The organism is Polaribacter sp. BAL334, from assembly GCF_015767435.1.
Classification (GTDB): Bacteria; Bacteroidota; Bacteroidia; order Flavobacteriales; family Flavobacteriaceae; genus Polaribacter.
This window is the reverse complement of the sequence record NZ_JADWOV010000230.1, coordinates 1-115343: the sequence shown is the minus strand read 5'-3', so window position 1 is coordinate 115343 and position 115343 is coordinate 1. Positions and strand designations below refer to the sequence as shown.

The following is a 115343-nucleotide window of genomic DNA, read 5'->3' as shown; positions in this document are numbered from 1 at the left end:
CTTCTTTAATGATATCTTCAATGGGTGTTGATTTGTGTTTGCCACGCATTAAAGGAATAGCGCAAAACGAACAAGGTCTGTCACAACCTTCCGCAATTTTTAAGTATGCATAGTGTTTTGGTGTTGTTGTTAAACGCTCACCTATCAATTCGTGTTTGTAATCTGCTTCTAAAACTTTTAGCAAGTTTGGCAAATCATGAGTGCCAAAATATTGATCTACATTCGGAATTTCTTTCTCTAAATCAGGCTTGTAACGTTCGCTTAAACAACCTGTTACAAAAACCTTATCAATTTCTCCAGCTTCTTTTCTTTGTGCATAATGCAAAATAGTATCAATACTTTCTTCTTTGGCTTTACCAATAAATCCGCAGGTATTAATTACTACAATATTTCCATCATCGTTTTCATCTTCGTGAACTACATTTTTACCATTAGCTTTTAATTGTCCCATTAACACTTCGCTATCGTAAATGTTTTTTGAGCAACCTAAAGTTACCACATTGATTTTATTTTTTTTGATGGTTTTTGTACGCATTTTATTAGCTTTTGGCTATTAGATTATGAAACTTAATTTTTCACTTTTAAAAGTTTGCAAAAATAAGTCATTTTGATTGATTTAAAATTTTCTTATTGATAGTTTTTAGGCATTTTTCTAGCTTTTGATAGTTGCTCAAAAGCATAACCAATTTTCAGTAAATTACTCTCTGAAAATGGAAGTCCCACAAATGTCAAACTAATTGGTTCTCCGGATTTTTTATACCCCATAGGAACTGTCAATGTTGGATGAAAAGAGACAGCTGCAATACCAGAATGATAATTATTTATAGATAAAATAGCATCTAAATTTTGCTCTTTTAATGCCTTTAAATAGTTTTCTCCATCCAATTTTAGATTTTGTTTTACAACCTCTAATTGAGCTAAAGTGGTGGTGTCTTTTACAATTCCTTCAAATAATTGTTGTCCATAAGGAGCTCTTAAAAGACTGTCTTTTTTATTAAATTCAACTACACTTTTTACATTTTTAATAAAAAGTGATTTATCAGCATTATTTGCTAAATATTTGGGTAAATCGTGTTTCATATCAATATTTAACAGCGTAATAAATCCATTAAAAGAGGGTTGTTGAGGATTGAGTTCAACCAATTCTGCGCCTGCATTTTTTAGTTTTTCGATAGTTGCTGCATAAATTGTATCTGTTAAAAGTGATTGTAAAACACCCAATCTTTTTCCTTTTAAACTTCCTTTAGAAATTATATCAGCATTAAAATCATCTTTTTCAACTTCAAAAGATGATTCATCTGCATTGTCTTTTCCCAACATTGCTTGTGCCAAAATTGCATTATCAATCACATTTTTAGTCATTGGTCCAGGAGTATCTAACGTACTTGAAATTGGTACAATTCCAGTTCTACTTAACATACCTATTGTTGGTTTTAATCCTACAACCGAATTCATACTTGATGGCGAAGTAATTGATCCTGAGGTTTCTGTACCAATTGCAGCAACTGCAAAATTGGCAGCAACTGTAACTCCACTTCCTGCTGAACTTCCTCCTGTTTCAAATTCGCCTCTTCCATAAGGATTTAACGTTTGACCTCCAATGGCTGAATATCCTAAAGGACATCCTGAACAGAAAAAATAAGCCCATTCACTTAAATTGACTTTTCCTAAAATCAATGCGCCACTTTCCTTTAATTTTTCAACTATAAAAGCATCATTTTTTGTTTGATTATCTTTCAAAGCTACTGCACCAGCTGTGGTTGGCATATTATTGGTATTGATATTATCTTTCAACAAAATTGGCATTCCATACACTGAAAAATCGGGAATATTTTTTGCATTTTTATCTTTTTCTTTGGCTTGTTTTACCACATCAGGATTCAACGAAATGATACTATTTAATGATAATGTTGAGTCGCTTTCGAATTTTCGGATTCTATATAAATAAAACAAAGTCAATTTTTCATACGTCAAATTTCCATCTTTGATACTCTTTTGAATAGTTGGAATATTCTGCTCTAAAATGATTGGTTTTAAAGCTTGATAATCTTCTTCAGAAAATTTGGCTAAGTCATCATTAAATGGTTTGAAAACTTCATTCATATCTATAAATTTAGACTGAAATAATTTGAATTTCATTCTTCCATTTTGATGATTTTGCTGTTTTTTAAGAGCAATTGTTTCATCATATTTTTTAAAAAAAACAGGATTTTCTTTTTGTTGACAAGAAAGAAACAAGAAAAATGATACAGTAATCAGGAAAGCTTTTTTCATTACATTTGATTTTATTCTCAAAGATACTACTTTAAACCTTTTTTTTAAATAAATGTCTTATTGGTAATTTGATTTTTTTATGAAGCCTAAGAATCCTATTTTCATTATTTTGATTTCAATTTTCATTGTATTTTCTTGTTCAAAAGAAACAATTATTGAAGAGGAAATCATCAATGAAAATAATAACAAGATATATTTTCCACCCATAAATTCAAATGCATGGGAAACTGAAAGTATCTCCAAATTGGGCTGGAATGAAACTCAATTAAACCCATTATTTACTTTTCTTGAAGAGAAAAATACCAAAAGTTTTATAATCCTTTATAATGGTAAAATTGTCGTCGAAAAATATTTCAATAATCATAACAGCAATTCAGTTTGGTATTGGGCAAGTGCAGGAAAAACACTCACCTCAACAGTAGTTGGTATTGCTCAAGATGAAAATTTGTTAGACATTTCAAACAAAGTGTCAGATTATTTAGGAAATGGTTGGACTACTGCGCCATTATTAAAAGAAAATTTAATTTCCTCTAAAAATTTACTTTCGATGAATTCGGGTTTGGATGACAATTTGGGAGATGATGTTTCGCCTTCAAACTTGAAATATATTGCTGATGCTGGAGAAAGATGGGCATATCACAATGTGTATGTAAAATTGCAAGATGTTATTGAAAAATCTACAAATCAATCCTTTACATCCTATTTTAATTTGAAATTGAGAGATAAAATTGGCATGACAGGATTATGGAGAAATACTGGAGATTTGAGTGTTTATTGGAGTAATTCACGAAGTATGGCGCGTTTTGGATTGATGATTTTAGCTGAAGGAAAATGGAATGAAACGCAAATAGTTTCAAAAAACTTTTTAAATGAAGCCACAAATACATCTCAACAAATCAATAAATCCTATGGTTATTTATGGTGGTTGAATGGAAAATCTAGTTATCATTTACCACAAAGTCAATTTGAATTTCAAGGTACATTAATCAAAAATGCTCCTATTGAAATGTTTGCTGCGCTTGGAAAAAACGATCAGAAGATATATATAATTCCTAGTAAAAAATTGGTAATTATCAGAATGGGAGATGCTGCAAGCAGCAGTAACTTTGCTCTTTCTACTTTTGATGAAGATTTATGGGGAAAAATAAATCTATTAATAAATTGAATTTTTACTTAAAAAAAGAATCCACAAATTCAATTTTATTGAACACTTGCAAATCATCAATCCCTTCTCCTACTCCAATATATTTCACCGGAATTTGAAATTGGTCTGAGATTCCAATCACAACTCCACCTTTTGCAGTTCCATCTAATTTTGTGACTGCCAAACAACTAACTTCAGTTGCTTTCGTGAATTGTTTTGCTTGTTCAAAAGCATTTTGCCCTGTAGAACCATCCAAAACCAACAACACATCATGAGGAGCATCCCCAACCACTTTTTGCATGACGCGTTTTATTTTGGTCAATTCATTCATTAAATTCACTTTGTTATGCAATCTTCCTGCAGTATCAATAATCACAACATCTGCATTTTGAGAAACTGCAGATTTCAACGTATCAAAAGCTACAGATGCAGGATCAGAACCCATTTCTTGACGCACAATTGGCACACCTGTTCTATCAGCCCAAATTTGTAATTGGTCAATTGCAGCCGCTCTAAAAGTATCTGCAGCTCCTAAAACGACTTTAAAACCTCGTTTTTTAAATTGAGCTGCTAATTTTCCAATGGTGGTTGTTTTTCCAACACCATTGACACCAACAACCATAATTACATAAGGTTTTTTATTTTCAGGAATGGTAAAATCAATATCATTGCCTGTGTTGGTTTCAGCTAAAAGATTGGCAATTTCCTCTCTTAAAATTTTATTTAATTCGTTAGTGCTGACATATTTATCCTTTGCAACACGCTCTTCAATTCGTTCAATAATTTTTAATGTCGTATTAACACCAACATCCGAAGCAACCAACACCTCTTCTAAATTATCTAAAACCTCGTCATCAACTTTTGATTTTCCAACAACTGCCTTCGATAATTTATCAAAAAAATTTTCTTTCGTTTTCTCTAAACCTTTGTCTAAAGTTTCCTTTTTTTCCTTTGAAAATATATTTTTAAAAAAACTCATGATATTTTAAATACTGAATAACAACTTTTATAAAACGGTAATTTATTTTTAAATAAAAACTTGATTCATTTGATTGGTTTTTAAACTTAAAAACCGTCAATGAATCCTCAAAAATACACAATTAAAATCCATAAAAAAAGCTACTTTCTGAAATAGAAAGTAGCTTCATAAATTTTATAAGAATGTTTTTATTTTTTAGATAAAAACTTATCTACATCAGCAGGATCCATAACCGCTTCAACAAAAGTATATGCTCCTGATTTTGGAGATTTTACCATTTTGATTGCTTTGCTTAATCTTTTGGATGCTGTTTGTAACGATGCAACTGTTTTTTTTGCCATTTTGTGTCTTTTTTAATCTATGTGCTCTATGCTGAGTTCTAGACGAATTAATTATTTAATTTCTTTGTGAACAGTCACTTTTTTCAAGATAGGATTGAATTTTTTAATTTCCATTCTATCTGGAGTGTTCTTTTTGTTTTTGGTTGTAACGTATCTAGAAGTACCTGGTTGTCCAGAAGTTTTGTGCTCTGTACATTCTAAAATAACTTGAACTCTGTTTCCTTTTTTTGCCATCTCTATTCGAGTTTAAAAAGTTTAAAAGTTTAAAGGTTTAAAAGTTTAAAGGTTTTGCAACTATAAACTGTAACTGTAAACTAAAAACTGCTGCTAATATTTATTTTGTTAAAAATCCGTTTGCTCTAGCGTCCTTAATAACTGCAGAAATTCCTTTCTTGTTGATGTTTTTCAAAGCAGAAGCAGATATTTTCAACGTAATCCATTTATCTTCTTCTGGAATGTAAAAACGCTTCGTCATTAAATTAGCGTCAAACTTTCTTTTTGTTCTATTCATAGCGTGAGAAACATTGTTCCCAACCATTGCTTTTTTCCCTGTTAATTCACAAACTCTAGACATCTTCTTGACAGTTTTTAAGTATTATCTCTAAACGAGGTGCAAATTTACATATAAATCTAATTCTGAACAAAATAATTTTACAAAATTTTAAAATAATTCTTTTCTTAAAATTTCTAGGGATTTACTGACTGTTCTATTGATGACTTTTTCTCTTGGTTCTCCGAAATTAAATTCCTCTACAATCTCTTTTTCATCCGAAACTAGGGCAATAAAAACCAAACCAACACTCTTATCATTATGATCGATTGTTGGTCCTGCATTTCCAGTAACTGCGATTGCATAGTTTGTTTTGAATTTTTCTCTGGCATTTGTTGCCATTTCTAAAGCAACTTCTTTGCTAACCACTGTATTTTTCTGAATAGTTTCTGGCAAAACTCCTAATAAATTTATTTTGGTTTCAGCTGAATAGGTTACAAAACTCCCTTTATAATAAGCAGATGAACCTGCAATAGATACTAAAGTCGCTGCAATTTTTCCTCCTGTCAAACTTTCAGCAGTGCAAATGGTTTTTCCATTTTTGATTAATAAATCTCCAATGGTTTTTTCTAAAGAACTTTCATCATCCAAACCTGTAATGATATCAGGAATTAATTGATAAATTTCTTCGATTTTAGTTGTAAGCTCATTTTCAAGTTGTTCTTTATTTTCGCCTTTTGCAGACAATCTCAAACGAACTCTTCCAAAAGATGGTAGATAAGCAAGCTTGATATGTGATGGCAAATTGTTTTCAAAATCTTCAATAATTTCAGCAATCGTGCTTTCTCCTTGACCATAGGTCATGATGGTTTTATGCAGAATAAAAGACAATTTGAATTGCTTTTGAATTCTTGGCAACACTTCTGTGATCATTAATCCTTTCATTTCATAAGGCACACCAGGTAAGGAAATAAAAACGGTATTTTTTTCAAAAAACCACATTCCAGGAGCTGTTCCAAAATGATTCATTAACAAAGTTGCTTTTGAGGGCAATTGCGCTTGATAACGTTGAATTTCTTTAAAAGGATGATTGATTTTAGCAAACAATTTTTGGATATGCTCAATGACTTCTGGGTATTCAATAAACTCAGTGTTGTTAAAAAATTGAGCAATTGTTTTTTTTGTAATATCGTCTTTTGTTGGGCCTAAACCTCCTGTAATAATAACAATATCAACTCTTTCTTGCGCTTCTTTTAACGCATTTAAAATGTGTTGCTGATCATCCTGGATTGACGTAATTTGATAAACAGAAACACCTACCTTATTCAATTCTTGACTTATAAATTGCGAATTGGTATCTACTATTTGACCTATGAGAATTTCATCGCCAATTGTTATGATTTCTGCTTTCATCTTTTTAAAAAATTTAAGGGTTTCTTATCTAAGGGTTTCAAGTTCAATAAGTTATTGCTAAGCTATTGTATTGCTTTATGGTTACATTGTAACATTGCTACATTAACTATTTTACCTTTATTTGAAAAGCTTCTCTTCCTTCCAAAACACCTTTCAAAACATCATTTTCAGAAACTTTTCCAACACCTTCTGGAGTTCCAGTAAAAATAATATCTCCTTTTTTCAAGGTAAAATATTGAGAAACATAGGCTATCAATTCATCTATTTTCCACAACATTGCGTTTGAATTTCCATCTTGAACTAGTTCGTTATTTTTATATAATTGGAATGTTATTTTTTCTAAATCAAATTGTTCTTTTGGATAAAATTCTCCAATTATTGCGCTACCGTCAAATGCTTTTGCTTTTTCCCAAGGCAGGCCTTTTGCTTTGCATTCATCCTGAACGTCTCTTGCTGTAAAATCAATTCCTAAACCTATTTCGTCATAATATTTATGAGCGAATTTTGCATCAATAAATTTACCTACTTTATTGATTTTTACTAAAATCTCTACTTCATAGTGAACATCATTGGAAAATGGCGGAATAAAAAATGGATTGTTTTTTGGTAAGATTGCAGAATCTGGCTTTAAAAAAACAACGGGACTTGTTGGTTTTTCATTCGCTAATTCTTCAATATGTTTTGCGTAATTGCGCCCAATACAGATTATCTTCATGAACTTTATAAACTAAAAACTAAACACTAAAAACCAAAAACTTCTTTATTCTCCTGTTTCAGGAAAAACAATCGCTCTATTTCCTGATACAATTATTTGATGATTCAAATGGTTATTTACAGCTCTTGCCAACACCAATTTTTCGATATCTGCTCCAATTTTTTTCAAGGTTGTTGGCGTACTTTCGTGCGTAACAGGTTTTACATCTTGCTCAATAATTGGACCTTCATCCAAATCTTCTGTGGCATAATGCGCTGTTGCTCCAATCAACTTTACGCCTCTTTCATAAGCTCGCAAATACGGATTTGCACCCTGAAATGCGGGTAAAAAAGAATGATGAATATTGATGATTTTTTCAGGATATGTATTGATAAAATCCGCAGACAATATTTGCATATACCTTGCCAAGATAATTAAATCAATCTGATGTTTATTAAGCAATTGAATGAGCTGAGTTTCTTGCAACAATTTGTCATTTTTATCCACAGGCAAATAGTAAAAAGGGACTTGAAACATTTCCGCAACAGGCCTCAACTTTTCATGATTACTGATAATCATTTTCACGGTACAATTCAAATTTCCTTCTTTGTATCGTTCTAATAAATCATACAAATTATGGCTTGTATGAGAAACCAAAATGGCAACTTGCTGTTTTTTGTCTCCATAATGAACTGACCATTTGAATTTCAATGGAGTTGCCAATTCTAAAAAATTAGTTTCTAATTCTTTTTTTGACAAAATAGTACCCTCTGCATTCAAACGAATTCTCATGAAATAGGTGTTTTCAATCGAATTTACATATTGCTGACAACTCAAAATATTGAAGCCTTTTTCGAAAAAGAAACTAGTGATTTTTGCCACCAATCCTTTTTGATCTGGACACTGAATTAAAAAAGTAACGATTTGTGATTTCATAAAAAGCCCATCCTAACCTTCCGAAAGGGAAGGAACTACAAACTGGGTAATTTATAGTTTTCAGTTATTACACTTTATTCTATCTTGATTGAATTTAAAAATCAACCTCAATTTTTATACATACTTTTGATTTTATCCATGCTACAATTCCTTCCCTTTGGGAAGGTTAGGATGGGCATTATGGTATCCACTTTTTTGGAAAGTTTGGTTTTCTTTTTTCCAAAAAAGCATCTCTTCCTTCTTTTGCTTCATCTGTCATGTATGCTAAACGTGTTGCTTCGCCCGCAAAAACTTGCTGACCAACCATGCCATCATCTGTCAAATTCATTGCAAATTTGAGCATTTTTATAGATGTTGGACTTTTTGCTAAAATTTCTTGCGCCCATTCATAAGCCGTATTTTCCAATTCATCATGAGGAATTACTGCGTTTACCATTCCCATGTCAAAAGCTTCTTGAGCAGAATAATTTCTTCCTAAAAAGAAAATTTCACGCGCTCTTTTTTGACCCACCATTTTTGCTAAATAGGCTGAACCATAACCTCCATCAAAAGAAGTGACATCAGCATCTGTTTGTTTAAAAATAGCATGTTCTTTGGATGCCAATGTTAAATCGCAAACCACATGCAAACTGTGTCCACCTCCAACTGCCCATCCTGGAACAACTGCTATAACTGCTTTTGGCATGAAACGAATCAATCTTTGAACTTCTAAAATATTCAATCTGTGATAACCATCTTCGCCAACATAACCTTGATGACCTCTTGCTTTTTGGTCACCACCTGAACAAAATGAATACACACCATCTTTAGAACTTGGACCTTCAGCAGATAATAAAACGACCCCAATTGAGGTATCTTCACCTGCATCATAAAATGCATCATACAATTCTTTGGTTGTTTTTGGGCGAAAAGCGTTCCTAACATCAGGTCTGTTAAATGCAATTCTAGCAACACCATTGCATTTTTTATACGTAATATCTTCGTATTCTTTTGCAGTTTTCCATTCAGGTTGTATCATAATTTTGTATTTTGTGCGTTGTTTAGATAACAAAAAATCATTGCTTGCAAAAATAAACATTCTTATTCATGTATCAGAAATCACTTTCATTAATATTTATTTTTTTCAGTTTTGTTGGATTTTCTCAAAAAATCATTGAAAAACAACTGGAATCTACTTTTTTAGAAACAACTCGAAATTTGCGAATATACATTCCAGAAGGTTATGAAAAAGATAGTATCAAAAATTTTCCATTAGCGATTGTTTTGGATGAAGAATCAATGTTTGATATTTATGTTGGAAATTCAGTTTTATTCTCAAAAAATGACAAAGCTCCTAGACAAATTATTGTTGGAATTTCAATGGAAAAATCTAAAAATACGGATGTTTCTTTTGATAGAAATACTGGAAAATTAACAACAACTGCAACAAATTTTTATGAATTCATAAGAGATGAAGTGCTGTTTTATATGGAAAGTACCTATAGAACTTCGCCTTTTATTACATTGGTGGGTCATGGATATTCAGCCAATTTAATTACTCATTTTTTACAAGAAGAAAATCCGATTTTCAACGCATATATATGCATCAATACTAGTTTTTCTGATTTTATTGGAACTCAATTGCAATCGTTTAATTGGGCGAAAATCGCAAAGGAAGACTCTGTTTTTTATTATTATTTGAATACTTCTAATACCCTTTCAAGTGCTAAACAAGCGCAAATTGAACAGGTTCAAAAAGGATTATCATCACTAGAAATTAAGAATTTTAAGGTGATTTCTGATGCAATTACAACTTCAAATGCGATTGCTGCAATTGGTGAGGCAATTCCGAGAGCGTTCAGTAATATTTTTGAAATTTATGCTGCAATTTCCGAAGAAGAATTCAATAAAAGTATCAAAGAATTATCTCCTTTAGATGCGATTGCTTATTTGGAAAATAAATATTTAGAGATTGAATTTTTGTTTGGAAGCAGTTTGGGAATCAGAGAAAGAGATATTTATGCCATCGAAAAAATCATTATTGAAAAAGAAAATGGAGATCGTTTGTTAGATTTTGGTAAAATGATTTTAAAAATCTATCCAAGTTCACATTTGGGCGATTATTATATTGGAAAATATTACGAAACTGGAAAAATGTTCAAAAAAGCAATTACGCATTATAAAATAGGTTATGGAAAAATGGATCCTGCAGACCCAAATGCAGATGCTTTTTATGAGAATATTTTACGACTTGGGGGGAATTAAAAATGTTCAAAATTTAAGATTCAATATTCAAAGTTGGCAAAGTCAGAAACTCTTAAACCCTTAAACTTCTATATCAACTCAATTCTGTCGTCTTTTAAAAGAATCAATTTTTGTTTGTACAAATTTCCAATGGCTTTTTTAAATGCTTTTTTACTCATATTTAGATGAAACTTGATGGATTCTGGAGAACTTTTATCCGTCAATAATAAAAAACCTTCTTTGCTATTTTTCAGTTTTGTAAGGATTTTTTCAACATCCAAATCAATGACATTTCTGAAACCTTGAGGTCTTAATGAAACATCAATTTTTCCATCTTCACGAATATTTTTGATGTACCCTGTCACTTCCATTCCTTCTTCAATTTCTGTGAAAATTTCACTTCTAAATAACAATCCTTCAAATTCTTCATCAATCAAAACTATGAAACCTAAAGCAGTTTCTGTTTCAATTACCAATTGTACTTGATCTCCTATTTGCAAATCCATTATTGTATAAATTTAAAATATTGATTTAAAATATCACTGTTTTCATTACTTGGGGTGAAAATTTCCAAAATTTTTGGTTTTTCTGAGGAATTATAAAACAACCTTAAGGATTCTTGAACAGTTTCTGTAGAAAAAGCATTCAAATATTCGAATTCAAACATTTTTGCCAAATGTACTGCTGTCAAGCAATGAGGAGTTTCAAAATAATCCAACACATTCGTACTTTTTGGACCTGGAATGATTTTAAAAATTCCTCCTCCTGAATTATTAATGATGATAATTCTAAAGTTTGATGGAATATTTTTGTTCCATAAAGCATTGCTATCGTAAAAAAAACTCAAATCACCTGTGATAAAAACGGTTTGCTTTTCACTCGCAAAAGCAGCTCCAATTGCAGTACTTGTACTACCATCAATGCCACTTGTTCCTCTGTTGCAAAAAACATTCAGCGTTTTTGAAATCGTAAATAATTGCGCATATCTAATAATGGCACTATTGCTAATTTGCAATTGTGAATTTTCAGGAATACTTGCCAAAACTTGCTCAAAAACCTTAAAATCAGAATGATTTAAAGTTGCTAAATATTCAGCATGTTTTATCCTTTTTTCATCTCTAATTTTCAGCCATTTTGATTGATAATCAGCTGTTTTATGAACAACAAGATTATTGAAATGTGCAAAAAAATTGGTTGGATTGATTTGAATAAACTCTGACAAACAGAAAAAAGTATTGGTTGCCTTTTTCTCATCAATATTCCAATGATGATTGGGAGCATATTTTCGTAAAAATGATTTTATTTTTTTGGAAACAATCATTCCTCCAAAAGTGATCAGAATTTCTGGTCGCAAATCCTCAAACTCCTCATTATTCAATGAAAAAATCAGTTGGTCAATTGAATTTACAGCTTTTTCGTGATGCAAATTGGACGTAGTTTCTGTTAAAATAAGCACACTTTCATCTTCTGCATACACATCCATCAAATGATGTAACTGTTCATCAGGATAATTGACACCTACCACAATCATTTTCTTTGAAGCAGCATTCCAAGTTTTCGATAAAAACTCATAATCAATATGACTATTGTCCAAAGAACTCATAGAAATATGAGGAAAATGAAATGTTTTTAACTCATCAACAACCTCATAAAGTGGCTCATCAAACGGAATATTTACATGCACAGGTCCTTTTTGTGTAATGGCCAATTGCAACGCTTCTCCAAATAATTGAGCATTTTTGGTTTTAAAATGAACACTTTCAACCAAATTTGCTGAAAAAAGCACATGATTTTCAAACACATTTTCTTGACGAATCGTTTGTCCATCACCAATATCAATCAAATGTTTTGGTCTATCAGTGGAAAGTACAATTAGTGGAATATTGCTATAAAAAGCTTCTGCAATTGCTGGATAATAATTCAATAATGCAGATCCAGAAGTGCATAAAATTGCTACTGGTCTTTGAGTTTGTTGTGCAATTCCGAGTGCAAAAAAAGCGGCACAGCGTTCATCAACAACGCTGAGAGTTTTAATTTTTGGATGATTTACAAAACCAATTGTTAAAGGCGCATTTCTAGACCCTGGAGAAATCACAACAGTCTCAATACCAAATTGATAACACCCAGAAATAACTAATTGAGCAAGCTCTTTTTTAGGATACATTTTCTTAAATCTCTTATAAAGATTTAAAAAGTTTACAAGCTATAAATCATTATTTATCAGAAATTTAACTGATAACTAATAACCAACAACTAATAACTTTTTTTAATTCCCTTTTTGATAATCTTTTAAAAATTGCGCTAATCCAATATCAGTTAAAGGATGTTTCAACAATCCTTCAATGGCACTCAAAGGACCCGTCATTACGTCAGCACCAATTTTTGCACAATCAATAATGTGCATTGTGTGACGAACAGAAGCTGCTAAAATTTCAGTTTCAAATCCGTAGTTATCATAAATTGTTCTGATTTCGGCAATTAAATTCAAACCATCTGTTGAAATATCATCCAAACGTCCAATAAAAGGAGAAACATACGTTGCGCCTGCTTTGGCAGCCAACAACGCTTGCCCAGCAGAAAAAACCAACGTTACATTCGTTTTAATTCCTTTTGATGAAAAATATTTACATGCTTTGATACCATCTTTTATCATCGGTAATTTTACCACAATTTGTGGATGTAAAGCAGCTAAAACCTCCCCTTCTTTCACCATTCCATCAAAATCTGTTGCAATAACTTCCGCAGAAACGTCACCATCCACCAATTCGCAAATTGCTTTGTAATGATTGATAATATTTGTTTCACCCGTAATTCCTTCTTTTGCCATTAAAGATGGATTTGTGGTTACACCATCCAAAATTCCTAAAGCCTGAGCTTCTTTGATTTGCGCTAAATTTGCAGTATCTATAAAAAATTTCATCTTATTAAATTGAGTTGTTTGTAAATGTTTTGCAAAGTTACAATTTTACGGAGGAATGTAAATTGGAAAAACATATTTTTGTAAAATAATTTATGAAACATTTCCTATTTTTTAGAACACTTTTTTTAATCATATCCTTTGGAATACTTTTTTCATGTGCGAACAAGAATATTCTTGAAGAAATTGATACTTCAATCAAATGCAATGACAGTAGTTTACAAATTTCAGAAAATGATTCTATAGCAATTTCAAACACCTCAAATCCAATAATTTGGAAAGGATTTTACGATTCAAATTCAGTAGAAATTTACTTCACAAAAAATGTTGGTTCTGATGGAGAAACTGAAACATTTACAACTGTTTTTTCTAAGATTGGAACTTGCTTAAAAATAGAAAGAGCTTATGAATTTTACAACGGAAAACAAGTAGATATTTCTGCTATTACTGAATCTAAAATTATTGATTTTTCAATAAAAAGTTGGGAAATTGACAACCTTCTTCAAGGAAATATAACCTATATAGATTCTCATGACAAGAAAACGTATACAAGAAAATTTTGGGTGAAATTAACTCCAAAAACTATCGAGAATGAACCTTTAAAAAAACTATTTTTTTCAGATTGTTATGGAAGTAAATTGCCTATAAATATTGATGTAAATAAAGATAATAGTTCGGATTTTAGTTTGACTTTCGAAGAAATAAAAGACACTGGAAACAAACCAAATTTCTCATTTTTCAAGATTAAATTAGTATCCACAAATGTGATAACAAATCAAATTTTATCGCCAATTAGAAGCAATAGTCCTTATATCGTAATTTTTGAACCACCTTTTAGTTCAGAAAACACCAAACAATATTTTGATGGCGTAAAAAATGAATTGGATGTTTTTTATGAATTTAAAACCCCTTACGAAAAATACAATTATTTTTTAAGTAATACTTTGACATACCAGGAAATACTATCAAATAATTTAAAAGATTATTTTGTAATTAGTTTAATTATTGACGGAAAAACCTATTTTGGATGGATTCAATTTCAATTAGATACTGCTTCTTGTAAAGTAGAAATTGTAGAAACATTCCTAAACACAATTCCAAATGAAGCTGTTTTTGTAAATTGATTTACAATTTATAATGATTCATCAACAATTTTTGATAAACTTTATCAGGCAAAATTCGTTTTAAGACAATTGAAAATTTCTCCATAAATTTCCCCACTTTATAATGAATTTTTGGGGTTGGATTGTTGATAATTTTATACACTTGCTCAGCCATTGCTAACGGATTCATGCCACTATCAACGTGTGAATTCATCAAATTTAAGTTTTGCTGATACGATTTTTTATACTCAGAATTTTCAAAAACTGGGGTATGATATCTTCCAGCTGCAATATTCGTTGCAAAATCTCCAGGAGCAATAGTCACAACTTTAATCCCAAATTGATGAACTTCCATGTTTGTGGCTTCTGAAATCAATTCCAAAGCACCTTTTGTAGCAGAATACACCCCTCTAAAAGGCAAACCCATATAGCCAGCAATGGAGGTAATATTGATAATCAACCCTGATTTTTGAGCACGCATTGTTGGCAAAACTGCTTTCATCACATCAATAGCACCAAAAAAATTGGTATCAAAAACGCGTCTCATTTCATCTGTTGGAGTATCTTCAATTGGCCCTGTAATTCCCATCCCTGCATTGTTTATCAATACATCAATTTTGCCTTCTTGTTGAATAATTTGTTCAATTGCAATTTGAATAGTATCCTTTTTTAACACATCCAAAGCAATCATTGTAAAAGGTAAAACTTCCGTTTTTTGAGGATTTCTACTTGTCCCATAAACGTTAAATCCTTTTTCTGATAAAAAAACAGCCATCGATTTTCCAATGCCAGAGGAAGCACCAGTAATTAAAACAACTTTTTTTGTTGATGTTGTTTGGTTTTGGGTTTGTGGTTGATGGTTCAAAGTTTTGAATTTTGAGTTATGAGTATACAAAAATCGAAAAAAAAATTAAATAAGGATTATTTATAAATTCGACACTTAAAAGTCCTTTCCTTTGGAAAGGATTTAGGATAGGAAAAGAAAAAATGGCAAGCTATCTACATCACACTGCTACAACCTAATACCTTTGCTGTGTTCCCACCCTGGAGGATTCAAAGGGAGCTAGTTGTGTAGGACTTGCCGCTGCAAATTTACAATCTATTTTTATTTTACCAATTAAAAAAAACCTAAATTTTCTGTAACATTTTTATTAAAAAGTTTACTAACTAGATTAAATTGAGGATTAATATCAAAAACTCAATTATCACTAACTTGAAAATCAATATATTTGTATCACTAACTAAATTTTTAAACAATGGAAAATCAAGTAAACAGTAAAAGTATAATTGTAAATAACGGTATATATCTAGGATTAGTAGGTGTAGTTGTAGCGCTAGTTTTATATGCAATGGGTAAATCCTTGGAATTGCAATGGGTTGGTTCTGTTGTAGGTTTTATTGCAACAATCGCCTTCGTTGTTATGGGTTTAAAATATTATAAATCAAGCAACAGAGGTTTTATGTCTTGGGGACAAGGTGTTAAAATTGGTCTTGGTATTGTTATGGTAAGTGCAGTAATAACTGTAATTTACACATTACTTTTTACATACGTAATTGACCCAGATTTCCAACAACAAGCCATGGAATTTCAGCAACAAAAATGGTTAGATTCAGGAATGACTGAAGAACAAATTAATGCAGCTACTTCTATGTCAGAAAAATTCCAATCACCAGTAATTGTTTCAGCAGTTATTTTAGCGTTTTCTGCTTTTATTGGTTTTGTAATTTCAGCAATTGCTGCTGCAATTATGAAAAAATCTGAAGAAGAAACGTATTAGTTCAAAATTCAGAATTCAAAGTTCAAGGTTTTTTATAACTTTGAAATTTAAACTTTAAACCCGAAAACCACATTTAGAAATGGATATTTCAGTGGTCATTCCACTTCTCAACGAAGAAGAATCTTTACTAGAATTACACGATTGGATTGCAAATGTCATGCAATCCAATCGTTATTTATATGAAATCATTTTTATTGATGATGGAAGTACAGACAATTCTTGGAAAATTATTAAACAATTATCACAAAAAAACAACGCCGTAAAAGGCATTCGTTTTCAAAAAAATTATGGAAAATCTCAAGCGTTAGATGCTGGTTTTGAAAAAGCGCAAGGAAATGTAATTATTACCATGGATGCTGATTTACAAGACAATCCTGAGGAAATTCCTGAGTTGTACAACTTGATTATCAATGGCGATTTTGATTTGATTTCAGGTTGGAAAAAGAAACGTTATGACAATGTTTTTACAAAAAACATTCCTTCAAAACTATTCAATTCCATTGCTCGAAAAACATCAGGATTGCAATTGCACGATTTTAATTGCGGTTTAAAAGCGTACAAAAAAGACGTTGTAAAAGCCATAAAAGTGAGTGGTGAAATGCACAGATACATCCCGATTTTAGCAAAAAACGAAGGATTTACAAAAATTGATGAAAAAATAGTACAGCATCAAGCTCGAAAATACGGAGTTACCAAATTTGGAATGAGTAGATTTATCAATGGTTATTTGGATTTAATCACGATTTCTTTCTTGTCAAAATTTGGAAAAAGACCCATGCATTTTTTTGGACTTTGGGGTACAATCGTCTTTATTTTTGGATTTTCAGCAGCGATTTATATCGGAATTTCCAAACTTTACAAATTATATAATGGTATTAAAACGATTTTAGTAACTGACAATCCTTGGTTTTATATCGCGTTAACTTCCATGATTTTAGGGACTTTACTATTTTTAGCTGGCTTTATTGGTGAACTGATCATCAAATCAAAAAATGACGAAAAACATTATAAAATAAAAGAGCAACTTAATTACTAAATTTTATCTTTGTAAAAAAATTATCTAATGGACGCAATACAACAAAAAGCAATGGCTTGGTTAACGCAAACTTTTGATGCTGAAACACAAGCTGAGGTTCAACAAATTTTGAACAATAACCCTACTGATTTAGCTGATCGTTTTTACAAAGATTTGGAATTTGGAACTGGTGGAATGCGTGGAACTATGGGTGCAGGAACCAATAGAATTAACAAATATACTTTAGGAAGAGCTACTCAAGGCTTATCAAATTACCTCAACAAAAATGTAAAAAAATCAGAAATAAAAGTAGCAATTGCTTACGATTGCAGACATAATAGTAAAAAATTCGCAAAAATTGTAGCAGATGTTTTATCAGCAAACAATATCAAAGTTTTTTTGTTTGAAGATTTACGTCCAACTCCAGTTTTATCTTTCACAGTTCGTCACTTGAATTGTGATGCAGGAATAGTATTGACAGCCTCTCACAATCCACCAGAATACAATGGATATAAAGTGTATTGGGCTGATGGTGGACAAATTGTTCCTCCCCATGATTCAGGAATTATTGATGAAGTATATGCCATTGATTTTTCTGAAATTAATTTCAAAGCAAATGAGAATTTGATTGAAATGATTGGTAAAAATGTGGATGATGTTTTTATTGAAGAATCCGTAAAAAATGCAAGTTTGTCTGATAAAATCAATAGAAAAGATTTAAAAATTGTCTTCACTTCTATTCATGGAACTTCTATCGTTTCTGTTCCTGATGCATTGAAAAAAGCAGGTTATACTGATGTTCATATTGTGGAAGAACAACGAATTCCAAATGGTGATTTTCCAACTGTAAAATCTCCAAATCCTGAAGAACCTGAAGCGTTGAAAATGGCAACAGATTTGGCGAATAAAATTGGTGCTGATATCGTTATTGGAACAGACCCTGATTGTGATAGATTAGGTGTTGCAGTACGTGATGCTGAAGGAAATATGAAATTGATGAATGGAAATCAAACCATGGTTGTGATGACCAATTTCTTATTAAAAAAATGGAAAGAGGAAGGCAGAATCAATGGAAAACAATTTGTGGGTTCTACAATTGTTTCTACAGAATTGGTAAACGAAGTTGCTGCAAAATTTGGTATTGAAACCAAAGTCGGTTTGACAGGTTTCAAATGGATTGCAAAAATGGTAGTTGATTTTCCTGAAATGCAATTTATTGGTGGTGGAGAAGAAAGTTTTGGATATATGGTGGGCGATTTTGTTCGCGACAAAGATGCTGTAACTGCAACATTGTTAGCTTGTGAAGTGGCTGCGTATGCAAAACAACATGGAAGTTCATTTTATGATGAATTATTGAACATTTATGTAGAGAATAATTTCTATAAAGAACACTTGATTTCATTAACTAAAAAAGGAATGGAAGGTGCTGCAGAAATTCAGAAAATGTTGAGTGATATGCGAAACAATCCTTTATCAATGATTGATGGTGAAAAGGTGGCAACTTTGGCAGATTATGACAAAGCTATTTTGAAAGATATCAGAACAGGAAAAGAGACAAAAATTGATTTGCCAACTTCAAATGTATTGATTTATCAAACTGAAAATGGGACAAGAATTGCAGCAAGACCAAGTGGGACTGAGCCAAAAATCAAGTTTTATTTCAGTGTAAATGCTCCTTTAGATTCAAAAGAAAATGCAAAAACTGTGGAAGCAGCTTTGGATGCAAAAATTCAACGAATCATTAAAGAGATGAATCTTATTTAATGAAGCACTTTAAGGATATTCTAAAATACGAGAAAAAGTATCGAAAGTTTACATTATTAAACATTGTTTTCAACGTTTTTTATGCGATTTTCAACGTACTTTCTGTGTTGGCTTTTATCCCAGTTTTAAGTATCCTTTTTGAAAAAAATGAAAAAGTTACTAAAATTCCTGTTTATGAGGGAATTACAACCATTGGTGACTATTTAAAAGATAGTTTTTATCATTTTATAGCTCAAAAAATAGCGAATGAAGGCGAACTAAAAACATTGCTTTTTATTTGTTTATTGACACTTTCATTATTCTTTTTCAAGAATCTTTTTCGATATTTAGCTTCCTATTCCATTACTTTTTTAAGAACAGGAATTGTCAAAGATTTGCGTGATAAATTGTATCATAAAATCATAGAATTACCTATTTCTTATTTTACAGAAAAAAGAAAAGGAGACATCATTGCAAGAATGACTGCTGATGTTCAAGAAGTAGAATCTTCTATTCTAACTTCTATTGAAACCATTGTAAGAGAACCACTTACAGTAGTAATTGCGATTGTAATTATGTTTTTTATGAGTGTAAAATTGACGTTATTTGTCTTTATACTTTTACCAGTTTCAGGATTTATCATTTCATCAATCAGTAAAAAATTGAAAGCAAATTCGGCAAAAGCGCAACAAGAAACAGGTACTTTTTTGTCATTTATTGAAGAAACGTTGACAGGTTTACGAATCATCAAAGGTTTTAATGCTGAAAATGTGATTGAAAAAAAATTCAATACGTCTACACAACATTTTAAAAACTTGATGACCAGCGTTTTTCATAGACAAACATTGGCCTCGCCCATGAGTGAATTTTTGGGATCTGCAACAATTATTGCAATTCTTTGGGTTGGAGGTTCTGAAGTTTTATCGAAAACAAGTTCATTGCAATCAGAAGAATTTTTTGGATATATCGTATTATTTTACACCGTTTTAAATCCGATAAAACTCATCACAACTTCCTATTATAGCATACAAAAAGGAGAAGCTTCTGCTGAACGAATTATGCAAATTTTACACACTGAAAACAGTATTAAAGATTTGCCAAATGCCATTCATAAAGTTGATTTTACTGACGAAATATCTTTTCAAAATATTTCTTTTAAATACAAGAAAGAATACGTTTTGCAAGATTTTTCTTTGACCATCAAAAAAGGTCAAACTGTTGCTTTGGTTGGACAATCAGGAAGTGGAAAATCGACATTAGCCAACTTGATTACCCGTTTTTATGATGTTGACAAAGGAACTGTTTTGATAGATGGTATTGATATTAAACAAATGACTGTCAAATCGTTACGTGGATTAATGGGAATTGTATCGCAAGAATCTATTTTGTTTAATGACACAATTGCAAACAACATCAAATTAGGTGCGCAAGAAGCTTCTGAAGAAGCCATTTTAGAAGCCTCAAAAATTGCAAATGCGCTGGAATTTATTGAAAATTTACCTCAAAAATTTGATACGAATATTGGTGATAGTGGCAATACACTTTCTGGAGGCCAAAAACAACGTTTGTCCATTGCAAGAGCCGTTTTGAAGAATCCACCCATCATGATTTTGGACGAAGCAACTTCTGCTTTAGACACAGAATCTGAACAATTAGTGCAACAAGCGCTCGAAAAAATGATGCAAAATAGAACCTCTTTAGTGATTGCACATAGACTATCTACGATTCAAAAAGCTGATTTAATTGTAGTGATGAAAAAAGGTAAAATCGTAGAACAAGGAAAGCATGAGGAATTATTGGCCAAAAAAGGCGAATATTTTAAGTTAGTTACAATGCAAAGTTTAAGCTAAAACTTTTTCAATTGTTATTTTTATCTTGATATTTTAGTAATAATTCACCCATTTTTTGATGAATTAAATTCATGGCTTTCAAAGGTCTTAGCATCACTTTAAAACTCACTATTTTTCCTTCATCATTCCAAGAGATCATGTCAATTCCATTGATTAAAATTCCATCAACTTCAACTTCGAATTCTAAGATAGTTTCTGAATCATTAGCTACTTCTCTTACATATTGAAAAGAATCATTAAACAAAATTTCAAATGCCGCAGATAAATACATCAAAGTAAGTTGTTTTCCTTTTTGTGGTGTGTGCACAATTGGCGAGTAAAAAATCACTTCTTCCGCTAATATGGCTGATAATTTTGCCTTATTTTGATTAAAAATAATCTCGTGCCAAGTTTCAAGATGTGAGTTCATTCAGTGTTTTTTTAATCCTAAAGATTTCCCTTTTTGAATCATAAATTGATATGAAGCTTCATGTTCATTAGGAATTTCTCCTTCTAAAATGGCTTCTTTGATAGCTTCTTTGATAATACCAATTTCTTTACAAGGTTGCAAATTAAAAGCGTTCATGATCTCTTCCCCAGAAATTGGCGGTTGAAAATTACGAACATGATCACGCTCTTCTACTTCTTTAATTTTGGTTCTTACCAATTCGAAATTTTGATGGTATTTTTTAAATTTTGAAGGATTTTTGGTGGTAATATCAGCTTCACATAAAGTCATCAAGGAATGAATATCTTCTCCAGCATCAAAAATCAAACGTCTTACAGCAGAATCAGTAACTTCCGAAGCTAAAACAATGGGTCTTGAGCTTAATAACACCATTTTTTGAACAAATTTCATTTTAGTATTCAAAGGCATTTTTAAGCGAGTAAATAATTTATACACCATTTTTGAACCCACAAATTCGTGCCCATGAAACGTCCAACCTACTTTTTTACTAAACTTTTTAGTGGGTGCTTTTCCAATATCGTGCAACAAAGCTGACCATCGCAACCAAACATCTTCCGTATTTTGAGCAATATTATCAACAACCTCTAAAGTATGGTAAAAATTATCTTTATGTTTTTGACCTTCAACCTCTTCTACTCCTTTTAAGGCAATCAATTCAGGCAAAATCTGAGGCAATAAATTGGTTTTTTCTAGTAATAAAAATCCGATGGATGGTTTTTTTGATGCTAAAATTTTATGCAATTCATCCACAATTCGCTCACGAGTAATGATTTCTAAACGTTCAGCATTTTTGGTAATTGCAGCCAATGAATTTTCTTCAATTTCAAATCCCAATTGTGTAGCAAAACGAATGGCACGCATCATTCGTAAAGGATCATCAGAATACGTAATGTCAGGATTTAATGGTGTTTTAATCACTTGATTATGCAAATCTTTCATTCCTTCAAAAGGATCTACTAATTCGCCAAAATCTTCTTCATTTAAACTCAATGCAAGCGCATTAATCGTAAAATCGCGTCTGTTTTGGTCATCTTCTAAAGTTCCCTCTGAAACTTCAGGGTTTCTACTTTCTTCAACATACGATTCTTTTCTAGCGCCAACAAACTCAATTTCAATGTCTTGAAAACGCAACATGGCTGTTCCATACGTTTTAAAAACTTGAACTTTAGGCTTGTTTGGCAATAATTTAGAAACTTGATTTGCGAGATCTATTCCACTACCAACAGTTACAATATCAATATCTTTTGCAGTATCTCTTTTCAAAAAATAATCACGTACAAAACCTCCAATAACATAACTTTTGATATCTAGTTTTTTAGATGCTTGTGAAATAATGCTAAAAATTTCTTGAGAAATAGCCTCTTTGTGTGTCATATTTTTAAAAAGAAAGCGCAAATTTATTGTTTTAAGTTCTTTTAAGCATCAATTTGATAGAGAAAATTGTATTTACATTTGTACTTTTGTCGAAATGCAATTTATGAATAAAGAATGATTATTGTAAGAATTCTTGGTGGTTTGGGAAATCAACTATTTCAATATGCCTATGCTAAATCTCTGGCAGAAAAAGGATACCATGTAAAAATTGATGTTTCAGCTTTTAAAAACTACAAACTTCATGGAGGGTATCATTTGGATCAATTTAAAATTGATTTAGAAACGAGTTCTTCAACAGAAAATTTGTTTACAAAATATTTTTTTAATTTCCCTAAAAAGGAAAAAACCTTACTTTTTCAAGAGGATTTTTTAACTCCTTTCAGATACAAATACATAAAAGGATATTTTCAAACTGAAAAATATTTTGAAGATATTAGACCCATTTTACTAAAACAATTGGTTGTAAAAAAACAACTAGCGAGTTCTACAATTCAGTATTTAGAAGAAATTACCATCAAAAAAAACACCTGTGCTATTCACATCAGAAGAGGTGATTATATTTTGGATGAAAAAGCAAATAAAGTTCACGGAGTTTGCGACCTCAATTATTACAAAGAAGCCATCAAATTGATGCGTGAAAAATGTGGTGAAGTTCATTTTTTTGTGTTTTCTGATGATATAAATTGGGTAAAAAAAAATCTAAAAATTAAAAATTCAGTGTATGTCGAGCATGAGGTAATTCCGCATGAAGACCTACATTTAATGAGTTTGTGCAAACATAATATTACTGCAAATAGCAGCTTTTCTTGGTGGGCAGCTTGGTTAAATCAACATAAAAATAAAATTGTAATTGCGCCAAAACAATGGTTTGTGAACAAAGAAAATGAAGTTGCTTGTGACAATTGGATCAAACTATGAAAACTTACAAAGTATATTACATAAACTTAGATAAAAGTATTGAACGTAAGACTTTTATGGAAAATCAGTTTCAAAAACTGAATATTCCAATTACAAGAATGCCAGCTATTTATGGCAAAGAATTGCCTTATGAATTTTTAAAAAAAGCAAAAAAACAACATCAAATTCTTACCCATTTTCCTTATCTTAATGATGGAGAAATTGGATTGACAAAAACCTATTTTGAGTTGTGGAAAATTATTTCGAATCAAGAAGAGGATTTTTCTATAGTTTTAGAGGATGATGCTTTAATTTCGAATGATTTTTTTAAAGATTTGGAAATATTGTTAGACGCTGTTAGTTCTGATGATTTTATAGATATTTCAGGAAGGAAAGGTTTTTTTACATTAGAAAAAAATACGTATCTAACTAAATTTACAATTCCAGCTTTGCAAACTACAGGTCAAATCATTGGTAAAGAAGCTGCTAAAAAACTTTCTGAAAATATAAATGTTTTTTACTCTCCAATTGATGTTATTAAACAAGATATTTTCAAACACAAAATAAGAATTTTTACCACAAATAAAAATTATGTTTCTAGTAACGATAAAAATATAGGAGGAACAACTATTCAGCAAAAGAATTTACCAAAACTAAAGAAGATTTTCAGAGAAATAATTCGTCCTTTTTGGCAAATTTTAGCGTTATTTACTTATAAATTACAAAGATTTATTAGGAATTATATATTTTATAAAAAGGCTTAATTTTCTTTAATCCCTTTTTTCAATAACCAAAGTTTTAAATATTTGGTATAAACTCCGTAAGCTTGCGTTTTAGCGAAAATATATCCTGGAAATCCGTCTAAAAAACCCAATCTTATAAAATAATGTATCACAAATCTTGCAGGAGGTTTTATCAAAAAATGATATAAATTGACTTTCTTGCCTTTTTCAAAAAATTCTTTCCCTCTTAAAGCACCATAATGATTCATTTTAGAGATATAGTGGTCATACGATTTATATGAATAATGTTCAATTTTATTTTTAAAAAAGCCTAATTTACCTTTCGTTTCAATAGTTTCATGTACTGGACTGCCATTGTACCTACAAAATTCTTTTAAAAACAAACGAACCACTTTATCTCTTTGACATCCACCATAATTGATTTTTTTACCACAGAAATAAAAACTTCTTCTCACATAAAAACCAACAAAATCTTGTGGATTTTTTACTGCTTCCAAAATTTCTTTTTCAACCTCTGGTGTTACACGTTCATCAGCATCTAAAATATAAATCCAAGAATGAAGAGCTTGTTCAATCGCAAAGTTTTTTTGAGAAGAAAAATCATCAAACGTTCGTTTGATGATTTTTACATCAAATTGTGCTGCAATTTCCAGCGTTTTATCTGAACTAAGTGAATCTATTACAATGATTTCATCAGCAAAACTGACAGATTTTATAGCCTCCGCAATATGAATTTCTTCATTGAGCGTTGGAATAATTGCAGTTATTTTAGTCATTATTAGGTATTAAACAGCCACATCATATTCGCGTAAAGCGTCGTTTAATGAGGTCTTTTGATTGGTACTTTCTTTTCTTTTTCCGATAATTAATGCACAAGGAACTTGATATTCTCCTGCTGCAAATTTTTTAGTATAACTTCCTGGAATCACCACAGATCTTGCAGGAACAACTCCTTTCATTTCAATGGGCTCATCACCAGTAACATCAATAATTTTTGTACTCATGGTCAACACAACATTAGCGCCCAAAACAGCTTCTTTTCCAACTCTTACTCCCTCAACCACAATACATCTTGAACCGATAAAAGCACCATCTTCAATAATCACTGGAGCAGCTTGCAAAGGTTCTAAAACACCACCAATTCCAACTCCACCAGACAAATGCACATTTTTACCAATTTGAGCACAAGAACCCACTGTAGCCCAAGTATCAACCATGGTTCCTTCATCAACATAAGCTCCTATATTAACGTAACTTGGCATTAATATTGTGCCAGCTGCAATAAAAGCTCCATGTCTTGCAACTGCATTTGGAACAACTCTGATACCTCTTTCAGCAAAATTTCTTTTTAGAGGAATTTTATCATGATATTCAAAAATACCCGCTTCTAAAGTTTCCATTTTTTGAATCGGAAAATACAAAACCACTGCTTTTTTTACCCATTCATTCACTTGCCATCCTTCATGAATTGGCTCAGCAACTCTGAGTTCGCCTTTGTCCAATAAATCAACGACTTGTCTGATGGTTTTAATCGTTTTTTCGTCTTTCAATAATTCTCTATTTTCCCAAGCAGCCTCAATAATTTCTCTAATTTCGTTCATTGTTTTAAATATTTTTGCAAATATAAATTGATTCTTAAAAATGAAAAGCGAAGATACACTTTTTAAACAGATTCAAAAGGCTTGTTTAATTTCGTATTTTTGCAAAAAATAAAAAAATTTGGGACGCATTTTAGCCATCGATTTTGGGAAAGTACGCACAGGAATTGCTGTTACTGATGAATTGCAAATTATTGCATCTGGTTTGACTACCGTAAAAACGGAAGAATTAATTCCTTTTTTAAAAAATTATTGTGCCAAAGAAAAAGTAGCTATTTTTATTGTTGGAAAACCCAAACAAATGAACAATACTGATAGCGAAAGTGAAGCTCTCATTATCCCTTTTTTGGAAAAATTATCTAAAGAAATTCCTTCAATTCCTATCAAAAGAGTTGACGAACGCTTTACATCAAAAATGGCAGTTCAAACGATGATTGCAGGAGGTTTAAAGAAAAAACAACGAAGCAACAAAGCTTTGGTTGATGAAATTAGTGCGACCATTATTTTACAATCTTATTTATATAGTTCCTAAAAAGCGTTTAAAATTGGTATTTCAAAATTCTAATTGTATTTTTGCCGCGTAAAAAAAGAAAAATGATTTTACCCATAGTTGCTTACGGAGATCCTGTTTTAAGAAAAAAAAGCGTTGAAATTTCCAAAGATTATCCTGATTTAAACACATTGATTGCCAATATGAAAGAAACCATGTACAATGCTTCTGGTGTTGGATTGGCAGCTCCTCAAATAGGAAAAGCAATTCGTTTGTTTGTGATTGATGCATCGCCTTTTGCAGATGATGAGGACTTGAACAATGAAGAAAATGAACTGTTAAAAAACTTCAATCGTGTTTTTGTCAATCCACAAATTTTAAAAGAAGAAGGTGAAGAATGGGCTTTTAATGAAGGATGTTTGAGCATTCCTGATGTTCGCGAAGATGTGTGGCGTCATCCAACAATTACGATTGAATATCAAGATGAAAATTTTGAAAAACATACTGAAATTTTAACTGGATTAGCAGCTCGAATTTTTCAACATGAATATGATCATATTGAAGGAATCTTGTTTACTGATAAAATTTCTTCCCTTAAAAAAAGATTACTAAAAAGAAAATTAGAAAATATTTCAAAAGGAAAAATAAAAGCAGATTATAGAATGCGTTTTCCTAATTAAAATTCACTTAATTTAAAAAAATTAAAACAACATACACCTACATGGAATTCAATAAAATTATTTCAGTTACTGGCAAACCAGGATTATTTCAAGTAATTTCTCAATCAAAAAGTGCCATCATTGTAGAATCGCTTTTAGACAAAAAAAGAGTGGCAATCAATGCAACTCAAAATGTAAGTTTATTGGAAAATATTGCTATTTACACCTATGAAGAAGACATGCCTTTATTGAATGTTTTCAAAGCAATTGCTGAAAAAACAACTGGTAAAGAAGCGATTTCACACAAAGAAAATGATAAAAATTTAATTTCTTTTTTCGCTGATGCAATGCCAAATTACGATGCTGAAAGAGTGTATGTTTCCAACATTAAAAAGGTGATTCAATGGTTTAACATTTTAGTAAATACTGGAATGGATTTTTCAGCGATTGAAGAAAAAAAACAGGAAGCCTAGGTTAGTTTTTAGTTGTTGGTTTTTAGTTATTAGTTGAAACTTTGCATCTTTGGAACTTTGAATCTTTAAAACTTTTAAACTCTATAAATGAATTCAAGAAAATGGCAATTAGAAGCATTCAATAGATTGTTGGATATCATGGACGATTTGCGCGAAAAATGTCCTTGGGATCAAAAACAGACTTTTGAAACTTTGCGTCATTTGACAATTGAGGAAACCTATGAATTGGCAGATGCTATTTTAGAGAATGATTTGCAGGAAATCAAAAAAGAGTTGGGAGATGTTTTGTTACACATCGTTTTTTATGCAAAAATCGGAAGTGAAAAAAATGCTTTTGACATTGCTGATGTTGCGAACGCAATTTCCGATAAATTGATTGACAGACATCCTCATATTTACGGTGATGTAATTGTTGAAAATGAAGCTGATGTAAAACGAAATTGGGAGCAATTAAAACTGAAAGAAGGTAAAAAATCAGTGTTAGAAGGCGTTCCAAAAAGTTTACCTGCAGTTGTAAAAGCGAGCAGAATTCAAGAAAAAGTAGCTGGAGTTGGTTTTGACTGGGAAAAACCTGAACAAGTTTGGGAAAAAGTGCAAGAAGAATTGGCTGAATTAAACGAAGAAATTAAAAATGGAAACAACGCAAATATCGAAAAAGAGTTTGGTGATGTGTTATTTTCAATGATAAATTATGCACGATTTATTGGCGTAAATCCAGAAAATGCGTTGGAAAAAACGAATAAAAAATTCATCAATCGTTTTCAGTTTTTAGAGGAAACTGCCTCAAAAGAAGGAAAAAAATTAGCTGAAATGTCTTTGACTGAAATGGATGTGATTTGGGAAAAATCAAAAGAATTTTTTAGATAGAAAATTACAATTTTAGTCTTTTTATGAAAAAAAGAACGAAACTTTTTTTGCTGATATTTGTAATTATAATTACAATAATTTACGTAAAATTAATGGTTGATTTATTCCAAAGACAATTTATAAACTCATAAAAAAACCTCTGAATTTCAGAGGTTTTTTTAATTTATATTAATTTCTTAGCATTTGCTACTTTTTGTTTCGTAAGTGCAAGTTCTATTACTTGTTTCATATCCGAAACATAATGAAAGGTTAAGCCTTTTAAATAACTTTCTTTAATTTCAAGAATGTCTTTTTCATTGTCTTTACACAAAATTATTTCTTTGATATTTGCTCTTTTCGCAGCCAATATTTTTTCTTTGATTCCGCCAACAGGCAATACTTTTCCACGCAACGTAATTTCGCCAGTCATGGCTAATTTATTTTTCACTTTTCGTTGCGTAAAAGACGAAACTAAAGATGTCAGCATGGTAATTCCTGCACTTGGACCATCTTTTGGAGTAGCTCCTTCTGGAACGTGAATATGAACATTATATTTATCTATAATATCTTGATTGATGCCAAATTCCTCAGCGTTCGATTTGATATATTGCATTGCAATAGTAGCAGATTCTTTCATTACAGTTCCTAAATTTCCTGTAATTGAAAGCACTCCTTTTCCTTTGGATAATATAGATTCTATGAATAAAATATCCCCTCCTACACTTGTCCAAGCTAAACCTGTAACCACACCAGCAACATCATTGGTTTCATATTTATCTCTATTTCTTGGTGCTCCTAAAATTTCTTCTACTTTTTCAGAAGATAAAACCACGTCATATGCTTCTTCTAAAGCCACTGATTTTGCAGCAAAACGAACTACTTTCGCAATGTGTTTTTCTAAACTACGAACACCAGATTCGCGTGTATATCCTTCAACAATTTGCTCAATCTGTGGTTTTCCTAACTTTAAATCTTTCGCAGTTAAACCGTGTTCTTTGAGTTGTTTTGGTAATAAATGTTTCTTTGCTATTTCAACTTTTTCTTCAAGTGTATATCCTGTAACATTGATGATTTCCATTCTATCTCGCAAAGCCCAAGGAATTTGATTTAAATTATTGGCAGTTGCAATGAATAAAACTTTGGATAAATCATAGCCAACTTCCAAATAATTATCATAAAAAGCGGTATTTTGTTCAGGATCTAGCACTTCTAACATGGCTGAAGATGGATCTCCTTGATGACTTTGTCCCAATTTATCAATTTCATCCAACACAAAAACAGGATTTGAAGTACCTGCTTTTTTCAAATTTTGAATCAAACGTCCAGGCATTGCTCCAATATAGGTTTTTCTGTGACCACGAATTTCTGCTTCATCGCGCAAACCTCCTAAAGACATGCGCACATATTTTCGTCCTAAAGATTCTGCAACCGATTTTCCAAGAGATGTTTTTCCAACTCCTGGAGGTCCATACAAACACAAAATGGGCGATTTCATATCTCCTTTTAGTTTTAAAACAGCCAAATGTTCAATTATTCTCTCTTTCACTTTTTCCAACCCAAAATGATCTCTATCCAAAATTCTGGTCGCTTTTTTCAAATCAAATTTATCTTCAGAAAATTCTCCCCAAGGCAACTCTAACAATAATTCTAAATAACTTCTTTGCAAACCATATTCAGCTGCTTGCGAATTCATTCGTTTTAATCGATTCAATTCTTTACCAAAAGTTTCCCCAACTTCTTTAGACCATTTTTTTGATTTTGCTTGATGCTGCATTTCCTCCAATTCTTGATCGTAAGAAACTCCTCCTAATTCTTCTTGAATGGTTTTTAATTGTTGATGTAAATAATATTCACGTTGTTGTTGGTCTAAATCTTCACGTGTTTTTGACTGAATATCATTTTTCAATTGTAATTTTTGAAGCTCTTTATTCAGGTTTTTAAGTGTCAATAATGCACGCTCTTTTAGATTGTCTTTTTCTAAAATTACTTGTTTTTGCATCACACTTAAATCCATATTAGAGGCAATAAAATTGACTAAAAATGAATTCGAATGAATATTTTTAATCGCAAAAGAAGCTTCAGAAGGCAACATCGGATTTTCTTTGATAATCTCCAATGCCAATTCTTTTATAGAATCAATAATTGCTTCAAATTCTTTTGCATCATCAATTGTTCTCTCTTCAATTGCCTCTCTAACAGTCGCTTTTAAATACGGTTTTTCCTCAATAATTTGTTCAATTTCAAAACGTTTTTTTCCTTGAATAATGATGGTTGTATTTCCATCAGGCATTTTCAAAACACGTAAAATTTGGGCAACAACTCCAGTTGTATGAATGTCTTTCAACGTTGGTTCTTCAACATCTTCATTACGTTGTGCTACAACTCCAATAATTTTATTGCCTTTATTGGCGTCTTTTATCAACTGAATGGATTTGTCTCTTCCAGCAGTAATTGGAATTACAACTCCTGGAAATAGCACTGTATTTCTTAATGGAAGAATGGGTAAAATTTCAGGAATACTTTCGTTATTTATAATCTCTTCATCCTCAGGTGTCATTAACGGAATTAATTCAGAATCTTCGTTCATGATGTTTTGAAACGACAAACTGTCTAATTTTATAATTTTTGTTTTGCTCATTTGTTTTTTTTCTGTCATTCTGACATTGATTTATTATTTGAAAATCAACCAACATCTTTCATTTATATCTAAAATAATCATTATCAACATATTAAACAAGATAATACAATTATTTTTATGAATAAGTTCAATTGTTATGCCAAATAAAGTCACAAAAGTTTTAAAATTATTACATTTAATTTTAAAAAAGTGTCACAAGTTTTAAAATACTAGGTCTTTAAATTAGAAACGTTTTATTGGAAGCTAACCAACCACATATCATCCATTTGATTGAGCACTGTAAAAAGTCGGATAAAAATGCTCAATTGCAACTGTACAAAGCCTATTATAAGGCAATGTATAATACTGCAATTCGAATTTTGAAAGATAGTTTTGAAGCTGAAGATATCATGCAAGAGGCTTTTTTAACAGCTTTTACAAAAATGGATTCATACAAAGGTGAAGTTACTTTTGGAGCTTGGTTGAAAAGAATCGTAGTGAATAAAAGCATCAATCAATTGAGAAAAAATAATCGGTATGAAATGGCAAAAATGGAAATTATTCCTAATGATGAAATTGAAGAAGAGTCCTTTGAAACCAACAAATTAGACCCTAAAATAATTTTAAATACAATACAGAGCTTGAAGGAAAATTATAGAATAATTCTTACGTTATACTTGATTGAAGGATTTGATTATGAAGAGATTCAACAAATTTTGAATTATACGAATGAAAATGTAAGAACTACCATTTTGAGAGCAAAAAACAAACTAAAGCAAGTATTACTCGCTGATATGATATAACTATTATGAAAAACAATTTTGAAAACTATTTTTCTGAAACTGATTTTGATTTTCAAGAACCTGAAAGTGGCCATTTTGAGCGATTTGAAAGCAAGCTAAAATCCTCAAAAAAAAAGGATGCAATTTCTTGGAAATGGCTTTCAGTAGCAGCATCAATATTAGTAATGATTGGTTTTGGACTTGGAAAAATGCAACAAAAATCTACTATTGATTTGGCTGATATTTCACCAAAAATGGAAGAAGTTCAAGGGTATTTTGTTTCCACAATTCATCAAAAAACCAACCTATTAGAAAAAAACAAAACTCCTGAAAATGAACTAATTATCAAACAAACCTTGATGCAATTAGAAGGTTTAGAAAAAGAATATCAACAGTTGTTAAAAGAATTAAACAAAGAAGGAAACCAACAAAAAATCATCAATTTTATGATTGAAAACTACCAATTACGATTGGAAATTTTAGAAAATATGTTGAAAAAAATAAATCAAATTAAAAAATTTAAAAATGAAATTTATGTATAAAATTACTCTTTTATTACTGCTAATTCCATCAATACTTTTTGCAACAATTGATGATGTAAAACACGAAAAAATTAAAAAAATCAACAGAGAATTTACTGTTTCTAAAAATGCAAATCTACAGTTACTCAATAAATACGGAAACGTAACCATAACTTCTTGGAACGAAAATAAAGTGGTTATTGAAGTTGTAATTACAGTTAAAGGCAATGATTTAGGAAGAGTTGAAGATAGAATTGAAAATATTCAAGTTGAATTTAAAGCAAGTGCTGATATGGTTATTGCAAAAACAATTTTAGAAAGTGGTGAGAAAAACTGGAATTGGTGGAAAAAAAGTGACAATTTAAATTATAAAATTGATTACTTTGTGAAAATGCCAAAAACCAATTCTATTGATGTAAAAAACGAATATGGAAGTATTTTCTTGGACGCTTTGTCAGGAAATGCAAATATAAAATGCGAATATGGTAAAATTATTTTGGGCGAATTGTGGGGAGAAAGTAATACCATCAATTTGGATTATTGCTCATCATCAAGTATTTCTTATGTAAAAAATGGGATTTTAAATTTGGATTATTCAAAATTATCGATAGAAAATTCAGAAAAAATAAAATCAAATTCTGATTACACCACATTGGAAATCAATAAAGTAAAAGAAATTAATTTCAATGCTGGTTATGGTTCTTTAAAAATTGAAGATGCAGAAATGATAGTTGGAAGTTCTGATTATACTGGATTGCGTTTTGGTTCTATCAGTAAAAAACTACAAATTGAAACAGATTATGGCTCAATTTTTGTGAAAGATTTAAAAAAAGATTTTGAGTCTGTACTCATAAATGGAGAATTTACAACCATAAAAATAGCAGTTTCGCCTGAAGCAAATTTTAACATTATTCTAGATTTAGAATATACAGGTTTTAAAGAAAATAATGATAAAATTGCATTCCAAACAAAAATTGAAAAATCAACCAAAAAATATTACGAAGGGAAATTTGGAAAAGGAAATTCAAATTCAAAATTGGTTGTAAAATCTCAATATGGAAGTGTGTCAATCAATGAAAATTAAAAATAGTAATCAAACAACTAAAAATTATGAATAAAAATTTAAAATTATCAATCGTCCTTTTTCTATCCTCATTTGCAATAAACTCTCAAAACTGGGGAAATGGAGAAAAAGTGAAAGGAAATGGAAATATCATTACCGAAACAAGAACAACTTCTGAATATGATGAAATTAGTGCTGGAGGATCATTTGATGTGGTTTTGGTAAAAGGCAAAGAAGGAAGCATCAAAATTGAGGGTGAAGAAAACATCATTCCATATATTGAAATAGAAGTAAAAAATGGGAATCTACAAATCAAATATAAAAGAAATGCTAATATTAGTACTACAAAAAAAATGACAATTACTGTTCCTTTTACAAAAATTAGCAAAGTTTCTTTAGGTGGTTCAGGTAGTATTACTAATGAAAATGTCATCAAAACAGCCGATTTTTCAGCTTCATTAGGAGGTTCTGGAAATATCAAATTAACAATTGAAACAAGTTCAATGAGCGTAAATATTGGTGGTTCAGGAAATATTGAATTGTCTGGAAAAACAAATGAGTTTGAATGTTCTGTTGCTGGCTCTGGAAATGTGAATGCTTTTGATTTAAATGCTGAAGTAACAAATGCTACAATTGCGGGTTCTGGAAACATTAAAACTACCGTAACTAAAAAAATAAAAGCTAAAGTTGTAGGTTCAGGAAATATCTACTACAGTGGAAATCCTGCTGAAAAAGATGTAAAATCTGTAGGTTCTGGAAAAATAATTCATCAAAATTAGTAGAAATAAATACTTGTAAAAAAGCCCTTAAAAATGAATTTAAGGGCTTTTTTTATGATATAAATTTTACATTAAAAATTTCGATATTGTTTTGTGATTTCAAAAATGTGTTCTAAAATTCGTTCATCTTGCTCATCAAACTCCATATTTCTGCGACTCATCACCACTTTTGCCACTTCAAAAACTTTGTCAGTTTTATATTCTGTAAAACCTGAAGCTCCTCCCCAACTAAAAGAAGGAACAAAGTTTCTTGGAAATCCACTTCCAAAAATATTGGCACTCACACCAACCACAGTTCCTGTATTAAACATAGTATTGATACCGCATTTAGAATGATCACCCATCATCAACCCACAAAATTGTAAGCCAGTTTTTGCAAATCTTCCAGTGTTATAATCCCATAATTTTACTTCTGCATAATTGTTTTTTAAGTTAGAATTATTGGTGTCAGCACCCAAATTACACCATTCACCCAAAACAGAATTTCCTAAAAAACCATCATGACCTTTGTTAGAATATCCCATTAAAACGGAGTTATTAACCTCTCCTCCTACTTTGCAATGTGGCCCTAATGTAGTTGCACCATAAATTTTTGCGCCCATTTTTAAAGCTGAATGTTCGCACATTGCTAAAGGACCTCTTACAACACAACCTTCCATAATTTCTGCATCTTTTCCAATATAAATTGGCCCTGAAGATGCGTTTAAAAAGGCAAATGTGATTTTTGCGCCATCTTCAATAAAGATTTTTTCAGGATTGATTACTTGAACCGTTTTGGGAATTGGTTGTGATGTTCTCTCTTTTGTCAACAGTTCAAAATCTTGCTGAATTGCTTTGTCATTTAGCGAAAAAATATCCCACGTATTTTTTACACGAAGTAATTCATCCTCAAATTCAATTTGATGATACGAATCAAAATCAACTTCTTCTTGAGAATCTGAAGTGTAAAATGCAATTACATCATCTCCTTTAAAAATGGCTTCATTTTTTGAAAGATTTTTTATTTTTTTTACCAATTTTTTTGTTGGGCAAAAAGAAGCGTTGATTAAAATGTTTTCTTCCAATTCAATCATTGGATATTTTTCCTCCAAATAATCCTCAGTGATTGTCGATGTTGTAAAACCTAAATAATGTTCCCATTTTTCACGAATTGTTAAAATACCAATTCTTAAATCAGCAACAGGTTTTGTAAATGTAAAAGGTAATAACGAGTTTCGAACATCGCTATCAAATAAAATATAGTTCATGGCAGCATTCTTTAGATACTTTACAAATTTACTTTAAATCAACAACAAAAAAAACCGATTGTTTAAATTACAATCGGTTTAAAATAAGTGACTTTACTTTTTCATTATTGTTTGATGAATTTTTTCAAACCTGTTTTTCCATCAGAAATAACTTTTACAAAATAAACACCTGAAGATAAGTTAGATACATTTATTTTAGTATTACTTCTTGTTACTTCTTGATTGTAAACTTTTTTTCCTGAATAATCATAAAATGTTACCATTGCATTTTCTTCATTATCTGAAAAACGAATAAATAAATTGTTAGATGATGGATTTGGAAACATTTCAAATTCCAATTTAGATAACGCATCAACACTTAAGGAAGGTACTGAATTCGATTTTCCTAAAAAAACTTGATCTCCTGAATTAGAAAAATTACCATTTCCTGAAACTGAAGCCCCATAAAATGTAATTTTTCCTTGTTCTGAAGAAGGTGAAGTCCATTTAAAAGACCAAGAGTTTTGTCCATTTCCTGAACTTGTATGGATGATTCTTTTATTATTATCAGCAGTTTGAGTGGCCGAATTTACAGAACGAAATGTTCCCACTTTTGAATTATTATTGTCTTTTTCTGCAGTTACTTGAAAACCATTTCTAGTTCCTCCACCAGAATTTGTGATCGTAATATCATATTCTGTATTGAAATGATATCCCGTAACTGGAATGTTTGTAGTAATTGTAATATTACTATTATTTGCAGTTCCTGAATGACATTGTGTACAATTATTTCCTCCATCACCTGGAGAACCAGAAAGCGCACTTCCATTTCCTGAAGAGAAAGAAAGTAGGAAAATTGCAGAAATCGGAATTAATAATAAAATAGATTTAAAGATGTAATTTTTTTTCATGGTTTTAGTTTTTATTGGTTTGTTTGATGATAATACTTTTATTTTAAATGATTACAAATCAACTTAAAATTAACTTTCCTGACAATTATTTCTATGTAAAGCCGAAGAATCCTATTTTAAAAGTGAAAAAATTCAGTTGAAATTGTTATTAAAAAGTTCTCGAAATATTAAATCCAAAGTGAATATCTCCTCCAAAAAAGTTTCCAGTCGTTTCAGCTATAAAACTTTTTTCAATCATAGTAATGGAATTTGACAATATCAATTGAAATACATGTCCTCCAGTTTCAATATCAAATCCTATTGCCAATGAATTTCTTGCATTGATAGAAACAGATTCATTAAAAGAATGGAAATATTCAGAATTGAAAGAAACTCTATTTGATAATTTTACTCTACTACCAAAACCCAAGGCAAAAATATCATGAGGATCTTCTGCGATTTTCACTGTATTTCTGTGAATATAGGTAGGTGTTAATTGTAATGATAACCCTGAATTTATTTTTCTGGCAATTAAAACTTGCCCCACATAAGAAAGACTTTCTGCAAAAGATCTTTTATCTGTTGGAGGATAATCCTTTAAAGTTTTTACGGCAACACTACCAAATAATGAAATGGCTAAGGGAAATGAATTTTCGCCTGATTTTTGATGAAATAATGAATATTTTATAAAGGAATCATACGTTTTTTCGTAACTGCTTCTTCCAATTCCAAGGGTGATATTGTCATTCAATCCATATTCAAAAGCAAAACGAATGTTTGATTGATCTAAGCCAAACAATTCATCAAATCCTAAATTTATTCTACCAAATCTGTGCGAAATAATAAATTCTAATTCTTTGTCTTTTCTGTTTTTAACAGAATGCCCGTTTAAAATTCGTGTCCCTTTAAAAATGGAATTTTCAATTTCAGAAGGCACTTTCTTTGTAGTTTCCTCTTCTAAAATATCTAATAAATCTTCCTGAGAATAACTAAATGTTATTGAAAAAAAAGTGAGTAAAATGAATACAAATGATTTCATATTTATTGTTTTTGAAATGGTTGATGGTTGAAGTCAAAGCTTATTTTGATGTTTTTGGCAATGTTTTTGGCAACTACTGCAGGAATTTTCACTTTAAAATCGTCAAGATTTATTGTAAAATCGCCAATAGCAGTAATTTCTGATGCTGTTTTTGAAAACAAACCTTCAATTGTTATCTCCTTTGATTCTCCGTGAATTGTGATGGTTCCTTTCACTTGAAATTTTGATGGAGAACTAGAAATGTTTGAAAAATTTAAAATAGTTCCTTTAAAAGTTGCCTTCGGAAATTTGTCCGATTCAACATAATTTTCATTAAAATGTTCTTGCATTAACGCTTTTTCGAACAAAAAAGATTTCATCAAAATTGAAATTGCCATTGATCCATTATTTGTATCAATAATGCTTAAAACTTGTTGGTTTTTTGCCTCAATATTTTCTATTGGCGCTTTTGAAAAAAAAGTAATTGTTCCATTTTTTGTAAGATATCGTTCTTGCGATTGAACCAATTGCAAACAGAAAAATAAAAAGAGTGTTGATAAAAAATAGTTCATAATTGGTTGCTTTATTGATTGATTATTTCACATCTAACAAGTATTACATCCATTAAGAATCCTGTGCAAATTCCTTTTATCTGAATGTTTTGTCCGATTTTTATTTGTGGTAAAATTTGAGTTGCTTCTTTGGATAAATGACACAATACGCTTCCAAAATCATCGGCTGTTTTTAGTGAAATTATGCCATTCTCATCCTCTGTTTTTATGGATGAAATAGTTCCATTGACTGCAATTAATTTATCAAGATAATTGGCATTTGCAGTAGTTTCATTTATTAAAAATTCATCAATAAGTTGTGTTGCTTGAATGGTAATTTTGGGTGCTGAAGAAGAAATATCAAGATGTGATTTGTTCGCCATTTTGAAGCCAATAACTCCTCCAATTATTGCTATAATTAGGAAAATGAATAGAATTCCTTTTTTTGATAGTAGTTTCATTTTCTTAATTATTTAAAGCTCCTTCATCAACCCAACAACTAATCGCTTGGATTTCTTCATTTGTTAATGAACTTCCTTGTGGCATTCTTCTGCTTACCACTTCTGATTTTATTGAGTTTGCATTACTGCTTACTCCATTGTAAGTTGTCAAATTTGGTGAATTGCCTCCTTGTCCATGACATTGAATACAATTGTTATCAATGATTGTTTTTACATGCAGAGAAAAGCTTCTTGTTTTGCAAAAATCTTCTATTGGATTTTCTTCAATTACCTCTTCTACATTGTTTAAACAGGAACTATGAGTTGATACAATTAAAAAAATCAAAAGAAAAATTTTTAGTGATTGAAATACATTTTTCATGGTTGAGGTTTGTTTTGGATTTTAATACAAAAATGCAAGTATTATATTTAATATACAATTTAACTAAACTGAAAGGGAAAGAAAAGATTGTGAAAGGGAAAATAAACTGTTAAAAGTAATTTTAGCAAGTTGAAATAATTTGTTTCAAATTACATATTTAACCATTGTTTAAACTCAGCAGCTTTGTTTTTACTGATGATAATATCTTCAGTAGTTTTTGTGTGCAACACAATTTTCAATTGGCTATTTCCATATTTTAGAATTTTATCAATTGCAGAAATACTGATGATAAACTGTCTGTTGGCTCTAAAAAACAATGAAGGATTAAGCTGCGTGAAAACTTCATCCAAACTTGCATTAGAAATGGATTTATTTCCATCAAAACTGACTACAAAAGTGATGGAATTTTCAGTATATACATACGCAATATCATCAATCAAAATAGGAACTAATTCATTTCTGATATATGTCAAGAGTCGCTTTTTTTCTTTGTCTTGAGAATCATCAGAAGTATTTTTTATGTCACTTATCGCAACTTTTTCTTTGTATGAAAATAAATCTGAATTCAATTTTGAAAGATTCACCACTTCAGTAGTTAAACTCGAATTTTGTTGTTCCAATTCCTTTTCATAAGCACTTCCAATTATTCTAACTAAAAAGAAAGACAGAACAATAACTGTCAAACCCATAATTAAAAAAATCAAGTGAAAATTGATTTTTAGTGCTTTTAATTGATTGTTGATGCTTTTAATTTGAACATTTGCTGCAACAATTAAATCCGTTTTTTTCAATGGAACAATGTAAATAATTTCTGAAGTTGCATTGATATTTGCATGCGTCAATAAATCATATAAATTATCAGAATTGTTTTTTTCATTGAGTGATAATAATAAGGATTGATCTGAATTTACAAGCTGACCAACCTTCGTTTTATCTGGATTACAAACTTCTTTTCCTCCCCAATCAAATACACTAATAAACCAAGAATTATTATCTGTTTTATCTATAATTTGCTGTAAATTTTCTATAATTTTTTCTTTACTTATTTCCGATTCTAATTGAAAATCAAGCATTTTTGCAATTTCATTAGCTTCTCTTTTACTAGATTCTACTTGCGCTTCAATCAATTGATTGGCACTTAATTTAATAAAGTATTGAGAGGCAATAATTGCCACAAACAGAAAAACAATTGTTATTGCAATAAATGTCAAAAAATACAATCTATCTTTTTTCATTTTAGAAGTTTGGTTTGAAATTATCTGCCATTATTTTGCGGTAAAATTAGGGCTATTTAGGATTATTTTTTCCTCCTTAACAATATTTTTTTCTTTAATTGAATACTTTTAGCTTTATTTGATGTCAAATGAAACTAAAAATAAACAAATTAACAGTTTTCTTATTGCTACTTTTCCTTTTTGTAGGATTTGTAGTGAAATTTACTATTTTTAAAAATTCAGAAAAAAGTATAGCAAATCAAACAGCAATTGCAACGCTGAATTCTGATGAATTAGTAAATTCATTTACATTGGATGAAAAAAAGTCAAATGCATTATATGAAGGGAAAATCATTGAAGTTACAGGAAAAATTAAAGAAATTTCATTCATAAACCAAAGAATTACTGTTATTTTGACAAGCAATAATAAAACTTTTGGTGTAATTTGCGATATGAATCCGAATCAAAAAGAAAAAATTAAAAAACTATCCATAAATCAAAAAATAACTGTGAAAGGTATTTGTAAAGGTTTTTTGAAAGATGTCATTTTACTAGATTGCTTTATAGATTTTTCCGCCAATGAATAAAATAATACCCTTCTTTTTATTGATATTTACCTTATCAAGTCCGCAAAAAAATTCAAAACAATTTATTGCCAGACAAGGACAAATATCATTTTTCTCATACACTTCAGTAGAAAATATTGAAGCAAATAACAATCAAGTTTTAAGCATTTTTGACACAGAAACAAACGAAATTGCGGTAAACATGTTAATGAGAGCTTTTGTGTTTAAAAAAGATTTGATGTATGAACATTTTAATGAAAGTTATATAGAATCTGATTTGTACCCAAAAGCCACTTTTGAAGGAAAAATACTCGATTTCGAAAAAAATAATAACCAATTACAAACTAAAATTATTCGTGGAAAATTAACAATTCATGGAATTTCAAAACAAATTGATATTAAAACTAACATTGAAAAAAGTAAAGATTCTTACTCTATGACTGGGGAATTTATTGTTGCTGTAAGTGATTTTCAAATTAAAATTCCACCAATTTTAGCGAGTAATATTGCCAAAACAATTTCAGTAAAATTTAGATTTCAATTCCAACCTTATGAAGAATAATCGTCTCATCATTTTCATTATATGTTTTTGTTTTTTTGCAAATTTCAAATTGCAAGCTCAAGATTTGCTAAAAAAACTAGATGCTGAACTTTCAGATGAAAAAATAGAAGAAATTGCAACTTTCAAAACAACTAGATTAGGTCTTGGGCATTCTATTGAAACTCGTAAAAAAGGCGCTTTGCAAATTTCTCTATACAACAGATATTGGGACATTCCCGATTTTAAAGGACAGCGTTTTTTGGCAGATGTAGTAAGCACTCGCTATGGCTTAGAATACTCTATTACTGATGATTTCACTTTTGGTGCTGGGTACACCAATTATGACAAAATAAGTGATGGATATCTAAAATACAAACTGCTAAAACAGCAACAAAACTCAAAAACAGGTTTTATAAGCCTCACGCTTTTGCAAACAATTTCTCACAAAAAAATAACAAGTCCAACTATTTATCAACCAACAACTTCTGATGGATATGCTTTTGTAAGTCAGCTTTTAATTGCAAGAAAAATAAATCAAAATCTGTCTCTACAAGTAAGTCCAACATTTTTACATTCTCAATCTAATCGTTTTTTGAATGAATCAAAAAATCAATTTGCAATTGCATTTGGAGGAAGGCATAAAATCAATGAACATACTGCTGTTGTTTCTGAATATTTCTATGTTGCAAACCCTTTAAAATCAATAGAAACCTACAATGCTTTTATGATTGGAATCAATTGGGAAGTTAGTGATTTGATGTTACAATTTCATTTGACAAATGCTAGAAATTTTGCAGAAGATACTTTTATAACAAGGACAACCAATAATTTTAATTTCAAAGATGGAAATTTACATTTTGGTTTCAATGCAACATTTATTTTACACACAAGGAAAAATAAATTATAATCCAAACACGTATTTGAATCAAAAAAAATCAATAAAATAAAACTTAATTGTATTTTTGACTCATGAAAAAATTTCTAACTATATTCATTTCGGCAGTTGTTTTAATTGCGGTTATATACTTTAGCTTTATTTATTTTGCCACTTTTAGTGAAGGAGTTCGTTCTGGCGAATTGATTAAAATCAGTAAAAAAGGTGTTTTAGTAAAAACTTGGGAAGGTGAAATCAGTCAAGGGATTTCTGGGGCTCAAATTTTTTCATTTTCAGTTGAAAAGAAAAACAAACAAGTGATTGAAGACCTCAAAAATTTTCAAGGACATTATGTGAAAGTGGATTATATTGAACGCTACAAAACCTTGTTTTGGTTGGGAGATACTAAATATTTCATCACAAAAGTAACTCAAGAAGATTCACCACATTTTAGAACAAAAACCATCAAAAATGAGTGATTTTAAATATGTGAAAGATTCACAAGTGCTTATAACTCAATTGATGTTACCTTCTCATTCCAATTTTAGTGGTAAAATCCATGGAGGTCACATTTTAAATTTGATGGATCAAATCGCTTTTGCATGCGCTTCAAAACATTCTGGCCAGTATTGCGTAACAGCATCTGTCAATAAAGTTGATTTTGTAAACCCTATTGAAGTGGGAGAATTGGTTACTTTAAAAGCTTCAGTAAATTATACTGGCCGAACTTCGATGGTGATTGGTTTGCGAGTAGATTCTGAAAACATCAGAACTGGTGAAACCAAACATTGTAATTCTTCTTATTTTACAATGGTTGCCAAAGATTCAGAAGGAAAAAGCACTCCAGTTCCAGGATTGATTTTAACATCAAAAGCAGAAATTAGACGATTTGCAAGGAGTATTGTAAGACAAGAAGAAGCAAAAAATAGAACTTCTCGTTTTGATAGAAATACTTTTAAAGTTGATGATTATTTGCCGCTTTTCAAAGAAAGTAACTCAAAAATTGAAATAGAAAATTAAATTTTAACCAATGCGTATAGATATCATCTCAGCAGTTCCTCATCTTCTTGAAAGCCCTTTTAATCATTCTATCATTAAAAGAGCGCAACAAAGTGGCATTGCTGATATTGTGATTCATGATTTGCGTGAATATGGTTTAGGCAAATACAAACAAATTGATGATACTCAATTTGGAGGTGGTGCAGGAATGGTTTTAATGTTGGAACCCATTGTGAATTGCATCAAAAAATTACAATCAGAAAGAAATTATGATGAACTTATTTACATGACTCCTGATGCACCCATATTGAATCAATCCATTGCAAATTCACTTTCTTTGAAAGAAAATTTACTGATTTTAGTGGGGCATTATAAAGGTGTAGATCAACGAATTAGAGATAAATACATCACTAAAGAAATTTCTATTGGCGATTATGTAATTACAGGTGGAGAATTGGCTTCAGCTGTTTTGGTTGATGCCATTGTTCGTTTGATTCCAGGTGCCATTGGCGATGAACAATCTGCTTTGACAGATTCTTTTCAAGACAATTTATTATCACCTCCCATTTATACACATCCTGCAGAATTTGAAGGAATGAAAGTTCCTGAAATATTATTATCAGGAAATTTTCCGAAAATTGAAGATTGGAGAATGGAAAAAGCGTTTGAAAGAACAAAATCAATACGACCAGATTTACTGAAAGATGCATAATTTGAAATCTTTTATTCAAAATAACACCTTGATTTGTTGGGTTATAGGATTTCAAATCTTTCGTTTTTTGACACTCCCTTTTATGGGATTAATGCCTCAAGATGCCTACTATTTTTTATACGGTCAAAACTTATCACTTTCCTATTTTGATCATCCTGGAATGATTGGGTATTTGCTAAGATTGTTTTCTGAAATTTTTGGGAAATCGGTTTTTGTCATCAAATTCACTGATTTTACAATTACAACATTTACAATTCTCGCCTTTTACAAATTAGCCTCTTATTTTTTATCTAAAAGAAAAACAGAAAGAGCACTCATCTTAATCACTTCCACCCTATTTATTTCGATTTTATCATTCAATTCAACTCCTGATGTGCCTCTTTTACTTTTTTGGACATTGAGTTTGATTTGTGTATACAAAGCCATTTTTGAAGAAAAAAAATGGTATTGGATTTTTGCAGGAATAGCCATGGGATTGGCTTTCAACAGTAAATACACAGCCGTTTTACTGCAATTAGGATTGATTGCTTTTTTGATTTTTTCAAACAAATACCGAAAACTATTACTTTCTCCTTGGCTTTGGTTTTCAATTTTAATTTCGATTTTGGTGATGTTTCCAGTTTTCTGGTGGAATTATCAACATGACTTCGCTTCTTTTGCATTTCAATCTTCGGAAAGAACGAGTTCAATTTCCGAATTTGAAATTTCACCCACCAATTTTTTAGGAGCTATTGCACATCAATTATTGTTGTTATTACCGGTTTTATTTTTAGTGATGATTACTTTCACCTTCAAATACTTCAAAAAAGCACTGACAAAATTTAAAATTCCACAGGCAAAAACCTTATTTCTATTAGCATTTTTCATTCCAACTTTTGTGGGATTTTTCTCAATTACACCCATTTATTGGGTAAAACTCAACTGGTTGATGCCATCATACATCTCTGGAATTATTTTAGCTGGCATGTTTATCAGCAAAAAATTAGTAAAAACTCAAATTGTATTTTCAGTAATATTTCATTTATTAGTGATGGTTCAAATACTTTTTTACGTATTTCCAATAAAAAGTGATGATACTTGGATTGGTTGGAAAAAATTAGCGCTTGAAACAGCAAATTTGCAGAAAAAATTTCCCAATACATTCGTTTTTTCTGATGACTTTTATAAAACAAGTGCCTGTTTGAATTTTTACATGAATCAAAAAGTATATGCTCAAAATATTATTGGGTTGCCTGCATTGCATTTTGATTATTTGGGAGATGATTTATCAAATCTAGATTCAAAAAACGCCTTATTTATTGATTCAGACAAACGATTTATTGACAAAAAAAAGAAGGAAGAAATTCACCCTGAATTAAAAAAATATTTCAAAAAAGTAACTGAAATAGAACCTATTATCATTTCAATTAACGGAAAAGAAGTTCGGAAATTTTGGGTTTTTTATTGCGAAAACTACAATGCTAATCCTTTTTAATCAGATATAAAAACACAAATTTCACAGTATCTTTTCCTCTAATTATTGGAATGGTATCTATTGCTTTTTGATTACCAAAATCAGTTAAAATTTCTTTTGGATTCGCAAAATTTCTACTATCTGTAATGTAAAGAGCTTCTTTGAAATCTTTATCAAATCTGGATTTATGAATCCAATAATATTTGTGAATTTCTTGCAAATTACCATGGGCAAAAACGGTCATTTTATTGGGTTTTGCAATGTAATAATCAATATGAGAAGTTGGAAACCATCCTTTAGAAACGATTGGCAAATGTGTTAAATTTTCCTTTTCCAAAATATTATTTACCTTTTCTGAAGCTTGTTTCCAACCATATAAATCCATCAAAACATCTTTTCGTCCTTGATCTTCAATCTTTAAAGAAGTATTCTTAGGAATGAATAAACCCAAATTAATAACTAATAATCCAACAACAAAAATAATGCTTAAAAAAGCGAAAAAAATCAATAATTTTTTTTCTATGTTTTTTTTATTCACAAGGTGTGCAGCACCTAAAGGAATTAAAGTGATATATGAAATTCCTGACCAATGAGGTAATGTGTTTTTAGATAATGATAAGTATATTGTTGTTAAAATCAGAGGAATTGAAGCTAATATAAAGAAGGCATTATTTTTAGAATCAAATTCAAATTTTCTCTCTCTAATTTTTAATAAAGCAACTATAATTATAAAAAAGACATATGGATTTGTGTAAACTATTTGACCCAAAATTTCTCTAAAAAAAGAATCTTTATTAAAATTCAAGCTAAAGATGGAAACCCTATCGTTATGAAATTTAAAACTGATGAAATCATTAGAATAATTCCAGTAAAAAATTAAAAAAATAGCCATTATTGGAAATATAAACCCGAGATAAAAAGTGCTGTTTTTTACCCATTTTGAATTAAAAAAGATAACAAAAAGCACTACTGCAAAAAGTAAATAAACCGCTTGATATTTTGAATAAATGGCACATCCTAAAAAAAAGAAGGCAAAAAATAATTTGATTTTATTTTCAATTTCGTCAGGATTTTTTGGTAAAGATTGTAAAAAAAGGAAAAAACTTATCAACCAAAAAAGAACCATAGGGGAATCAGGTAAAATAAAAGTTCCTGAAATTATAAATCCATAAAAGTTTAAATTATAAAGGATAACACTTAAAAAACCTGTAGCTGAATTTTTATAATAGGTACCTATTAAATAAATAAAATACATGCTTAAACTTGCAGGTAATATTGCAGCAAGTCTAATAAAAAAGGTACTGTCTAAAAAGAGATTCCCAGTAAAAAATTGAATAAAAAAACCAACCATTGGTGGATGGTCAAAGTGACTTAACGCAGGATATTTTGCATATAACCAATAATAAACTTCATCATTTCCTAATTCTAAAAAATTAGCTAATAATAACCTAATACATGTACTTACAACAATAAATAAAATTGTAACTTTTCTGTAAGAAATCAGCACTTATGGATCTTTTTAATTTTATAAAAAAAACTCATGCTCAAGAATCCAATAAAGATTCCTAAAATTGACCCAACAAAAATATCTATCCAATAATGTTGTGATAAATAAACCCTAGATATTCCAATAAGAATAGATAAAGTAATCCAAAAATATTGTGATTTACTTTTAGAAAAATAAAAACAAACAATGGTAAAAATTGCAAATGCAGTGGCTGTATGCCCTGAAGGAAATGAATTTGTATATGCCATTTTAACACCTTCAACCAGATGCATATTTTCTTCACCAAAAAAACCTGCAGGTCTTAATATTCCAAGAAAAAACACTTTTTTAAAAAGATGAACAACCAATAATGTTAAAATTCCACTAACCATGATTGCATAAGCTACCCTTTTTTTGAAGAATAAAAAAAAGATTGCCACAAAACCAAACATGACTCCATCTCCTAAAAAGGTAATATATTTAAAGAAAATATCAAAAAAAGGCGTGTGAAACTTATTTAAAATTAAGTGTAATTCATGTTTGTTATACAAGGAAACAAAAAGTACTGAAATTAAAATAAATATCAAAAAAATAATACCTGTTTCTTTCCTTATTTTTCTGGATAAACCTTCTATTTTTAACAAAAATCGATCAAATAAAAGATTTTTGTTGTTGTTTTGTGTAATGACTGATACAAGCATATTATAATTTTTTGCAAATCTATTGATACAATTTAGCTCTAATCTTAACTTAAAATTAATAAATCATGATTATTTATTTATCAAACTTTTAAATTCAAAAAATAAATTACTTTTAAGAAAAATTGATATATAAAATTAATTGTGTTGATAATTATAATTCAAAAAAAAAATATAAATTTGCACTCGCTAATTTAACCTCTGACGAAAATCGTGAATGTTGTTTTAGAAAATCATAAAAATTTAAGATATGGAATCTTTAATAAAATTTGTTCAAGACGAATTTGTAACAAAAAAAGAATTTGCTGATTTTGCAGCTGGTGATACAATTACTGTGTATTACGAAATTAAAGAGGGAGCTAAAACTCGTACTCAGTTTTTTAGAGGTGTAGTTATCCAAAAAAGAGGAACTGGAGCTTCTGAAACTTTTACCATCAGAAAAATGTCAGGAACTGTTGGAGTTGAAAGAATTTTCCCAGTAAACTTACCATCAATTCAAAAAATTGAAGTAAACAAAAAAGGTAAAGTTCGTAGAGCTCGTATTTTTTACTTCAGAGATCTTACTGGTAAAAAAGCTAGAATTACTGAAAAAAGAAGATAATTTTTCTTCCAATAAAAACTTAAAAAGCGCTGTAATTTTTACAGCGCTTTTTTTATGAACAAATGTTCATAACTATGGTTGATATCTTGTTGATTTTTAATTGCTTAAAAAATTTGCAAAACTTAAAATCAGCGCTACTTTTACATCATCATTTACAAAGTAATTTTGGTTTTTCTTTTGAACAAGCTCAAGTACTCGTAAATTATAAAGTAACGTTCTTTATATAGTTGTTTGGAATATTTCAAGATTATAGAATTAATTTTAGTGCAATGAAAGTTTGTTTTAAAAGACAAGCGATTAAAAGTCAGTTTATTGTGTAATTATCGAATTATAATTATTGTAAGTAAGAAAAACAACAAACTGAAACATCAGAAAAAATTCTCTTTGGAAAAAGAAAACTAAAAATGATGTTTCAAATCAGAAATAGTAAACTATAATTTCTTTGAAAAAAGAAATATAAGAGGTTCACTCTTATTTGCAAAGTAGCAATACAAAGCAGTGTAAAAGACTATTTCAAGAAGCCATATCATTATTAGTAATGATATGGCTTTTATATTTTAAACATATTTAAAAAAGTTGTTTTTTTTAAATTATTCTCACCATTTTAACTAAAATTGAAGGTTTATAACAATAATAATGTCATTGTAAATCGTTAAATTTGCACCACTAAAATCATTAGCAAATACAATCATTTTTAATTTTAAGTAGTACACTTTTATAAACCAATTCATAATGGCTAAAATTATTTACACCAAAACCGATGAAGCTCCTGCTCTGGCAACTCGTTCTTTTTTACCAATTGTACAAGCATTTACAAAATCTTCGGGAATAGAAATTGAAACAAAAGATATTTCATTGGCTGGTAGAATTTTAGCAAATTTTGCTGATTATTTGAATGAAGAACAAAAAGTGGAAGATGCATTGTCTTTTTTGGGTGATTTAGCTACAAAACCTGAAGCAAATATTATAAAATTACCAAATATTAGCGCTTCAGTTCCTCAATTAAAAGAAGCAATTACTGAGTTACAAAAATTAGGATATGCATTGCCAAATTATCCTGATGAAATAAAAACCGAAGAAGACAAAGCAGTTTTAGCTTTGTATAATAAAGTAAAAGGTTCTGCAGTAAACCCTGTTTTGCGTGAAGGAAATTCTGATAGAAGAGCTCCAAAAGCCATTAAAAATTACGCTCGTAAAAACCCACATTCAATGGGAGCTTGGACTTCAGATTCAAAAACACAAGTTGCTACCATGAAAAAAGGGGACTTTTTCAATAATGAAAAATCAGTAACCGTTGAAAATCCTACAACTATCAAAATAATTCATACAGCAAATGACGGAACAAAAACTCCTTTAAGAAAAGAACTTTCTTTACTAAAAGGAGAAATTATTGATGCAACTGTAATGAGCAAAAAAGCCTTGCTTGATTTCCTAGAAAGTGAAATTTCAGATGCAAAAAAACAAGGATTACTATTGTCTTTCCACATGAAAGCAACCATGATGAAAGTTTCTGATCCCATTATTTTTGGTCATATCGTAAAAACATATTTTAAAGAATTATTTGAAAAACATGGTCAAACTTTTGAAAAAATAGGTATCAATCCTAACAATGGTTTTGGGCAATTATTAACAAATCTTGACCAACTTTCATCATCAGAAAAATCAAAAATTTTAGCAGATATTGAAACTATATTTAATCAAAATGCTGCAGTTGCCATGGTTAATTCTGAAAAAGGAATTACAAACTTACATGTCCCTTCTGATATTATTATTGATGCTTCAATGCCTGCAATGATAAGAACTTCTGGAAAAATGTATAACAAAGAAGGAAAACTCCAAGATACAAAAGCAATCATTCCTGACAGTTCTTACGCTGGAATTTATTCAGCAACAATTGATTTTTGCAAAAAAAATGGTGCATTAGACCCAACAACTATGGGAACAGTTCCTAATGTTGGATTGATGGCTCAACAAGCTGAAGAATATGGTTCTCATGATAAAACTTTCGAAATTTCAGCTGATGGAAAAGTGGCAGTTTTAGATGAAAACGACAACCTATTAATAGATCACAATGTTGAAAAAGGTGACATTTGGAGAATGTGTCAAACCAAAGATTTACCAATTCAAGATTGGGTAAAATTAGCCGTAACAAGAGCAAGACTCTCTGAAACTCCTGCTGTTTTTTGGTTGGATAAAAACAGAGCTCATGATGCAGAAATCATCAAAAAAGTGGAGAACTATTTACAAAATCATGACACTACAGGATTAGATATCAGAATTTTAGCTCCTTTTGAAGCGACTAATTTAACTTTAGAAAGATTGGTAAAAGGAATAGATACTATTTCTGTTTCTGGAAATGTTTTACGTGATTATTTAACAGATTTATTCCCAATTTTAGAAGTGGGAACTTCTGCAAAAATGTTATCAATTGTTCCTTTGATGAATGGTGGAGGATTGTTTGAAACTGGTGCTGGTGGTTCAGCTCCAAAACACGTAGAACAATTTTTAGAGGAAAATCATTTGCGCTGGGATTCATTAGGAGAATTTTTAGCATTGGCAGTTTCGTTGGAACATTTGAGCATCACAAATAACAATCCAAAAGCATTAATTTTAGCTGAAACTTTAGACGAAGCTACAGATGTGTTTTTAGATAATGATAAATCTCCCTCAAGAGAAGTTGGCGAATTAGATGTTAGAGGTTCGCATTTTTATTTGGCTTTGTATTGGGCAGAAGCTTTGGCAAAACAAACTAAAGACACTGACTTGAAAGCTGAGTTTTCATCAATTGCAAAATTGATGAAAGAAAATGAAGAACAAATCATTTTGGAATTAAATAATATTCAAGGAAATTCTGTAAATATTGGAGGATATTATAAACCAAATGAAGATTTGGCAACTATTGCTATGAGACCTAGCAAAGTTTTTAATGAAATTTTAGGATAAAAACTTTTTTTTTAAAACATTAACAAAAATGAGTGCTTGATAGCATTCATTTTTGTTAGATTTGGATTTATAAAAAAATAAATCCTATGAAAAAGAAAAAAAAATGGATAATTGCAATTATTTCATTAGTTTTAATATTCATTATTTATAGTTATTTTTCACCCTCTTCTGAAGAAGAAACTTATATCACTACAAAAGTAACTTATGGAGATTTTGTGAGTGAAGTTGTAACCTCAGGTGAAGCCCTTTCTACAAGCTTAAAAAAAATAAATGGCCCTGACAATCTTCAAAAATTCAAATTAAGAGATATCAAAATTCAAGATTTAGTTCCAGAAGGCACCATTGTAAAAGTTGGAGATTATATTGGAAGACTAGATCCTACTGGAGTAAATGAACAAATAATTGATGCCAGATTAAATTTAGATGCTGCTCAATCAAAATTTACGCAGCAAAAATTAGACACAACTCTTACTTTAAAACAAGAACGAAATGCAATTAAAGATTTGGTTTTCAATATGGAAGAAACCAGACTTGAATTGAAACAATCTATTTATGAACCACCTGCAGTCATCAAAAAATTAGAAATAAATCTCGATAAACTTGAAAGAGATTTGAACGAGAAAAAAGAAAATTATAGCATTAAAAAAAGTCAAGCAAATGCTAAAATGATTGAAGTTGGAACAGAAGTTTCTAAAATCAAAAAAGAATTGGATGATTTATTAAAATTATTAGAATCTTTTACGATTTATTCTGACTCAAATGGAATGATAACTTATGATAGAAATTGGGACGGAAGCAAAAAAAATGTAGGCTCATCAATCAGCCCTTGGGATCCATCCATTGCAAGTTTACCCGATTTAACAAAAATGGAGTCTAAAACCTATGCAAATGAAGTTGATATCCGAAAAATAAAAAAAGGATTGCCTGTAAAAGTTGGATTTGATGCGTTTCCTGATGTTGAAATGGAAGGAATTGTAACTGATGTTGCCAATGTTGGTGAAACAAAACGTGGTTCAGATATCAAAGTATTTCAAGTAACTGTGAAATTAAATGGCAGTAATGACAATATTCGTCCAGGAATGACAACTTCAAACAGAATTTTAACTTTCGATAAAAAAAATGTTTTAAGCGTTCCTCTAGAAGCAATTTTCTCAAAAGATTCAATTACTTACGTTTATAAAAAATCAGGATTTTCAATCGAGAAAAAACAGGTGAAAATCGGTGCTTCTAATAACGATTCTGTGATAATAGTTGAAGGATTATCAGCAAATGATGTAGTTTATCTCAACAAACCAAAAGGATATGAAACTTCACAAATAGCCGTTTTAAAATAGATTTTATGTTTGATAAATTTTATATTGAAAAACTAAAATCTAACTTTAGTGAAGCAATTCGTGTCATTTTAGCCAATAAAATTAGAACACTTTTAACTTCTCTTGGAATTATTTTTGGAGTTGCTGCTGTAATTACAATGCTTGCAATCGGAAAAGGTGCAGAAAAAGAAATTCTAGCTCAACTAGAATTAATTGGTGTCAATAATATTGTAATTACACCAATTCCTGATGAGGAGGATAACAAAAGTGATGAAGAAACTGATGATGGTGCTAATGAATCAAAACGATTTTCGAAAGGATTAGATTTGTTAGATGTTCAAAGTATTGAAAAAAATATTCCTTCTATAAAAGCTATCAGCCCTGAAATTATTTTAGATACCTATGTTATCAATAATGGTCGTCAAAATTCTGTAAAATTAATTGGAGTGGATGCTTCTTATTTTTCAACAATGAACATCCAAATAGAAAGTGGTAAAAATTTTTCTAATCCACAGTTGATAAATGCATTACCTGTTTGTATTATTGGTAAAAAAATTGAGAAAAAGATATTTACTGGCGAAAGTGCCATCGGAAAACAAATCAAAGTAAAAGATGTGTGGCTTCAGGTTATTGGTGTAATCGAAGAAAAATTTATTTCTGATAATGCACAAGAAAACTTGGGGATTAGAGATATGAATCAAGATATTTATATCCCCATAAAAACTTTTTTAGTTCGCTACAAAGACCGAAAAATCATTAATGATAAACCAATCGATTTTAGTGAAGGAATAGTTATTATTGGAAATCAACAAGGTCCAAAAAAAAGAATTCCAAGAGGAAATTATCATCAAATAGATAAAATGGTTGTTCAGGTTCAGAATTCATCTGAACTAAGTTCAACAGCTGAGATTTTAAGCAGAATGCTCAAAAGAAGACACAATGATATGATTGATTTTGAAATTTCTATTCCCATTCAATTGTTAAAACAACAACAAAAAACCAAACAAATTTTCAACATAGTTTTAAGTATCATTGCAGGAATTTCATTGTTGATTGGTGGAATTGGTATTATGAATATCATGCTAGCTTCTGTTTTAGAGCGAACTAAAGAAATTGGAATTATAAGAGCCATTGGAGCTACACAAGAAGATGTTATTTTGCAATTTTTAACTGAATCTGTTTTGGTAAGTGTTGGAGGAGGAATTATTGGAATTTTTTTAGGGATTTTCGCTTCCTATGTTTTAGAAATTGCTACAGGAATTGAAACAATCCTAACCCTAAGTTCCATTTTATTATCATTTTTTGTTGCCACTTTTATTGGATTAATTTTTGGAATTGCTCCTGCAAAAGCTGCTGCTAATAAAAGTCCAATTGAAGCTATTAGACACGAATAACTATGAAAAAAATCATTCACATTGCATTTTTGTTTTGCACACTCACTGTAGTTTGCCAACAAGAAATTACATTAGAAGAAGCTATAAAAATTTCGCAAAAAAACTCTCCAGATTATAAAGCATTATTGAATCAAAACCAAGGAAGTTATTGGAGATTCCGAAATTTTAAAGCAGGTTTTTTACCACAATTACGATTAGATGCTACTTTACCACAATATCTAAATTCTGTAAATAGATTGACAAATGATGCTGGACAAGATATTTTTGTTAGGTCAAATCAATCAAGATTAGAGGGAAATTTATCTTTAAATCAAAATATAGCTTTGACTGGAGGAACAATTTCATTGAGCTCACAATTGGAAAGAGTGGATGTTTTTGGTGACAATCCAACAACAGGATTTGCAGTTATTCCTTTTTCTATAAATTATCGACAAAATTCACTATTCTACAATCAATTTAAATGGGATAAACGCATTGAACCACTTCTTTTTGAAGAAGCAAGAAGAGGATTTATTGAAAGTATGGAGCAAATTTCTTTAAACACTGCAAGAAGATATTTTGCACTATTAAAAGCGCAAGTTCAAACAAGAATTGCGAAATCCAATTTATCAAACCAAGATACATTATTTCAAATTTCTAAAGGAAGATTTGAAATGGGGAAAATTGCAGAAAATGATTTATTGCAAATTGAGTTGTCTGTTTTAAATTCAAAAAATGATGTGACTACCAATGAAATTAATTTTAAAGGTTCATCACAAAACTTATCTAGATATTTGAATCTTGATACGGAAAATATTTTACTAGAAGTTCCAAAAGAACTTTCCATATTTACGGTTACTGTTGAAAAAGCGTTGGAAGAAGCAAAATCAAATAGAAAAGCAGTCATTGAATTTAGAAGAAAACGCTTGCAAGCAGAAAGAGATTTGGCGGAAGTTAAAGGAAGTAATCGCCTACAAATGAGTTTGAATGCAAACTTCGGAATTTCTCAACAAGGTCCAATTTTCGATAATCTTTTTCAAAATTTTAATCAACAACAAAATGTTTCTTTATTTCTTGGAATTCCTATTTTAGATTGGGGAGTTTCTAAATCAAGAAGAAAATTAGTAGAAGCAAATAAAGATTTAATCAATACAAACGTTGAGCAAGATGAACAAGAGTTTGAACAAGAAATTTATTTACATGTATTGAATTGGCAAAACCAACGTAACTTTTTAGAAACTGCCAAAAAAGCACAAGAAATTGCAGTAAAAAGATATGAAATCACTAAAAAAAGATTGGTTTTAGGCAAAATTACCATAACAGATTTGAATATCGCTTTGCAAGAACAAGACAGATCTATTCTACAATATTTAAATTCATTAGAAAAATTTTGGTTAGATTATTACACATTAAGAAGGCTTACTTTGTTCGATTTTATTGAAAATAAAAAAATAGAAGTAGCTGATATTATTTATGATTAAACCCATTTTTTAACAAACTATTATCATTTTTTAGCCATACTTTTGTTGAGTCAATAAATCAATTCAATAAACAAAAAATGCTACACTTTAAAAAGATATTATTCGTTCTTTTTATTACGTCTACAATCGTTTTTGGGCAAGAAAAAATCACCTTAAGTGGAACAGTTTACGACAATGCAAACAATGAAACCTTAATTGGTGTTTCTGTTTTTATTCCTGAATTAAATGCAGGTACTTCCACTAATGAGTATGGTTTTTATTCCATAACTATTCCCAAAGGAACTTATAAAATTCAAGTAAGTTATGTTGGTTATACAACAATTGTTGAAACCATCAATTTATTAGAAAAACTTACAAAAGACTTCAAATTGAAAGAAGCTGCTGAAAGTTTAGATGAGATAATTATTGAAGCAGATATTGAAAAACTGAATGTTAGAACGCCTCAAATGAGTGTTAATAAACTCACTTCAGCAACCATCAAACAAATTCCTGTTGTACTTGGCGAAGCAGACATTATCAAATCTTTAATTCTTTTACCAGGAGTAACAAGTGCAGGTGAAGGTGCCTCAGGATTTAATGTAAGAGGTGGTGCAGCAGATCAAAATTTGATACTTTTAGATGAAGCCATTGTTTTTAATTCTTCGCATTTATTTGGATTTTTCTCCGTTTTTAATCCTGATGTTATCAAAGATGTAAAATTATATAAAGGTGGAATTCCTGCGCGTTTTGGAGGAAGATTATCTTCTGTTTTAGATATTTATCAAAAAGAAGGGAATAGCAAAGATTTTAATTTAACTGGTGGTATTGGATTGGTTTCTAGCAGATTATTAGCTGAAGGACCCATTGAAAAAGAAAAAAGTTCTTTTTTGATTGGAGGAAGAGCTTCTTATGCACACTTATTTTTACCTTTATTTGACAACGATAACAAGGCGTATTTTTATGATGTAAATACCAAAGTCAATTATCGCTTCAATGATCGAAACAACTTGTTTTTATCAACTTATTTTGGAAAAGATATTTTTGGAGTTAGTGATAATTTTGTGAATAAATACGGAAATAACGTAGTGAATCTTAGATGGAATCACTTATTTTCCGATAAAATTTTCTCCAATTTATCTTTAATTTATTCAGATTATTTTTATGGTTTAATCCTTGATTTTGTTGGTTTTGAATGGGATTCTGGAATCACAAATTTCAATTTAAAATACGATTTTAAGCATTATATTAATGAGAATATAAAACTTAGTTATGGAATCAATACTATTTACATCAAATTTAATCCCGGTGAAATTATTCCAAATAGAACATCATCAGGAATTGTTGCAGAAAAATTAACTGATAAATATGCCAACGAATTTGCTGCATATATAGATGCTGAGCATAAAATCAATGAAAAATTAACGCTGCAATATGGCGCTCGTTTTAGTAATTTTTTACGCTTAGGACAAGACGAATTGAATGTATATGCAAACAATCAACCTGTAGTTTATAACGAACAGTTTAAAAAATATGAATCTGCTGTTGCAACAGGCGTTGAAAATTTTAAAAGAAGCGATGTTATCAGTAGTTTTAACAATTTTGAACCTCGATTTTCATTATCATATGTTTTAAATGATAATGAGTCTATCAAAGCTAGCTACAATAGAATGGCTCAGTATTTACACTTGCTTTCCAATACTGCCTCTCCAACTCCATTAGATGTTTGGGCGCCAAGTGGCAGATATATTCGACCTCAATTGTTAGATCAATTTGCTATTGGATATTTCAAAACGCTAAATAATGGAGCATATTCACTAGAAACTGAAGCATTTTACAAAGACATTCAAAACAGAATTGACTATATTAATGGTGCCAATTTAATTGCCAACAACGAAATTGAAACCGTAATTTTAAATGGCCATGCAAGAGCTTACGGTTTAGAGGTTTTATTTAGAAAAAATGAAGGAGATTTTAAAGGTTGGTTAGCCTATACATTGTCTCGCTCTGAACAACAAACTCCAGGAAGAAATGCTAATGAACCTGGCATAAATCAAGGAAATTGGTACAGTTCTCCTTTTGATAAAACGCACGATATCTCTTTGAATGGAAGTTATGAATTGAATAAAAAATGGAAATTCAACGCCAATTTTCTATTTCAAACAGGACAGCCAACCAATTATCCGGTTGGACAATATGAAGTTCAAGGATTAAACGTTCCTATATTTGATGATAACAGAAGAAATGCTGACAGATTGCCTGCGTATCACAGATTGGATATTTCAGCAACATTGACACCTACAACAAATAACAATCGAAAATGGCAAGCAGAATGGGTTTTTGGTTTGTATAATTTATACGGAAGAATGAATGCTGCTTCCATCAACTTCAGACAAAATAGAGAAACTTTTAGAAATGAAGCAATTCAAACATCCATTTTTGGTTTAGTTCCTTCTGTTACTTACAATTTTAAATTTTAACATGATGAAAAAGAGCTATATACTTCCTGTTTTATTGATTTTATTTTTTGCAAGTTGCGAAAAAGTTGTAGAAATTGAAGTTCCTTCAACAGCGCCAAAACTCATTATTGATGCTGTTTTTGAAGTCTATTTTGATGAAACTCCTGTTCGCGCAAATACTGTTGTAAAACTAAGTAAATCAGTAGATTATTTTGATGAAACGATTCCACCTGTAACGAATGCAACCGTTTTTTTAACGAATTTAACTGACAATTCCATCATTAATTTTTCGGATGTGAATGCTGATGGAAATTATGAACCAACGATTTCATTTATTCCTGCTGAAAATGTAGTATATGAATTGACGATAATTCACGAAAACTACACGTATAAAGGGACAGCAACTCGAATAAAATCAACACCTTTAACTAGTGTTACTCAAGGTGATGAAACCTTATTTGCTGGAACAGAAACAGAAGTAAAAGTAGAATTTACAGATGATGGAACTCAAGAAAATTTCTACTTATTTGATTTTTCAAAAAAATTATTTTTAACCATAGAAGATCGCTTTTTTAATGGTTCTGATTATAATTTCTCTTATTTTTATGATGAAGAAGACATTACGTTGCCAACAACTGTAAATATAAAAATGTCAGGAATTTCAAAAGAATTTTATACCTATTACAGAGTATTAATCGATCAAAGTGGACAAAATGCAGGAGGCCCATTTGAAACAATTCCTTCCTCATTATTAGGAAACATGATTAATATTACTGATGAATCTAAATTTCCATTAGGCTATTTTCATATTTCTGAGACGGATACTGCAACGTTAAATTTAGTTGAAAAGAACTAAAAAATATTCCTTTTCAATTCATAAAAAATGTATTTTTGAGGAATGACTTTCATCAAAATTACAGAACAGGATTCTTCTTACAATCATCTAGAAAAGATGAGTGTAAATGAATTGTTGACAAATATCAACAATGAAGATCAAACAGTGGCTTTTGCTGTTCAAAAATCAATACCTCAGATAGAAAAATTGGTACTGCAAATTGTTGAAAAATTAAAAAACGGAGGAAGAATTTTCTATTTGGGTGCAGGAACCTCAGGGAGATTAGGCATTGTAGATGCTTCAGAATGTCCTCCAACTTTTGGTGTGCCTCATGAATTAGTAGTTGGTTTGATTGCTGGAGGTGATACTGCTATCAGAAAAGCAGTAGAATTTGCTGAAGATTCAACTACTCAAGGTTGGGAAGATTTACAAAAATTTTCTATCTCAAAAGAGGATGTTGTTATTGGTTTAGCAGCTTCAGGAACAACACCTTATGTCATTTCAGCATTGGAAAAATGTAATCAAAATAACATCACAACTGGTTGCATTACTTGCAATAAAAACAGTCCATTAGCTGCAGTTTCTCAGTTTCCAATTGAAGTGATTGTTGGTCCAGAATTTGTTACAGGAAGTTCACGAATGAAAGCTGGCACTGCACAAAAATTAGTTTTAAACATGATTTCAACTTCAACCATGATTCAACTTGGTAAAGTGAAAGGAAATAAAATGGTTGATATGCAACTTTCCAACAATAAATTGGTAGAAAGAGGCGAAAAAATGTTAATAAATGAACTAAATATCGACCAAAAAGAAGCAAAAGAATTATTGAAAAAATACGGAAATGTTAGAAATGCACTCTTAAACTTTAAAAAATGAGCATAAATATAAATTTATTAAGAAAAGGATTGATTCGTTTAGCAATTTTAATAATTCTATTTATTGTAACCCCTATAATTACAACTATGGGATTTAAAGGCATTGAAAAGTTTACTGAAACCCCCAAAATATATATGGCGTATTTTCTTATTTTTCTTGGTTTTTCAGGAATTATTTTTACGATATATTTTGCTTTCAAGGCTTTTTCAATATTGAGGAAAGCTTTTTTCAATGAAAATTAATACTCTGAAATACAAATATTTATACAAAGTATTTCATTGGGAATATTGGCCTTCTTCCCTTTTTTACATTCCAAATATACCTTATGGATTTTTTTTAGCTGTTAAAGCAAAACATCTCGTTTTTTTTAGTGCAGCAAACCCAGGAATAAAAAGTTCAGGAAATGGAACCGAAAGTAAATTCCAAACATTATCATTAATTCCTGATGAATTCAAACCAAAAAGTATTTTTCATGGTAAAGGAGAAAATTTTGAAAATACTATCAAAAAAATTCGAGAGCAACATATTCAATTTCCTTTAATTGCAAAACCTGATATTGGATTTCGAGGGTTACTTGTACAAAAAATCCATTCTGAAATTGAATTGAAAAATTATTTACAAAAATTTAAAATCGATTTTATAATTCAAGAATTTATAACCTACAATAACGAATGTGGAATTTTTTATTCAAGAAATCCAACTAAAAAAAACGGAATTATTTCCTCGATAACTTTAAAAAAATTTCTAACAATCACAGGAGATGGAATTTCAACTGTTAAAGAGTTAATAATTTCAGACAAAAGAGCCTTTTTGTATAAAGAGTTGATTTTTGAAAATCACAAAGAACTATTAGGTACAATTTTAGAAAAAAATAAAGAATTTCAGCTTTCTGTAATTGGAAATCATTGTAAAGGAACACAATTTATCAATGGAAATCACTTAATTTCCAATGAACTATCTATGACTTTTGATGAATTAAATGCAAAAATTCCTGGTTGGTTTTATGGCAGAATTGACATTAAATATGATGATTTTGAAGCATTAAAAATTGGAAAAAAATTTAAAATCCTAGAAATTAACGGAATTATTTCAGAGCCTACTCACATATATGATGCACAAAAATCAACGTATTTTAGTGCATTGAAATCTATAAGAAATCACTGGAAAATATTGTTTGAAATCTCTACGACAAATCACAAAATCAATAAAATTCCTTATAAAAATTCGCTTATTTTTTGGAAAGAAATTAGAGAATTAAAAAAGTATTCAAAAAAAATAACTGCTTTAGATTCTGTAAAATAAAGACACATTTTATTTTAAAATATGTTTAGGAGTTGTAGGATTATACCCAAAATCAGCATCAGGCAATGCTATTCCTAACTGATAAATACTATACCCAATACTCGCAAAATGATGAATTGCATGGCTATGAGCTTGAATTAATACTGCACCCAAAGTGGTTTTGGCTTCCATTTTTCCCAATCCTAAATCATCAATAAGAATAATTTCAGTTTGCAAATCTTCCTTAGAAAAATTATTTATTTTAAAGATAATTTCTTCAAAATAAGCAATTCCAACCTCAATTTTTTGTTCTACTAATTGATTTCTTTCACGATTTGTCAAATCAATCTTTTTGTTTTCAAAACCATTAATTATACAAGAAAATACATCTAAAACATGACGAATATGACAGCCAATACTTGAAAAATATGGTGGAATTGATTCGTTTGTATACTCAGATTCAGAGAGATTATTCAATAATTTTATTCCTCTAAATAAGTTTTTTTCAATGGCGTCAATCATGAAATCATTTTATTACTAAGTCGCATAAAAATACATTATTTACAGATTTAATTCACTTTTTTGAATAATTTTTTCAAATTATATACATTTTGGTACAACATACTTTTCATTTTTGGCACACTATTTGAAAATTCATTTTTAAATGCGGAAGCTGAAAAGCAAATAGAGTAAGCAAAATCAAAAAAACCTCAAATCATGAAAAAAAATATACTTATTTTAGTAGGAATCTTAGGAATGTTTTCTGCTAACATTGCAAAAGCTGAGGCTACAAACTCTAGAAATTTTGAGATAAATTTCAATTACAACGATGCTGTCAATTTCTTTGAAAGAGGAATCGAATTTTTCGTTTTTACCAATGGGGATTTTGATTTTGACACTTCCAATAGTTACCAAAGAGGCATCAGAATTGATAGAGATTTTAGAGGAAGAATTCGAAGTTTAGGAAATGTATTCATCAACTATGATCGTTTTGGAAATGTAACTCGAATTGGTTCAGTTTTCATCAATTATCATCGTGGACAATTGGTTAGTGTTGGGGATTTACGTGTTTTTTATGACAGATATGGATATCCTGTTTTTAGAGGAAATGTTCATGATTTTTACTATGATAATGGCGTTCGTTTTTCAATAAATTTTGGAAGAATTTACAATTACAATGATTCATTCTTCAACAATAGAGATTTTGATAGAAATTTTACAAGATTCAGAGAAGATCATGATTTTTACTATTACAAATCAAATAGGAATAACAATATTGCTGATGAAAATTCGATCATAAAAAGAAGAAAACCAACTCTTGATGCTAATAATCGAAGAGAAACTGCAAGAAATTTGAACAGTTATAGAAAATCAGACATGAAAGATGATTCAAAAAGAGAAGTTGTAAGAAACAATGACGAAAACAGAAAATTTGAAGAATCTAATAACAGAAGGATAATTTCTGATAGAAATGAAACAGGAAATAGAAAATCTGATGAAAAAAAATCAGAAAGAAGAAGAGTTGAAAGAAACTAAAAAATGGGATTTTTCCTTAATAAAAAATGCCCCAAAAAGTGTATATCTTTATGGGGCATAATCATTACTGATGGTTTTCTTATTAATTATTTTACATGGTTGTAACTATTTTTTAGTAAAATTATAACTTAATCCAATCATAAATAATGATGTATTCATTTCATAAGCAACCTCACTTCCTGGTATTGCTCCATAAGGATTATTGGGCTGGGCAAACATTGGATTTAATAATTGTCCTGATGTTTTACCATCACTTGTTCCATAATGATACACTGCATCTATAGATAAATTATCTTTTAAAAGGTAACTAAAACCTACTTGATATGCATTTTTAATAATAGCAGTTGCAGGAATATTAAAAAATGTCACATCACTACTAATGGGATTTGAATTATATGTATAGCCAACTCTTACAGGGAATTTTTCAAATCCTTTGTATTGTAGTCCAGCTGAAATGATAGAAATATTTTTCCATCCAAAACCAGATACTGAAGCTGTATTTGTCCAACCAGTTGTTGAAAAACCGTCTGTGTTCTCATAATCAACGCTTCTGTAATCTAATGCAACATCAAAATCACCTTTAGAGTATCCTAAACCTACTGAAAAAATAGCTGGATAATCCATATTAAACGAATTCGTTCCTGTAGATGCATCCAAATAAGTATTATCAAACTTGAAATCACTAAAGCTTTGATTCGTTTTATAGGAAACTCCTAATTTTATTCCTTTTTGTGAATCATAAAAAACACCTACTTGTGCTCCAAATCCAGTTGCACTTGCTTTATCTGTTGAAGGGTAACCTGCTGTTTGACTTGGATTCGCAGTTGGATTTGGCATTAACTCTAAAGCTGAATAATTAAATGTTGGTTGAATTCCCACTGATAACTTATCAGAGAGTTCATAAGCCCAAGTAAAACCAATTTGAAGTAACATATAATCTGATTTAATGCTACCAAAACCGCCCATATTTTGAGGCATGTTTATTGGATTTGTCATATTTTCTGGGAAAGTAACTCCAAAACCACTAATACCAAAAGCAGAGACTCCAAAGGTATGTTTGCTATCTTCTTTTCCCCATACCATTGCAATTGCTGGCATCATAGAAGCACCTCTATCATCTTCGGTTGATCCTGAAAAGACATTTCCTGTTGGCTGTCCTAAATTATTAAACTCAGGAACCGTAGAATATAATTTTGGTGACGAAAAAAACAATCCTACATCTAACTTAAGTATTTTACTATCAAAAGTGGAGATTGAAGCTGGATTCCATTGTAAAGCTCCTGAAATATCTAATGGCTGTGCTGTTGCTGCACCTCCCATAGACATATTAACAGAACCAATACCTTGCATAATGTGACCAGATTGACCGTATGCAAAAAAAGTAAGTAATAAAAATAACTTGAATACATTAAATTTCATAATTTCTATTGTGTGTTTAAAGGTTAATTAATTTTCATAAAAAAACTTCATAAATATATATTAATTTATGAAGTTTAAACATGACAATAGTCATGAAATAGCAATTATCTTTTTAGTAAAAATTATCGAATTAACTTTTTGTATTTCAATCGCTTTGGCATTAAATCTCCGCCCAAACGTTTTTTCTTATTTTCCTCATAATCAGAGAAAGAACCTTCAAAAAAATACACTTGACTGTCCCCTTCAAATGCCAAAATATGCGTACAAATTCTGTCTAAAAACCATCTATCGTGAGAAATAACAACGGCACAACCAGCAAAGTTTTCAAGTCCTTCTTCTAAGGCACGTAACGTATTAACATCCAAATCGTTTGTTGGCTCATCTAATAACAAAACGTTTCCTTCTTCTTTCAAAGTCATCGCCAAATGCAAGCGGTTTCTTTCGCCTCCAGACAAAGTTGAAACCTTTTTATTTTGCTCATTTCCAGAAAAATTAAATCTACTCAAATACGCTCTTGAATTTACTTGTCTTCCTCCCATCATCACCAAATCTTGTCCATCAGCAAAATTTTCCCAAATCGTTTTTTCTGGATCAATATTTGAGTGACTTTGATCAACATAGGCAATTTTAGCTGTTTCGCCCACTTTAAAACTTCCATTATCCGGATTTTCTTCGCCCATAATCATTCTGAAAATAGTGGTTTTTCCAGCTCCATTTGGACCAATAATTCCTACAATTCCAGCTTGAGGAAGTTTAAATTCTAGATTTTCATATAACAATTTATCATCATACGCTTTTGAAACTGAGGATGCTTCAATTACATTTGTACCTAAACGTGGACCATTTGGAATATAAATTTCCAATTTTTCGTCAACTTGTTTTTGGTCTTGACTTAACAGTTTGTCATAGTTTTGTAAACGCGCTTTTTGTTTGGTTTGACGTCCTTTTGCTCCTTGACGAACCCATTCAAGCTCACGTTCCAAGGTTTTTTGACGCTTAGAAGCCACTTTACTCTCTAAAGCCATTCTTTGAGATTTTTGGTCAAGCCAAGAAGAATAATTTCCTTTCCAAGGAATGCCTTCTCCTCTATCCAATTCTAAAATCCAACCAGCAACATTATCTAAAAAATATCGGTCATGAGTCACTGCAATCACTGTTCCTTTGTATTCCGCTAAATGATGTTCTAACCAATGAACAGATTCAGCATCCAAGTGGTTTGTAGGTTCATCAAGTAATAAAATTTCGGGTTCTTGCAATAACAATCTACACAAAGCTACTCGTCTTTTTTCTCCACCTGATAAAATTCCGATTTTTTTATCAGCATCTGGAGTGCGCAAAGCGTCCATGGCAATTTCAAGCTTAGTGTCTAATTCCCAAGCATTTGCAGCATCAATTTTATCTTGTAATTCTGCTTGCTTTGCCATGAGTTTATCCATTTTATCAGCATCAGAATATACTTCTTCCAAACCAAACATATCGTTGATTTTGTTGTATTCATCTAAAATGGCAACTGTTTCAGCAACACCTTCTCTCACAATTTCTAAAACCGTTTTTTCAGGATCTAATTGAGGCTCTTGCTCTAAATATCCTACTTTATAGCCTGGAGAAAACGTAACTTCACCTTGGTAATTTTTTTCAACTCCAGCAATAATTTTTAACAAAGTAGATTTTCCAGAACCATTTAAACCGAGAATTCCGATTTTAGCTCCATAAAAAAAACTTAAATAAATATCTTTTAAAACTTGTTTTCCTGCTGATTGATAGGTTTTAGAAACCCTATTCATCGAAAAGATGACTTTCTTATCGTCTGACATTTTCTTATAAAATTAAATTGAAAAAAAGAATTAAACGCGACCTTTCAAAGCATTAAATACCCAAGCTATCGCAAAAAAACCAATGCCAACTGAAGCAAAACCCCAACCAGCAACATCATCATACCTGAAAGCTCCTAAAGCAATGAGAGCCAATCCAACAATAATCATAATCAAAGTAGCCCAACCAAGGACTGTATTTTTATTCATACCCATAAAATCAATAAATTTTGTTGAACAGCAAATATCCATAAAATTCTTGAAATTTTCTACAAATTTGCCGCCAATCTTGCCCCTTGATTGATGGCTCTTTTGGCATCCAATTCTGAGGCAACATCTGCGCCACCAATTACATGAACTTTTTTTCCTAAATCCACCAAAGGTTGATACATTTCTTTCAAAGGAATTTGACCTGCACAAATAATAATATTGTCAACTTCTAGAACTTTATTTTCTTGATTTTGAGCATAATGCAACCCAATATCATCAATTTTTTGATAGTCAACTTCCCCAATAAATTGTACATTTTTCTTTTTCAAATTGGCTCTGTGAATCCAACCTGTAGTTTTTCCAAGATTTTCCCCAAACTTTCCTTTGCTTCTTTTGAACATAAAAATTTCTCTAGGAGATTTCTCAAAACTAGGTTTCATTCCTTCAATTCCTGCTCTAGATTGTAACGTTTTATCAATTCCCCATTCTTGTAGCCAAGCATCAATATTTTGTGAAGTTGACTCACCTGTATGAGATAAATATTCTGAAACGTCAAAACCAATTCCGCCTGCACCAATAACAGCCACTCTTTTTCCAACCGTTTTTTTATGTTTTAAAACATCAATATAACTCAAAACTTTTGGATGATTGATGCCTTCAATTTTTAAATCTCTAGGTTGAATTCCTGTTGCAATTACAATTTCATCAAAATCTGAATTTTGCAAATTTTCAATGGTAACTTTGGTATTTAATTTTACGGTAACTTGATGTAATTCGATTTGTTTTTTAAAATACCGCAAAGTTTCATAAAACTCTTCTTTTCCGGGAATTTTTTTTGCCATGTTAAATTGACCACCAATTTCGGAATCAGCATCAAAAAGAGTAACGAAATGTCCTCTTTGAGCAGCAATTGTTGCAGCAGATAAACCTGCAGGACCTGCACCAATTACAGCAATTTTCTTTTTATTTTTTGTGGGGAAATAATTCAATTCTGTTTCATGACAAGCTCTTGGATTCACCAAACAACTCGCCACTTTTCGTTGAAAAACATGATCCAAACACGCCTGATTGCAACCAATACAAGTATTGATTTCATCCTCTTTCTCAGCCAAAGCTTTGTTAACCCATTCAGGATCAGCTAAAAATGGACGTGCCATCGAAATCATATCTGCATGGCCTTCTGCCAAAATTTTTTCAGCAGTTTCAGGCATATTTATTCTGTTGGATGTAATCAACGGAATCTTTATTTCAGCTTTCATTTTTTGAGTAACCCAAGTAAATGCTGCTCTTGGAACGGATGTTGCAATCGTGGGAATTCTCGCTTCATGCCAGCCAATTCCTGTATTGATAATGGTTGCTCCTGCTTTTTGAATTTCTTTACCAAGCTGCACAATTTCCTCCCATGAACTTCCATTTTCGACCAAATCCAACATGGACAATCTGTAAATAATGATAAAATTAGGTCCTACAGATTCACGAATTTGCTTCACAATTTCAATTGGCAAACGCATTCTATTTTCATAATTTCCACCCCAAGCATCTGCTCTTTTGTTGGTTCTTTTTGCGATAAATTGATTGATTAAATAACCTTCAGAACCCATAATTTCAACACCATCATAGCCTGCTAATTTTGATAATTCTGCTGAGTTTACAAAATCTTTAATAGTTCTTTTGATTCCAGATTGAGTAAGTTTAAAAGGTTTAAAAGGATTGATTGGCGCTTTTATTTTTGAAGGAGCAACATTCAATGGGTGATACCCATAACGTCCTGAATGTAAAATTTGCATGCAGATTTTCCCTCCTTCTTTGTGAACAGCTTTTGTGATTTTTTGATGCTCAAGCGCGTGTTTTTCTTTGGACATTCTGGCAGCAAAAGGTCCAGTCCAACCTTGAATATTTGGCGAAATTCCACCTGTAACAATCAACCCTACTCCACCTTTTGCACGTTCAGCATAATATGTTGCAATTCGTTCAATGCCGTTTTTCTCTTCCTCTAAACCCGTGTGCATTGAACCCATTAAAATGCGGTTTTTTAAGGTTGTAAAACCCAAATCTAATGGCTCAAAAATATGTTTGTATTTCATTTGGTAAAAAATAAATTTATTATGCACGCATAATATATACGCAATATATGTTTATTTTTCGAAAAGAAAAAGCCAAAGAAAATTATTCTTTGACTCAGTCTAGAAATATGATGAATTATAAAAGCTACAAGGCTTGAAACCTTGAAGGAAATTTTGAAAATTTCAATGAAATTTAACTCATTGGAACATCAATTATTAGAAGTTTACTCTCCTTTTTTGCTTTTACAGTTACTTTGTCAATATCGTGAATTCCAATTGCATCACGTTTTTCTAGAATTTCATTGGCAATAGAAATTTCACCATCAATCAGAAAAAAATACGCACCATTTTTCAATTCATACTCAATTTCAAAATCTGATGTAATATCAATCATAAAAATATAAGCTTGTTGATTTACGGGTAATGAACCTTCGATTTGATTGGTTCTTGGTGAAATCAAAGCTTGAAATTTATTCTTCCTTTCTGACGCTTCAAACTTTTTTTGGTCATAAAAAGGAGTTACATTTTGTTGCTCTGGAAAAATCCAAAGTTGTAAAAAATTAACATCTGAATTACCATCGTTAAATTCTGAATGTGTTAAACCTGTTCCTGCACTCATCACTTGCACTTCTCCAACTTCAATGGAACGTTGGTTATTCATACTATCTTTATGAGAAAGTGCTCCAGAAATTGGAATCGAAATGATTTCCATATTGTTGTGAGGATGAGTTCCAAAACCCATTTTAGGTTTTACAATATCGTCATTCAACACACGTAACATTCCGAAATTCATTCTTTCAGGATTGTGATATCCAGCAAAACTAAAAGTATGATAGGACTGCAACCAACCATGATTGGCAAATCCTCTTGATGCTGCTTTGTGAATTATTGTTTTCATATTTTTTCTTTAATTTTTTGAATTTTAAATCTTGAATTTTGACCCTGAATTAATACAAATACCCCATTTTTCCTTGATTGTAGTCACGCATTGCTTCCAAAATTTCGGTTTGCGTATTCATCACAAAAGGTCCATATTGCGTCACTTTTTCATTGATTGGCGCTCCAGATAAAATCAAAATAGTACTTTGAGATTTCGCCTCAAATTTTACAGAATTTCCATCTTGATGAAAGGTAATCATCTGATTTTCTCCTTTTTTCAATATTTCTTTATCATTTACTAAAATTTCACCCTCAAGAAGATAAATCAATGATTGATGATTTTCAGGAATATCAATGGACATTTCTCCTTTTTCTTGCGCAATTGCTGTAAAAACATTGACTTCAGTTTTGGTTTTAATCAATCCAGATTTTATTGATTGGTTTCCTGCAACTATATTTAATTGCACTTTTTTATCCTGTGAAAATAGTTTTGGAATTTGTTCATCTTCCAAATGTTGATAATTTGCAAGCATCATTTTATGAGTTGAAGGCAAATTCAACCACAACTGAATTCCTTCTAAATCACCTCCTTTTTTCACAAACTCTTTGGTTGGTGCTTCTGCGTGAATAATTCCACGTCCAGCAGTTGTCCATTGAACACCTCCTGCTTTGACAACCATTTCATTTCCTAGAGAATCTCTATGAAATTGTTCTCCTTTAAACAACAAAGTGATGGGTTCAAAACCTCTGTGAGGATGTGGCCCCAAATCAAAAGGATTGTTAAATTCCGAAATTGCATAAGGCCCATAATGATGCAATAACAAAAAAGGATCTACATTTTCAATACCTTCAGTTGGTAATGGTTGACGCAATTTTATAGGTCCCATATTTACAAAAGGACTTGGAACTAAATGTTGAATTGTTTTTATTATTTTCATTTTTTTTACAATTAAAATAATTTCCTTGGAAACTATTTTTTTAAATTTTTTTATCGAATTTTATCTAACAGATTACTCAAAATTGCAGCTTCTTCTTCCGATAATTTTTCTAAAAAAGACATGCTTTTAGTATCGTCAATAGTGGCTAACATTTCCAAACCTTCATTGGAAATTTTAACATACACCACTCTTCTATCTTCTTCACAACGTGTTCTTTCAATGAGTTTTTTATCACATAATTTGTCCATCAAACGAGTGGCATTTGGTGAACGTTCTATCATTCTATCTTTCACAATTTGAACTTTTACACGGTCTTTTGCTCCTCTTAAAATACTTAAAATATTGTATTGTTGAGGCGAAATTCCGTAAGGCTTAAAATATTCATTTTCAATACTACTCAACCAATTTGAGGTATATTTGATATTGATTAATGCTTTAACTTTATTATTTTTAAAACTCGATTTTATGTCTTTTGAAATATCTCCCATGATTATGCTCTCAATTTTAAATCTTGCATGATTTTGTTAAACTCTTCTGTAGTTGGTGTTAAAAACACTTGATCATCAACAAATAATGTGGGGAATTTAACCACGCCCTTATACAATCTTTTACTGTGTTCCCTTGCTTCAATATCTTTAGAGACATCTTTGTAAACGTAAAGCTGATCCGTTGAATTTAAAAAATTCTTAAATGCAACTGTATACGCGTGACCTTGTTTACCATATAGAATAATCTTCATAGATTACTGATTTACAGCATTTTCAAATTCACTAATTTTTTCTTTTAACGATGCAAATAATGATTCGTTTACGATTTTACCTTCTTTAAAATTGTCACCAAAACTCGGTAGAGAAAAAGAAATTACTTCCTTGGCTCCCATTCTTGCAAAACGATCAGCTCCTGCTTCTAAAACAGTCAAGCCACCTCTTGGTCCTGGTGAAGTTGCCATTAATAACAATGGTTTATCTCTAAAAACCTTATTTTGAATTCTTGAACTCCAGTCATAAATATTCTTAAAAGCTGCTGCATATGAACCATTGTGTTCTGCTAATGAAAGGATAAAACCATCGTAATTATCAAGTAATGATGTAAACTTTTTTGCGTTTTCAGGAAAACCTATTTTTTCTGCATCTGAACTGTAAATTTCCATCGGAAAATCGCGTAAATCAATGATATCAAACTGGGTGTTTTCTAAATTTTCAGCAGCAAAAGTTGCCAATTTTTTATTGATAGATGTTGAACTTGTACTTCCTGCAAATGCTAGTATTTTTTTCATCTTAAATTATTTTATGATGCAAATTTACAAAATAAAATTTTATTTACCAAGGAAAATAAATCCAAGGAATTATTTAAAAATGAAATTTAAATAGCAATCACATAATGCCTTCAATTTTAAGATATTGAAGTAAAATTATTGTTCTAGCATCAATAATTTCTTGGTTTTTAATCATTTGCAAAGCCTTACTAAAAGAAATTTCTAACATTTCAATTTCTTCATTTTCAGCGGCAACTCCTCCTCCATTTTCAGTTTTGTTTTGATCAAAATATTCTCCAATAAAAAGATGTACTTTTTCTTTTAAAATTCCTGGAGATAAAAAGGAAGTAGTTACTTTTTTTACAGATGAAATTTTATAACCTACTTCTTCTTCAGTTTCGCGAATGGCGCAGTTTTCTGGAGTTTCATTTTTATCAATTGCACCACCAACTACCTTAATAGAATATCCTTGATTGATACCAGCCACCAAAACAGGCATTCTAAATTGTTTGGATAAAACTACTTTTTTTGTAATTGAATTGTATAATAAAATGGCAACACCATCACTTTTTCCATAAACCTCATGGGTTAGGTTTACTGATTTTCCGTTTTTAAAAGTAAAATCAAAATTAATTTGCTCAAGAGTTCCCCAAAAGCTAGATATTACTTTTGAGGTTATATTTTTTACTTTTGATGGAATATTCATGGTTTTAAATCGTTCTATAATTTTTAACTAAGGTAATTATTTTATCAATTTATAAAAATTCATTTTATCTAAAAAAAAGAAATGGTTCAAGTAAAAATTTATTCAACATCAAAAATAGCTTTACTTAGAATCTTTTATAAATTCTTTTTACTTTTACAAATCTATTTTTTAAAATTAATTATGTTTAAAACTTACTTCCGATTTTTAAGCTTACTCGCATTCATTTTTTTTGCACAATTTTCATCAGCTCAATTAAGTAAAAAACACTTTATTCCGCCATTAACATCGGGAGATGATTTTGGCGAACAGTATATTTATATTTCTACTCCAAAAACAACTAATGTAAGTTATAAAATTACTGCTATTGGTAGACCAGATTTATCTGAATATTCAGGATTTTTGTCAAATAGCAATCCGATTGTACAAATAATCTTGGATGAAAACGGAAATCCTGATTTAGATAATGATACTCAACTCCATATTAATAGAACAAACTTAAATGGAAATAAAATAACAAATAAAGGACTTATAATTGAAGCCAGTGATCTAGTATATGTCTCCATAAGAGTTAATTCTTCAAATCAAAATGCTGCAGGTCCGATACATGGAGGTGCTTTAGTAAGTAAAGGAGCCTCTGCTTTGGGAACAGAATTTAGGGTTGGTGGCTTAGTAAATGAACCATTAGTTCCTTTTAGTCATACAACATTTGCAAGTATAATGGCTACTGAAAACAATACACTTATTGATTTATCGGACCTTCCCAATGGAACACTTTTTCCAAGTGGTGTTACAATACCTGCAAACATTAATTTAAATGAAGGCGAAAGCTACATAATAGCTTTAGGTGGCAATGAAGATCCAGGAAAACTAATTGGAAAATTAATAAAAAGCGACAAACCAATTGTGGTTAATTCAGGATCTGCTTCAGGTAGCTTTGCTGATAATCCATCAACTGGTGGAACCACCCAAGACTATGGTTTTGATCAAATCGTAGGTGCAGATAAAATTGGAAGCGAATATATTTTAGTGAGAGGAAATGGATTAAACTCATTTGAAAATGTATTATTAATTGCTCATTTTGATAATACAGAAGTAAAAATAAACGGCTCTAATGTAACCACAATAAATAAAGGACAGTACTACGTTGCAGAAGGTAATTTATTTAGCTCTTTGGGCAATATGTATGTAGAAACGACTAAAGATGTTTTTGTTTATCAAGGTATTGGAGGAAGTACCTCTAAAGCCAATCAAGGATTATTTTTTGTGCCTCCTTTAAGTTGTGAAAATAAGGGAGATGTTGATAATATTGCTAGTATAGATAGAATTGGAAACTTTACGCTTTCTGGAGGTGTTACGATTGTTACTAATAAAGGAGCTGCTATTACCATTAATGACCAAAATATTTCTAGTTTTAATTCACAAGGACCATTTGATGTTACTGGAAATTCTAATTATGTTACGTATACTGTAACAGGATTAACAGGTAATGTAAAAGTAAACAGTGACCAAGAGCTATATTGTGCCTATTTTAATAGAAATGGGGCTGCTACAACTGGTGCATTTTACTCTGGTTTTCCTTCTGCACCTGAAATTAATTTTGAAACTACAGTATCAACATTAGGGAGCTGTATTCCTAATGTAACTTTAGAAGCTGCAAATACTGATTTATTTGATAGTTTTAAGTGGTACTATTTCAATGAAAATACTTCAGATTGGGAAGAAAGAAGCTCAAATGCGAATTATAAACCTTTAGAATCTGAACCCGGAAAATATAAATTAATTGGAACAGCTGATTGTACTGGAGCTACTTTTGAATCGGTTGAAATTACAGTAAGTATTTGCCCTGATGATTTTGATGGTGATTTAATTATTGACAATTTAGATATTGACTTAGATAATGACGGAATTTCAAATTGTGATGAATCTCTTGGCAATGCAACCATGAACCTCTCTGATATTGAAAATCCTTTTATTATTTTTCAAGATAGTTCTACAAACAATACCATAACATCAAGTAACATTACAAAAACAGAAGCTACTAATTCCATCATTGGAGATACTAGTGGAAATTTTGTTTCAACGGTAAACCCTGCAAATAATTCAAATTCAGTTTTTGAACTAAACTTTAATCAAAATATAAATTTCTTGTTTCGCCAAAGTAATTTGGACTCTCACACCATCAATGATGGTGAATTCTTTATTGTTAGAGTTAGTCCAAATAACAAAAACATCACCTTATTAGATCCTGATGATCAATTGTTAATAGATACTAATTTTGATGGTGAATTTGAATCTAATACTCGATTTTTCTCTTCCTCAGAAATTCGATTTAAATACAAATCTAATACTGCTGGCTCTGCAACTACTTTCCAGTTTTTTGCAAATCAAGTCAATCAATTTGTTTTTGAGCATCAATCATCTGGAATTTCATCTTCAACTATTTTTAGAGGAAATATTCAATTAACTTGTTTTGGTAAAGACTCTGATGGTGATGGTATTGAAGATATGTTTGATGTTGATTCAGATAATGACGGAATTCCTGATGTTTTTGAAAGCTCTTCACCAAAAATTACCTTGTCAGGTGTTGATGCAAATGAAGACGGTTTGGATGACGTTTTCAACGGAATCACAACAGGTATTGACACAGATAATGACGGATTTCCAAATCATTTAGATGTGGATTCTGACAACGACGGAATTTTTGATTTAGTGGAAGCTGGTCACAATGGAATTGATGCAAATAACGACGGAATTCTAGACAACGCAATTGTAGCTAATGTTGGTAGTAACGGACTTTTAAATAGTTTAGAAACTGCTGCTGACACTAAAATTCTTGCTTTAAATTATACAATTTTTGATACAGATGCTGATGACATTTTTAACTTTTTAGAATTGGACTCTGATAATGATGAGTGTTTTGATGTCATTGAAGCTGGTTTTACAGATAATGGCTCTGGAATTTTATTAGCAACTCCTTTTGGAGTTGATGCAAACGGAAAAGTAACCAATAATGCTGATGGCTACACTGCCCCAAATGCAAATTACATTACGGCTGCTCCCATAGTTATTATTACTCCTTTCGAAAATGTTACTTTTTGTGAAAACAATTCTGATGTTATCACAATAGATTCTAACGCTGATCAATTTCAATGGGAAGTTTCAACAGATAATGGTGTTAATTGGAATCCAATTACCGACAATGCTATTTATGCAGGGGCAACAACCAAAGATTTACAAATTACAAATACACCCATCTCATTTAAAAATTATCAATATCGCGTTTTATTAAGCAGAACAGGAAATAGTTGTGTACAAAAACCTTCAAATTCTATTATTCTAGATGTAAATCCTGAACCTGTTACACAAGATGAAGTGTTTTTATTACAGTGCGATGATGATTTAGACCGAATTTCAACCATAAATTTAACAGAGGCCGAAATTAGTATTTCTGCAAATTATCAAAACGAAACATTTACATATTTTGCCACGCAAGCTGATGCCATTGCTGGATCACCAGAAGTTGCAGACAAATTGCGCTATCCTGTAAATCAAATTGGTGAAGCTTGGGTTAGAACAATTTCTTCAGATGGTTGTTACCGAATTTCTAAAATCAACTTACAAGTTGAAGCAGCTGCAGATGTAGCTTATAACAAAGAATTTGATGCTATTTGTGACGACTTTTTACAAGCTGATGGTACCAGTGGACCTTTAAATGATGATACTGACGGAATTACAAATTTTGATTTTAGCATAGCAACTAGTGAAATTTTAGCCTTTTTCCCAACTGCTTTACAACCAGATTTAGAGGTTTCATACTATGAAACTTCTGCTGATAGAACTGCTGTTATTAATAAAATAATTGATATTTCTAATTACAGAAATACCAATTATCCATCAGATATTACAAGACAAACGATTTACTTTAAAATCACCAATAAAAACAACAACGATTGTAGTGGAACTGGTGAGTTGTACTTAAAAACAAATACGGTTCCTGTTGCAAATGCTGTTGCTGACTTAGAATTGTGTGATGATGCCAATGATGGTGATGGAACAAACGGAATTGTACAAAATTTTGATTTAGAATCTCAAACCGCTACAATTTTAGGCAGTCAAAATCCTGCTGATTTTACAGTTACTTATCATCTTTCTTTGGCTGATTCTGAAACTGGAAACAATCCTCAAACGACTCCTTTTGCAAACACAACTCGTGATTTACAAACTATTTTTATAAGGGTAACCAACAATACAACTGGTTGTTTTACCAATCATACCCGTTTTAACTTGATTGTAAACCCATTACCAATTGCTAATTTTGTTGCTGATTTAGAAGTCTGTGATGACAATTCTGATGGTTCTGCAAGAAATGGTTTTTCTCAAATTATCGATTTAGAGAGTCAAACTGCAGGAATTTTGGGAACTCAAGACGCATCAATTTACACGGTAACCTATCATCGTTCTTTGGCAGACGCTCAAATTGGGAATAATCCGTTGATTTCTCCTTATTCTAGCACCACTCCAAATAGAGAAACTATTTTTGTGCGTGTTTATAACGCCAATACCCAATGCGCAAACGGAATATCTAATTTTGATGTAATTGTAAATCCAGAACCCATTTTTCAAGTTCCTACAAACTTGGCATATTGTGATAATTTAGATGATGGTGATGACACCAATAGCGTCATTCAAACAATTGACTTGGATAGTAAAATAACTGAAATTTTAGGAACGACACAGAGCCCCACTGATTTTACAGTTACCTTTCATTCAAGTCAAGCAAATGCCACTTTAGGAAATGCTCCAATAAGTTCTCCTTACACAAATACAAATGCTACAGAAACTATTTTTGTTCGTATTCAAAACAGAAGAACGGGTTGTGTAAATGATGATGCGTTTTTTGATGTCATTGTAAATCCGCTACCAAGTTTTGGAGTAAGCTCTCCTCAAATTTTGTGTCTAAACGATTTGCCTTTAAATATTGCTGCAGAAAATCCAATGGATGTGTATACATATGAATGGACAAATGAAAGTGGAACTGTTTTAGGTACTTTTGATAACCTCAATGTTACCTCTGGAGGAAAATATTTTGTAACGGCAACTTCAACAAACGGAACATTATGTTCAAGAACAGCAATGATTGAAGTTAACGAATCAAATATTGCTGTACTTGAAAATAGTTTTGTAACCATTATTGATGAATCTACTAATATTGGAAGTCAAAATAATTTATCAATTTCCATTGATACCATCAGCAATGATTTAGGTCCTGGAGAGTATCAATTTGCGATTGTAAATACAGATACCAACGAACGCTTTCCGTTTGCTGGTTTTCAAGATGAACCACTTTTCGAAAACTTAGAAGGGGGCATTTATCAAATTATTGTCAATGACAAAAATGGCTGTTCCCCTGATGCAACATTGCTAGTTTCTGTAATTCAGTTTCCAAAATTCTTTACACCAAATGGTGATGGAGAAAATGATACTTGGGTGGTAAAAGGTGCCAATCGAACATTTTATCCAAATGCGAGCATCAATATTTTCAACAGATATGGAAAATTAGTGGCGCAAGTTCCTATTGACAGCCAAGGCTGGAATGGAACTTACAATGGCACTTTATTGCCTTCTGATGATTATTGGTACAACATTACGTTGATTCCTGCAGACACCACAAAACCTACCATCAACAAAAAAGGGAATTTTTCATTGCTCAGAAAATAGGAATTATTTTCGCCCGAACTTTATGAAACCTTTCACAGGAATATTTCTTAATTTAGCAACAAATTAAGAAATATTTCTATGGATCTCAACTTCAATAAAAACGAAGATTATAATAAATTGTTGGCTTCTGATTTACGCGTAAAATTGTCAAAAATAAAATTGGGCGGAGGTCAAAAAGGCATAGATAAATTGCACGAACAAGGAAAATTAACTGCAAGAGAACGTATCGAATATTTATTAGATAAAAATTCTAATTCTATTGAAATTGCTGCTTTTGCTGGTGATGAAATGTATGCTGAACATGGAGGTTGTCCTTCTGGAGGTGTAGTTGTAAAAATCGGTTATATCAAAGGAAAACAGTGTATTGTAGTTGCCAATGATGCTACTGTAAAAGCGGGTGCTTGGTTTCCAATCACAGGAAAAAAGAATTTAAGAGCGCAAGAAATTGCGATTGAAAACAAACTCCCCATTATTTATTTGGTGGATTCTGCTGGCGTTTATTTGCCCATGCAAGATGAAATTTTTCCTGATAAAGAACATTTTGGACGCATTTTTAGAAACAATGCCATCATGAGTAGTTTGGGAATTACCCAAATTGCTGCGGTTATGGGAAGTTGTGTAGCTGGTGGAGCGTATTTACCAATCATGAGTGATGAAGCATTGATTGTTGATAAAACTGGAAGTATTTTTTTAGCAGGAAGCTATTTGGTAAAAGCGGCTATTGGCGAAAATATTGACAATGAAACGTTGGGTGGCGCAACAACGCATTGTGAAATATCGGGAGTAACTGATTACAAAGCAAAAGATGATAAAGATGCGTTGGATAAAATCAGAAATATTATTGATAAAATTGGCGATTTTGACAAAGCTGGTTTCAACAGAATTTCGCCAACAGAACCTACTGAAAATCAGGACGATATTTTTGGGATTTTACCAAAAGCTAGAAATGAACAATATGACATGTTGGAAATTATCAAACGTTTGGTTGATAATTCGGAATTTGAACAATACAAAGAAGGCTTTGGAAAAACCATTTTAACAGGGTATGCACGAATTGATGGTTGGGCAGTTGGCATTGTTGCCAATCAACGAAAATTGGTAAAAACCAAAAGTGGCGAAATGCAATTTGGTGGCGTTATTTACAATGATTCTGCTGACAAAGCAACACGTTTTATTGCCAATTGCAATCAGAAAAAAATTCCATTGGTTTTTTTACAAGACGTTACTGGTTTTATGGTTGGAAGCAAATCCGAACATGGAGGAATCATCAAAGATGGTGCAAAAATGGTAAATGCTGTTAGCAATTCTGTTGTCCCAAAATTCACCATTATCATTGGAAATTCTTATGGAGCTGGAAATTATGCCATGTGTGGAAAAGCATATGATCCAAGATTGATTGTAGCTTGGCCAAGTGCTGAATTGGCTGTGATGAGCGGAAATTCGGCTGCACAAGTGTTATTGCAAATAGAAACTGCTTCACTAAAAAAGAAAGGCGAAACCATCACTCCTGAAAAAGAACAAGAATTATTAAATAAAATTAAATCGCGCTATGATAAACAAATCTCTCCTTATTACGCAGCAGCAAGAATTTGGACAGATGCTGTTATCAATCCATTAGATACCAGAAAATGGATTTCTATGGGAATTGAAGCTGCCAATCATGCACCTATTGAAAAGAAATTTAACTTGGGAGTTTTACAAGTTTAAGAAGTAAATGAAAAAAAATGAAAACATGACTTATGTCAATTTTAGTCTTTTTTTTATGCCCTATTTTTGTACAAAATTATAATCAATGAGTAAAGCAATTTATATCACAACTATTGAGTCAAACAGTGGAAAATCATTAGTTTCTTTAGGGATTTTGAGAATGATGCTGAATAAATCTTCAAAAGTTGGCTATTTTAGACCAATTATCAATAAAAGCAACAACAGTAATTTCGACGATCATACAAATACTGCTATTAAATATTTCAATCTGAATATCAAATATGAAGATTGTTACACCTATGAACAAAGCGAAATTGTAGCTTTATTGAGTGAAGGAAAATCTGATGAAATCATTCAAAAAATCATCAATCATTACAAAAAATTAGAGGCAAACTTCGATTATGTGTTGATTGAAGGCACTGACTTTTCTGGAGATGGAGGTTTTACTGAAGTAGATGTAAACTTGATGATTGCCAAAAATTTAGGTGTTCCTGTATTGATTGTAGGTGCTGGAAATGGCAAGAAAAAACAAGATTTTATCAATACCATGCAACTTACCTACAAATCTTTTATCAAAAAAGATGTTGCTGTTATTGGATTGATTGCCAATAAAATAGAAGTTGATGAATTGGATTTCATTAGCCAAGAATTGAAGAAAAATATTCCATCAGAAGTTCATATTGATGTGATTCCAAAAATCAATTTTCTTGCTTGTCCAACAGTAAAAGAAGTTGTGGAAGTTTTGCAAGGAAAAGTACTTTTCGGACATCAATTTTTAGATAATTCTATCGAAAGTTTTAGTACAGGAGCAATGCAACTTCGAAATTATTTAACTCGAATTAAAGAAAATTCACTCGTAATTACTCCTGGTGATAGAGCTGATATTATTTTAGGTGCGCTGCAAGCAAATGCTTCCACCAATTATCCAAAAATCTCTGGAATCATTTTAACTGGTGATTTATTACCAGAAGATTCCATTTTAAAATTGATTGATGGCGTGCAAGCAACTGTTCCAATTATCGCTGTTGAAGGTGGCACTTTTGATGTTTCTAACAGAATTGGCGCTGTTAATCCAAAAATTTACGAGTCAAATCGAAAAAAAATATTATTGGCTTTGGATACTTTTGATACCTATGTTGATGTCAATAGATTATCGAAAATACTATCTTCTTTTAGCTCTAATAAACTGACTCCTAGTATGTTTCAGTACAATTTATTACAAAGAGCCAAAGCAAACAGAAAACATATTGTATTGCCAGAAGGAGATGATGAACGAATTTTGGAAGCTGCAGCTCGATTACAATTATTAAATATTGTTGATTTGACGTTGTTAGGTGATGCAAAAATCATCCAACTAAAATGCGATCAAAAAGGATTGCAAATTGATTTATCAAAAATCACGATTCTAAATCCTGAAGACTCTATTCACAATGAAAATTTTGCAAAAACATTGTTTGAAGGTCGAAAACATAAGGGAATGACTGAGACAACTGCCTTAGATTTAACCAGAGATGTTTCATATTATGGGACACTAATGATTCATAATGGTTTGGCTGATGGAATGGTTTCTGGAGCAATTCACACCACCATGCATACGATTAAACCAGCGTTGCAAATCATCAAAACAAAACCAGGAGTTTCAGTAGTTTCATCCGTATTTTTTATGTGTTTGTCTGACCGAGTTTCTGTTATGGGAGATTGCGCTGTAAATCCAAATCCAAATGCAGAAGAATTGGCCGAAATTGCCATTTCATCTGCTGCATCTGCAGAAGCTTTTGGAATTGAAGCTAAAATTGCCATGTTGTCTTATTCTTCTGGTTCCTCAGGAATTGGAGAAGAAGTTGAGAAAGTGAGAAAAGCAACAGAAATTGTAAAAAATAAATTTCCTGAACTAAAAATTGAAGGTCCAATTCAATATGATGCAGCTGTAGACATGTCTGTTGCCAAAACAAAATTACCCAATTCTGAAGTTGCAGGACAAGCATCTGTTTTGATTTTTCCTGATTTGAATACAGGAAACAATACCTACAAAGCGATTCAAAGAGAAACTGGAGCTTTGGCAATTGGTCCAATGTTGCAAGGATTGAATAAACCTGTAAACGATTTGAGCAGAGGTTGCACTGTTGACGATATTTTTAACACGGTTTTATTAACTGCCATTCAAGCAAATCAAGCATAAAATATGAATATTTTAGTACTCAATGCAGGTTCATCTTCCCTGAAATATCAAGTGATTGAAATGCCTTCACAAAAAGTAAAATGTGTTGGTTTGATTGAAAGAATTGGCATGGATGATGCGATTTTTACGCATCAAAAAGAGGAACATAAAACCAATGAAATTGTAGCAATTAAAAATCACGAAATTGGTTTAAAAAAAATAGCAACTGCATTATTAGATTCCAAAATTGGTGTTCTACAATCTGTTTCAGATATTGTTGCTGTGGGTCATAGAGTGGTTCATGGTGGCAAAAAATTCAGTAAAACTGTGATCATCAATAATGATGTAAAAAACAGTATCAGAAATTTAATTGAATTAGCTCCATTGCACAATCCAGCCAATTTGACTGGAATTGAAATTGCTGAAACCATCTTTCCAGATGCAACACAAATTGCGATTTTTGACACTGCTTTTCATCAAACAATGCCCAAAAAAGCGTATCAATATGCCATTAAAAATGAATTTCTAGAAAAACACCATATAAGAGCTTATGGTTTTCATGGCACAAGTCATAAATATGTTTCTGAGAAAGCGATTGAATATTTAGGTGAAGAAAACTCAAAAAAAATCATTACAATTCATTTAGGAAATGGGTGTAGTATGACTGCCATTGAAAATGGAAAAAGTGTGGAACATTCACTTGGTTTTGGTCCTATGAATGGTTTGGTCATGGGAACTCGTGCAGGAGATATTGATCAATCTGTTATTTTTTATCTGATGAATTCTTTGAATAAAACAGCATCAGAAGTAAACAATTTATTGCAAAAAGAAGGTGGGATGCTGGGCTTAACAGGCTTTTCAGATTTGAGAGAAATTGAAAAAGCTGCCAACAATAACGATGAAAATTGTAAAAATGCGTTGGCTTTGTCAAGTTATCGCATCAAAAAATATATTGGTTCTTATACTGCCATTTTAAATGGGTTAGATGCCATTATTTTTACAGCAGGAATAGGAGAAAATTCAAGTTTAATGCGAAAATTGGTGTGTGAAAATTTGGATTTTTTAGGAATAAATTTGGACGATGAAAAAAATAATTTGAAATCCAAAGAATTGAGAGAAATTCAAAAGTCGACTGCAAAAGTCAAAATTTTAGTAATTCCAACGAATGAAGAATTGGAAATTGCCAAACAAGCATATCAATTACTGAATTAAATTAGACACTAATTTCACTAATTACACAAATTTTCACATAAAAAATTAGTGCCTTTTTGAACAAAAATTACAACTTTCAAAAAGTATTCTTTACCAATCTGTGAAAATTCGTGAAATCCGTGTCCAAAAAAAAAATTACATATATACATCAAAATGCAACTTAAAATTGGTAAAGAAAAACCTAATTTTTACATTTGCATACATTTTAAAAAATAGAAAAAATAATGGGAAGAGCATTTGAACTTAGAAAAGGACGTAAAATGAAACGTTGGTCAGCAATGGCAAAAACCTTTACCAGAATTGGGAAAGATATTGTGATGGCTGTAAAAGAAGGTGGTCCAAATGCTGAGACAAATTCTCGATTAAGAGCTGTAATTCAGAATGCAAAGGCTGCAAATATGCCCAAAGACAACGTAGAACGCGCCATCAAAAAAGCATCTGACAAAGACACTGCCAACTATAAAGAAACCCTTTTTGAAGGATATGCACCTCATGGAATTGCATTGGTAATAGAAACTGCAACCGATAATAATAATAGAACTGTTGCTAATATTAGAGCCGCATTTAATAAATGTGATGGAAATTTAGGAACTTCAGGATCCGTTGTTTTTATGTTTGACCATGTGTGTAGTTTTACATTAAAAAGAGAGGATATTACTCTTGATTTAGAGGATTTAGAATTGGAATTAATTGATTTTGAAGTGGAAGAAGTTTTTAATGATGAAGAAGGCATTATCATTTATGCACCTTTTGAGCAATTTGGCGCTTTACAATCGTATTTTGAAAACAACAACATAGAAATTTTATCATCAGGGTTTGAGAGAATTCCTGCAAATACTACCAAATTAACAGAGGAACAACAAGCAGATGTTGAAAAATTATTAGATCGTTTGGAAGAAGATGATGACGTACAGAATGTATACCATTCAATGGAAATGTAAAAAATAATATAATTAGAAAATAAAAAGTCGTGATTTGCATCACGACTTTTTTAATTGCTATGTAATAAAATCCCCCAATTAATTACATAATTTTTCAATTATCTGCTGCAAAGATAGTAAACAACTTTAATAAAGATATAAAAAAATTAAAAAAAGTTATGAATTGTGAATTTTATAAAAAAATAACTAAAATTTTAAATATTCTTAACTTTCAAGCTCCATTGAAACTGAAAATTTGCCACCTCTACCCCACTTTCATTAATGCCTTTTGAGTTTAACTCAATCACTTGACCTTCACCAGTTTTGATAGATTTTTGTATTGCTTCTTGAATTTTATCACCCTCATTGCAAGAATATTTAATAGTTCCTGTAGCTTTTTTTAAAAAATTTCCTTCTTGATGTGTTACCAACATCGAAACTTTTCTATTCGAATTCTGAATTTCTTGCATCACTAAGACTCCAGTACTCATTTCAGCTGCCATTCCTTGAGCTGCCCAAAACATACTTTGAAAAGGATTTTGGTTAAACCACTGATATTTTATTTTAACAACGCAGGAAGATGTATCTAAAAATGTAACACGCATTCCAGATAACCAACCCAAAGGAAGCTGGAAAAACATAAAACGATTGATATTTTTAGGTGTAATTTTCATGAATAAAAATGAATAAAGTTCTTAACGAATATAGTTATTTTCCAAGTAAAAAATAGCAATAATATCATCTAAAATTTATAAACAACCTATTTTTCAAAGTTTTTAAAACGCTTCTTTTTGTTAATAAAATGTTAATTTATGGTACTATGTATTGCAATATACCTTTCTTAATACATATATTTGCATAAGAAAGTAGTATATCAATCAAAAAATATGAAAACAAATAACGAAAACACCAATGCTTTTTTAATCCATATATGCGGATTTGCTGGGTTTATATATCCTTTTGGAAGCATAATCACACCATTAATAGCTTGGCAAACATTAAAGAATAGAAGTGCTTTTTTAGATGAACAAGGAAAAGAAGCTGTGAATTTTAACATTAGCTTTTCTTTATATAAATATGTCATTGGACTTATTTTTTTACCATTTGCTATTGGAACATTTTTAAATAACATGGACAATTGGGGAAATTTCGAATGGTTTTCATTCGATTTTGATTTAGATTCTTTTAGTTTCTTTAATTTTTTCGGGTTTGCATCACTTGTTGGAATTCTTGTAATCATCAGAATTATATTGACGATTAATGCCGCTATGAAAGCAAAAGAAGGAGAAAATTACAAATATCCCTTTACAATAAAATTTATAAAATAAATTATATAAAATGAAAATCGAAAACGCAAAAGCACAAATGCGAAAAGGGGTTTTGGAATTATGCATTTTAGCCATCTTAAAAAATGGAGATGCTTATACTTCCGAAATACTTTCTGGACTCAAAAGTGTGGAAATGATTGTGGTTGAAGGTACTATTTATCCATTGTTAACTCGTCTTAAAAACGCAGGGTTGTTAACCTACAGATGGGAAGAATCAACCTCTGGACCACCAAGAAAATACTACGTTTTAACCGAAAACGGCGCACTGTTTTTAAAAGAATTAGACAAAACGTGGAATAATTTAGTAAATGCTGTAAACCAAGTAATTAGCTCAAAACCAACTACTCATGAATAAGACAATCAACATTAATTTAGGCGGATTTTTCTTTCATATTGATGAATCTGCTTATCTAAAATTAAAAAAATATTTAGAATCAATTTCTAAATCTTTGAGTGATGATCCTCAAGGAAAAAACGAAATTATTGCTGACATTGAAGCAAGAATTAGTGAACTTTTATCCGAAAAAATTACGGATGCAAGACAAGTGGTGAATGACCAAGATATTGATGATATCATCAAAATTATGGGACAACCAGAAGATTATTCTGATGGTGAAGAAACCTTTAAAGAGACTAATTATTCCTATCAAACAAATTATAATTCAACCAAAAAGTTGTTTAGAGATGGTGAAGATAAAATTTTAGGTGGTGTTGCATCAGGTTTGGGGTATTACCTTAATTTAGATACCATTTGGATACGTTTGGCATTTATTATATTTACGGTTTTTGGAGGTTTTGGATTTTTATTATACATTATTCTTTGGATTTTATTACCAGAAGCAAAAACAACTGCCGAAAAATTGCAGATGGAAGGAACTCCTGTAAATATTGACAATATTGAAAGAAAAATTAGAGAAGAATTCAATAATGTTTCTGAAAATTTAAAAGATGTTGCCAGCAAAGCTTCTGATAAATTCAAAGAAGGAGCCAATGAAATTTCTGAAAAATTCAATACTGCTTTTTCGGGAAAGCAAAAAAAAAATAATGGATTTCAAGAAATTTTAGATGTCATTGTATCTATTATTCAAACATTTTTTAAAATAATTGGAAAAATTATTGGCGTTTTTATCCTTATTACTGCAGCTTCAGTAATTATATCATTGATCATTGGAGGGTTCTCAATTGGAAGTATAGAATGGCTGAATGTTGATGAAAATTTCTTGCATTATCCACCGTTTTTCTATGACTCAATAATCCCAAGTTGGTTATTGACAATCCTTGGATTTATTTTAATTGGAATTCCATTTTTATTATTGTTCATTTTAGGATTGCGAATGCTGTCTAGCAATATCAAAAGTATTGGTAAAACTGCCAAATTAACCTTATTAGGAATATGGATTATAGCGCTATTAGCAATGATTTTTGCAGGACTAGATTTCGCTACTTCTTATGTTCAAAATGGAGAAATAACTGAAAAAAAACCATTGCAAATCACTGCAAATGATACACTTGTTGTAAAACTAAAAAATGACGAAACCATCCTTTTTAGACACAATTTAAGAAGAAGTTCGCACAAAGAAGAAGTGTTTATTAACGGCAAAAAAATGGCATATTCGAATTATGTGAAGGTGGATGTTCAAAAAAGTGCTACCAATGAAAGTTATTTTATTGTCACAAAAAGTTCAAGAGGAAAAAATAAAATGAATGCAAAATCAAATGCAGAGCAGATCAAATACCATTTTACAATTGAAAATAACACATTGATTTTAGATGCATTTTATTTAACCGATTTCAAAAATATCTGGAAAGATGAATCTATTGACGTTACCATTTATTTGCCTGAAAATGCAACTATTTACTTTGATGAAAGTTCGAAAAACTTTTTATATGACGTAGAAAATGAAACTGATATTTATGATACTGACATGGCAAACCATCATTTTATCATGACAAATACAACATTGAAATGTACTGATTGTGAAGCTGTTTTGGAAGATAAAAATGAGATAAACATCTAAAACAATTCAGCCCTAAAAATCAACAATTCAGTAACTATTATTAAAAAATCAATCATCAATTAAAGACCTTTGAAGCATCAAATATAAAAACTCAAAAACATGAAACTATCAATTATCAAAACTGTATCCATCTTTTTTATCACGCTATTTTTCAGCTCTTGTGGCGTAGAAATGTTCAATGGCGTTAGCGGTAATAACAATGTAATCACCAAAAACAGATCATCTTCAGCTGAATTCTCAAAAATAAAAGTAAGCAATGGCTTGGATGTAGAAATTTTTCAAGGTGAAGAAAATAAAATCATTTTAGAAGCTGATGAAAATTTACACGAACTCATTTTTACAGAAATAGAAAATGGTGTTTTGCGCATTTATTCTGAGAAAAATATCTGGAAAGCTACATCAAAAAAGATTTTAGTAACTGTGAAAAATCTTAATGAAATCAACGCAACAAGTGGTTCCTATGTAAAAAATGATGGCACTTTTAAATCAGATACATTGTTAGTAATTGCAACAAGTGGTGCCGATATTAATTTTGCTGTAAAAGGAAATTCAATTACTACAGTTGCAACAAGTGGTGCTGACCTAAAAATTTCTGGAAAAACAAATAATCACAATGCAACAGCAACAAGTGGTGCATCTATCAAAGCAACTTCATTAGAAAGTGTGGATGTCACAGCCACTGTAACAAGTGGAGCTGATATTGATGTTTTTGCATCAGAAAGTATCAACGCAACAGCAACAAGTGGTGGAGGTATTGATTATGCTGGAAATCCCAAAAAAGCAACTAAAAAAACAACTTCTGGTGGAAGTATTTCTAACAAATAACAATCCAAAAAAAATCAATTAACCAAAAAAAATCGTTTTCTTGAGATTTTTACAATTTCAAGAAAACGATAAATTCAACGAACCATTTATTCATGAACTCATTTTTAGCACCTTTCAAAGAATCTATATTGCTTAAAATAATCATTGCCATTATTGCCTTTTTTTATTCATTTATAATGAATGCACAAGTAGAAAAATCTAGTGAACTCTTCAAAATCATTGCAGCAAAAGACAGTATTCTTTTCGAAAGAACTTTTAACAACTGTGAAATTGAAAAATTGGATCCAATAATTGCTGAAGATTTTGAGTTTTATCATGATATTGTTGGCATTCAAAACAAAGAAGCGTTTGTAAATGCTGTAAAAAATAACATTTGTAAAAATCCTGGAAATATGAAAAGAAACTTAGTTGCAGGAAGTTTGGAAGTGTTTCCTTTACAAAACAATGGAATGATTTATGGAGCAATTCAAACTGGCAAACACACGTTTCAAGAAAAACAACAAGGAATTTTCACAACTGTTGGAATTGCCAATTTTACGCACGTTTGGATTTTAGAAAACAAGCAATGGAAACTTAAAAGAGTATTGAGCTATAACCATTTGCCTTACACTGAATAACATTTCAGAATAAAAATACTAATACTTGGTTTTATTAGTTTACTTGGTAAGTCGTCGTTTTGCAAAAAACGGCGCTTACTTTTTTGTCAAATATTCTTCAATATCAGCAATGTGATGTTGCAAAGCTTGATTGGAAATGTGAATTTCTTTGATCAACAAAGCCAGAGATAAAATCAATAAAATCAGGGCTAGCCCAAAAATATACGCGGCAAAAATATGCTCATTCACATAAATCAAAAACATCGTTAATACGCATAATAGCAAACTCGAAATTCCGACAATCTGCATCCATTTGGTAAGTTGTAATCTTTTTTTTAGATTTTGAATTTGACGCAATAACGAATCATTTTTTTTCTCTAAATACTTATCGTGCAAGTTTCTAATGACAGCTGCATACGCCAAAAATCGATTGGTATAAGCCAACATTATCAAAGAAATTGCCGAAAATAATACGGCTGGTGTCGTTAAAGTAAGTGTTTCCATTTGGCAAAATTACTCATAATTTTAACAAAACATCACTTGTTTTTTTTATGTATTTTTGAAGCATGAAAAAAATAATAGTATTCCTTTTTATTGGATGTGCTTTCGGAATTTCCGCTCAAAAAATGCACAAAGATTTTGTGTATTTGAGTGATGTTGACGCAAGTATTAAAAATGAACTTCGTTATTTTTCCAATCAAAATTTTATTGGAAAACCCATTGATGGTTACAAAAAAGACTGTGTGATTTTGACAAAACAATCTGCTGAAGCTTTAAAAAAAATACAAACAATCTTAAAAAAAGAAGGTTTGGGTTTGAAAGTTTTTGATGCTTACAGACCACAACAAGCTGTCAATCATTTTGTGAGATGGGCAAGAGTTTTGAATGACACTTTGATGAAAAAAGAATATTATCCCAATGTTCCAAAATCGCAATTATTTCAACAAGGATTTATTGCATCAAAATCAGGACATACAAGAGGAAGTACCGTTGATATCACATTGATAAAACTCAATACTGGAGAAGAATTAGACATGGGAAGTGCTTATGATTTTTTCGGAGAAGAATCTCATCCTTTTTATAAAAAAATCACAAAAAAACAACAAGAAAACCGATTGTATTTGCGAAAAATCATGCTCGAAAATGGTTTTAACCCTTATGATAATGAATGGTGGCATTTTACACTGAAAAACGAACCTTTTCCTGATACCTATTTTAATTTTCCAATTGAATAAAAGTTTTAACAAATCTTAAAGATAGTCTTTATAAATCGGCATTATCTTTGTAAGAAATTGAAAAACACATCCTTATAATGAACTTATTTTTAAAATCTAACTTCGGAATTCTATTCTTTTTTTTTACGATACAAACTTTTTCTCAAATTGACGGAAACAATGGAAATGAATCTGGAGAAAAGAAAAAAGTAGTTATTTTAAACAATTCGAAAGAAGTTAAAAAACCCGAAGCAATTGATTTAAATGGCGAAAACGGATTTAAAAAAGCATTTGAAAAGGAACAGGAAAAACTCAAAAAACAACAAAGTGAAGATCTCAGCAAAAAAGGAATTTTAACGCAGGCAAAACTAAATGAAGAACGTTTTTTAAAATCTTTCCAAAAAATAAATGGGCAATACATCATCCCAAAAATTGACCAAGACTTAGGCAGTTTTAGAACCTCATCTCAAAGCGTAAATATTATTTGCAGAGATTATCAATATCCTGATGGTGATAGAGTCACTATTTTTGTGAATGATATTCCTGTAGTTTATAACATTACCTTGCAAGAAAGTTGGCAAAAATTCAATATTCCCCTAGAAGTTGGCATCAATAAAATTCAAATTTTAGCCTTAAACCAAGGTACTTCTGGTCCAAATACTGCTGCTTTCAAAGTTTTTAATGATGCAGGAATGCTTATTTCTTCCAACGAATGGAATTTAGCAACTGGCGCAAAAGCAACACTCATCATTGCTAAAGACAAATAAAAATTCATCGAAATCGTTTGCGAGAAATTTCACAAAATCAAGTTTTTTTATTCTTTATAAAACAGCTATTTTTGTAATTCGATTTTAAAAAGTACATTTTTTAATTTATACTACTTTCAACAATTATTAAGAATGAAAAAAATCACCAAACAAACCTATTTAGATTGGTACAAAGACATGCTTTTTTGGCGCAAATTTGAAGATAAATTAGCTTCAGTTTACATCCAACAAAAAGTAAGAGGTTTCTTGCATTTATACAATGGCCAAGAAGCTATTTTAGCAGGCGCATTGCATGCCATGGATTTGTCAAAAGACAAAATGATTACCGCTTATAGAAATCACGTGCAACCAATTGGAATGGGTGAAGATCCTAGAAAAGTAATGGCTGAATTGTATGGAAAAGTAACAGGAACATCCAAAGGAATGGGAGGTTCTATGCATATTTTTTCGAAAGAATTTGGTTTTTATGGTGGTCATGGAATTGTTGGTGGTCAAATTCCTTTAGGAGCAGGAATCGCTTTTGGAGACAAATATAAAGGAAGTGATGCTGTTACCTTAACTTGTTTTGGTGATGGTGCTGCAAGACAAGGTTCACTGCATGAAGCTTTTAACTTAGCAATGTTATGGAAATTACCCGTTATTTTTATTTGTGAAAACAATGGTTATGCCATGGGAACTTCAGTAGAAAGAACTGCAAATCACACTGATATTTGGAAACTTGGTTTGGGCTACGAAATGCCTTGTGGACCTGTAGACGCTATGAATCCTGTGAAAGTTGCAGAAGCTGTTGACGAAGCAATTCAAAGAGCAAGACGTGGTGATGGACCTACATTTTTAGAAATGAAAACCTACAGATATAGAGGTCATTCCATGTCTGATGCACAACATTATAGAACAAAAGACGAAGTTGAAGAATACAAAAAAATAGATCCAATTACACAAGTTTTGGATATTATTATCGAAAATAAATACGCTACTGACGAAGAAATTGCAGCTATTGATAAGCAAGTGAAAGATTTAGTTGCAGAATGTGAAAAATTTGCAGAAGAGTCTCCATATCCTGAAACACAGCAAATGTATGATATGGTTTATGAACAGAAAAATTATCCTTTTATAAGTTAAGATATGGCTACAGTTGTAAATATGCCCAGATTGAGTGACACCATGGAAGAAGGTGTTGTGGCAAAATGGTTGAAAAAAGTAGGAGATAAAGTAGAAGAAGGAGATATTTTAGCAGAAATAGAAACTGACAAAGCTACTATGGAATTTGAATCTTTTCATGAAGGAACTTTGTTACACATTGGCGTTCAAGAAGGAGAAACTGCTCCTGTTGATACTTTGTTAGCCATTATTGGTGAAGAAGGTGAAGACATTGCTGCACTTTTAAGTGGAAAAACAGAAGCTCCAAAAGAAGAAATAACAGCAGCTCCAAAATCTGAAGAAACAAAAGAAGAAATCACCGAAAAAACAACTGCTAAAGTTGCTACAATTCCTGAGGGAGTTCAAGTGATTACCATGCCACGTTTGAGTGATACTATGACTGATGGAACTGTGGCTTCATGGTTAAAAAAAGTGGGTGATCCTGTTGAAGAAGGTGATATTTTGGCTGAAATCGAAACGGATAAAGCTACTATGGAATTCGAATCTTTTTATGAAGGAACCCTTTTATACATTGGTGTTCACGAAGGTGAAACAACTCCTGTAGATAGTTTATTGGCGATTATCGGTCCAAAAGGAACTGATGTTTCTGGAATTGTTTCTGGAAACGTTACAGCTAGCTCAGCTACAACATCAGAAAAAACTGATGAAAAAAAAGTGGAAAAAGAAGTAGAAGTTTCAAAATCGGAAACTTCAAATTCAAGTTCTAATGCTTCAAACGGACGAATTTTTGCATCGCCTTTGGCTAAAAAAATAGCTTCTGATAAAGGAATCAATTTATCTGACGTAAATGGTTCTGGTGAAAATGGGAGAATAGTCAAAAAAGATGTGGAAAGTTTCGCTCCTTCTGCAAAATCTACTGAAACTGCTCAACCTCAAGCTGAGAAAAAAGCTGGAGAAACTCCTGTTGTAACTCAATTCGCCATTGCAGGTGAAGAAAAAACTTCCGAAGTGAAAAATTCACAAATGCGTAAAGCTATTGCGAAATCTTTGGGCAATTCTAAATTTACATCTCCTGATTTCAGTTTGAATATTGAAGTGGATATGGACAATGCTATGGCATCAAGAAATGTAATCAACGAAATTCCAAATACCAAAGTTTCTTTCAATGATATGGTTGTAAAAGCGTGCGCAATGGCATTGCAAAAACATCCACAAGTAAATACTTCTTGGACTGACGAAAACACAAAATACCACAGTCACATTCATGTTGGAGTAGCTGTTGCTGTTGAAGATGGTTTGTTAGTTCCTGTGATCAAACACACCAATCAATTGAGTTTAACGCAAATTGGAGCTGCTGTGAGAGATTTGGCTGGAAAAGCAAGAAACAAAAAAATCACGCCTGCAGAAATGCAAGGAAGTACGTTTACGGTTTCTAACTTAGGGATGTTTGGCATCGAAAGTTTCACTTCGATTATCAATCAACCCAATTCTGCGATTTTATCTGTTGGAGCCATTGTTGAAAAACCAGTAGTTAAAAACGGACAAATTGTAGTGGGCAACACCATGAAATTGACCTTAACTTGCGACCACAGAACTGTTGATGGTGCAGTAGGTGCTCAGTTTTTACAAACCTTAAAAACATATATTGAAAATCCTGTGACGATGTTGGCATAGTTTTTCAAAATACATTCAACAAAAAAAGCTCGGTTTGAAAATTCAAACCGAGCTTTTTTTTATTATTTATTAACTGTTGGGTGTGATTATTATACTTTTTCCATTGTTGATTTCGTTGAAATTTTCATTTCATTTCCTTGAACTGAAATTGTCATATTGATTTCAGATTTTTTAGAGGAACCTGTTTTACTGTCAATCTCAGCCATTCCATTGACACTGCCTTCACCTACACCACTTACTGTTCCTGAAATAGTTAAAAATACAGTATCATTTTCAATTTTTGAAACCATGTAATTTGCAACCATTTTTAATCCTTGATCTTCAGTTTCATTTGACCAAGTTGAACCAACAGAGATTTTTTCTTTGGGAAAAACAATATTCCCTGATTTATTAAACTGATCCATTCCTGCAACAGCGGGTTCCACTTTTGTAGATAACAACTCCCCTTGTTTATTCATTTTGGTATAAATAACCGCTTTCAACATCGGGTCAAGTTGTTGCTTCATCATTTTACCCATTTGATCTAAATCTTCCTCTTTAGCTGATGAATCATAACTCATAGTCATTCCACCTTGAAGCATGTCCATAGTCACATTCGAAACTTTTGACTCTACTGAAATTGTATCAGTATTCACATTTGCAATAAACATGTCTGTAGTCATTTTCATATTCATTCCTCCTTGTGCGCCCATGTTATTTATTGTTTCAACAATAACAACATACTTGTCACCAGAGTTATAATTAGTTCTTAACAAAACAGATTTTTGTGCATGTAAACACAATGAGGCAAACACAAAAAATAAGGTAATAATTCTTTTCATCTTTTTAAAATTTAGTTTTTACAAATATATATTTTAATAGATATAATTTATCATTTAAGGATAAGAATTAATTAAAAAAACTTGGTCTAAATAGTGATTTTTGTTTTGTGATTTTATTTAAAATCACTCTCTTTTTTGTTGAAAAAGCCAATCATACAAAGCATCTTGATGAAAAAGACGTTCAACACTTCCATGATTGCCTCCTTCTATGATGGTAAAAGTAACTTTCGCATTTTTATCGCATTTTTGAATAGCATCCACCACTTTTTTAGATTCAGAAATAGGCACAATAAAGTCTTTATCACCATGTTGAATCCAAAGTGGAATTGTGGCTAATGTACACCCATCCTTTACGTTTCCACCACCACAAATGGCAACTGCTGCTGTTATTTTATCTGCGTATTTTCCTGCAAAATGAAGTGTTCCATAGCCACCTAAACTCATTCCGCAAACATAAATTCGACTAGCATCTGTATTGTAATTTTTTTGAACATATTCCAATATTTCCAATACTTTATCAGGATTCCAACTTCCATTTGCCAACTGAGGAGCCACCACAATTGCCGGAATTTTTCGTCCTTTTTCCATCGCTTTCAGCACACCATATCTTTTCACACGATTCAAATCAGTACCAGAAAGACTTTTTCCATGCAAAAATATCAAAATAGGTTGTTTCTCCGTTTTTGCTGCTTCAGGAACATGAATCCAAAAAGGATAGGCTGTTTGGTTAGTAATCGTTTTTAATTGCGAATAACTGAAAGAAAAAATACCCAAAAAGAAAATGGTAATAAAATGAGTTGGTTTCATTATGACGAAATAGAATTTAAAAATCGGTTGTGAAAGTACAAAAAAAGAGGTGTGAATTGTTTGTTGACTACAAAAATAAAAAGGGTGTTTTTCTATTGGTTTTTTAGATGAAATGAACGAACTTCGCTAAAACCGCAAATGAACCAATCAAAAGTGTCAAAACAATAAATGTATGAGTAATTCTAAAATATCTATTCGTTTTTTTGACGATCGCGAAGTTAGAGCTGTTTGGGACGAACAAAATGCGAAGTGGTGGTTTAGTGTATTGGATATTGTAGCTTTACTCACTGACCAAGATGACTATTCAAAAACCCGAAACTATTGGAAATATCTTAAAGCCAAATTAAAAAAAGAAAATAACGAGTTGGTTAGTACCACTACCCAACTGAAACTTTTAGCCAAAGACAATAAAAGATATTTGACAGATCTATTAGATTATGCTGGAATTATTGCCTTAGGTAAGCAATTTCCGAGTAAAAAAGCAAACCGATTTATGGAATGGTTTACTTACAGCGACGAAAGCATAGACGGAAAAAGCAAAATAAAAGCCTATGCACTCTTTGAAAGTTCTTTTACAAATAACATAGAAGTTGGTACATCTAAAGGCTTGCAACAAATACACGCTTACTTATTTGGAGGATTGTATGATTTTGCAGGGCAAATCAGGCAAAAAAATATCTCAAAAGGCGGATTTCAATTTGCAGTATCTCATTTTTTGGGGAATACTTTGCAGCAAATAGAGGCAATGCCTCAAACTACATTTGATGAAATCGTTCACAAATATGTAGAAATGAACATTGCACATCCTTTTATGGAAGGAAATGGCAGAAGCTGTAGAATTTGGTTAGATTTGATTCTAAAAAAAGAACTTAAAAAATGTGTTGATTGGAGTAAAATAGGAAAACAAGATTACATGAATGCAATGATTGAAAGCCCAACTAATCATAAAATTCTAAAATCACTTCTCAATAATGCGCTCACTAGCAAAATAAATGACCGCGAAATGTTTATGAAAGGAGTTGATTACTCCTACTATTACGAAGAAAACGGCTAGTAAAAATAAAAGTTTTTACATTTCAATAAATCTTTTTTATTTTTATCAGAAGCCATTTCCTGCTGTCTGTTTTTAAATGAAAGTTTCCAAATTACTTTTTTGATTCTTTAATGAAAATGGTTACTTTGGACGAAAATATTTGAAACATGAAAGGTAAAAATTTATGTTGTTTTGTTAATTTGCCCTTTGATAGAGTTACGGGCACGAGCGAGACGCTCGCGCTAGCTGGGTAGTCTTTTTATAAATTCAAGATTTTTAAATCTCTTCAAATTCATATTAATTATAATTTTTAAATACTTTTAATCAATGAAAAACTTAGATGAATCTGATAGAAACGTTCTGTTAAATGTTCTAAATGTACTTGTAAGGATTAGTGATAAGAAATTCATATTAAATTATTGGGGTGGTATAGATAAAAATTATAACAGTATTATTCTTGACTGCAGCGATGCTATAGAAACCCTCAACGATTATTGCTTTTTTGATTTGTCTACTAAACAAAATTTAGGTGAGTGGTATAATTATAGTAAACTCCTCTCTAATAGATTGATTAAAGGGTTAAAACTAATTTCTAAAAAAATTGATACTTTTGAAAATTTCAACAAATCTCCTAATGATTTAGTTTTAGATGAGCAGTGGTTAGAAATAATGTGTTTGTGTAATAAATTTAGTAAAATGATGGAAATTGAGTTAGGAGTGGAAAATTCAAAAGAATATTTAATTTAGCTCCCAGCTATTGAGAGCGTCTCGCTCGTACCCACAACAAAGAAAACAAGCGATTTTTCTGAAACCTTACAGGTTTCAAAAACCCAATAAGCAAATTTTCAATTCATACCAATAAAGAAAAAAATTTATATAAAAATTTTTTTGATGGATACTCAAAAAATAAATGTTTAATAATAATATACTATAAATGCACCGTCATTTCCTATAAATGCATCGCCAATTGCTTTTAATGCATCGTAAATTCCTAATAACAAACCGACATTTCCTATTTATGCATCGCCAATTCCTATTAATGAACCGACAATTCTTATTAATGCATTGTCAAATCCTTTTAACGTACCCGTTATTCCTATTAACGTACCCTTAAATCCTATTAACACACCCGTAAATCCTATTAACACACCCGTAATTCCTATTAACGTACCCGTAAATCCTTTTAATGAACCCATAAATCCTATTAATTAACCCGTAAACCCTATTAACGTATCCGCAATTCCTATTAACGTACCCGTAATTCCTATTAATGAACCCACAATTCCTATTAATGTAACAGTAAATCCTATTAACGAACCCTTAAATTCAATTAATAAATCAAAAAAGATAATTAAGAAACAACCAACCTTGAATAATAAACCCTAAAAGCCAACTACTAAATGCCAACAGCTAAAAGCCAACAGCTAACTTCAAAAATCCTGATTCACATCCCAAGATTCTAAAATGTCTTTTAAAGTACTGATAAACATGCCACCCAAAGCTCCATTCACAACTCTATGGTCATAAGAATGCGACACAAACATTTTTTGTCTGATGCCAATAAAATCGCCTTCAGGTGTTTCGATTACGGCTGGTACTTTTCTGATAGCACCCAAAGCCAAAATTGCCACTTGTGGTTGATTGATAATAGGTGTTCCCATTACCGACCCAAAACTACCTACATTGGTTACAGTGTAGGTTCCATTTTGAATTTCATCAGGTTTTAACTGATTGATTCTTGCTCTGTTTGCAAGGTCATTCACTTGTTTGGTCATGCCCACCAAATTCAATTGATCTGCATTTTTAATCACAGGAACAATGAGATTTCCATCTGGTAAAGAAGCTGCCATTCCTAGGTTGATATTTTTACGTTTGATGATTTTATCGCCATCAACCGTAATATTAATCATCGGGTATTTTTTGATAGTAGCAGCAACAGCATGCATTAAAATAGGGGTGAAAGTCAGCTTCTCTCCTTCTCTTTTCAAGAAAGCATCTTTTACTTTGTCACGCCATTTTACGATATTCGTCACATCAATTTCGATAAACGATTGCACGTGAGCAGAAGTCTGAACAGAATCTACCATGTGTTTTGCAATCAATTTACCCATTCTGCTCATTTCGATAATTTCGTCACCACCATTCACAGAAACTGGTGCTTTTGGCTGTTCTTTTTGAACAGTTGTTACTGGTTTTTCCTGAACTGGAGTTGGAGTTACAGCTACTTTTGGAGCCACTTTTTTATGATCTATAAACTGTAAAATATCTTCTTTGGTAACTCTTCCGTCTTTTCCTGTTCCAGAAATAGCCTCAAGTTCTTGCATCGAAACCCCTTCCGTTTGCGCAATATTTCTAACTAAAGGCGAATAAAATTTTCCAGAATCAGAAGTCTTTGTGATAGGAGTTGCTATAATTTCGGCTGCTTTTTCAATCGTTTTTTCAACTTCTTGTACCTCAGCAGGAATTTCAACTTCTTGCTTTTGAATTTTTGGAGCTGAGTCACTGCTAGTTTCAATAATCGCAATCGTTTGTCCAACCTGAACAATCGCATCTTTTTCAAATAAGATTTCAACCAAAGTTCCTTCCACTTCACTTGGCACTTCTGAATCTACTTTGTCTGTTGCAATTTCCACAACAGCTTCATCCAATTCAATAGTATCTCCAACTTCTTTTAACCAAGATGTAATGGTTGCCTCAGCAACACTTTCACCCATTTTTGGTAGCTTTAATTCAAATCTAGACATGTGAATCCTTTTTATGTTGGCAAAAATACAAAAAAAGGGTTGAATTCATTTTAAAAAAAAATTGAAAATCGAAAGATATTTTAGATTAAAATTATATTATTAACAATAAAATAACTTTATCAAATGCCAAAATTATTGAATACACAATAAAATCAACAAATTTTAAAAATTATAAAGCTATATCCAACTTTTAGGATTTTTCAAAACCTCCAATAAATTAGCTTCTTCTGAATGTTCTGCTGGATGAAAATCATATTTCCATTGTACTTTTGGAGGTAAACTCATCAAAATACTTTCAATGCGTCCGTTTGTTTTTAGTCCGAAAAGAGTCCCTTTATCATGCACCAAATTAAACTCCACATAACGTCCTCTGCGAATTTCCTGCCAATCTTTTTGTTGCTGAGTGAAGTTGATATTTTTTCTTTTTTCAACAATTGGAACATAAGAATTGAGGAAACTATTCCCAATTTCAGTGACAAAATCATATCGATTTTCCATAGAAAATTCCTCAGTTTCTTTCAAATAATCGAAAAACAAACCGCCAATTCCACGTGCTTCATTTCTGTGTGCATTCCAAAAATAGGCATCACAATTTTTCTTGAAAGTTGGATAAAAATCTAGATGATGCTTGTCACAAGCCGTTTTACAAACCTGATGAAAATGAATTGCATCTTCGTCAAACAAATAATAAGGAGTCAAATCTTGACCACCACCAAACCATTGCGTAACGATTTCTCCTGATGCATTGTACATTTCAAAATAACGCCAATTTGCATGAACAGTTGGCACAAAAGGATTGATGGGATGCAATACCAAACTGAGTCCACAAGCATAAAAATTCCCTTCTTTTACCCCAAATTGATTTCTTAAAACTTCAGGCAATTCTCCATACACAGAAGAAATATTTACGCCCCCTTTTTCGAAGATTGTACCATTTTCAATGACTCTGGTTTTGCCTCCTCCACCTTCTTCACGCACCCAAATATCTTCCTTGAAAATGGCTTTTCCATCAATTGCTTCTAATGTTGAAGTAATGGTATTTTGAAGATTTTCGATATACTTATAAAACTTATCTTTCATACACAATTTCGTGTTTATCATGCAACAAACTGAGTGTTTTTGTGGTTGCAGCAGTTACTGACAATGGCAAAACTATGATAATTCCGACAACCGGAATCAATAAACACAGCATAAAAACAATCCCATTTCCAATAGCGAAACCTCTTCTTTTTTGAATGAAATGTACGCTATCTCTATAATTAAAATGACGTTCTAAGGTATAATCCATATTTCCAAAACCTGCATAATATGCTTGCAATAAAAACAATAATATTGTTGAAAAAAAATTTACGATGGGAATAAATTTCAGAATTAAAAGCGGCAAACTGAACAACAATTCTTTGGATAAATTTCTAATATTAATTCGAATTCCTCTGATTAATTGCTCGAAAAAAGAAGATTTTCGATGTAAATGTTTTACATCTCCATACAAATGAAATTCTATTTTTTCGGAAACAATACTCATAAATGGCGCAGAAAATGCCAATATTATATGTTTGTAAACAATCAATCCAAGAATGATGATGATTACTGCTCCAAAAAAATTACTCAACCGAGTAAAAGTTTCTTTGCCCCAATCCCAAATCCATGCTTTTGAGATAAAAGCACCAATATTATCAGACAAAATATAGGCTTCAAGCGCAATTAAAACAGCCGTCAAAATACTAATAAATACAGGAATTATAAAATATTTCCAAAGTTTTAGTTTAGAGATTAGCGCAAAAGCACCTCCATATTCTTTGATTCCTAAAATGATGTTTTTAATCATAACCCTCTTGCGTTAGCGATTGAAATGACATCCTTTTTGCTTTTTCGCAAAAAGATATAATGGAAAGCGCGACCTTTAGGGAACGCCCAAAAATTACTGACGATATTCTTTAACAGCATCTACAAAAACTTTCGCATTTTCGAGAGGAATATTTGGCAAAATTCCATGTCCTAAATTCACCACATATCTATCTTTTCCGAATTCATTAATCATTTGATGCACCATTTTTCTGATTTCTGAAGGTGGAGATAACAATCTTGCAGGATCAAAATTTCCTTGTAAGGTAATATTTCCTCCTGATAAATAACGTGCATTTCTTGCAGAACACGTCCAATCAACGCCCAAAGCTGAAGCTCCAGACCTAGCCATGGTGTGCAATGCAAACCAACAGCCTTTTCCGAAAGCGATTACTGGAGTTGAATCTTTCAACGCATCAATAATTTGCTGAATGTATTGCCAAGAAAACGTTTCATAATCTGTTGGCGATAACATGCCTCCCCAAGAATCAAAAATTTGTACAGCATCAACACCAGCTGCCACTTTTGCTTTTAGATACGCAATGGTTGTATCTGTAATTTTTTGCAATAATGAATGCGCCACAACTGGATTTGTAAAACAAAGTTCTTTTGCTTTGTCAAAAGTTTTAGAGCCTTGACCTTGAACACAATAACACAAAATTGTCCAAGGAGAACCCGCAAAACCAATCAACGGAATTTCGTTGTTGAGTTTCTCTTTTGTCATTTTTATGGCTTCCATCACATATCCCAATTCTTGATGAACATCAGGAATCACAACACTGTCTAAGTCCTTTTGATTTCGAATTGGATTGGGTAAATAAGGACCAAAATTGGATTTCATCTCCACTTCAATATTCATTGCTTGCGGAACTACCAAAATATCAGAAAACAAAATGGCTGCATCCATTCCAAATCTACGAATGGGCTGAACAGTAATTTCTGATGCCAATTCTGGAGTTTGACAACGTGTAAAAAAATCATATTTTGCTTTGATTTCCTGAAATTCAGGCAAATATCTTCCTGCTTGACGCATCATCCAAACTGGAGGTCTTTGCACAGTTTCGCCTTTTAAGGCTTTTAGAAATAGGTCGTTTTTTATCATAATCTGGCTGTTGGCTTTTAGCTATTGAACTTAAAGCTTATAAATTAGTATTTGATTTCATTTCCGAAACTGCAAACATTGCCTTATCAACTGCTTTTGCAAATATCTTTATATCTTTTTCTGAAATTGCTGAAGATAAAAACCATGCTTCAAATTGTGATGGAGGTAAAAAGACGCCGTTTTTTATCATTTCCCAAAAGAAAACTGCAAACTTTTTGGTGTCTGAAGTTTGTGCTTCTTTGAAATTAGTGACTTTGATATTTGTAAAAAATGGATTCATCATGGAACCAAAACGATTTACAACCAAATCAACATGATATTTTTTGGCAGTTTCTAATAAAATTACTTCTAAAATTGCGCCAATTTCCTCAAACTTTTGATACGGATTTTGTTTTTTCAATTCGGTCAAAGTTGAAATTCCTCCTGCCATTGCAATTGGATTCCCACTCAACGTTCCTGCTTGATACATACCACCTAAAGGGGCCACTTTTTCCATAATTTCATTTCTTGCTCCGTAAGCACCTACAGGAAATCCACCTCCAATTACTTTTCCCAAGCAAGTGATATCTGCTTCAACACCCAATAATTCTTGAGCTCCACCAAATTTAGAACGAAAACCAGTCATCACTTCATCCGCAATTAACAAAGCTCCTTTAGATTCTAAAAATGCTTTTAACTCTTTCAAAAAATTATCTTGAGGAATGGCAACACCCATATTTCCACAGATAGGTTCAATGATGACTGCTGCTATATTATCGTCATTTTCAAAGTGTTTTTTGACACTTTCTAAATTATTATATTCTGAAATCAAGGTATTTTTTACAGCTCCTTCTGGCACACCCAAACTTCCTGGCAAACTCAATGTTGCCAAACCTGAACCTGCTGCCACCAATAATGCATCTTGATGACCATGATAACATCCAGCAAATTTGATGATTTTATCTTTTCCAGTAAACGCTCTCGCCAAGCGAATTCCACTAATGACAGCTTCAGTTCCAGAATTTACGAAACGAACTTTGTCCATTCCTGGAAAAGCATCACAAACAATTTTTGCTAAAATAATTTCATTTTCTGTTGATGCACCAAATGAATAACCATTTTTCAGCGCTTTGTGAACCGCTTTTTGCACTTTTTTATGACGATGACCCAAAACCATTGGTCCATAAGAAAGCACCAAATCTAGGTATTCATTGTCATCAACATCAATGATTTTAGAACCTTTTGCTTTCTTGATAAACAGCGGATTTCCGCCTACAGAAGCAAAGGCTCTTACAGGAGAATTTACAGCGCCAACAAGGTTTATCAATCCTTGTTCGTATAATTTTTGTGATTTTTTGAAGTTCATTTTTTTAGCTTTTGACATTTAGCTTTTTGCCATTAGCCAAATGCTAATAGCTAATTGTTACATGTTATTTATTCAATATTCTTGCTGCCTCTTTAGCAAAATACGTAATGATAATATCAGCTCCTGCTCTTTTCATTGAAAGCAAACTTTCCATCATTACTTTTTCACCATCAATCCAACCTTTTTCGGCAGCTGCTTTGATCATGGCATATTCACCACTTACATTATAACACGCAATAGGTCTGTCAAAATTGTTTTTCAAATCGCGAATAATATCTAAATAAGACAATGCTGGTTTTACCATCAAAATATCAGCTCCTTCTTCATCATCAAAAGTGGCTTTTCGCAAACCTTCTTCTCTATTTGCAGGATCCATTTGATAGGTTTTTCGGTCTCCAAAAGTAGGCGCAGAATCTGCTGCATCTCTAAAAGGACCGTAAAAAGCAGAGGCATATTTTACTGAATATGCCATAATTGGCAAATCAGAAAAACCTGAATTATCCAAAGATTGACGCACCATTTCAATGGTTCCATCCATCATTCCTGAAGGTGCCACCATGTCAACACCCGCTTTTGCATGCGAAATTACTTGCTTGGCAATATTTACCAAAGTGGCATCATTATCAACATCATTTTCGTGGATAATTCCACAATGACCATGTGAAGTGTATTCGCAAAAACAAACGTCTGTAATTACATATAAATCAGGATAATTTTGCTTGATGAAACGAATCGATTTTTGCATAATTCCGTTTTCGTTCCAAGTTTCTGTTCCTTCATTGTCTTTGTTTGACGGAATTCCGAAAAGCAACACTGCAGGAATTTTTAAGGCAACAACTTCGTCTAATTCTTTTGAAATTCTATCCAAAGAAAAACGTTTGATGCCTGACATTGAAGCGATTTCTGTTTCAATATTGTGACCTTCTTCAATAAAAAGTGGATATATAAAATCGTCCACAGACAAACTGGTTTCTTTGACCAATCTTCTAATGGCTGCCGTTTTTCTGAGTCTTCTGGTTCTGAACATTATAAGTAGTTTAAAAGTTTAAATGTTTTATAGTTTAAAAGTTAAAACTTATAAATAATATTAAATTTTTGATTGACGAATTATTTAAGACTGTTTAAAATGGTTTTTTACCAATTCTAAAACATCTTCAACACTGGGTAAATTTGAAATTACAACATTTTTAAAATACTTTTTTGCAACATCAGCAGTTGATTCTCCAATACAAAAAGCAGTTCTGTTCGTGTCATTTTTTTTCAAATAACTTTCAATTCCTGATGGACTAAAAAATAAAACTCCCTCAACAGCATCATCAATTTTCACTGGACTAAGCATGGTTTTGTATGCTTCAACTTCATTCATTTCAATGTTTTTAGCATGCAAATACGCAGGTAAAATTTCCATACGAATATCGCTACAAAAATAAGTAATCTCCTTATTTTTCAGGTTTTCTGACAAATATTCAGCCAATTGTTTTGCATTTTTAGCTGTAAAAGTTACTTTTCCAATTGAATTTTCAATCAAGTTTTTTGTGCGTCTTCCAACACAAAAAATATTTTTGAACTTTATTTCGTTTCTTGTGAATGAATTCAAAATCGATTCAACACCATTCTGACTTGTAATTACCACATTTTCAATCTCCTCCTTCATTACTTTTGGCGGAATTCTATTGAAACGAATTTTGATAAAATCGCTATCCAACACTTCAATCGTTCTTGGCAACAATTTCTTTTGAGATTCAGATAATTTTTTTGTTGAATAAATAGTATGCTTAACCACAGAACCATTTTCATCTTCCAACATCAATTCTTTACCTCCTTTATTGATGATAAAATCTGCACAATCTTTCGCCAAATATCGATGACGTCCTAAAGGCGCATTTTTTGCTACAGTAATTTTTTTCGAGCCATCTTTTTTCAACAAAATTCCCTTAAAATTAATCTCTTGCGTTTTTTGTTCAACATAAGCCAAAGCTCCAATGGGTGCAGTGCAACCACCTTCTAATAAATTCAAAAATTCTCGTTCAATACCAACGCAAACCTGAGTTTCATAATCATTTAATTTTTGAGTTGCTTCTACTATTTCAGCATCATTTTCACGACAGGCAACCATAATTGCACCCTGAGCAGGCGCAGGAATCATCCAAGAAAGATTGATTGCGCCAGCAGGTCTTATGCCCAAACGCTCTAAACCAGCAGCCGCAAAAACAGCTCCATCCCAATCATTATTTTCCAATTTTTCAAGGCGAGAATTTACATTTCCACGTAAATCAACCACTTTATGAGTTGGATAACGATTCAGCCATTGCGCTTTTCTTCGCAAACTTCCTGTAGCAATAATGCCATTTGGTTGACCAAAAAATTCTTCAGTGCCTTTTAAAACCAAAATATCATTATAATTTGCTCTTTTCAAAACAGCCGCTTGCACAATCCCTTTTGGCAATACTGTAGGAACATCTTTCATTGAATGCACAGCAATATCAATGGTGTTTTCGAGCAAAGCAAGGTCTAAATTTTTAGTAAAAATCCCAGTGATTCCAAGCTCATATAAAGGTTTATCTAACACAATATCACCTGTAGATTTGATAGAAACTATCTCAGTTTCATATCCTAAAGCTTCTAATTCTTTGCGTACTTTATTTGCTTGCCAAAAAGCCAATTGACTGTCGCGAGTACCTATTTTTATTATTTTTTGCATTAAATTGCTACTTAGGATTGAAATACCTTATGAATTACTTCTAAACTTTGAGAAATAGATATTTCTTCATCTTTCAAATGTTTTACAAACTGTGTTGTAATTTTTTGAATGATTCTTGAAGAAATAATTTCTGCTTGATGTTCGTCAAAATTAGGTATTTTTTTTCTCTGAAAGTTGATTTCGTCGTTTTTAATATTCTCTAAAGAATTTTTTAGCGCAGTAATTGCTGGAGAATATTTTCGATGGTTTTGCCAATCGTTGAATTCTTTTTTATGTGTTTCAATAATTGATTCCGCTAATGGTATTTCTTGTTGACGAATTGCCAACGTTTCATCAGTAATTTTGGAAAGTTCATCTACATTTACCAAAGTAACACCTTTATAATCAATAACATCCAAAGAAACATTTTCAGGCATTGATAAATCTAAAATCAAGATTTCTTTATTTTCAGAAAGATGATTTTTAGTAATTGTAGGTTTTTCAGCTCCTGTTGACACGATCAAAACGTCCGCATTTTCAATTTCTACAGAAAGATTTTCAAAAGCAGCTTTTCTAATTGATTTGTATTCTTTTACAAAATCTGCTGCTTTTTCATCAGTTCTATTGATCAAACAAACAGCGTTGTTATTGGTATATTCTGTTAAATTTTTACAAGTATGAATACCCATTTTTCCCAAACCAAAAACGAGTATTTTTTTGGTTTCATAATCAGGTAAATTTTTGATGATGTATTGAACAGCAGCGTAAGAAACAGAAGTTGTTCCTGAACTTATTTTTGTCAAATTTTTAACGTGTTTACTAGCTTGCAACACGCTATTCATCAAACGTTCAAGGTATGTATTTGTCGTTTTTAGGTTTTTTGCTTGCTTAAATGCTTGTCTTAATTGCCCAACAATTTCATAGTCACCCAAAATTTGACTTTCCAAACCAGTTCCAACTCTATAAAGTTGCGAAATGGCTTCATCATTTTTATAAATGTTTGAATATTTTGCAAATTCTTGAATTGAGCCTTCTGTAAATTCACAAAATAATTCAATTAATTGGCAAGGACGTTCTGCAAAACCTGTAATTTCTGTTCTGTTACAAGTTGACAACACAAAAACACCTTCAAAACCTCTTTCTTTTGCAGTGTTTAATAAAGCTATTTGATTTTCTATTGATAACGAAAATTTACCACGAATAGTGGCATCTGCTTTTTTATAGCTGACACCAATGTTGTAAAAATGAATTTGTTTTTTCTCCTGCATATTTTCTTAAAAACGGGACAAAAGTAAAAACTTCATCTAAGAAAAAGTGTCGCTAAAAGTACTTTTAATAACGTTCGCTGTTTTTTAATAAAATTTTACAATTTAAAACCTTGTAAATACTTATTTTTGCAGAGAAATAAGGATTTTTAATTGAATTTATATAGAATCATTCTAAATAAAATGAATCGAATTAATAAAATTTTATATGTTTAAAAATGTCGGAGAAAGTACCATTGAAGAAGTCAACCTTGAAAACGGGTTTTACGTGCTTCACTTTCAAAATGAAAGCGCTGTAAAACAAACATTTGAAAGAACAATCAACAGCACTTTTATTCAATTGCATTTTTGTTTGAGAGGAAATTCAAAATTTCTTTTTAATAATGGCTCGTATTCTTTTGATGTTTTAGACAATCGCTCTATTTTATTGTACAATCCACAAAGAACGTTGCCTATAAATTTGGAAATTCAACCAAAAACAACGTTGATTTCACTTTTAATTTCGATTGAAAAGTTTCATTCTTTATTTTCAAAAGAATCAGGATATATTTCTTTTTTGAGTAATGAAAATAGTCATAAAAAATATTATGATGACAGTGAAATAAAACCAAATGTGGCTATTGTGTTGCAACAAATCATCAATGCGAATGTCAATAGTTCTATCAGAGAATTGTATATAAAAGGTAAAATTTACGAACTATTGAGTTTGCATTTTCAAAAAGATGAAGCTTCAATTGGAGAATATTGTCCTTTTTTGGTGGATGAACAAAACGTTTTAAAAATTAGAAAAGCGAAAGAAATTATCATTTCAAGAATGGCTGAACCACCTAGTTTACAAGAACTCGCGAACGAAATTGGCTTGAATTTAAAAAAGCTAAAGGAAGGTTTCAAACAAATTTATGGAGATACCGTGTATAGTTTTTTGTTTGATTATAAAATGGAATATGCTCGTAAATTATTAGAAACCAATCAATACAATGTCAATGAAGTGGGAATTCAAGTGGGTTATAGCACTGCAAGTCATTTTATTGCGGCTTTCAGAAAAAAATTTGGAACGACTCCTAAAAAGTATATTATGAGTCTTTAGACTTTTGACTTTAGATTTTGTTCTAAATAAAAAAATTAAAAAAAATGAGAATAGTTTCTTGGAATTGTAATGGTGCTTTTAGAAATAAATTTGAACACATATTACATTTGAATGCAGATATTTACATCATTCAAGAATGTGAAAATCCTGATGAGACCAATCATAAAAGCTATAAAGAATGGGCAGAAAATTTTATTTGGATTGGAGATTCAAAAAATAAAGGGCTTGCTATTTTCACAAGAAAAGAAAACCAAATAAAAAAATTAAATTGGTCAAATGAATTTAAAGACCACACAGTGAAATACTTTTTACCTTGCTCTGTAAATAATGAATTTAATTTACTTGCAGTTTGGACTCATAGAAATAACTCACCTATTTTTGGATATATTGGTCAATTTTGGAAATATTTCCAAGTAAATAAAAGTAAATTTCAAAATATTCTTTTGGCTGGAGACTTCAATAGCAATTCAATTTGGGATGTATGGGACAGATGGTGGAATCATTCTGATATTGTAAAAGACCTAGAAGAATTAGGAATAGAGAGCATTTATCATAAATTTACAGGAGAAAAACAAGGTAATGAGACAATTCCAACACTTTTTTTTCAACGAAAAATTGAAAGACCTTATCATATAGATTATTTTTTCGGAAGCCAATCATTTCAAAAAAAATTAAGAAATATTGAAATTGGTCGTCCAGAAAATTGGCTATCAAAAAGTGATCATATGCCCATCATTTGTGAATTTCATTAAAAACTAAACATCCTAAAATTGAAACAACTCACTCACGAAAATATACAAAATAAGCATCAAAAATTTCCAATTCACATTGTTTGTGATGCTATCAGAACTCCCGAAAACGTTGGAATGTGTTTTCGAGTTGCAGAAAGTTTTGGTGTGGAAAAAATTTATTTGCACGAAAGCTCTCCTTTTGACGAAAATAGAAAAGTAGTTAAGACCGCAAGAAATACATTATTCCAAATTGAATGCGAATTTTATAGTGATTTTGATGAAAAAATAACCCTTTTAAAGCGACTTGGCTTTACAATCATTGGCATAGAAATTACTGATAAAAGCATCAATATTCAAGATTTTAATTTTAAAAATCATGAAAAAATCGCATTAATTTTGGGAAGTGAACGAAATGGAATTTCAAATGTAAGTTTGACAGATTTCACCATTGCAATCCCAATGTATGGAAGAAATTCTAGTATGAATGTGATTCATAGTTTAGCGATTGCATTGTATGAAATTACGAATCAGTTAGGAAATTAGCTATTGGCTTTTAGCTTTTAGCGAAAATTAAAAATAAGATTCTGAAACAAGTTCAGAATGACAAAAACAAGTTCAGAATAACAAGAGGATTTCAACTTTTAAACTTGAAACTTTTAAACTTTTAAACCTTACCATGAAAGGAATATTATTAAACAATTTAGGATCCCCAGATTCCACAGAAATCAAAGATGTTAAAAAATATCTGGATGAGTTTTTAATGGACGAACGTGTCATTGACATTGATTATTGGAAACGCTACATTTTAATCAAAGGAATTATTTTGAATTTTCGTCCAAAAAAATCTGCCAAAGCGTACAAAAAAATTTGGTGGGATGAAGGTTCTCCATTAGTGGTAATTTCAGAAAGATTTACAGAAAAAATCAAACAAAAAATTGACATTCCTGTTGAACTTGCGATGCGTTATGGTTCTATGAGTATGGAAAAAGGCATTAAAAATCTGGTTGATAAAGGCGTTACTGAAATCTTTTTAGTGCCTTTATATCCACATTATGCCATGTCTTCGTATGAAACTGTTGTGGTAAAAGCAGAGGAAATTATTGCTGAAAAATACCCAAATGTCATTTTGGATGTGTTGCCTCCTTTTTATAATAAACCAGATTATATCAAAGCAATGAGTGATAATATTGCCAATCATTTAAAAGGTTTTGACTATGATCATGTGTTGTTTTCGTATCATGGAATTCCTGAAAGGCATATTAAAAAATCCGATCCAACAAAAAGTCATTGTAAATTAGATGGCTCTTGCTGTGAGCGAAATTCAGTGGCACATCATACTTGTTACAGACATCAATGTTTTGAAACTACAAAAGCTATTGCGAAAGAATTAGGATTGAATGAAACCAATCACAGCAATTCTTTTCAATCAAGATTGTTAAAAGATCCTTGGTTAAAACCATATACAGACTTTGAATTGGAAAAATTTCCTGAATTAGGCAAAAAGAAACTAGCAGTTGTAACACCTGCTTTTGTTTCTGATTGTTTAGAAACGTTGGAAGAAATTGCCATGGAAGGAAAAGAGGAATTTTTGGAAGCTGGAGGAACAAATTACAAACATATTCCTTGTATGAATGACAATGATGATTGGGTTGATGTGATGGTTTCTTGGATCAATGATTGGAAAAGTAAGTAGTTTTTAGTTTTGAATTTTTAGTTTTTGGTAGATTACTTAACTTTTAAACTTTGCCTCATTGAAACTTTGAAACTTTGCCACTTTTAAACTAACTTTACCAAATGGATTTTTTATACATAAAAGCATTGCATATCATTTTTGTAATTACTTGGTTTGCAGGATTATTTTATATTGTTCGTTTGTTTATTTATCATGTGGAAGCTGAAAGTAAACCACAACCTGATAAACAAATTTTGCAAACGCAATACAAATTGATGAGCAAAAGATTGTGGTATATCATTACTTGGCCTTCTGCGATTTTGGCAAGTTTTTTTGCTTTTTGGATGTTGTTTACAAATCCATTGTATTATTTTTCAGAACCTTGGATGTTGATAAAACTTTCCTTTGTTTTGGCATTGTTTTTATATCATTTTTCTTGCCAACGAATTTATAGTCAATTGCAAAAAGACATCATAAAACACTCCGCTTTTAAACTCCGAATTTGGAACGAAGTTGCTACGATTATTTTATTTGCAGTGATTTTTTTAATCACATTAAAAGATTCAATCAACTGGATTTGGGGAGTGGTTGGGATTTTTGTTTTCGGAATTGTTTTGATGCTGGGAATAAAATTGTACAAAAAAATTCGCGAGAAAAAATCTTGGGAAAAAGCTGAAAAAGATGTTTTAGAAGGCAATGAATAAAAAAATAGTTCACAATTTGCTGCTATTATATTTTTAGTTAGTTTTGTCAGCAAACTAAAAAACATTATTGAAAATGAAAAAATTTCTTTATTTATTTGTTGCTACTGCTTTCATTTTTTCTTGCAGCACAAATGATGCAGTTCCAGAATCTTCTGATGCTATAACTGGTAATTGGAATTTAGAATCGCAAATAGTTGACAACAATGAAACCATAACAGACTGCACCAAACAAACTACTTTTTCTTTTGAATCTGACCGAATTTTAAGAAGACAATTTTATACTATGCCTAATACTACTTGTGTTGCAGGTAATCAAATAATTTCTTCTTGGTTACATCTTGGAAATACTAAATACCAAATTAACACAAATGGCTCATTTAACGAAATAACGGTTACTTTTTTAGAAAATAACACAAAGTTTAGTATTTCCGAAACCAATAGTAATAATAACGTTACTATTTCTGTTTTTAAGAAAATTTAACCCCTAATACTTTGCTCAAAAGGAATTCTATGCACAATACTCCTTCCTAAAGTAATTTCATCTGCAAATTCCAATTCGTCTCCTACCGAAATTCCTCTAGCAATGGTTGATGTAATAATGGTAAACTTTTCAATTTGTTTATAAATATAAAAATTGGTAGTATCACCTTCCATAGTGGAACTTAGCGCAAAAATCAGCTCTTTTATTTCGCCATTTGAAACCTTTTTTACCAATGAATCAATTTTTAAATTTTGAGGTCCAATTCCTTCAATGGGAGAAATTTTACCTCCCAAAACATGATACAATCCATTGAATTGAGACGTACTTTCTATCGCCATTACATCTCTAATATCCTCAACAACGCAAACAATGTCAGGATTTCGCTTGGGATTATTACAGATAGCACACAAAACTGTATCAGAAATATTATGACATTTTTCGCAGTTTTTTACATCATTTCTCAAATGCAATAATGCTTCTGATAAATACGTTGTATTTTCTTTAGGCTGTTTTAATAAATGCAACACCAAACGCAATGCAGTTCGTTTGCCAATTCCTGGCAATCTTGACATTTCGTTTACCGCATTTTCTAATAATTTTGATGAAAAATCCATAATTGCAAATTTAAGTGAATAAAGAGAAAAGAATCAAGAAAAAAGAATCAAGAAAAAAGAGAAAAGAGAAAAGAAAAAAGTCAAAAGTCGAAATGAGAAGTGAGAAGTGAGAAGTGAAATTAAAATTGATTTTTTTATTTCACTTTTCTATTCTATAAAAAAACTATATTCGTAATTCGTAATTCGTAATTCATCATTCGTAATTTTTAAATGCAACCAATTTATATCATACTCTTAATTTTCGCTTATTTTTCAGTATTGATTTTAATTTCTTATTTCACAGGAAAATCAGCCAATAATTCAACTTTTTTCAAAGCAAATAATGCTTCACCTTGGTATTTAGTGGCTTTTGGAATGATTGGGGCTTCACTTTCGGGTGTAACTTTTATCTCAGTTCCTGGTTGGGTTGAAGCCCAAAGCATGAGTTATATGCAAATGGTTTTGGGTTATATTGTAGGATATGCAGTGATTGGATTGGTGCTGTTACCATTATATTATCGACTCAATTTAACCTCCATTTACACCTATTTACAAGGTCGTTTTGGCGAATATTCCTACAAAACTGGCGCAAGTTTTTTCTTACTTTCCAGAATAATTGGCGCCTCATTTCGTTTATTTTTAGTGGCAAATGTGTTGCAAATCATCTTGTTTGATGCGTATGGAATTCCTTTTTGGGTAACAGTTTGCATCACCATTTTATTGATTTGGATTTATACCTTTAAAGGGGGAATTAAAACCATTGTTTGGACAGATACCTTGCAAACATTGTTCATGTTAATTGCAGTTGGAGTTTGCATTTATACAATTTCTGATGAACTCAATATCTCCAATATTTTTTCTTATGTTTCCGAAAGTGAGTATTCAAAAATTTTCTTTTTTGAAGATATAAAATTAGGAAATTTCTTTTGGAAACAGTTTTTAGCTGGCGCATTTGTTGCGATTGTAATGACAGGTTTGGATCAAGATATGATGCAAAAAAACCTGACATGCAGAAACTTAAAAGATGCTCAAAAAAATATGTTTTGGTTTACGATTGTATTGGTCATTGTGAATTTTTTCTTTTTGGCACTAGGAATTTTATTAACAGATTATGCTCAAAAAAACGGTATTGATGCTCACAAAGACCAACTATTTCCAATGATTGCTACTAATGGAACGTTAGGTTTTTCAATTGCTGTTTTCTTTATTTTAGGATTGATAGCAGCAGCGTATTCAAGTGCTGATTCTGCGCTCACGTCTTTAACAACATCATTTAGCATTGATATTTTACAAATCGATAAAAAGAAAAATGCTACTGAGCAAGAAAAAATACGCAAGCAAATTCATGTATTATTTTCCTTTGTTTTAATAGCTACTATTTTGATTTTCAAATATTTTATTGCAGATGAAAGTGTGATTGCTAAAATCTTCACATTCGCCAACTATACTTATGGACCATTATTGGGATTGTATGCTTTTGGGCTCTTTACAAAGTTTGAAGTGAAAGATAAAATAGTACCAATAATCTGTATTTCATCTCCAATCATCACTTATGTTATAAGTTCAATATTTCTATCATTTTTAAATTTCGATTTTGGATTTGCACTTTTAATAGTTAATGGATTTATAACATTTATTGGATTATTTAGTATTAAAAAAAGCCTTACTTTATGATGATTTTCAGATAAACAAAATGCACGTTCAGAACAATTTAACATTTTCTTTAACATTTATTTTGCTGAGTAATAAATATTCGTAATTTTGTAGTCGACTTTGAATGAAGTGATAAATAAAAATTAAAGTTCTTTAAATTAAAATTAAAATTCATTTTTTAATAAAAATTGTGTCCCCCCAACAAGGAAAGCCTCTATTTATAAGGTTTCTAACGTTGATTCGATTTTAGAAAAAAAAATTATTAAAACAAAATAATATGACAACAACCCCTACAATGTGTCTTATTATCTTGATTTTGGGCGCAATAACAAACCTAAAACTAGGTAATAAAACTCTAGAATCTGCAACTCAAGCAGATATTTTCGGCAAATACCATTTCTTTTTCAGAACAGTTTTGACATATATGTCATTTAAATTAAGTATTTTCTTTCGACTGAAGAATTATTCTTATGTCCTGAACAACAGTTTTGATTTAAAAAATCAAAATAGTTTGTGGTTGTTGATTTCAAAACAAATAAATACATCTAACTCATTTTCAAAATTAACATCATAAAATTATAGATAAGTTTCATCTATAATTTTAATATTTTATATTAAAACAATAACAAAAAATTTATTACTAAGTATCACCCAAAATTCTAAAAATGAAACCAAAATTACACAAAATCGTTTTAACCCTAATTTTGATTGTAATATCACAAACAACTTTAGGTTTCAGTTTTTTTGAAACAGGAAAAAATGAAAAAGCTTCCAAAGAATCTGCTTCTTTTTGGACAAAACATGAGACCAATTGGAAACAAATTGAAAATTTCAATGATGATCCTTTTTGGGAAAAATCAACAACAGAAAAATTAAACAAATCAGCAGCCAATTCACTTGATGAACTTGAGTCTGCTGCTTTTGCTAATGAAACAATTCCTTCAGGTTCATTGGTAATTCCAATGGATAACACATTACAATCTAGTGGAGGTGTTTTCAATTTGAAAGCTTATGGTTTGGCTGTAAGATTATTACACGCAGGTATACCACTAAAATGGGCTATCAAATCTGGAAAAGCAAAAGATGCTATCGATTTTACTGCAAATGCGAAACGTGTTTCACCGAGTTCAGGTTCTACAGCAAGTACCAGCTTTAGATCAGGTCCATTAATTATTGATGCAGCTAATAAAACTGCTGCCTTATCAATTATTTCTTCATTTGGTAATAATGTAAATGTTTATGAATTAACGGCTAATACAACTGTTGACATCAAACACACATTAAACCATAAGCCTAAAGCTGCTGTTTTAAATAATGGTGGCAATGCAAGTATTCATACAGGAGTATATTCAAATGCTGGATTAACAAATAATACTCATTACGCCACTGTAAACTCTGCTTCATCTATCAATGGAAATTCGTGTTATACTTTCGTAAGTGAACCTCACACAAAACCAAAGGACATTAATTCCACATTAGTAAACAATATAAAAACATTTTTAAATAGTGGGGGTAATTTTTTAGGACAGTGTGAAGGAGTTGAAGCGTATTCTAATTCTTCAAACGGTTCTTTATTAGCAACATTTTCAAGCAAACCAGATATAGGAGGAAATATCGTTTATGATAATGCAGACGAACCTTACATTCAAATTCATGGAGCTTTAAATGATGAAGGAGGTTCAGTAGAATCTTTTATATTTACTACAAACCCTGGAAAAAGAGTTGCTTATGATAGTAGTAATGGTGCTAATTATAAAGCTTATGTTGGTAAATTATCAACATCTGGTTCAAGCGTTGGAGGATATGTTCATTATTTAGCTGGTCATAGTTATAGTTATAATAGTACAGAAGTAAATGGTCAAAGAATGTTATTAAACGCATTATTGAGACCTTCAGATAGACCTACCAATTGTAATTTAACAATTTGTACAACTACTGCTTCTAATACTACAAATACTGCTTCAATCACTGAAAATCAAACAAAAACTTTAGTGGGTTCTCCTTCTGGTGGAACTTGGTCTGTTGTTTCTGGTGGTGGAACAATTTCTGGAAATACATATACGCCTGCTAATATTGCTTCTAACACAAGTGTAACTATTAGATATACGATTGCTGCTGCTAGTGGTTGTAATGCTTCTACTGCTAATGTTACTTTTACAGTAACTCCTTGTCCTGTAGCTGTGAATACCACTTCAACTGCTTCAATTACTGAAAATCAAACAAAAACTTTAGTGGGTTCTCCTTCTGGTGGAACTTGGTCTGTTGTTTCTGGTGGTGGAACAATTTCTGGAAATACATATACGCCTGCTAATATTGCTTCTAACACAAGTGTAACTATTAGATATAC

General features: G+C 31.1%; 112 protein-coding genes, 1 other RNA gene and 1 pseudogene (1 of these 114 running past the window's edge). 60 read left to right on the top strand and 54 right to left on the bottom strand.

Features of this window, described 5'->3' with window-relative positions:
* Window positions 1-535, bottom strand: the start of a protein-coding gene (gene rimO / locus IU405_RS02900) for a 30S ribosomal protein S12 methylthiotransferase RimO (RefSeq protein ID WP_197437113.1). 782 nt of this gene lie to the left of the window's left edge; 535 of the gene's 1317 nt are visible here — the first part of the coding sequence; the start codon lies at window positions 533-535; the stop codon falls past the left edge of the window.
* A gap of 92 nt (window positions 536-627) precedes the next feature.
* Entirely contained in the window at window positions 628-2274 is a 1647-nt protein-coding gene (locus IU405_RS02895) for an amidase family protein (protein WP_197437112.1), read from the bottom strand.
* Between the two features lie 79 nt (window positions 2275-2353).
* On the opposite strand from IU405_RS02895, the gene IU405_RS02890 reads away from it, so the two are divergent.
* Window positions 2354-3439 carry a serine hydrolase domain-containing protein gene (locus IU405_RS02890; protein WP_197437111.1) on the top strand — a complete coding sequence of 362 codons (1086 nt, stop codon included), beginning with the start codon at window positions 2354-2356 and terminating at the stop codon, window positions 3437-3439.
* A gap of 4 nt (window positions 3440-3443) precedes the next feature.
* Here the strand turns inward: IU405_RS02890 and ftsY are convergent, their stop codons facing one another.
* The 8 genes from ftsY to IU405_RS02850 form a co-directional block, all read right to left on the bottom strand.
* Window positions 3444-4397: a signal recognition particle-docking protein FtsY gene (gene ftsY / locus IU405_RS02885; protein WP_197437110.1), complete on the bottom strand. Its 954-nt coding sequence runs from the start codon at window positions 4395-4397 to the stop codon at window positions 3444-3446.
* Window positions 4398-4585: 188 nt separating this feature from the next.
* Complete coding sequence (locus tag IU405_RS02880; protein ID WP_197437109.1) at window positions 4586-4738, bottom strand: DUF4295 family protein; 153 nt, start codon at window positions 4736-4738, stop codon at window positions 4586-4588.
* A 51-nt stretch (window positions 4739-4789) separates the two neighbouring features.
* Window positions 4790-4972, bottom strand: a complete 183-nt coding sequence (gene rpmG, locus IU405_RS02875; protein WP_197437108.1) for a 50S ribosomal protein L33 — start codon at window positions 4970-4972, stop codon at window positions 4790-4792.
* A gap of 100 nt (window positions 4973-5072) precedes the next feature.
* Window positions 5073-5312 carry a 50S ribosomal protein L28 gene (rpmB, locus tag IU405_RS02870; RefSeq protein WP_197437107.1) on the bottom strand — a complete coding sequence of 80 codons (240 nt, stop codon included), beginning with the start codon at window positions 5310-5312 and terminating at the stop codon, window positions 5073-5075.
* Window positions 5313-5399: 87 nt separating this feature from the next.
* On the bottom strand, window positions 5400-6641 hold the full coding sequence (locus tag IU405_RS02865; RefSeq protein WP_197437106.1) for a competence/damage-inducible protein A: 1242 nt from the start codon (window positions 6639-6641) through the stop codon (window positions 5400-5402).
* 106 nt (window positions 6642-6747) lie between these two features.
* Window positions 6748-7356: a fumarylacetoacetate hydrolase family protein gene (locus IU405_RS02860; protein WP_197437105.1), complete on the bottom strand. Its 609-nt coding sequence runs from the start codon at window positions 7354-7356 to the stop codon at window positions 6748-6750.
* A gap of 45 nt (window positions 7357-7401) precedes the next feature.
* On the bottom strand, window positions 7402-8271 hold the full coding sequence (gene purU, locus IU405_RS02855) for a formyltetrahydrofolate deformylase (protein WP_197437104.1): 870 nt from the start codon (window positions 8269-8271) through the stop codon (window positions 7402-7404).
* Between the two features lie 178 nt (window positions 8272-8449).
* On the bottom strand, window positions 8450-9289 hold the full coding sequence (locus tag IU405_RS02850) for a 1,4-dihydroxy-2-naphthoyl-CoA synthase (protein ID WP_197437103.1): 840 nt from the start codon (window positions 9287-9289) through the stop codon (window positions 8450-8452).
* A gap of 68 nt (window positions 9290-9357) precedes the next feature.
* Here IU405_RS02850 and IU405_RS02845 point away from each other — a divergent pair, with 68 nt between their 5' ends.
* The gene (locus IU405_RS02845; protein WP_197437102.1) at window positions 9358-10515 is read left to right on the top strand and encodes an alpha/beta hydrolase-fold protein; all 1158 of its coding nucleotides are present in this window, start codon (window positions 9358-9360) and stop codon (window positions 10513-10515) included.
* A 68-nt stretch (window positions 10516-10583) separates the two neighbouring features.
* Here IU405_RS02845 and IU405_RS02840 read toward each other — a convergent pair whose 3' ends face one another.
* The 3 genes from IU405_RS02840 to fsa form a co-directional block, all read right to left on the bottom strand.
* Window positions 10584-11000, bottom strand: a complete 417-nt coding sequence (locus tag IU405_RS02840) for a DNA-binding protein (protein WP_197437101.1) — start codon at window positions 10998-11000, stop codon at window positions 10584-10586.
* Window positions 11000-12658 carry a 2-succinyl-5-enolpyruvyl-6-hydroxy-3-cyclohexene-1-carboxylic-acid synthase gene (menD, locus tag IU405_RS02835; RefSeq protein ID WP_197437100.1) on the bottom strand — a complete coding sequence of 553 codons (1659 nt, stop codon included), beginning with the start codon at window positions 12656-12658 and terminating at the stop codon, window positions 11000-11002. The genes IU405_RS02840 and menD overlap by 1 nt, the downstream gene beginning before the upstream one ends.
* A gap of 102 nt (window positions 12659-12760) precedes the next feature.
* A complete protein-coding gene (gene fsa / locus IU405_RS02830) occupies window positions 12761-13414 on the bottom strand; it encodes a fructose-6-phosphate aldolase (RefSeq protein WP_197437099.1) in 654 nt (217 codons plus the stop codon).
* Window positions 13415-13506: 92 nt separating this feature from the next.
* On the opposite strand from fsa, the gene IU405_RS02825 reads away from it, so the two are divergent.
* Complete coding sequence (locus IU405_RS02825; protein ID WP_197437098.1) at window positions 13507-14535, top strand: hypothetical protein; 1029 nt, start codon at window positions 13507-13509, stop codon at window positions 14533-14535.
* A 1-nt stretch (window position 14536) separates the two neighbouring features.
* Here the strand turns inward: IU405_RS02825 and IU405_RS02820 are convergent, their stop codons facing one another.
* Both IU405_RS02820 and ffs read right to left on the bottom strand, forming a co-directional pair.
* A complete protein-coding gene (locus IU405_RS02820) occupies window positions 14537-15379 on the bottom strand; it encodes an SDR family oxidoreductase (RefSeq protein WP_262894629.1) in 843 nt (280 codons plus the stop codon).
* Between the two features lie 120 nt (window positions 15380-15499).
* Window positions 15500-15598: signal recognition particle sRNA small type (gene ffs / locus IU405_RS02815), an RNA gene on the bottom strand.
* A gap of 172 nt (window positions 15599-15770) precedes the next feature.
* Between ffs and IU405_RS02810 the strand changes: the two genes are divergently transcribed.
* From IU405_RS02810 to IU405_RS02795, 4 genes are all read left to right on the top strand, one after another.
* Window positions 15771-16292 carry a DUF4199 domain-containing protein gene (locus tag IU405_RS02810; RefSeq protein ID WP_197437097.1) on the top strand — a complete coding sequence of 174 codons (522 nt, stop codon included), beginning with the start codon at window positions 15771-15773 and terminating at the stop codon, window positions 16290-16292.
* Between the two features lie 79 nt (window positions 16293-16371).
* Window positions 16372-17328: a glycosyltransferase family 2 protein gene (locus tag IU405_RS02805; RefSeq protein WP_197437096.1), complete on the top strand. Its 957-nt coding sequence runs from the start codon at window positions 16372-16374 to the stop codon at window positions 17326-17328.
* A 27-nt stretch (window positions 17329-17355) separates the two neighbouring features.
* A complete protein-coding gene (locus tag IU405_RS02800) occupies window positions 17356-19071 on the top strand; it encodes a phospho-sugar mutase (protein ID WP_197437095.1) in 1716 nt (571 codons plus the stop codon).
* Complete coding sequence (locus IU405_RS02795) at window positions 19071-20900, top strand: ABC transporter ATP-binding protein (RefSeq protein ID WP_197437094.1); 1830 nt, start codon at window positions 19071-19073, stop codon at window positions 20898-20900. The genes IU405_RS02800 and IU405_RS02795 overlap by 1 nt, the downstream gene beginning before the upstream one ends.
* Before the next feature lie 7 nt (window positions 20901-20907).
* Here the strand turns inward: IU405_RS02795 and IU405_RS02790 are convergent, their stop codons facing one another.
* Both IU405_RS02790 and IU405_RS02785 read right to left on the bottom strand, forming a co-directional pair.
* The gene (locus IU405_RS02790) at window positions 20908-21309 is read right to left on the bottom strand and encodes a hypothetical protein (protein WP_197437093.1); all 402 of its coding nucleotides are present in this window, start codon (window positions 21307-21309) and stop codon (window positions 20908-20910) included.
* Window positions 21310-22722, bottom strand: a complete 1413-nt coding sequence (locus tag IU405_RS02785) for a CCA tRNA nucleotidyltransferase (protein WP_197437092.1) — start codon at window positions 22720-22722, stop codon at window positions 21310-21312.
* 114 nt (window positions 22723-22836) lie between these two features.
* Here IU405_RS02785 and IU405_RS02780 point away from each other — a divergent pair, with 114 nt between their 5' ends.
* Together IU405_RS02780 and IU405_RS02775 are read left to right on the top strand one after the other, a co-directional pair.
* On the top strand, window positions 22837-23640 hold the full coding sequence (locus IU405_RS02780; protein ID WP_197437091.1) for an alpha-1,2-fucosyltransferase: 804 nt from the start codon (window positions 22837-22839) through the stop codon (window positions 23638-23640).
* Window positions 23637-24383 carry a glycosyltransferase family 25 protein gene (locus IU405_RS02775; protein WP_231749476.1) on the top strand — a complete coding sequence of 249 codons (747 nt, stop codon included), beginning with the start codon at window positions 23637-23639 and terminating at the stop codon, window positions 24381-24383. Before IU405_RS02780 ends, IU405_RS02775 begins: the two co-directional genes overlap by 4 nt.
* Here the strand turns inward: IU405_RS02775 and IU405_RS02770 are convergent.
* Window positions 24380-25138: a glycosyltransferase family 2 protein gene (locus IU405_RS02770; protein WP_197437089.1), complete on the bottom strand. Its 759-nt coding sequence runs from the start codon at window positions 25136-25138 to the stop codon at window positions 24380-24382. The two genes, IU405_RS02775 and IU405_RS02770, sit on opposite strands and share 4 nt — an antisense overlap.
* A 9-nt stretch (window positions 25139-25147) precedes the next feature.
* On the bottom strand, window positions 25148-25963 hold the full coding sequence (locus IU405_RS02765; protein ID WP_197437088.1) for a 2,3,4,5-tetrahydropyridine-2,6-dicarboxylate N-succinyltransferase: 816 nt from the start codon (window positions 25961-25963) through the stop codon (window positions 25148-25150).
* 118 nt (window positions 25964-26081) lie between these two features.
* On the opposite strand from IU405_RS02765, the gene ruvX reads away from it, so the two are divergent.
* The 4 genes from ruvX to mazG all read left to right on the top strand — a co-directional run bounded on the left by ruvX (window position 26082) and on the right by mazG (window position 28449).
* On the top strand, window positions 26082-26492 hold the full coding sequence (gene ruvX / locus IU405_RS02760) for a Holliday junction resolvase RuvX (RefSeq protein ID WP_197437087.1): 411 nt from the start codon (window positions 26082-26084) through the stop codon (window positions 26490-26492).
* Window positions 26493-26554: 62 nt separating this feature from the next.
* Entirely contained in the window at window positions 26555-27130 is a 576-nt protein-coding gene (gene def, locus IU405_RS02755) for a peptide deformylase (RefSeq protein WP_197437086.1), read from the top strand.
* Window positions 27131-27171: 41 nt separating this feature from the next.
* On the top strand, window positions 27172-27582 hold the full coding sequence (locus IU405_RS02750) for a DUF5606 domain-containing protein (RefSeq protein ID WP_197437085.1): 411 nt from the start codon (window positions 27172-27174) through the stop codon (window positions 27580-27582).
* A gap of 87 nt (window positions 27583-27669) precedes the next feature.
* The gene (gene mazG / locus IU405_RS02745) at window positions 27670-28449 is read left to right on the top strand and encodes a nucleoside triphosphate pyrophosphohydrolase (RefSeq protein WP_197437084.1); all 780 of its coding nucleotides are present in this window, start codon (window positions 27670-27672) and stop codon (window positions 28447-28449) included.
* A gap of 163 nt (window positions 28450-28612) precedes the next feature.
* Here the strand turns inward: mazG and lon are convergent, their stop codons facing one another.
* Window positions 28613-31066 (bottom strand): endopeptidase La, encoded by a 2454-nt coding sequence (lon, locus tag IU405_RS02740; RefSeq protein ID WP_410896738.1) that lies wholly within the window; start codon window positions 31064-31066, stop codon window positions 28613-28615.
* A gap of 236 nt (window positions 31067-31302) precedes the next feature.
* On the opposite strand from lon, the gene IU405_RS02735 reads away from it, so the two are divergent.
* From IU405_RS02735 to IU405_RS02720, 4 genes are read left to right on the top strand one after another with little or no spacing between them, the layout of a single operon-like run.
* Window positions 31303-31848 (top strand): RNA polymerase sigma factor, encoded by a 546-nt coding sequence (locus IU405_RS02735; RefSeq protein WP_197437082.1) that lies wholly within the window; start codon window positions 31303-31305, stop codon window positions 31846-31848.
* A gap of 5 nt (window positions 31849-31853) precedes the next feature.
* On the top strand, window positions 31854-32369 hold the full coding sequence (locus tag IU405_RS02730) for a hypothetical protein (protein ID WP_197437081.1): 516 nt from the start codon (window positions 31854-31856) through the stop codon (window positions 32367-32369).
* Window positions 32362-33432: a hypothetical protein gene (locus tag IU405_RS02725; protein ID WP_197437080.1), complete on the top strand. Its 1071-nt coding sequence runs from the start codon at window positions 32362-32364 to the stop codon at window positions 33430-33432. Before IU405_RS02730 ends, IU405_RS02725 begins: the two co-directional genes overlap by 8 nt.
* A gap of 26 nt (window positions 33433-33458) precedes the next feature.
* Window positions 33459-34190 (top strand): head GIN domain-containing protein, encoded by a 732-nt coding sequence (locus tag IU405_RS02720; RefSeq protein WP_197437079.1) that lies wholly within the window; start codon window positions 33459-33461, stop codon window positions 34188-34190.
* A 71-nt stretch (window positions 34191-34261) separates the two neighbouring features.
* On the opposite strand, the gene IU405_RS02715 is transcribed toward IU405_RS02720, so the two are convergent.
* The 7 genes from IU405_RS02715 to IU405_RS02685 all read right to left on the bottom strand — a co-directional run bounded on the left by IU405_RS02715 (window position 34262) and on the right by IU405_RS02685 (window position 39932).
* Complete coding sequence (locus IU405_RS02715) at window positions 34262-35437, bottom strand: GlmU family protein (RefSeq protein WP_197437078.1); 1176 nt, start codon at window positions 35435-35437, stop codon at window positions 34262-34264.
* A gap of 104 nt (window positions 35438-35541) precedes the next feature.
* Window positions 35542-36327: a choice-of-anchor V domain-containing protein gene (locus tag IU405_RS02710; RefSeq protein ID WP_197437077.1), complete on the bottom strand. Its 786-nt coding sequence runs from the start codon at window positions 36325-36327 to the stop codon at window positions 35542-35544.
* A gap of 148 nt (window positions 36328-36475) precedes the next feature.
* The gene (locus IU405_RS02705; protein ID WP_197437076.1) at window positions 36476-37345 is read right to left on the bottom strand and encodes a DUF5777 family beta-barrel protein; all 870 of its coding nucleotides are present in this window, start codon (window positions 37343-37345) and stop codon (window positions 36476-36478) included.
* Between the two features lie 2 nt (window positions 37346-37347).
* Window positions 37348-37896: a YceI family protein gene (locus IU405_RS02700; RefSeq protein ID WP_197437075.1), complete on the bottom strand. Its 549-nt coding sequence runs from the start codon at window positions 37894-37896 to the stop codon at window positions 37348-37350.
* A gap of 11 nt (window positions 37897-37907) precedes the next feature.
* On the bottom strand, window positions 37908-38336 hold the full coding sequence (locus tag IU405_RS02695; protein WP_197437074.1) for an OB-fold protein: 429 nt from the start codon (window positions 38334-38336) through the stop codon (window positions 37908-37910).
* A gap of 4 nt (window positions 38337-38340) precedes the next feature.
* A complete protein-coding gene (locus tag IU405_RS02690) occupies window positions 38341-38661 on the bottom strand; it encodes a c-type cytochrome (protein WP_231749474.1) in 321 nt (106 codons plus the stop codon).
* A gap of 185 nt (window positions 38662-38846) precedes the next feature.
* Window positions 38847-39932: a LytR/AlgR family response regulator transcription factor gene (locus IU405_RS02685; RefSeq protein ID WP_197437072.1), complete on the bottom strand. Its 1086-nt coding sequence runs from the start codon at window positions 39930-39932 to the stop codon at window positions 38847-38849.
* 128 nt (window positions 39933-40060) lie between these two features.
* Between IU405_RS02685 and IU405_RS02680 the strand changes: the two genes are divergently transcribed.
* The 7 genes from IU405_RS02680 (at window position 40061) to IU405_RS02650 (ending at window position 45077) form a co-directional block, all read left to right on the top strand.
* Entirely contained in the window at window positions 40061-40498 is a 438-nt protein-coding gene (locus IU405_RS02680) for an OB-fold protein (RefSeq protein WP_197437071.1), read from the top strand.
* Window positions 40491-41039, top strand: a complete 549-nt coding sequence (locus IU405_RS02675) for a YceI family protein (protein WP_197437070.1) — start codon at window positions 40491-40493, stop codon at window positions 41037-41039. The genes IU405_RS02680 and IU405_RS02675 overlap by 8 nt, the downstream gene beginning before the upstream one ends.
* A 49-nt stretch (window positions 41040-41088) precedes the next feature.
* Entirely contained in the window at window positions 41089-41925 is an 837-nt protein-coding gene (locus IU405_RS02670) for a DUF5777 family beta-barrel protein (protein WP_231749472.1), read from the top strand.
* A gap of 62 nt (window positions 41926-41987) precedes the next feature.
* Window positions 41988-42371 carry a 6-phosphogluconate dehydrogenase gene (locus tag IU405_RS02665; protein WP_197437068.1) on the top strand — a complete coding sequence of 128 codons (384 nt, stop codon included), beginning with the start codon at window positions 41988-41990 and terminating at the stop codon, window positions 42369-42371.
* Complete coding sequence (locus tag IU405_RS02660) at window positions 42364-42912, top strand: acyl-CoA thioesterase (protein ID WP_197437067.1); 549 nt, start codon at window positions 42364-42366, stop codon at window positions 42910-42912. Before IU405_RS02665 ends, IU405_RS02660 begins: the two co-directional genes overlap by 8 nt.
* 10 nt (window positions 42913-42922) lie before the next feature.
* Window positions 42923-43603 (top strand): tRNA (guanosine(37)-N1)-methyltransferase TrmD, encoded by a 681-nt coding sequence (trmD, locus tag IU405_RS02655; RefSeq protein ID WP_197437066.1) that lies wholly within the window; start codon window positions 42923-42925, stop codon window positions 43601-43603.
* Between the two features lie 67 nt (window positions 43604-43670).
* Window positions 43671-45077 (top strand): glycosyltransferase family 39 protein, encoded by a 1407-nt coding sequence (locus tag IU405_RS02650; RefSeq protein ID WP_231749470.1) that lies wholly within the window; start codon window positions 43671-43673, stop codon window positions 45075-45077.
* Here the strand turns inward: IU405_RS02650 and IU405_RS02645 are convergent.
* Together IU405_RS02645 and IU405_RS02640 are read right to left on the bottom strand one after the other, a co-directional pair.
* Entirely contained in the window at window positions 45064-46563 is a 1500-nt protein-coding gene (locus IU405_RS02645; RefSeq protein WP_197437064.1) for an ArnT family glycosyltransferase, read from the bottom strand. The genes IU405_RS02650 and IU405_RS02645 overlap by 14 nt on opposite strands.
* A complete protein-coding gene (locus IU405_RS02640) occupies window positions 46557-47243 on the bottom strand; it encodes a phosphatase PAP2 family protein (RefSeq protein WP_197437063.1) in 687 nt (228 codons plus the stop codon). Before IU405_RS02640 ends, IU405_RS02645 begins: the two co-directional genes overlap by 7 nt.
* Window positions 47244-47490: 247 nt before the next feature.
* Between IU405_RS02640 and rplS the strand changes: the two genes are divergently transcribed.
* The 10 genes from rplS (at window position 47491) to IU405_RS02590 (ending at window position 60399) form a co-directional block, all read left to right on the top strand.
* Window positions 47491-47841, top strand: a complete 351-nt coding sequence (gene rplS, locus IU405_RS02635) for a 50S ribosomal protein L19 (protein ID WP_197437062.1) — start codon at window positions 47491-47493, stop codon at window positions 47839-47841.
* Between the two features lie 732 nt (window positions 47842-48573).
* Entirely contained in the window at window positions 48574-50784 is a 2211-nt protein-coding gene (locus IU405_RS02630) for an NADP-dependent isocitrate dehydrogenase (protein ID WP_197437061.1), read from the top strand.
* An 86-nt stretch (window positions 50785-50870) separates the two neighbouring features.
* Window positions 50871-52118: an efflux RND transporter periplasmic adaptor subunit gene (locus IU405_RS02625; protein ID WP_197437060.1), complete on the top strand. Its 1248-nt coding sequence runs from the start codon at window positions 50871-50873 to the stop codon at window positions 52116-52118.
* 5 nt (window positions 52119-52123) lie between these two features.
* Entirely contained in the window at window positions 52124-53491 is a 1368-nt protein-coding gene (locus IU405_RS02620) for an ABC transporter permease (protein ID WP_197437059.1), read from the top strand.
* A 2-nt stretch (window positions 53492-53493) separates the two neighbouring features.
* Window positions 53494-54951: a TolC family protein gene (locus IU405_RS02615; RefSeq protein ID WP_197437058.1), complete on the top strand. Its 1458-nt coding sequence runs from the start codon at window positions 53494-53496 to the stop codon at window positions 54949-54951.
* Between the two features lie 77 nt (window positions 54952-55028).
* Window positions 55029-57407 carry a TonB-dependent receptor gene (locus IU405_RS02610; protein ID WP_197437057.1) on the top strand — a complete coding sequence of 793 codons (2379 nt, stop codon included), beginning with the start codon at window positions 55029-55031 and terminating at the stop codon, window positions 57405-57407.
* A gap of 4 nt (window positions 57408-57411) precedes the next feature.
* Window positions 57412-58242 carry a DUF4249 family protein gene (locus IU405_RS02605; RefSeq protein WP_197437056.1) on the top strand — a complete coding sequence of 277 codons (831 nt, stop codon included), beginning with the start codon at window positions 57412-57414 and terminating at the stop codon, window positions 58240-58242.
* A gap of 42 nt (window positions 58243-58284) precedes the next feature.
* Complete coding sequence (gene murQ / locus IU405_RS02600; protein WP_197437055.1) at window positions 58285-59097, top strand: N-acetylmuramic acid 6-phosphate etherase; 813 nt, start codon at window positions 58285-58287, stop codon at window positions 59095-59097.
* The gene (locus IU405_RS02595; protein WP_197437054.1) at window positions 59094-59339 is read left to right on the top strand and encodes a DUF6095 family protein; all 246 of its coding nucleotides are present in this window, start codon (window positions 59094-59096) and stop codon (window positions 59337-59339) included. Before murQ ends, IU405_RS02595 begins: the two co-directional genes overlap by 4 nt.
* A complete protein-coding gene (locus IU405_RS02590) occupies window positions 59329-60399 on the top strand; it encodes a D-alanine--D-alanine ligase (RefSeq protein WP_197437053.1) in 1071 nt (356 codons plus the stop codon). The genes IU405_RS02595 and IU405_RS02590 overlap by 11 nt, the downstream gene beginning before the upstream one ends.
* A gap of 9 nt (window positions 60400-60408) precedes the next feature.
* Here IU405_RS02590 and IU405_RS02585 read toward each other — a convergent pair whose 3' ends face one another.
* Window positions 60409-60900 carry a DinB family protein gene (locus tag IU405_RS02585; protein ID WP_197437052.1) on the bottom strand — a complete coding sequence of 164 codons (492 nt, stop codon included), beginning with the start codon at window positions 60898-60900 and terminating at the stop codon, window positions 60409-60411.
* A gap of 195 nt (window positions 60901-61095) precedes the next feature.
* Between IU405_RS02585 and IU405_RS02580 the strand changes: the two genes are divergently transcribed.
* On the top strand, window positions 61096-61914 hold the full coding sequence (locus IU405_RS02580; RefSeq protein ID WP_197437051.1) for a hypothetical protein: 819 nt from the start codon (window positions 61096-61098) through the stop codon (window positions 61912-61914).
* A 105-nt stretch (window positions 61915-62019) separates the two neighbouring features.
* Here the strand turns inward: IU405_RS02580 and IU405_RS02575 are convergent, their stop codons facing one another.
* The 10 genes from IU405_RS02575 to IU405_RS02530 form a co-directional block, all read right to left on the bottom strand.
* Window positions 62020-63333, bottom strand: a complete 1314-nt coding sequence (locus IU405_RS02575; protein ID WP_197437050.1) for an OmpP1/FadL family transporter — start codon at window positions 63331-63333, stop codon at window positions 62020-62022.
* A 122-nt stretch (window positions 63334-63455) separates the two neighbouring features.
* Window positions 63456-65147 carry an energy-dependent translational throttle protein EttA gene (gene ettA / locus IU405_RS02570; RefSeq protein ID WP_197437049.1) on the bottom strand — a complete coding sequence of 564 codons (1692 nt, stop codon included), beginning with the start codon at window positions 65145-65147 and terminating at the stop codon, window positions 63456-63458.
* 30 nt (window positions 65148-65177) lie between these two features.
* Window positions 65178-65360, bottom strand: a complete 183-nt coding sequence (locus IU405_RS02565; protein WP_105045090.1) for a CAL67264 family membrane protein — start codon at window positions 65358-65360, stop codon at window positions 65178-65180.
* A 53-nt stretch (window positions 65361-65413) separates the two neighbouring features.
* Complete coding sequence (locus tag IU405_RS02560; protein ID WP_197437048.1) at window positions 65414-67438, bottom strand: NADPH-dependent 2,4-dienoyl-CoA reductase; 2025 nt, start codon at window positions 67436-67438, stop codon at window positions 65414-65416.
* A 172-nt stretch (window positions 67439-67610) separates the two neighbouring features.
* Entirely contained in the window at window positions 67611-68315 is a 705-nt protein-coding gene (locus IU405_RS02555; protein WP_197437047.1) for a pirin family protein, read from the bottom strand.
* Between the two features lie 49 nt (window positions 68316-68364).
* A complete protein-coding gene (locus IU405_RS02550) occupies window positions 68365-69234 on the bottom strand; it encodes a pirin family protein (RefSeq protein WP_197437046.1) in 870 nt (289 codons plus the stop codon).
* Between the two features lie 50 nt (window positions 69235-69284).
* A complete protein-coding gene (locus IU405_RS02545) occupies window positions 69285-69722 on the bottom strand; it encodes a MarR family winged helix-turn-helix transcriptional regulator (RefSeq protein WP_197437045.1) in 438 nt (145 codons plus the stop codon).
* A gap of 2 nt (window positions 69723-69724) precedes the next feature.
* Window positions 69725-69973 carry a glutaredoxin family protein gene (locus tag IU405_RS02540; protein ID WP_197437044.1) on the bottom strand — a complete coding sequence of 83 codons (249 nt, stop codon included), beginning with the start codon at window positions 69971-69973 and terminating at the stop codon, window positions 69725-69727.
* A gap of 3 nt (window positions 69974-69976) precedes the next feature.
* Window positions 69977-70510, bottom strand: coding sequence for an NADPH-dependent FMN reductase (locus IU405_RS02535; protein WP_197437043.1), 534 nt, complete (start codon window positions 70508-70510; stop codon window positions 69977-69979).
* Between the two features lie 97 nt (window positions 70511-70607).
* The gene (locus IU405_RS02530) at window positions 70608-71195 is read right to left on the bottom strand and encodes an NUDIX domain-containing protein (protein WP_197437042.1); all 588 of its coding nucleotides are present in this window, start codon (window positions 71193-71195) and stop codon (window positions 70608-70610) included.
* Between the two features lie 180 nt (window positions 71196-71375).
* Between IU405_RS02530 and IU405_RS02525 the strand changes: the two genes are divergently transcribed.
* The 5 genes from IU405_RS02525 to IU405_RS02505 all read left to right on the top strand — a co-directional run bounded on the left by IU405_RS02525 (window position 71376) and on the right by IU405_RS02505 (window position 82931).
* Window positions 71376-76913, top strand: a complete 5538-nt coding sequence (locus IU405_RS02525; RefSeq protein ID WP_197437041.1) for a T9SS type B sorting domain-containing protein — start codon at window positions 71376-71378, stop codon at window positions 76911-76913.
* 78 nt (window positions 76914-76991) lie between these two features.
* Window positions 76992-78620, top strand: a complete 1629-nt coding sequence (locus IU405_RS02520) for an acyl-CoA carboxylase subunit beta (protein ID WP_197437040.1) — start codon at window positions 76992-76994, stop codon at window positions 78618-78620.
* A gap of 85 nt (window positions 78621-78705) precedes the next feature.
* On the top strand, window positions 78706-80799 hold the full coding sequence (pta, locus tag IU405_RS02515) for a phosphate acetyltransferase (RefSeq protein WP_197437039.1): 2094 nt from the start codon (window positions 78706-78708) through the stop codon (window positions 80797-80799).
* Between the two features lie 3 nt (window positions 80800-80802).
* Window positions 80803-81990: an acetate/propionate family kinase gene (locus tag IU405_RS02510; RefSeq protein WP_197437038.1), complete on the top strand. Its 1188-nt coding sequence runs from the start codon at window positions 80803-80805 to the stop codon at window positions 81988-81990.
* Between the two features lie 224 nt (window positions 81991-82214).
* Window positions 82215-82931 carry a YebC/PmpR family DNA-binding transcriptional regulator gene (locus IU405_RS02505; protein WP_197437037.1) on the top strand — a complete coding sequence of 239 codons (717 nt, stop codon included), beginning with the start codon at window positions 82215-82217 and terminating at the stop codon, window positions 82929-82931.
* Window positions 82932-83125: 194 nt separating this feature from the next.
* On the opposite strand, the gene IU405_RS02500 is transcribed toward IU405_RS02505, so the two are convergent.
* Window positions 83126-83584: a DUF4442 domain-containing protein gene (locus tag IU405_RS02500; protein WP_197437036.1), complete on the bottom strand. Its 459-nt coding sequence runs from the start codon at window positions 83582-83584 to the stop codon at window positions 83126-83128.
* A 213-nt stretch (window positions 83585-83797) separates the two neighbouring features.
* Between IU405_RS02500 and IU405_RS02495 the strand changes: the two genes are divergently transcribed.
* The 5 genes from IU405_RS02495 (at window position 83798) to IU405_RS02475 (ending at window position 87698) form a co-directional block, all read left to right on the top strand.
* Window positions 83798-84238, top strand: coding sequence for a DUF4870 domain-containing protein (locus IU405_RS02495; protein WP_197437035.1), 441 nt, complete (start codon window positions 83798-83800; stop codon window positions 84236-84238).
* Window positions 84239-84248: 10 nt separating this feature from the next.
* A complete protein-coding gene (locus tag IU405_RS02490) occupies window positions 84249-84593 on the top strand; it encodes a PadR family transcriptional regulator (RefSeq protein WP_197437034.1) in 345 nt (114 codons plus the stop codon).
* Window positions 84586-86256: a PspC domain-containing protein gene (locus IU405_RS02485; RefSeq protein ID WP_197437033.1), complete on the top strand. Its 1671-nt coding sequence runs from the start codon at window positions 84586-84588 to the stop codon at window positions 86254-86256. Before IU405_RS02490 ends, IU405_RS02485 begins: the two co-directional genes overlap by 8 nt.
* Window positions 86257-86355: 99 nt before the next feature.
* A complete protein-coding gene (locus IU405_RS02480; RefSeq protein WP_197437032.1) occupies window positions 86356-87081 on the top strand; it encodes a head GIN domain-containing protein in 726 nt (241 codons plus the stop codon).
* A gap of 92 nt (window positions 87082-87173) precedes the next feature.
* Window positions 87174-87698 carry a nuclear transport factor 2 family protein gene (locus IU405_RS02475; RefSeq protein ID WP_197437031.1) on the top strand — a complete coding sequence of 175 codons (525 nt, stop codon included), beginning with the start codon at window positions 87174-87176 and terminating at the stop codon, window positions 87696-87698.
* A gap of 75 nt (window positions 87699-87773) precedes the next feature.
* On the opposite strand, the gene IU405_RS02470 is transcribed toward IU405_RS02475, so the two are convergent.
* Complete coding sequence (locus tag IU405_RS02470; RefSeq protein ID WP_197437030.1) at window positions 87774-88181, bottom strand: DUF2721 domain-containing protein; 408 nt, start codon at window positions 88179-88181, stop codon at window positions 87774-87776.
* 62 nt (window positions 88182-88243) lie between these two features.
* Here IU405_RS02470 and IU405_RS02465 point away from each other — a divergent pair, with 62 nt between their 5' ends.
* The 4 genes from IU405_RS02465 to IU405_RS02450 all read left to right on the top strand — a co-directional run bounded on the left by IU405_RS02465 (window position 88244) and on the right by IU405_RS02450 (window position 92433).
* Window positions 88244-88912 carry a M15 family metallopeptidase gene (locus IU405_RS02465; protein ID WP_197437029.1) on the top strand — a complete coding sequence of 223 codons (669 nt, stop codon included), beginning with the start codon at window positions 88244-88246 and terminating at the stop codon, window positions 88910-88912.
* A 77-nt stretch (window positions 88913-88989) separates the two neighbouring features.
* Complete coding sequence (locus IU405_RS02460) at window positions 88990-89658, top strand: hypothetical protein (protein ID WP_197437028.1); 669 nt, start codon at window positions 88990-88992, stop codon at window positions 89656-89658.
* Window positions 89659-89790: 132 nt separating this feature from the next.
* Complete coding sequence (gene pdhA, locus IU405_RS02455; protein ID WP_197437027.1) at window positions 89791-90780, top strand: pyruvate dehydrogenase (acetyl-transferring) E1 component subunit alpha; 990 nt, start codon at window positions 89791-89793, stop codon at window positions 90778-90780.
* 3 nt (window positions 90781-90783) lie between these two features.
* The gene (locus IU405_RS02450) at window positions 90784-92433 is read left to right on the top strand and encodes a pyruvate dehydrogenase complex dihydrolipoamide acetyltransferase (protein WP_197437026.1); all 1650 of its coding nucleotides are present in this window, start codon (window positions 90784-90786) and stop codon (window positions 92431-92433) included.
* 89 nt (window positions 92434-92522) lie between these two features.
* Here the strand turns inward: IU405_RS02450 and IU405_RS02445 are convergent, their stop codons facing one another.
* Both IU405_RS02445 and IU405_RS02440 read right to left on the bottom strand, forming a co-directional pair.
* Window positions 92523-93254, bottom strand: a complete 732-nt coding sequence (locus IU405_RS02445; RefSeq protein WP_197437025.1) for a hypothetical protein — start codon at window positions 93252-93254, stop codon at window positions 92523-92525.
* 123 nt (window positions 93255-93377) lie between these two features.
* Window positions 93378-94061 carry a prolyl oligopeptidase family serine peptidase gene (locus IU405_RS02440; protein WP_197437024.1) on the bottom strand — a complete coding sequence of 228 codons (684 nt, stop codon included), beginning with the start codon at window positions 94059-94061 and terminating at the stop codon, window positions 93378-93380.
* Window positions 94062-94233: 172 nt separating this feature from the next.
* Between IU405_RS02440 and IU405_RS15610 the strand changes: the two are divergent.
* The 3 genes and pseudogenes from IU405_RS15610 to IU405_RS02430 all read left to right on the top strand — a co-directional run.
* Window positions 94234-94557: pseudogene (locus IU405_RS15610) on the top strand (BRO family protein); the annotation flags it as partial.
* Window positions 94555-95115 carry a protein adenylyltransferase Fic gene (gene fic / locus IU405_RS15605; protein WP_231749485.1) on the top strand — a complete coding sequence of 187 codons (561 nt, stop codon included), beginning with the start codon at window positions 94555-94557 and terminating at the stop codon, window positions 95113-95115. The pseudogene IU405_RS15610 and the gene fic, both read left to right, overlap by 3 nt.
* A 306-nt stretch (window positions 95116-95421) precedes the next feature.
* Window positions 95422-95841 (top strand): hypothetical protein, encoded by a 420-nt coding sequence (locus IU405_RS02430; RefSeq protein ID WP_197437022.1) that lies wholly within the window; start codon window positions 95422-95424, stop codon window positions 95839-95841.
* A 269-nt stretch (window positions 95842-96110) separates the two neighbouring features.
* Here the strand turns inward: IU405_RS02430 and IU405_RS02425 are convergent, their stop codons facing one another.
* The 9 genes from IU405_RS02425 to hemA all read right to left on the bottom strand — a co-directional run bounded on the left by IU405_RS02425 (window position 96111) and on the right by hemA (window position 106078).
* Entirely contained in the window at window positions 96111-96290 is a 180-nt protein-coding gene (locus tag IU405_RS02425) for a hypothetical protein (protein WP_197437021.1), read from the bottom strand.
* A 234-nt stretch (window positions 96291-96524) separates the two neighbouring features.
* A complete protein-coding gene (locus IU405_RS02420) occupies window positions 96525-97838 on the bottom strand; it encodes a dihydrolipoamide acetyltransferase family protein (protein ID WP_197437020.1) in 1314 nt (437 codons plus the stop codon).
* A gap of 177 nt (window positions 97839-98015) precedes the next feature.
* Window positions 98016-98918, bottom strand: coding sequence for an oxygen-dependent coproporphyrinogen oxidase (gene hemF, locus IU405_RS02415; protein ID WP_197437019.1), 903 nt, complete (start codon window positions 98916-98918; stop codon window positions 98016-98018).
* Window positions 98908-99666, bottom strand: a complete 759-nt coding sequence (locus tag IU405_RS02410; protein WP_197437018.1) for an EI24 domain-containing protein — start codon at window positions 99664-99666, stop codon at window positions 98908-98910. The genes hemF and IU405_RS02410 overlap by 11 nt, the downstream gene beginning before the upstream one ends.
* Window positions 99667-99759: 93 nt before the next feature.
* Window positions 99760-100785 carry a uroporphyrinogen decarboxylase gene (hemE, locus tag IU405_RS02405; protein WP_197437017.1) on the bottom strand — a complete coding sequence of 342 codons (1026 nt, stop codon included), beginning with the start codon at window positions 100783-100785 and terminating at the stop codon, window positions 99760-99762.
* Window positions 100786-100822: 37 nt separating this feature from the next.
* Complete coding sequence (gene hemL, locus IU405_RS02400) at window positions 100823-102130, bottom strand: glutamate-1-semialdehyde 2,1-aminomutase (RefSeq protein WP_197437016.1); 1308 nt, start codon at window positions 102128-102130, stop codon at window positions 100823-100825.
* A gap of 64 nt (window positions 102131-102194) precedes the next feature.
* Complete coding sequence (gene hemB, locus IU405_RS02395; RefSeq protein WP_197437015.1) at window positions 102195-103157, bottom strand: porphobilinogen synthase; 963 nt, start codon at window positions 103155-103157, stop codon at window positions 102195-102197.
* A gap of 84 nt (window positions 103158-103241) precedes the next feature.
* On the bottom strand, window positions 103242-104831 hold the full coding sequence (hemC, locus tag IU405_RS02390; RefSeq protein WP_197437014.1) for a hydroxymethylbilane synthase: 1590 nt from the start codon (window positions 104829-104831) through the stop codon (window positions 103242-103244).
* 11 nt (window positions 104832-104842) lie between these two features.
* Window positions 104843-106078, bottom strand: a complete 1236-nt coding sequence (gene hemA / locus IU405_RS02385) for a glutamyl-tRNA reductase (RefSeq protein WP_197437013.1) — start codon at window positions 106076-106078, stop codon at window positions 104843-104845.
* Between the two features lie 205 nt (window positions 106079-106283).
* Here hemA and IU405_RS02380 point away from each other — a divergent pair, with 205 nt between their 5' ends.
* The 6 genes from IU405_RS02380 to IU405_RS02355 all read left to right on the top strand — a co-directional run bounded on the left by IU405_RS02380 (window position 106284) and on the right by IU405_RS02355 (window position 110750).
* On the top strand, window positions 106284-107162 hold the full coding sequence (locus IU405_RS02380; protein ID WP_197437012.1) for a helix-turn-helix transcriptional regulator: 879 nt from the start codon (window positions 106284-106286) through the stop codon (window positions 107160-107162).
* A gap of 44 nt (window positions 107163-107206) precedes the next feature.
* Complete coding sequence (locus IU405_RS02375) at window positions 107207-107914, top strand: endonuclease/exonuclease/phosphatase family protein (RefSeq protein ID WP_197437011.1); 708 nt, start codon at window positions 107207-107209, stop codon at window positions 107912-107914.
* An 18-nt stretch (window positions 107915-107932) separates the two neighbouring features.
* Window positions 107933-108436, top strand: coding sequence for a TrmH family RNA methyltransferase (locus IU405_RS02370; protein WP_197437010.1), 504 nt, complete (start codon window positions 107933-107935; stop codon window positions 108434-108436).
* A gap of 133 nt (window positions 108437-108569) precedes the next feature.
* The gene (gene hemH, locus IU405_RS02365) at window positions 108570-109586 is read left to right on the top strand and encodes a ferrochelatase (RefSeq protein WP_197437009.1); all 1017 of its coding nucleotides are present in this window, start codon (window positions 108570-108572) and stop codon (window positions 109584-109586) included.
* A 101-nt stretch (window positions 109587-109687) separates the two neighbouring features.
* Window positions 109688-110269, top strand: coding sequence for a CopD family protein (locus IU405_RS02360; protein WP_197437008.1), 582 nt, complete (start codon window positions 109688-109690; stop codon window positions 110267-110269).
* A 73-nt stretch (window positions 110270-110342) separates the two neighbouring features.
* A complete protein-coding gene (locus IU405_RS02355) occupies window positions 110343-110750 on the top strand; it encodes a hypothetical protein (RefSeq protein WP_197437007.1) in 408 nt (135 codons plus the stop codon).
* On the opposite strand, the gene recR is transcribed toward IU405_RS02355, so the two are convergent.
* Window positions 110747-111364 (bottom strand): recombination mediator RecR, encoded by a 618-nt coding sequence (gene recR, locus IU405_RS02350; RefSeq protein ID WP_197437006.1) that lies wholly within the window; start codon window positions 111362-111364, stop codon window positions 110747-110749. The two genes, IU405_RS02355 and recR, sit on opposite strands and share 4 nt — an antisense overlap.
* Window positions 111365-111574: 210 nt before the next feature.
* Here recR and IU405_RS02345 point away from each other — a divergent pair, with 210 nt between their 5' ends.
* Together IU405_RS02345 and IU405_RS02340 are read left to right on the top strand one after the other, a co-directional pair.
* Window positions 111575-113017 (top strand): sodium:solute symporter, encoded by a 1443-nt coding sequence (locus tag IU405_RS02345; RefSeq protein WP_197437005.1) that lies wholly within the window; start codon window positions 111575-111577, stop codon window positions 113015-113017.
* Between the two features lie 644 nt (window positions 113018-113661).
* A partial coding sequence (locus tag IU405_RS02340; protein WP_197437004.1) for a hypothetical protein occupies window positions 113662-115343 on the top strand: 1682 nt, incomplete at its 3' end.

Coding starts and splice junctions, on each gene's coding strand:
- IU405_RS02450 (WP_197437026.1), top strand. CDS start 90,784: ATGGCTACAGTTGTAAATATGCCCAGATTGAGTGACACCATGGAAGAA.
- IU405_RS02355 (WP_197437007.1), top strand. CDS start 110,343: ATGAAAAAATTTCTTTATTTATTTGTTGCTACTGCTTTCATTTTTTCT.
- IU405_RS02480 (WP_197437032.1), top strand. CDS start 86,356: ATGAAACTATCAATTATCAAAACTGTATCCATCTTTTTTATCACGCTA.
- IU405_RS02565 (WP_105045090.1), bottom strand. CDS start 65,360: ATGGGTATGAATAAAAATACAGTCCTTGGTTGGGCTACTTTGATTATG.
- hemH (WP_197437009.1), top strand. CDS start 108,570: ATGAAAGGAATATTATTAAACAATTTAGGATCCCCAGATTCCACAGAA.
- ettA (WP_197437049.1), bottom strand. CDS start 65,147: ATGTCAGACGATAAGAAAGTCATCTTTTCGATGAATAGGGTTTCTAAA.
- IU405_RS02560 (WP_197437048.1), bottom strand. CDS start 67,438: ATGAAATACAAACATATTTTTGAGCCATTAGATTTGGGTTTTACAACC.
- rplS (WP_197437062.1), top strand. CDS start 47,491: ATGGAATCTTTAATAAAATTTGTTCAAGACGAATTTGTAACAAAAAAA.
- IU405_RS02890 (WP_197437111.1), top strand. CDS start 2,354: ATGAAGCCTAAGAATCCTATTTTCATTATTTTGATTTCAATTTTCATT.
- IU405_RS02615 (WP_197437058.1), top strand. CDS start 53,494: ATGAAAAAAATCATTCACATTGCATTTTTGTTTTGCACACTCACTGTA.
- IU405_RS02410 (WP_197437018.1), bottom strand. CDS start 99,666: ATGATTAAAAACATCATTTTAGGAATCAAAGAATATGGAGGTGCTTTT.
- rpmG (WP_197437108.1), bottom strand. CDS start 4,972: ATGGCAAAAAAAGGAAACAGAGTTCAAGTTATTTTAGAATGTACAGAG.
- IU405_RS02695 (WP_197437074.1), bottom strand. CDS start 38,336: ATGAAACTACTATCAAAAAAAGGAATTCTATTCATTTTCCTAATTATA.
- IU405_RS02590 (WP_197437053.1), top strand. CDS start 59,329: ATGAAAATTAATACTCTGAAATACAAATATTTATACAAAGTATTTCAT.
- IU405_RS02895 (WP_197437112.1), bottom strand. CDS start 2,274: ATGAAAAAAGCTTTCCTGATTACTGTATCATTTTTCTTGTTTCTTTCT.
- IU405_RS02810 (WP_197437097.1), top strand. CDS start 15,771: ATGGAAAATCAAGTAAACAGTAAAAGTATAATTGTAAATAACGGTATA.
- pta (WP_197437039.1), top strand. CDS start 78,706: ATGAGTAAAGCAATTTATATCACAACTATTGAGTCAAACAGTGGAAAA.
- IU405_RS02525 (WP_197437041.1), top strand. CDS start 71,376: ATGTTTAAAACTTACTTCCGATTTTTAAGCTTACTCGCATTCATTTTT.
- purU (WP_197437104.1), bottom strand. CDS start 8,271: ATGAAATCACAAATCGTTACTTTTTTAATTCAGTGTCCAGATCAAAAA.
- IU405_RS02795 (WP_197437094.1), top strand. CDS start 19,071: ATGAAGCACTTTAAGGATATTCTAAAATACGAGAAAAAGTATCGAAAG.
- rpmB (WP_197437107.1), bottom strand. CDS start 5,312: ATGTCTAGAGTTTGTGAATTAACAGGGAAAAAAGCAATGGTTGGGAAC.
- fic (WP_231749485.1), top strand. CDS start 94,555: ATGGAATGGTTTACTTACAGCGACGAAAGCATAGACGGAAAAAGCAAA.
- IU405_RS02640 (WP_197437063.1), bottom strand. CDS start 47,243: ATGCTTGTATCAGTCATTACACAAAACAACAACAAAAATCTTTTATTT.
- IU405_RS02500 (WP_197437036.1), bottom strand. CDS start 83,584: ATGAAAATTACACCTAAAAATATCAATCGTTTTATGTTTTTCCAGCTT.
- IU405_RS02375 (WP_197437011.1), top strand. CDS start 107,207: ATGAGAATAGTTTCTTGGAATTGTAATGGTGCTTTTAGAAATAAATTT.
- IU405_RS02880 (WP_197437109.1), bottom strand. CDS start 4,738: ATGGCAAAAAAAACAGTTGCATCGTTACAAACAGCATCCAAAAGATTA.
- IU405_RS02710 (WP_197437077.1), bottom strand. CDS start 36,327: ATGAAAAAAAATTACATCTTTAAATCTATTTTATTATTAATTCCGATT.
- IU405_RS02575 (WP_197437050.1), bottom strand. CDS start 63,333: ATGAAATTTAATGTATTCAAGTTATTTTTATTACTTACTTTTTTTGCA.
- IU405_RS02380 (WP_197437012.1), top strand. CDS start 106,284: ATGTTTAAAAATGTCGGAGAAAGTACCATTGAAGAAGTCAACCTTGAA.
- hemF (WP_197437019.1), bottom strand. CDS start 98,918: ATGAAAGATAAGTTTTATAAGTATATCGAAAATCTTCAAAATACCATT.
- IU405_RS02425 (WP_197437021.1), bottom strand. CDS start 96,290: ATGGGTTCATTAAAAGGATTTACGGGTACGTTAATAGGAATTACGGGT.
- hemA (WP_197437013.1), bottom strand. CDS start 106,078: ATGCAGGAGAAAAAACAAATTCATTTTTACAACATTGGTGTCAGCTAT.
- IU405_RS02545 (WP_197437045.1), bottom strand. CDS start 69,722: ATGGGAGATATTTCAAAAGACATAAAATCGAGTTTTAAAAATAATAAA.
- IU405_RS02730 (WP_197437081.1), top strand. CDS start 31,854: ATGAAAAACAATTTTGAAAACTATTTTTCTGAAACTGATTTTGATTTT.
- IU405_RS02420 (WP_197437020.1), bottom strand. CDS start 97,838: ATGTCTAGATTTGAATTAAAGCTACCAAAAATGGGTGAAAGTGTTGCT.
- IU405_RS02805 (WP_197437096.1), top strand. CDS start 16,372: ATGGATATTTCAGTGGTCATTCCACTTCTCAACGAAGAAGAATCTTTA.
- hemB (WP_197437015.1), bottom strand. CDS start 103,157: ATGTTCAGAACCAGAAGACTCAGAAAAACGGCAGCCATTAGAAGATTG.
- IU405_RS02555 (WP_197437047.1), bottom strand. CDS start 68,315: ATGAAAACAATAATTCACAAAGCAGCATCAAGAGGATTTGCCAATCAT.
- menD (WP_197437100.1), bottom strand. CDS start 12,658: ATGTATCCTAAAAAAGAGCTTGCTCAATTAGTTATTTCTGGGTGTTAT.
- ftsY (WP_197437110.1), bottom strand. CDS start 4,397: ATGAGTTTTTTTAAAAATATATTTTCAAAGGAAAAAAAGGAAACTTTA.
- IU405_RS02775 (WP_231749476.1), top strand. CDS start 23,637: ATGAAAACTTACAAAGTATATTACATAAACTTAGATAAAAGTATTGAA.
- pdhA (WP_197437027.1), top strand. CDS start 89,791: ATGAAAAAAATCACCAAACAAACCTATTTAGATTGGTACAAAGACATG.
- IU405_RS02460 (WP_197437028.1), top strand. CDS start 88,990: ATGAACTTATTTTTAAAATCTAACTTCGGAATTCTATTCTTTTTTTTT.
- hemL (WP_197437016.1), bottom strand. CDS start 102,130: ATGAACTTCAAAAAATCACAAAAATTATACGAACAAGGATTGATAAAC.
- IU405_RS02470 (WP_197437030.1), bottom strand. CDS start 88,181: ATGGAAACACTTACTTTAACGACACCAGCCGTATTATTTTCGGCAATT.
- IU405_RS02840 (WP_197437101.1), bottom strand. CDS start 11,000: ATGGATTTGCAAATAGGAGATCAAGTACAATTGGTAATTGAAACAGAA.
- IU405_RS02785 (WP_197437092.1), bottom strand. CDS start 22,722: ATGACACACAAAGAGGCTATTTCTCAAGAAATTTTTAGCATTATTTCA.
- IU405_RS02485 (WP_197437033.1), top strand. CDS start 84,586: ATGAATAAGACAATCAACATTAATTTAGGCGGATTTTTCTTTCATATT.
- mazG (WP_197437084.1), top strand. CDS start 27,670: ATGAATTCAAGAAAATGGCAATTAGAAGCATTCAATAGATTGTTGGAT.
- IU405_RS02860 (WP_197437105.1), bottom strand. CDS start 7,356: ATGAAGATAATCTGTATTGGGCGCAATTACGCAAAACATATTGAAGAA.
- IU405_RS02665 (WP_197437068.1), top strand. CDS start 41,988: ATGAAAAAATTTCTAACTATATTCATTTCGGCAGTTGTTTTAATTGCG.
- IU405_RS02865 (WP_197437106.1), bottom strand. CDS start 6,641: ATGAAAGCAGAAATCATAACAATTGGCGATGAAATTCTCATAGGTCAA.
- IU405_RS02720 (WP_197437079.1), top strand. CDS start 33,459: ATGAATAAAAATTTAAAATTATCAATCGTCCTTTTTCTATCCTCATTT.
- lon (WP_410896738.1), bottom strand. CDS start 31,066: ATGAGCAAAACAAAAATTATAAAATTAGACAGTTTGTCGTTTCAAAAC.
- IU405_RS02345 (WP_197437005.1), top strand. CDS start 111,575: ATGCAACCAATTTATATCATACTCTTAATTTTCGCTTATTTTTCAGTA.
- IU405_RS02595 (WP_197437054.1), top strand. CDS start 59,094: ATGAGCATAAATATAAATTTATTAAGAAAAGGATTGATTCGTTTAGCA.
- IU405_RS02465 (WP_197437029.1), top strand. CDS start 88,244: ATGAAAAAAATAATAGTATTCCTTTTTATTGGATGTGCTTTCGGAATT.
- IU405_RS02440 (WP_197437024.1), bottom strand. CDS start 94,061: ATGAAACCAACTCATTTTATTACCATTTTCTTTTTGGGTATTTTTTCT.
- trmD (WP_197437066.1), top strand. CDS start 42,923: ATGCGTATAGATATCATCTCAGCAGTTCCTCATCTTCTTGAAAGCCCT.
- def (WP_197437086.1), top strand. CDS start 26,555: ATGATTTTACCCATAGTTGCTTACGGAGATCCTGTTTTAAGAAAAAAA.
- IU405_RS02620 (WP_197437059.1), top strand. CDS start 52,124: ATGTTTGATAAATTTTATATTGAAAAACTAAAATCTAACTTTAGTGAA.
- IU405_RS02535 (WP_197437043.1), bottom strand. CDS start 70,510: ATGAAAAAAATACTAGCATTTGCAGGAAGTACAAGTTCAACATCTATC.
- IU405_RS02610 (WP_197437057.1), top strand. CDS start 55,029: ATGCTACACTTTAAAAAGATATTATTCGTTCTTTTTATTACGTCTACA.
- IU405_RS02770 (WP_197437089.1), bottom strand. CDS start 25,138: ATGACTAAAATAACTGCAATTATTCCAACGCTCAATGAAGAAATTCAT.
- IU405_RS02605 (WP_197437056.1), top strand. CDS start 57,412: ATGAAAAAGAGCTATATACTTCCTGTTTTATTGATTTTATTTTTTGCA.
- IU405_RS02490 (WP_197437034.1), top strand. CDS start 84,249: ATGAAAATCGAAAACGCAAAAGCACAAATGCGAAAAGGGGTTTTGGAA.
- IU405_RS02780 (WP_197437091.1), top strand. CDS start 22,837: ATGATTATTGTAAGAATTCTTGGTGGTTTGGGAAATCAACTATTTCAA.
- IU405_RS02765 (WP_197437088.1), bottom strand. CDS start 25,963: ATGAACGAAATTAGAGAAATTATTGAGGCTGCTTGGGAAAATAGAGAA.
- IU405_RS02530 (WP_197437042.1), bottom strand. CDS start 71,195: ATGAATATTCCATCAAAAGTAAAAAATATAACCTCAAAAGTAATATCT.
- IU405_RS02550 (WP_197437046.1), bottom strand. CDS start 69,234: ATGAAAATAATAAAAACAATTCAACATTTAGTTCCAAGTCCTTTTGTA.
- IU405_RS02630 (WP_197437061.1), top strand. CDS start 48,574: ATGGCTAAAATTATTTACACCAAAACCGATGAAGCTCCTGCTCTGGCA.
- IU405_RS02800 (WP_197437095.1), top strand. CDS start 17,356: ATGGACGCAATACAACAAAAAGCAATGGCTTGGTTAACGCAAACTTTT.
- IU405_RS02705 (WP_197437076.1), bottom strand. CDS start 37,345: ATGAAATCATTTGTATTCATTTTACTCACTTTTTTTTCAATAACATTT.
- IU405_RS02540 (WP_197437044.1), bottom strand. CDS start 69,973: ATGAAGATTATTCTATATGGTAAACAAGGTCACGCGTATACAGTTGCA.
- IU405_RS02715 (WP_197437078.1), bottom strand. CDS start 35,437: ATGAACTATATTTTATTTGATAGCGATGTTCGAAACTCGTTATTACCT.
- IU405_RS02750 (WP_197437085.1), top strand. CDS start 27,172: ATGGAATTCAATAAAATTATTTCAGTTACTGGCAAACCAGGATTATTT.
- fsa (WP_197437099.1), bottom strand. CDS start 13,414: ATGAAATTTTTTATAGATACTGCAAATTTAGCGCAAATCAAAGAAGCT.
- IU405_RS02475 (WP_197437031.1), top strand. CDS start 87,174: ATGAACTCATTTTTAGCACCTTTCAAAGAATCTATATTGCTTAAAATA.
- IU405_RS02685 (WP_197437072.1), bottom strand. CDS start 39,932: ATGAAAAAAGATAGATTGTATTTTTTGACATTTATTGCAATAACAATT.
- hemC (WP_197437014.1), bottom strand. CDS start 104,831: ATGCAAAAAATAATAAAAATAGGTACTCGCGACAGTCAATTGGCTTTT.
- IU405_RS02510 (WP_197437038.1), top strand. CDS start 80,803: ATGAATATTTTAGTACTCAATGCAGGTTCATCTTCCCTGAAATATCAA.
- murQ (WP_197437055.1), top strand. CDS start 58,285: ATGACTTTCATCAAAATTACAGAACAGGATTCTTCTTACAATCATCTA.
- IU405_RS02580 (WP_197437051.1), top strand. CDS start 61,096: ATGAAAAAAAATATACTTATTTTAGTAGGAATCTTAGGAATGTTTTCT.
- IU405_RS02700 (WP_197437075.1), bottom strand. CDS start 37,896: ATGAACTATTTTTTATCAACACTCTTTTTATTTTTCTGTTTGCAATTG.
- IU405_RS02660 (WP_197437067.1), top strand. CDS start 42,364: ATGAGTGATTTTAAATATGTGAAAGATTCACAAGTGCTTATAACTCAA.
- hemE (WP_197437017.1), bottom strand. CDS start 100,785: ATGATAAAAAACGACCTATTTCTAAAAGCCTTAAAAGGCGAAACTGTG.
- IU405_RS02845 (WP_197437102.1), top strand. CDS start 9,358: ATGTATCAGAAATCACTTTCATTAATATTTATTTTTTTCAGTTTTGTT.
- recR (WP_197437006.1), bottom strand. CDS start 111,364: ATGGATTTTTCATCAAAATTATTAGAAAATGCGGTAAACGAAATGTCA.
- IU405_RS02505 (WP_197437037.1), top strand. CDS start 82,215: ATGGGAAGAGCATTTGAACTTAGAAAAGGACGTAAAATGAAACGTTGG.
- IU405_RS02430 (WP_197437022.1), top strand. CDS start 95,422: ATGAAAAACTTAGATGAATCTGATAGAAACGTTCTGTTAAATGTTCTA.
- IU405_RS02585 (WP_197437052.1), bottom strand. CDS start 60,900: ATGATTGACGCCATTGAAAAAAACTTATTTAGAGGAATAAAATTATTG.
- IU405_RS02825 (WP_197437098.1), top strand. CDS start 13,507: ATGAAACATTTCCTATTTTTTAGAACACTTTTTTTAATCATATCCTTT.
- IU405_RS02495 (WP_197437035.1), top strand. CDS start 83,798: ATGAAAACAAATAACGAAAACACCAATGCTTTTTTAATCCATATATGC.
- IU405_RS02725 (WP_197437080.1), top strand. CDS start 32,362: ATGTATAAAATTACTCTTTTATTACTGCTAATTCCATCAATACTTTTT.
- IU405_RS02790 (WP_197437093.1), bottom strand. CDS start 21,309: ATGAACTCACATCTTGAAACTTGGCACGAGATTATTTTTAATCAAAAT.
- IU405_RS02675 (WP_197437070.1), top strand. CDS start 40,491: ATGAATAAAATAATACCCTTCTTTTTATTGATATTTACCTTATCAAGT.
- IU405_RS02520 (WP_197437040.1), top strand. CDS start 76,992: ATGGATCTCAACTTCAATAAAAACGAAGATTATAATAAATTGTTGGCT.
- IU405_RS02680 (WP_197437071.1), top strand. CDS start 40,061: ATGAAACTAAAAATAAACAAATTAACAGTTTTCTTATTGCTACTTTTC.
- IU405_RS02625 (WP_197437060.1), top strand. CDS start 50,871: ATGAAAAAGAAAAAAAAATGGATAATTGCAATTATTTCATTAGTTTTA.
- IU405_RS02445 (WP_197437025.1), bottom strand. CDS start 93,254: ATGAAAAGAATTATTACCTTATTTTTTGTGTTTGCCTCATTGTGTTTA.
- IU405_RS02360 (WP_197437008.1), top strand. CDS start 109,688: ATGGATTTTTTATACATAAAAGCATTGCATATCATTTTTGTAATTACT.
- IU405_RS02850 (WP_197437103.1), bottom strand. CDS start 9,289: ATGATACAACCTGAATGGAAAACTGCAAAAGAATACGAAGATATTACG.